A 115343-nucleotide genomic window follows, 5' to 3' on the forward strand; every position below is an offset into this window, starting at 1 on the left:
CGCTGTCCAGGATGCCATCGGCACCGGCGTAGCCGGCGCGAAGCGTCCTGGACAGCGGTGAGCACCGCGCTACCCTGTTGCATTAAGGCACGAAACCTCTTGACCAAGGCTAGGAGGTCCTACGGCATCTCAGCCCGCCGCAGGCAGCGCATCCGACGGCAGGCCCCACGGGCGCTCCGCCGATGCCAGTCCGATCAGGCGGCCCTGGATGTAGTCGCAGCCCCAGTCGCGCAACATGTTTGCGGCTTCGTCGTCCTGCACCCATTCGGCGACGGTCTTGATGTCGAGGCGGCGAGCGAGGTCGATCAGAGTCTGCACGAAGGCGCGGTCGTCGGCGGAATGGGTGATGTTCTGCACGAAGGCGCCGTCGATCTTGACGATGTCTACGCCGAGCTTGCGCAAATTGCGGAACGAGGTGTAGCCGGCGCCGAAATCGTCGATGGCGATGCGGCTGCCGAAATGCTTGAGGCGGCTGACGAAGGCGCGGACGTCGTCGATGTCCTGGATCGCGACCGTCTCGGTGATCTCGACGATCAGCCGCTCGGCAACGCCGGGATGGGCCAGCATCAGCGATTCGATCCCCGCCCACCAGTCCGGATCCATGGTCGTATCGGGTGAGATGTTGAGGCTGAGGCAGACGTCGGGCGCCGCCGCGAGCTCGGCGACCACGAGCTCGAGCACGCGGTGATCGACCAGGCGGATCAGGCCGAGCCGTTCGGCGACCGGCACGATGTCGGGCGCGAGCAGCACCTGGCCGTCGCCCTGGTCCATCCGCACCAGGCATTCATGGAATGCGCGCTCGCGCGAGACAGCCGAGACCACGGGTTCATAGGCGAGCCTGATGCGGCGCTCGTTGAGCGCGGTGACGATCTCGTCGGTGACGCGGATGTTGACGCGGCGCTGTGCGTCGCGCGCGGCATCCGGACGCCAGGCCGCGAATGAGCCGGAGCGGCGGCGCTTGGCGGCGTCCAGCGTCTCATGGGCGCGGTTGACGGCCTCGTCGGTGTTGCGGGCATAGCGCGGCAGACTGACCGCGCCGATCGACGCGGTGACCGAGACCGGACCGGATTTGGTCGGCACCACCTCGTCGCGGATGCCGGCGAGGAAGCGCTCCGCAGCCACGTTCATGTCGTCGACGGTGCAGTTCTTCAGGATCAGGCCGAACTTGTTGCCGGAGAAGCGCCCCAGCACGTCGCCGCCGCGCAGGCGCGCGCGAATGCGCTTGGCGACGTCGAGGATCACGGCGTCGGCGACGTCGAAGCCGAAAGCATCGTTGACGCGGGCGAGATGATCGATGCCGACCAGCATGAAGGCCGCTGTCGAGCGGAAGCGCGTCGTCTCCTCGATCGCCTCGGCCAGCGCCGCGATCAGATGCGAGCGGTTGAGCTCGCCGGTCAGCGGATCGAGCCGGGCCAGCCTGCTCAATTCCTCGTCGCGGGCGTGGCGCTCATTGTTGATGCGGACGGAGCCGATCGCTCGCGTGGGACGGCCGTCGGGACCTGCGAACCAGCGGCCGGTCTCCTCGATCCAGATCACGGGATCGGAGGCGCTCATGCGCACGCCGTACTCGATTCGGTAAGGGGTGCCGTCGGCGCCGTGCACCGGGGACGTCAGTGCCAGCGCCGCCGTCCGCAGCGTTTGCGCGGGCTCGATCAGCTTGGCGAATTCGGCGCCGGTCGAAAGCCGCTCGGCGGGAATGCCGGGGAATACGGCGCTGACCTGCTCACCCCAGACGATGGCATCGCTGGCGATGTCCCAGGCGAACACGGCCTGACCGAGCGCGGCCAGGATGTCGGAGGCTTGCGGCAATCCAGGGGTCAAAGTCGCCTCGTTTCGGGACAGTGGAGAAGTCCTGAGCCGGCACAGGATAGAGCCAGATTCGCTGCCGAACCTAGGCAAAGTTGATAAACAATTTGGAAACCACGTTTCCGAAGGCGTCGGAACCAAACCGGCCCGGCCGGCATAGGCCTTGCGAGTACAGGACTCGCGCCGGCCCCCGCGTCTCGAAACGCGACAGTCTCGCCGGATCAACGGTGATTGCGATGTTGAGTACTGATCGATCGGACGCGGCGGACAACGGCACAGGCACGGCCTTGGTGCCGCTGATGCCGACGTTGCGGTGGGTCCATAAGGTGCCCCTGCCCCGCCCCGATCCGAGCTTCGTCACACAATTGATCGCCAATGCCGAGCAGCTGCCGCAAACGAGCCGGCTCCGCCGCGCCTCCTCCGAGGATGCGCTGATGGCCTATGGCAGCAAGCGCCCGCTCGGAACCGTCAGCGCGCGCACGCGTCAGGTAGCTTAAGATTGATTGAAGTGAGAGCGCGCTTCTTACCTCTCGCCGCTTGCGGGGAGAGGTCGGATCGCCTCGGCGATGCGAAGCATCGTCCGGTGCGATCCGGGTGAGGGGGTACAGGTCCCGCGGCTATCGCATCCGCGGAGAGAGGCCCCTCACCCCAACCCACTCCCCGTAAGAACGGGGCAAGGGAGCACACTGCCGCGGCGGTGAGATGCGAGCCAATTCAGAGAAATCAGCGCGGCGGCGTGTCGGAAGACGGCGTGCCGTTCCCCGGCTGCAGCTGCGGCGAGGGAATTTCCGGCGAGGGGGCGCCCTGCACGGGCTTGGGCGCCGGGTGATCCATCAGCACGGATTCGGCGACGGATTGCGCGGTAGGTGCGGCCGGCGCCGGCTGCGGCGCGATCACCGGCTCGAACTTGCGCTCGGACTCCACGTCTTCCGCCGGCGCTTCGGCCCTGCGCTTGGCCTTACGAGGGGCCGGCACCGTGGTCTCGGCGACATAGGTGACGCGGCGGCGCGTGCGCTGGGCGATGCCAGCGAAGAAGTCCGCCATCGCCAGCAGCACCAGCAGAAAGAAGGTGGAGTTGCCGAATTTGGGCCACATCACGAATTCGGCAGCGGCCGCGCCGAAGATGATCAGCGACAGCAAATGATCCATCAGGAATTTCGAGCCCGGCCGCGCACCCTTGACCACCTCGAGCAGCAGCAGAACGATGCCGAGCGCGAGCAGGAGATCGGCGAGCGTGACCGGCCAGACCTCTCCGGACACCATAGGCACCTTGAACAGCACGTCCGTGAAGGACACGGTCGGCATCAGGAAGGCGATGATGTTGTAGACCGCGAGCGGAATCAGGAGCAGCGGGAAACCGACCATCGGCTTGATGCCTTCTCGATCAAGATATCCGGACAGAACAATGCAGCGGCGAAGCATCCGCTCCGCCGCCGTCACCGTCTATCTCATGGGTTGGCCGAATCGGGCGGGTCGATCTCCCGCCCGAGAAAGATCCTGGCTTCAGGACTCTTTCTTCTTCAGGACCTGGCGGCCCTTGTACATGCCGGTCTTGAGGTCGAGATGGTGCGGACGACGGAGCTCGCCGGAGTCCTTGTCTTCCACATAGGTCGGCTTCTTGATGGCGTCCGCCGAGCGGCGCATGCCACGGCGCGACGGCGAGGTTTTTCTTCTCGGAACGGCCATTTCAGTATCCTCTAGGGATTGGTGTCATCAGGGCATCGTCCGCGAAGGGACGGCTCAGCACCCGCAAATAACGAGGCGAGCTGAATGCCGATCAAGGCCGCGCTTATAGAGGAAGGCTGGCCGTAAAGCTAGGCTCTTGGGCCGGAAAATGCGACCGGAACGGGCCAAAAATCAGCGATTTTCCCGCCAACAGGTCGCAAGCGAGCTCGCCTGCCCCCGCGCCATATAGGTGGCTGCCAGCCGCCGGACGCCCGGTCCCGGGGTCCGGGCGCTGCGCTTGACCGGATTCGGCAGGATCGAGGCCAGAAGCGCCGCCTCGCGGGGCGAGAGGCTTTCGGCCGATTTGCCGAAGGCATAGGCGCTGGCCGCCTCGACCCCGAACTGCCCCTGCGGGCCGAGCTCGGCGATGTTGAGGTAGATTTCGAGAATTCGCTGCTTGGGCAGGACGAGGTCGATCCAAAGCGCCAGCGGGAATTCGAGCGCCTTGCGAACGAAGTCGCGCCCCTGCCACAGGAACAGGTTCTTCGCGACCTGCTGGGTGATGGTGGAGGCGCCCCGGAAGGCGGTGCCGTCCTCCCTGGCGTCGTCGATCGCCTCGCGCAGCGCCCCCCAATCGATGCCGTGATGCTTGCAGAAATGGGCATCCTCGGCCGCCACCACCGCGCGCGGCAGAGAGGGCGACATATCAGCGAGATCGATCCACTCCCGCTGCATCGGCGCGCCCCGCAGGCTGCGCCAGGCCATCAGCGTCGAAACTGGGTGACCGGTGCGGTAGAACGGCGCGATCACATAGGGCGCGAGGACCACGAGCGCGAGCACCACCAGCAGGATTTTGACGATGCGCAAATCGACCTTTCCGGTGCAAACTGAAGAGCGGCCACGGGCTGTAGTATTAAGTCTGTGATAATTCGGGCCTTTTCCAGCACTTTTTAGGCCTTCCAAACGATTGACTGGCGCGGGCGCATAAAGGATTGTCCCGCCGAATTTCAGTTCTGGAGCCCTTCTTGATGACCGGCACGTCCCCGTCCGATTTCGCCAAACGTCTGGACAAGACCGCTGATGACACCGAAGCCCTGCTCGGGCGCCTGCTGTCGGACGACATCCTGCATGACGAAATCGCCCGGCCCAAGCGACTGATGGACGCAATGCGCTATTCGAGCCTGAACGGCGGCAAGCGCCTGCGGCCGTTCCTGGTGGTCGAGAGCGCCGGCGTGTTCGGCGTGCCGCGCGAGGCGGCCCTGCTCGTGGGCGCCGCGCTCGAATGCATCCATTGCTATTCGCTGATCCATGACGACCTGCCGGCCATGGACAATTCGGACCTGCGCCGCGGCCGCCCCACGCTGCACAAGCAGACCGATGACGCCACCGCGATCCTCGCCGGCGACGGCCTGCTGACGCTCGCCTTCGACATCATCACCCGCGACGAGGTCCATCGCGACGCCAATGTGCGGCTGCTCTTGACGCGTGCACTGGCGCGCTGCGCCGGCATCGGCGGCATGGTCGGTGGCCAGATCCTCGATCTCGCCGGCGAAGGCCGCTTTGGCGGCAACGAGCCGATCGATGTCGCCCGTATCCAGCAGATGAAGACCGGCGCGCTCTTGCGCTACGGCTGCATTGCCGGCGCGATCCTCGGCCAGGCCTCGAAGGCGGAATATCAGGCGCTCGACGATTACGGCCGCGCGCTCGGCGAAGCCTTCCAGATCGCCGACGATCTGCTCGACGTCGAGGGCGATGCGGCCGCGCTCGGCAAGCCGGCCGGCGCCGATGCCGCGCTCGGCAAGACCACCTTCGTGACCCAGCTCGGGATCGAAGGCGCCAAGCAGCGCGTGCGCGACCTGCTCGCGCGCGCCGACAGCGCCGTCTCGATCTTCGGCGACCGCGCCGCAATTTTGCAGGCCGCCGCGCGTTTCGTGGCCGAGCGGAAGAACTGAGCTAAAGCGCGATGCGATTAGGATGAATCGTCATCGCGCTTTAGGTTATTGTTCGAGTGGTCAGGAAAGCCGTGCCATTTCAGTTGCAGACCTCGACATTGGCGTCGACGTGGGGGCCGCCGCCGCCGCGATAAACGAGGCGGCAACCGGGCCTGACCGGCCGGCAGAGCAGAGCGTTGCAAAAGATCTGACCACTGCCGCTCGAGGCACGGCCCGCGCCAGCCGCCGCGGCTGCACCGTAGCCACCCGCAGCAGCACCGGCCCGCTGCCGCGCGGGGCGGTCCTCGCCGTCGTCGCGCCGCGAGGTCGCGGGCTTTGACGCGGGCTTGGCCGCGCGCTTCTTCTCGCATTCATTGTCGTCGTTCAGGACATAGCCGTTGCCGCAAACGATCCTGGTGCACTTGTCGCCTTCGGCCTTGAAACCGTGCTCGCAGACCAGCGGGCAGACCCGTGATGGCTTGGCCTTGACCGCATCGAGCGCGTCGGTGCTCGCCACCTTCACGTCGAGCTTGGTGCCGGCATAGCGGTTGAACTGCGACAGCGACCGCTGCGAGGAGGTATTCCAATTGCCGTCGGCCTGCCCGGAGAAGCAGCCGACGCGGCCGAGCTCGCTCTGCACCGAGCGGTTGAGATCGGCCGGCGCGGTCGTCGGACTGAGCGCGGCGACGTTGGTGCCGGCAGCGCTCGTGGTGTTGCCCGGCGCAACGCCCGGCGCCGTGGCGGCGAGGTTGACGCGCTGTTGCTCGGCGGCGGCGGCCTGCTGCTGGGCCTGCTCCTTGGCCTTCTGCGCAGCAAGCTGCGCCTGCTCGGCGGCCTTCGCATCGGCCGCGGCCCTGGCTTGCGCATCCTTCTGCGCGCCGAGCGCAGCAAGGCGGTCGCGCTCGGCCTCGGCCTGCTTCGCTTTCGCGATCGCCGCCGCATGCGCCTGCTCCGCGCCGATCTTCTCGAGCTGGAGCTTGGCGAGGCTCGCATAGAATCCGTCCGGATGCTGGGCGAGGAAGGCTTCCCACGCCGGCCGGTTGCCGACCTGGAGCGCGAGCTCGTAGTCGCGGCGGATATCGGCCTGGGGATTGGCTACGGGCGCCGCCGGCGCCAGCTTGACCGGCACCAGCGGCACGTCCTCGCCACCAAGCGAGCCATAGACGAACGGCTCCTGCTTGTTGCCGGTCGACTTCAGCACATCGTCGCGCACGAATCCGAAGGCGCGGCGGACGTCGAGGCCCGGCGTCGTCAGATGCTTCGACAGCGCGATGGTGAACGGGCTGTTGGCACCGTCGCCGTCCTGCGCGGTGAAGCCGGCCTTGGCCGAATAGGCGATCAGCGTGTTGGGGCTGGACGGCTCGACCTGGGCGAGGCCGCGGCCGATGCCGCGCGAAGCGACCGTGCGCTTCATCCGCTTGCTGAACGGATTGTCGCGGCAGGCATCGAGGATCACCAGACGCAATTGCTTGGCGGGCTCGACCGCGACCAGGACACGGTCGAGGGAGAGCGCCTCGTCAAAGACGTCAGTGTCCCGCTCGAGCTTGGCATCCACCGGGATCAGATAGTTCGAGCCCTCCACCTCGATGCCGTGGCCGGCGTAGTAGACCACGGCGATTTCGGCGTCGCGGGTCGCGTCGGCGAAGTCGCGGAGCACGCGCCGTGTCTCCAGCGCCGACAGATCGTGCCGGGAGTCGACGACGTCGAAGCCGGCCTCCTTCAGGGTCTTGGCCATCACCGACCCGTCATTGACGGGATTGGCGAGCGAGGGCGCGTGCTGATAAGCCGAATTGGCCAGCACCAGCGCCACCCGCTTTCCGGCAACAGCCGGCCCGGCGCCGAACATCAGGCCGAGGGCGACGAAGAGCGGACAAAGTCTGAACAAGCTGCGCATGACACGACTTCCGATGGTTCCGGGCCGTCCGGCCCTTTGGGACCGCTTTAGCAACATCCTCCGCCGGCGCTTGTGATGGAGGTCACGAAGCGGACCCCGACGGCAGGCCGTACGACCTCTTTTGTTTGTCGCGCCAGCGCTGTCGCGGTTCGCCAACGGACGGCGGTGCGGACCGGGTTCCGTCAGACAACCCCGATGTGCTCCCGATATTGCGGCAGATCGTCCGTAATTTCATGCCAGGGCGCCTTCGAGCCGACGAAAATATGGGCGCTCGGCCGGATGGAGGGGGCATCGACCAGGGTTCCCATGGCGACGTGGACCCACTCTCCTTCCCGGACCCGGGAATAGAGCAGCGAGCCGCAGCGGCCACAATGCGCGTCATGGGTGGTGTCGTCGCCGAAAATCATCCGGAGGTCGCCGCCCCTAACAATGCGAAGCCTGTTCTGCCGGATGCCGGCGAAGGGCTTGAAGGCGGCACCGGTGGTGCGCCGGCAGTTCGAGCAGTGGCAGTTCATCGCATAGGCGAATGCGTCGGCCACCTCGAAGCGCACGGCGCGGCAAAAGCATTCGCCGACAAGAATGCGAGCGTTCGAATTTTCTGATTCTGCCATCGTGACGCCTTCGCGCAAATCGCTGACACACCCATAGCGCATTTCAACGTGTACGACTAAGTTGGCCCGAAGCCATCATGCAAAGGAACGACCCATGAGCCAGGACCGGTCGAGCGTCGAAGCCGTCGTGCAATCGTATTTTGACGGACTTTACGAGGGCAACGCCGACAAGCTCGGCGCCATCTTCCATCCCTCCGCCGATCTGCGCTGGGTCGAAAAGGGCGAGCTCCAGGTTCTGACCGTGCCGGACTGGCTCGACCGCGTGCGCAAGCGCGCCTCGGCCAAGGCCGAAGGCAAGCCGCGCGAGGACTTCATCGTCACCATCGACCGGTCGGACGACAAGACCGCCTTCATCAAGGTGCGCTGCCAGCTGCCGCCGCGCTATTTCACCGATTATCTCGTGGCGATGAAGCTCGCCGACGGCTGGCAGATCGTGTCGAAGTCGTACCGATATGATTTGAGGGAGTGACGGGCGCCGTCCTGCTGCCCGAATTCGGACGCACTCGCTATCCAATTCTCCGTCATTGCGAGCGCAGCGAAGCAATCCAGAATCTCACCGCGGAGACAGTCTGGATTGCTTCGCTGCGCTCGCAATGACGATGCGGATGCAGCGTCCGCTCCATCTCCCACCCCTGCTCGCCTGGAAATCACCATGCTTGTCGACCGCCGCGCCCTGATCGCCTCATTCGCCTGGTTGGCCGCCTCCCCTGCGCTCGCCGGGGATGCCCCATCAGAATTCGAATCCTACGAGCGCGAGAGCGGCGGGCGGATCGGGCTCTATGCGGAGAATCTCGCAACCGGCAAGAAGCTCGCCTGGCGCGCCGACGAACGGTTCGTGATGTGCTCGACGTTCAAGGCTTCGCTCGCCGCCAGCGTGCTGGCGCGGGTCGATCGCGGCGAGGAGCAGCTCGCGGCCATGATCCCCTATGGCCAGGCGGATCTGCTGGAATACGCGCCGGTGGCGAGGGAAAATCTCGCGGCCGGCAAGATGTCGGTCGGCGAGATGTGCAAGGCCATCGTCGAGCTCAGCGACAACACCTGCGCCAATCTGCTGCTGGCGCGGATCGGCGGCCCCGCCGCGCTGACCGCCTTCTGGCGGTCGCTCGGCGATACCACCTCGCGGCTCGACCACAACGAGCCCGAGCTCAACCGCTCGCAACCCGGCGACCCCCGGGACACCACGACGCCGGCAGCGATGGCGGGAAATTTGCGCCGGCTGGTCGCGGGCGAGGCGCTGTCGCCTGCTTCGCGGGCCCTGCTCACCGACTGGATGGTGAACTGCAAGACCGGCGCAAATCGCCTGCGTGGCGGACTCCCGGCAGGCTGGAAGATCGGCGACAAGACCGGCAACAACGGCAAGGACGCCTCGGGCGACATCGCGGTCGCCTGGCCGAAGCCGGATACGCCGATCCTGATCGCGGCCTATACCCAGGGCGGCACGCCGAGCGCGGCGCAGATCGCATCCGCGTTCGCGCGGATTGGGCGGATGGTGGCCGAACGGCTGGCGTGAGCCGCGCATTGACCTAGCCGTCGCTTCCGGGTCAAGACAGACCATCATGGAAGCGAAGTTTCAGACCTTTCTCATCCTGCTGGCCGTGCTGGCAGGCGTGGCACTGGCCGCGCGACGCTTCAACGTCGCCCCTGCCATCCTGCTGATGCTGGCGGGCGTCGGCCTCGCTTTCGTGCCGGGCATGCCGACTGTGGAGCTGCCGCCGGAGCTGGTGCTGCTGGTGGTGCTGCCACCACTGATCTACTCGGCCAGCGTCGCGATGAGCTGGCGCGAATTCAAGAAGAACCTGCGTCCGATCGTGCTGCTCGCGGTCGGCGCCGTGATCTTCACCACGGCGATGGTGGCGGCCGCCACACACTACATGATCGGCCTGCCCTGGACCGTCGGCTTCCTGCTCGGGGCCATCGTCGCGCCGCCCGACGTGGTGGCGCCGCTCGCGATCGCGCGCCGGCTGAACATGCCGCGCCGCATCCTGGTCGTGCTCGAAGGCGAAGGTCTCGCCAACGATGCCACCGCGCTGATCCTCTACCGCTTCGCGCTCGCCGCGATCCTCATCGGCCACTTCTCGCTGCCGCTCGCGGCCGGTGAATTCCTCCTCATCGTCGCCGGCGAGATCGCCTTCGGCATCGGCGTCGGCTGGCTCTCCTTGCGCCTTCGCAAATGGTCTGGAGATCCGCAGGTCGAGCTGACGCTGTCGCTGATCACGCCCTATGTCTCGTACTGGCTGCCCGAGCATATCGGCGGCTCCGGCGTGATCGCAACGGTGGCCTGCGGGCTCTATGTCAGCTGGAACGGCCCATTGCTGATCTCCTCGGCGACGCGCCTGCAAGGCATCTTCTTCTGGGATCTCGTGATCTACCTGATCGAGGGCATGCTGTTCCTGCTCACCGGTTTCCAGATGCGCGCGCTCTACGAGAAATCAAAGACTTTTCCGCTCGACGACATTCTCATCGCAACCGCATTGGTCCTGGTGATCGTCGTGATCGCGCGTTTTGCCTGGCTCTATCCCGCAACTTATCTGCCGCGAATGCTCTCCAGGTCGCTGCGCGAGCGCGATCCTTCGCCGCCATGGCAATGGCCATTCGTGCTCGCCTTCACCGGCGTGCGCGGCGCGGTGTCGCTGGCCGCCGCGCTGGCGCTGCCGTTCACGCTGCCGAATGGCGAGGCGTTTCCGTATCGCGACCTGATCCTGTTCGTCGCCTTCGGTGTCATCTTCGTGACGCTGATCGGCGTCGGCCTGACGCTGCCGCCGATCGTGCGGTGGCTCGGCGTCGCCGAAGCCGGTCGTCACGAGCATGCCGCCGAGCACGAAGCGGAGATCGCCGCGCGCCGTCAGGCGCTGGAGGCCGCGCTGAAATCGCTCGACGCGCTCACGGCGGAAAAAGAGGTTTCCGACGAGGTGATGCGGCTGCTGCGCGCCCGCCACGAGATCCGCTTCAACCAGCTCCCGGACTCGCTCGATCCCAACCGTCACGACATCTCTGCCGCCGGCACCGCTCTGACCCGCGAACTGATCGCCGCCGAGCGCAAATTCATCCACAAGCTGCTGCGCGACGGCCAGATCACCGACGAGACGCGGCGGCGGATCGAGCGCGATCTGGATCTGGAGGAGGCGAGCCTGGCGAATAGGGAATATCGAGCCGGGCCGCTGTAGCTTCCTCGTCATTGCGAGCGTAGCGAAGCAATCCAGACTGCCTCTGCGGAAGGACTCTGGATTGCTTCGCTGCGCTCGCAATGACTGCTGCTGAACCGGCAGGGCCAACTACCGTCTCTCGCAAAACTCCCTCATCGCGACCGCGACGGCTTGTGCGACCGCCTCGTGTCGCTCCGGCGAGTTCATCTCCATTTCCTCGTCGCGATTGATGATCGAGCCCGCCTCGAGCAGCACGGCGGCGCTTCGCGTGCGCGACAGCACGACCAGCCCGTCATAGCGGTAGACGCCGACATCCTTGTCGAGCAGCTGGCGCCGGTAGCGGCCCATCACCGGCAGCGTGTACTGGCTGGCATAGTGCAGGCCCTGCTGCTTCAATTGCCGGCCGATCATCCTGGCCAGCATCAGGCTGGCGGCAAAGTGCGGATTCTGCCGCGACACGAACAGCGAGTGGCCCGAAAAGCGATCGCTGAAATAGCTCTTTGCGCCGTCGAATTCCCAGGTCTCGAGCAGCTTGTCCGGCACCGAATCATGATGGACCGACAGGAACAGATCGGCGCGGCCTTCGTTTGCAGCGCCGACGCGCTTGAACAGGCTCGGCCGTGCCTTGCCGTCGGTGACGAGCAGGCGGGTTGCGGCAAAGCCCTCGGCCTTGAGCTTGGCCGTGATGAGCCGGGCGAGGCGGAAGTTGAAGCCGAACTCCGGATCGTTGCGTGCGCTCAATGCACCGTAGGAGTCCGGCGTGTGGCCGACATCCACGACGATCCGGAATTTGGGCGTCTCGCACTTGAATGAAGGTGAGGGTTTCGGCTCATGTCTCGCACTCTTGCGCGCGATAGCAGCCTCGCCGGCCGTGACGAATGCAAGCGATGACAGAACGATCGAGGCGACCAGCCCGACGATGACGCTCCGCAGGTGCCTCAAGCGCTACTCCGCTGCTGCTCACGCATGCCGGTGCCGGGACCGCTTTCGGTGAGGAAGTTGTAGTCTTTCGGGACGAAAGATGACGCGACCTTCGGCGGTGCTTTTTGCTTTTGATCACCTTGACGCAGGGAGGTCCGAGCGTCAACGCGCGGTCTGACCCAGGGCGCCCCCTGTCTTGGGCGATCAGGCCGACCATCGCGTCGGCAGCTAAGTATTTGAGACGAAATGAAAATGCCGATTGTGTCGTTGCGCGATGCGGCACTGGCAATCGCGCGATTCCCGCGCTCGCGGAGATTGTCGGCGACTGTTGCGGCGGAGCGACGGACGAACGCGCAACTAGCCGGTATTTAGGGCGGGTTTGAATTCGAATCGTCCATTGAATGTCTACGGGGTCAAATGAAGAAACTCGCATTCGCAACCGCCGCTCTGATGGCGCTGTTCACAGGCGCGGCGTCGGCCGCTGACCTTGCAGCCCGACCCTACACCAAGGCACCCGCAATCGCCCCCATCTACGACTGGAGCGGCTTCTACGTCGGCATCAACGGCGGTGGTGGCTGGGCCGACAAGTGCTGGGATATCTACAACGATGCCGGCTTCACCGTTGCGCCGCCCTTCCGGGAAGGCTGCCACAATGCGAGCGGCGCCACCGTCGGTGGTCAGGTCGGCTATCGCTGGCAGGCCACCAATTGGGTGTTCGGTGTTGAGGCGCAGGGCAACTGGGCCGACTTCACCGGCTCCAATTCCAGCTTGTTCTACGGCAATTTCACCAACCGATCCGAGGTTGATGCGCTCGGCCTATTCACCGGCCAGGTCGGCTACAGCTGGAACAACGTTCTCTGGTACGTGAAAGGCGGCGCCGCCGTCACCCGCGACAAGTACGAGGGCGTGATCACCAGCATCGGCTTGGTGTTTGATCGCGCCACCGAGACCCGCTGGGGCGGTGTCGTAGGCACCGGCATCGAATTCGGTTTCGCGCCGAACTGGTCGCTGGCGCTCGAATACGATCACCTGTTCATGGGCCATCGCGACATCACCTTTAGCTCGTCGATCGTTCCGGGGGTCACGCGCGGTGATACGATCCGCCAGGATGTCGACATTGTCACCGCCCGCATCAATTACCGCTTCGGTGGCCCGATCGTCGCCAAATACTGACTTTGGCACTTCTTCGACAAACGAAGCCCCGGTCTCGCGTCCGGGGCTTTCCTTTGCGCGAAGCTGACTGATTGATGTTGGTCTCCCGAGCCCGGCCCATTAGACCGGCCGCTCTCCCTTCACCGTCACGCGCGTGCCCGAGCGTGTGTGCGGCCAGTAGTCCCACATCGCGCGGTGCTGGGTGCAGCGGTTGTCCCAGAAGGCGATGGCGTTCTCGGTCCAGCGGAAGCGGCACTGGAACAGCGGGTTCTCGGCGTGCTGGTAGAGATAGGCGAGCATTGCGTCGCTCTCGTCGCGCGGGATGCCGTTGATGTGGCGGGTGAAGCCGCGGTTGACGTAGAGCGCTTTCTTCGCCGTGACCGGATGGGTGCGCACCACGGGATGCTCGGCATGGGGATAGGAGGGACGATCGGCGACGCCATAGTTGGCGTAAAGGCCGCGATAGATCGGCTCGCCATCGTGCAGCGCCGTCAGGCCATCGAGATAGGCTTTCATGCGCTCCGACAGCGCCTCATAGGCCGCGTACATGTTGGCAAACAGCGTGTCGCCGCCGCGGGGCGGGCATTGCTTGATGTAGAGGATCGAGCCCATCGGCGGCTCGAGATCGCAGGACACGTCGGAGTGCCAGCCCTCGCCATTGGCGCGCGGCGAGTTCTTGTCCGCATAGATCTTCATCAAGGCGGGGTCTTCGTCCTCATGCGGGGCGGCGGGATGAAAATGCAGCTCGCCGAACTTGCGGCCGAAGGCGAGATGCTGCTGCGGCGTGATGTGCTGGTCGCGGAAGAAGATGACGAGGTTCTCGGCGAGCGCGCGGTGGATCTCGTCCATCTGCCGGTTGGAGCGGGCATCGTCCGAGACGAGCTTGCCGATATCAACGCCGGAGATTTCCGCGCCGATGATGGGGGTGAGCTTCTCGACGACGATGGTCTCGTACGGCGCGCCGTCTTCAGCGGTGTGACGATAGCGCGGGCCCTGCTTGCCGGCGAGTGAGCTCATGGCGTGTCTCCCGATCGTTCTTGATTGGGAGCCATCGTAGCAACGTAGGGCGGGTTAGCGAAGCGTAACCCGCCACCTCGCGCCCGCAAAAAATAGGCGGGTTAGGCTGTGCTAACCCGCCCTACGATTCCGATGTTGAGGAGCGCCTACTCTGCCGCAGGCGCCGGCACCTTGGCGCCTTGGCCGTAGCGCTGGTCGATGTAGTCGATCACCAGCGCCTTGAAGTCGGCGGAGATGGTCGGGCCGCGCAGCGTGCGGAACTTCTTGCCGTCGACGAAGACGGGCGCGGCCGGCGCTTCGCCGGTGCCGGGCAGCGAGATACCGATATTGGCGTGCTTGGACTCGCCGGGGCCGTTGACGATGCAGCCCATCACCGCGACGTTGAGCTCTTCCACGCCGGGATATTTGGTCTTCCAGGTCGGCATCTCGTCGCGGATGAAATCCTGGATCGAGCGGGCCAGCTCCTGGAACGTGGTCGAGGTGGTGCGGCCGCAGCCGGGGCAGGCGGCAACCAGCGGCACGAAAGTGCGGAAGCCCATGGTCTGCAGGAGCTCCTGGCCGACCTGCACCTCGCGGGTGCGGTCGCCGCCGGGCTCGGGCGTCAGCGAGATTCGGATGGTGTCGCCGATGCCCTGCTGCAAGAGGATGCCGAGCGCGGCCGAGGACGCAACGATGCCCTTCGAGCCCATGCCGGCCTCGGTGAGACCGAGATGGATGGCGTAGTCCGAACGGGACGCGAGATCCTGATAGACCGCGATGAGATCCTGCACCGCCGAGACTTTTGCCGAGAGGATGATGCGGTCCTTGGGCATGCCGAGCTCTTCGGCGCGCGCCGCCGAGAGCAGCGCCGACTGCACCATGGCCTCGCGCGTCACCGCGCGCACGTCGCGCGGATTGGGCGAGGCCGCGTTCTCGTCCATCAGCTTGGTCAGAAGCTCCTGGTCGAGCGAGCCCCAATTGGCGCCGATGCGCACCGGCTTGTTGTTCTTGTTCGCGATCTCGATGATGTCGGCGAACTGGGTGTCGCGCTTGTCCTTGAAGCCGACATTGCCGGGATTGATGCGGTATTTGGCCAGGGCCTCGGCGCAGGCCGGATAGGCCGCGAGCAGCTTGTGGCCGATATAGTGGAAGTCGCCGATCAGAGGCGTAGTGATGCCGCGCTTGGCGAGGCCGTCGCGGATGTGCGGAACGGCGGCCGCAGCCTCCTCGCGGTCCACGGTGATGCGGACCATTTCGGAGCCGGCGCGCGCGAGCGCTGCGACCTGGGCGATGGTGCCTTCGACATCGGCGGTATCGGTGTTGGTCATCGACTGCACGACGATCGGCGCACCGCCGCCCACAGCGACGTTGCCGACCTTGACCTGGGTGGTCCGATGCCGGGGCGCCGGGCCCGCAATGTCTGAATCGAGAGGGTTTTCGAGCTTGTTCATGGCGGTCCAAATATCAGGTTTTGGTGACGTTCAGCAATGCATCGCGCGGCGCCGCAACCGATGGGCTGGGACGGTTAACCAGAAAAAGCCCAGCAATTACAAGGACCGCTGCGGCCCCGAATGTCAGGCTCAGGGTGTCATGCATGATGAAATAGCTACCCACCACGCCAAACAAAGGGGTGATGAAGGTAAAAGCGGACAATTTGCTGGCCGAATAGGCCTTCACCAGCGCGAACCAAAGCGTGAACGTGGTTCCGACCACCCAGATCGCCTGGAAGGCCATCAGGCCGAGCGACAGCGGCGACGGAGTGTGGGTGATGGATTCGCCGAACAGCCAGGCCGCCAGCCCCAGGATCGGGATCGAGGTCGCGACCTGATAACCCAGGGCCTTCTCGGGCGCGGCGAAGCGCAGCCGCGTGCCCTTGGCAACCAGCGTCGTCGCGGCCCACAGCGCGGCGCCCCCGACGATCATGAGATCGCCGAGCAGAACCTGCGAATCGACATTGGGCTGGGGCACGCCGATCGCAAGCGCCACGCCGGCAAAGCTGATGGCTAGGCCGAGCCATTGCGCGCCACCGAGACGCTCGCCGAGCACCTGGTAGGAGCCGAGCGCCACGAAGAACGGCGCGGTGTAGAGGAACACCACCGCACGAGAAGCAGACGTGAAGTGCAGCCCCTGGAAGATCAACACGAACTCGATGCCGAACATCAGCCCGGCGATCAGGCCGGGCTTCCAGGTGCCGTCACGTTCGAAGAATTTGACGCCGCGAAAGGTGCCGATGAGGAACAGCACCGGCAGCGCGCCCATCGAGCGGATGGTGGCCTGGAGCATCGGCGGAATGTCCGGCAGCACCAGCTTCACCGCGATCTGGTTGAATCCCCAGGTCAGGCATAGCATGAGCATCAGGGCGATGGCGCCGGCACTGAGGGGACGGCCGGCGGACGGTATGGCTTGAGGTGCGGACATTTCTTCCCAAAAATCCGGCTTTGCGCCGTTGTTGCTTCAAGACATTTTCTGACAATGCGTGCAGACGCCCGTGATCTCCACCACAGACAGCTTTGGCGCGAAGCCTGAGCTGCGCGCGGCGGCGTTGAGGTCCTTGGCGAAGGACGCCGAGGAGATCTCGCCGACCAGGCCGCAGCGCTCGCAGATCAGGAACGCCACCGCGGAGGTCGAATCGTGGTCGTGGGCTGCGCAAGCGAGATAGGCGTTGCGGCTTTCGATGCGATGCACGAGGCCGTTGGCCATCAGGAAGTCGAGCGCACGATAGATCGTGATCGGTGCCGGCCGCGCCATCGACTTGGCAAGCTCGTCGATGATTTCGTAGGCGCCGAGCGGGCGGTGGCTGGAGAGCAAGGCACCCAACACCTGGCGGCGGATCGGCGTGAATTTCTGCGCGCGCTGCTGGCAGACCACCTCGGCATGCGCAAGCGCGTCCGCGGTGCAGCGGCCGTGATCATGGTCGGGCGCGGGGAATGCCGGCTTTGCGAGGCTCATGTCGCCGTCTTCTAGCATTTCGGCGGGGGAACCCAAAGCACGACGAGCCGTCCGGCTGCCAGCCATGCTCCTCCCGCGGGACAGCACCGCGCCCCCGGTCCGTGAATTAATCATAAGCTTGCTTATAATATTCAAGCTTATTGGAGACCACGCTCATGACGCGCGGGTCGGTCGACCAGAATTTCCTGTTCACGCTCGGTGAGCTCTATCGCCTCTTGCGCGTCTATGCCGACAAGGAGGCCTCGCGCTTCGGCATCACCCGGGCGCAATGGGCGGTGCTGGCCAAGGTGGAGCGCAGCGAGGGCATGAAGCAGTCCGAGCTCGCCGAGCTCCTGGAGATGCAGCCGATCACGCTGACACGGCTGATCGACAAGCTCTGCGACAACGACTGGATCGAGCGCCGCAGCGACGCTTCGGATCGCCGGGTCAAGCGCCTGTACCTCAAGAAGGCCGGGCGGCAATTGCTCGGCCGCATGAGCGGCCTGAAGTCGGAGCTGACGGCGAACGCGCTCGACGGCATCAATCCGGCGGACGCGCACCGCCTCCTCACCCAGCTCGAAACCATCAAGGAAAACGTGCGAACCGCGATCCAGGCATCCGGCGCGGAGCAAGCACGCAAGGAGCAGCGCCATGGCTGATCAGGTCGTCAAGTTGCAGCCCGAGCAGAAGAGCGACAGCGGCAAGCCGACCAAGAAGGCCGGCACCGATCCGCGCCGCCGCCTGCTGGCGGGCCTGCGCCGCTATCGCCGTTTCCTGCTCCTGGTCGTGCTGCCTGTCATCGTCGCCATCGGCGGCATCACCTTCTATCTGCATGGGGGCCGCTATGTCGGCACCGACGATGCCTATGTCGGCGCACAGAAGGTGCTGGTGACACCCGACATCTCCGGCAAGATCCTGAAAGTCATCGTCAAGGAAGGCCAGTCGGTCAAGCGCGGCGACGAACTGTTCGAGATCGACCCGGTTCCTTTCCGCCTCGCGGTCGAGGAGACCAAGGCGCAGCTCGCGCAGGCGCGCACGACCTATGACAACCTCGTCGCCAACATCAAGATCTACGGCGACATGTTGGGCCTCGCCCAGCAGGGCATCGATCTGAAGCAGCGCGACGTCGAGCGCAAGCAGGCGCTGGTGAAGAACAATTTCGGCTCCCAGCTCGATCTCGACAACGCCTCCAACGCACTGGTCACCGCCGGGGCGCAGGCGCAGTACATCAAGCAGCAGCTCTCCAACGCAACGACCCAGCTGCTCGGCAACCCTGATCTGCCGCTCGAGCAATTCCCGCCCTACGCTCAGGCAAAAGCCAAGCTGGATGACGCGCAGCGCAACCTCGACCACACCGTGCTGCGCGCGCCGATGGATGGAGTGGCGACGCAGGTCGAGCAGATTCAGCTCGGCCGCTATGTGCCCGCCGGCACGCCGGTGTTCTCCATCATCGACGTCGCCCATCCCTGGGTCGACGCCAATCCGAAGGAGAGCGACCTCACCTATGTCACCGAAGGCCAGTCCGTCACGCTCGAGGTCGACGCGTTCCCCAACCATGTCTTCAAGGGCAAGATCGGCTCGCTCTCGCCCGGCACCGGCGCGCAATTCGCGATCCTGCCGCCGCAGAACGCCATGGGCAATTTCGTCAAGGTGGTGCAGCGTGTGCCGATCCGCATCTATTTTGACGAGACCGACAAATATGTGCGGAAGCTGAAAGCCGGCATGAGCGTCTACGCCACCATCGACACCGGTCATCGGCGGTCGCTTGCCGGCCTGCTCGGCCTGTCCGCGACCGCGGGCCAGGATAAAGAATAAGACAAGGACTGGCGCGATGTCCGGCCCCAATGCCAGCCTGATGGTCCCCGGCCTGCGCCGGAACATGGTGACGATCTGCGCCATGACCGCGACCATCATGCAGGCGCTCGACACGACCATCGCCAATGTCGCCCTCCCCTACATGCAGGGCACGCTGTCGGCCTCGCAGGACCAGATCAACTGGGTGCTGACCTCCTACATCGTCGCCGCCGCGATCATGACGGCGCCGGTGGGCTGGATCGCCAACCGCTTCGGCCGCAAGCGCATCTTCATCATCTGCTCGGCCGGCTTCACCATGGCATCGGTGCTGTGCGGCCTCGCGCAGGACATCAACCAGATGGTGCTGTTCCGCCTGCTGCAGGGCGTGTTCGGCGCAGCGCTGGTACCGCTGTCGCAATCGGTCATGCTCGACTATTACACGCTTCAGGAACGCGCCAAGGCGATGGCGATCTGGGGCATGGGCGTGATGATGGGTCCGATCATGGGACCGTCGCTGGGAGCCTGGCTCACCGAGACCTATTCCTGGCACTGGGTGTTCTTCGTCAACCTGCCGTTCGGCATCATCACCGTGCTCGGGCTGGTCGTCTTCATGGACGAGACCAGGAAGGATTTCAGCCTCAAATTCGACTGGTTCGGCTTCGCCGCGCTGGCGGTCGCGATCGGCGCGCTCCAGCTCGCGCTCGACCGCGGTGAGCAATTGGGCTGGCTGGAATCGAACGAGATCCTCGCCGAGTTCATCGTCTCGGCCGTCGCGTTCTACTTCTTCCTCGCGCATTCCTTCACGACCTCGACCCCGTTCATCCGCTTCGCCCTGTTCCGGGACCGCAACTTCGTCACCGGCTGCCTGTTCATGATCGTGATGGGGCTCGTCCTGTTCTCGACCATGGCACTCGCCTCGCCCTACATGCAGAACGTGATCGGCTATCCCATCATCACCGCCGGCCTGCTGCTGGCGACCCGCGGCATCGGCACCTTCTTCGCCATGATGCTGGTCGGCCGCATGATGCGTTATATCGAGGCGCGCACGCTGATCATCTGCGGCCTGACGCTGACGGCGGGCTCGCTGTTCCAGATGACCGGCTGGACCGATCTGACCCAGGTGCCGGAGATCGTCACGGTCAGCGTCATCCAGGGTTTTGGCTTCGGCCTCGTCTTCGTGCCGCTCTCGACCGTGGCGTTCCTGACACTGTCGAACGAGCTGCGCACCGACGGCACCGCGATGCTGACCCTGATGCGCAACGTCGCGAGCTCGGTCGGCATTTCCGTCGTGATCGCGCAATTGACGCAAGGCACGCGATGGACCTACGCGATCCTGTCCGAGCACATCAACCCGTTCAACCACGCGCTGCAGATGCCCGGCGTCAGCGGCATCATCAATCTGTCGACCGACACCGGCCGCGCCATGGCCGACAGAATGGTCAACGTGCAGGCGCAGATCATCGCCTTCGCGCACGACTACCAGCTGGTGATGCTCTTCATCCTCTGCACCATCCCGCTCGCTTTGCTGATCGGCTCGACCAAGGCGACGCTGCGCAAGCAGGCGGCGGGGCCGGAGCATGCGGTGATGGAGTAGCGGATCTCGGGCCCCGGACGCAGCGCAGCGCTACACGTTGCACCGCGTCCGGGACACAACAGCGCTACAACAGCTCCTCGCAGCCCAAATCATCCACGGCCGCAAACGCCCGCTCCAGATTGTTCCACCAGATCAGCGGCGGGATGTTGATGCTCCACTGCCAGACCGGCCGCGTGATCTGCCAGAGCACCGCCCAGCGATAGTCGCGGTCGAGCGCTCCGCGCGAATAGCCGGTGATGCCGCTCTCGATCAGCGTGTCGTGGTAGAGATTGAGCAGCAGCCGTTCGAGCGCCTGCCGGCGTTCCGGATACCAATGCATCGCCATCATGTAGGCGAGATCGTGCGTCGGAACGTCGATGCTCCAAAGATCGAAATCGAAGATGCGCACGGTGTCATCGATTCCCGTGCGCGGCAGCAGGAAATTCCAGACATGGGCATCGCCATGCGTGATACTGAGGTGGCGGCGTGAATGGTAACGCTGGGACAGCCGCTCCGACTGATCGATGAGCCGACGATAGAGGATCCGCCGTTCCTCGCTGAGGCGATCGCCGAGAAGATCGGCAAAGCGGTCGTAATGCCCCGCGAACGTCTCCATGCGTTGCGCGCTGTCCTCCACGCTGGCCCAGGTGCCGAGGGTCTCGCCGAGGCTCGGATGGTCCCACCAGGCTGCATGCCAGCGCGCCAGCGTCGTGACGATGGCGAACGTCTGCTCACGCGACGGCGGCACCGGCCAGGCCGTCGCGATCTCGTGGCTGTCGGTGAGATCTTCCAGGAGCAGATGCCAGGCGAAGCTGTCCTCGTCGAAATGCCCATCAAAGCAGCGCGGCACGAGTCCCGGCGGCATCTGCGGCACCAGCTGCGTGTAATAGCCCACCTCGCGCCGGCCGCCATTGGCGAGGCGCTTGGCGAAAGCGGCATTGGGCGTCTTGAGGATCAGCGACTGCGGAGCACCGGCGGACTCGCCGACATAGCGCAGCCCGAGCCTGACGATATGCGACACCACTGTGTCGCGCTGATGCAGCACCTTCACCTCGCGGACGGCGCCTGCATCCAGCGCGCCGCCCCGGCGCAGCGCGGCCGTCAGTCGGGCGGGCTCAACGACCGCCGGCAATTGTGGAGATGTCATGAACCACGATGCCCCTGTCCCGCGTCATACTGCACGATCACATGCCCGGGCACCAGCGGCTGCCGCCGGCTCAGGCTGCGGCGGTCGAGTCGCGCACCGTCCGCACAACAATCGCGCGCAGTTGATCGAGATTGGCCGTCATCCCGGCGATCGCCTGCCTCACATCCGCGGCGCGCTGGTTGACGGAGGCGGCATCGCGGCTGACGTCGCCGATCTTGGCCGAGACCTCCTGTGCGGCGGAGGCCGATTCGGAAATCGACCGCGTGATCTCCCGGGTCGCGGCATCCTGCTGTTCCATTGCGGCAGCGACCGATGTCGCCACGCCGTCGATCTCGATGATGTGGCCTCCCATGGCCTCGACGGCGTCGACCGCGGCCTGCGTCGAGGCCTGGATCTCTGCAATCAGCCGGCCGATCTCCTCGGTGGACTTGGCAGTCTGGTCGGACAGGGACTTCACCTCGGCGGCAACCACCGCGAAGCCGCGGCCGGCCTCGCCGGCGCGCGCCGCCTCGATCGTCGCGTTGAGCGCGAGGAGGTTGGTCTGGCCTGCGATGCCGCCGATGAGGTCGGAGACCTCCGCGATCTTCTTCACCGATCCGGCCAGCGCCTGAATGGTCGAACGCGCCTGCTCGCGGCCGGCGACGGCCGATTTGGTGACGGTGCTGGTCCGCGCGACCTGGCTCGTGATCTCGCGGATCGAGGCGCTCAACTCTTCGGCCGCAGCGGAGACGGCCTGCGAGCTGCCGAGCGCCTGGGTCGAGGCCGCCGCCACCGCCTGCGACTGCGCAGAGAGCGACTTTGCGATCTCAGAGAGGCCGGAGGCGGCTTGCTCCACGCCCTGCGTCGCCGCGGTCGCGGTATCGACCGAGCGGCCGGTCTCGCGCTCGACCGTTTCGGCCATCTGGTGCAGGGCGAATCGCTTGGCGAGCGCCGCCGCCTGCTCCTGCCGCAACTGCTCCTCGCGCAGACGGGAGTTCTCGACCGCCGCCTGCTTGAACACCACAAGCGCGCCCGCCATCGAGCCGACCTCGTCCTGGCGCTGGGCGAACGGAATGTCGGCGGCGAGATCGCCGGTCGCGAGCTTCTGCATCGTGTCCGTCATGCGCACGATCGGGCGCACCACGCCGAGGGCAACACCCAGCAGGCCGGCGGTAACGAAGGCGAGGACGGCGATGGAGACGCCGAGGAGGATATAAAGCATCGCGCTGTCGCGGTCCGCGGCCAGCTTCTCCATGGCGGCATTCCGCTTGTTGGCACTCTCGACGATGCTGTCGATGACGGCACGGTGCGCGGTATAGGCCTCCTTGAGCTGCGCATAGACGCGCTCGGAAGCCGCCGCGTCCTTGGCCTTGAGGGCGGGCAGAAGCTGATCCGACGCCTTCCAGAATTTCTGCACCTCCGCATCGGATTTCGATACCAGCGCGGTCTTGAGGTCGGCCGAAAGGCTGGAGGAGACCCAGAACGCCTTGCGCTCGTCGTAGTCCTTGCGGAGCTGGACCAGACGTTCGCCGTGGGCCGCCAGCTGATCCGGCTCGCGCATGGCCAGCGTCGCCTCGAGATAGGCTTCGATGATGTATTCGGGCGGCGGCAGGATGTCGGCGATGAGGTCATTGCCGAGCTTGATGTCGGAATAGAGCGGACCGCCGACCTTGAGCTCTTTTAGGGCGTACAGGCTGGTCGAAACAACGGCGGCGAAACCAATGGCGAGAACGATGCCAAACGCGACGATCGCAGAGGACAAGGACAGACGAAATTTCATGAAACAATCCAGGTCGGCGTCGAAACTGCGGCCACCCTAGACGACTACGGTAAATACGGGATTGATTCGCGCCGGAATTGTATTTCACGAACCCCGCATGAATACGGAGATTAGGCGTCAAGTCATCGGTATTGAGTCAGCGAGGCTGACGCACAACCGCGCAAAATCAACGTTCGAGTCTGATGCGGCAACCCAGCACCGGCTCCGATGCGCCGAATGAGATATGTGTGCCGAGGAGCAGGCCTCCCCGGCACGCCCTGCCCTCATACGTCGAAGAACACCGTCTCGTTGTCGCCCTGCAGGTGCAGGTCGAGCCGGTAGACCGGCTTGCCGGCCTCGCGGACCGCAGTGAGCGTGGCGCGGCGGTCAGCCGGCACCAGCGCCAGCACGGGATCGGCGGCGTTGCCGGCCTCGTCGCTGAAATAGATGCGGGTGTAGAGATGCCTGAGCATGCCGCGGCCAAACACCGCAACCAGGATGTGCGGCGCCTGCGGCTTGCCCGCAGGATCCGGCACCGCGCCCGGCCTGATGGTCTCGAAGGAATAGTTGCCGTCCTTGTCGGTGCCGCAGCGGGCAAAGCCGCGGAAGCTCGCATTCGGCAGCGCGCGCTTGTCCTGGGGATCGGCGAAGCGGCCCTGCGCATCCGCCTGCCAGATCTCCAGCATGCAATCGGGGACGGCGACGCCATCGCCATCGAACACCCGGCCCTCGATGCGGATGCGATCGCCGGTGACATCGGGTGTCAGCGTCGAATGGGTGAACGCGTCGTTCCAGGCGTACTCGCCGGTCGGCGTCAGGCCGTATTTGAAGAACGGACCGACCGTCTGCGATGGGGTGATCCCGTCGGGCTTCGCGGACTGTTGCACTTAATGGTTCTCCATGGGGGTGGCGTCCTTGCCGCGCAGCACGATGTCGAAGCGGTAGCACAGTGCCCATTCGGGCTGGGTATTCTCCAGGTCGAACGACGAAACCATCCGCGCCCGCGCCTTCTCGTCCGGCACCGAGTTGAAGATCGGGTCGAACGGGAACAAGGGGTCGTTCGGGAAATACATCTGCGTCACCAGGCGCGTGACGAAGGAATGGCCGAACACCGACAGATGGATGTGCGCAGGCCGCCAGGCGTTGTGGTGATTGCCCCAGGGATAGGCGCCGGGCTTGATGGTGACGAAGCGATAATAGCCGGACGCATCGCTCACGGTGCGGCCCGCGCCGGTGAAATTCGGATCGAGCGGCGCCGGATGCTGATCGCGGACGTGAACGTAACGGCCGCAGGAATTGGCCTGCCAGATCTCGACGAGCGAGTTCGGCACGCCGCGGCCGTCCTCGTCGCGCACATGGCCGTGCACGATGATGCGCTCGCCGAGCGGCTCGCCCGCGTGCTGGCGGGTGAGGTCGTTGTCGCCCTCGCGCACGGTCTCGTGGCCGTAGACCGGCCCGGTCAGCTCCGACAGCGTATGGGGCATCGGAATCAAGGGCTTGTTCGGCGCGCGCTTGATCGAGCTCTTGTAGTCGGGCGACAGCGGCAGCGGATGCGCCGCGTTGCTGCCGGTGGGATAGATGAATGTCATTGGCGAACTCCTCCCGGCCGTTTTCGGTCCGGCCAGTCAACTCTTCCGCCAATCATTATAGGATATAACTAATTTGGGAAAGCCGGTTTGGCGGCGTTCCCGCGCATGGCAGCCGGCCACTGCTACCTGATCGGCGCACGCGGAAGCACGGCCTCTCCGGCCTCGAGCCGGTAGGTATGGTCGAGCGAATACCAAGGCAATGAGGCGTCCTTCGCCGTCGGATGCGGCGTATCGTGGCGCACGAACTTGCCGATCAGCGCCTGTGTCACACCGAACTGCACGTCGCTGTCGATATGGGGGTCGCTGGGATCATAGACCTGCGAGATCAGCACCTTAAATCCCGGCTTGAAGATCAGGGCATGCAGATGCGCGGGACGATAGGGGTGGCGGGCCTGCGCCGCGAGCAGGCGGCCCACGACACCATCGGTCGGAATGGGATAGCCGACCATCATCACCGAGCGGAAGGAAAAGCGCCCGTCAGAATCGGTCGTGAACTTGCCGCGCAGGTTCATGTCGGCCTGCTCGGGGTCCTGGTTCTCGTAGAGGCCGACCGGCGAGGCGTGCCAGACATCGACCTCGGCACCGGCGACGGGCCGGCCGTCCTGATCGACGACGCGGCCGCTGACGAACAGCGTGGCCCCCGGTGTCTCCGAGCGCACGATCGATCCACCATTCTCGACCCGGGGCGAATTCAACCGCCAGAACGGCCCGAGCAATGATTGATCGGTCTCCGTATTGCCTTGATCGCCGTTGTTGAGCAGGCACACCAGCGAGGAGACGCCGAGCGACCCCGCCATCAGCACGACTTCGTTATGCGTATCGGTGGTCAGCTTGCCGAGTTCGGCCACGATCGCCGCGGCGTCGCGGAACTCCTTCTCGGTCAGCCTGACATCGCGGACGAAGGCGTGCAAATGCTTGACCAGGGAGACCATGATCTCGCGCAGCCGCGGATCGGATGTCCGTTCCATTACCGCCAGGGCCGCGGCCGTGACGTCCTTCTCGCGCTCGATGATCACAGGCTATTTTCTCCCTGTCTTTCCGGAACGCGAGAGAAATGCGCGAGCCCGGGCACTTCGCCTCTCCCCGCGAAGAGCGGGGAGAGGTGAAGGAGAGAGTTCAATTCAGCTTCTCGATCGCAACCGCGACACCCTGGCCGACGCCGACGCACATGGTGGCGAGCGCGAGCTTGCCGCCGCGCTTCTCCATGCCGTGCACGGCGGTGAGCGCGAGGCGGGCGCCGCTCATGCCGAGCGGATGGCCAAGCGCGATGGCACCGCCATGCGGATTGACGAAATCGGCGTCATCGGCGACGCCGAGCTGGCGCATGCAGGCGATGCCCTGCGAAGCGAAAGCTTCGTTCAGCTCGATCAGGTCGAAATCGCTGATCTTCTTAGCCAGCCGTTCCATCAGCTTGCGGGTCGCCGGCACCGGGCCGATGCCCATGATCCGCGGCGGCACGCCGGCCGAGGCGAGCCCGAGGATGCGAGCTCGCGGCGTCAGGCCGTGCTTCCTGACCGCGGCTTCCGAGGCCAGGATCATGGCGGCGGCGCCGTCATTGACGCCGGAGGCGTTGCCGGCCGTGACGGTGCCGGGATTGCGCACGATCGGCTTCAGCTTGGCGAGACCTTCCAACGTGGTCTCGGGGCGCGGATGCTCGTCCTTGTCGACGGTGATCGGGCCGGCTTTGCCGCCGGGAATGGTGATCGGCGTGATTTCTTCCGCGAAATAGCCGGCTGCGATTGCAGCGCCTGCGCGCTGCTGCGAGCGGATGGCGAAGGCGTCCTGGTCCGCGCGCGAGACCTGGAACTCCTCGGCGACGTTCTCGCCGGTCTCCGGCATCGCGTCGACGCCGTACTGCGCCTTCAGCAGCGGATTGATGAAGCGCCAGCCGATGGTGGTGTCGAAGATTTCGGCCGAGCGCGAGAAGGCTTCCTGCGCCTTGCCCATCACGAAGGGCGCGCGGGTCATCGATTCGACGCCGCCGGCAATCGCGAGATCGATCTCGCCGGAACGAATGGCGCGGCCCGCGGCGCCGACCGCATCGAGGCCCGAGGCGCAGAGCCGGTTCAGAGTCTGGCCGGGAACCGAATCCGGCAGGCCCGCCAGCAGCAGCGCCATGCGCGCGACGTTGCGATTGTCCTCGCCGGCCTGGTTGGCGCAGCCGAAGAACACCTCGTCCACCTGTGCCCAATCGAGATTGGGGTGCTTGGCCATCAGCGCCTTGATCGGGGCGGCGGCGAGATCGTCGGCGCGCACCTTGGCGAGCGAGCCGCCGAAACGGCCGATCGGGGTCCGCACGGCATCGCAGATAAAGACGTCACGCATCGTTGTTCTCCCTGAATGCCGCGATCCGGCCAAATTCTTCAATGTCGGCGGAGTTTTAGGAGGGCGCCCGCGGCAGGTCAATTGACGGTTTCGCGGGACAGACGTCATTCCGGGGCGCGCCATTTGGCGCGAACCCGGAATCCATTTGTCGGCGTGACGTGCGGCCCGATGGATTCGGGGCCTGCGCCGTTCCGGCGCATCCCGGAATGACGGCGGAAAATGTGGCAGCCGCATGCGCTACACGGACAACGTGGAAAACCTTCGCTTCCCCGGCAAAGCAAATAGGAGCAGGTGCCGAAATTTTGTAGGTTGCGCCGCCCATGACGATGCAACAGCCGATACAAGTTCCGCCCGCCGATGACACGCCCGCGCCGCAGGCCGAGGCTGCCGCGCGCGTCACACCGATGATGGAGCAGTATCTGGAGATCAAAGCAGCGCATCAGGGCTTGCTGCTGTTCTACCGGATGGGCGACTTTTACGAGCTGTTCTTCGAGGATGCCGAGATCGCTTCAAAGACGCTCGGCATCGTCCTGACCAAGCGCGGCAAGCACCAGGGCGCGGATATCCCGATGTGCGGCGTGCCGGTCGAGCGCTCAGAGGATTATCTGCATCGTCTCATCAGCGCCGGGCATCGGGTCGCGGTCTGCGAGCAGACCGAGGATCCTGCCGCGGCGAAAGCGCGCGGCAACAAGAGCGTGGTGCGCCGCGGCGTGGTGCGGCTGGTGACGCCTGGCACGCTGACCGAGGACACGCTGCTCGATGCGCGTGCCAACAATTACCTGCTGGCGATCGCGCGCGCCCGCTCGTCCGCCGGCGGCGACCGCTTCGGCCTTGCCTGGATCGACATCTCGACGGCCGAATTCATGGTCACCGAGGTCTCGGGCGGCGAGCTCGCCGCGACGCTGGCGCGCATCAACCCGAACGAGGCGATCGTCACCGACGCGCTCTTTGGCGACAACGAGCTCGGCCAGACCTTGCGCGAGCTGCCGGCCGTGACGCCGCTGACCCGCGACGTCTTCGACGGCGCCACCGCCGAGAAGCGGCTCTGCGACTACTTTGCCGTCGCGACCATGGACGGGCTCGCGCAGCTGACGCGCCTGGAGGCCACCGCCGCGGCGGCCGCCGTCACCTATGTCGACCGCACCCAGGTCGGCAAGCATCCGCCGCTGTCGCCGCCCGCGCGCGAAGCCTCGGGCGCGACCATGGCGATCGACCCGGCGACGCGCGCCAATCTCGAGCTGACGCGCACGCTCGCCGGCGAACGCCGCGGCTCGCTGCTCGACGCCATCGACTGCACCGTGACTTCGGCAGGCTCCCGCCTGCTGGCGCAGCGTCTGGCCGCGCCGCTGACCGATGCGCCCGCCATCGCCCGGCGGCTGGACGCGGTCAGCGCTTTCGTGGCCGATCCCGCCGCGCGCGAGGACATACGCAGCATCCTGCGCGGCGCGCCCGACATGTCGCGCGCTCTGGCCAGACTCTCGGTCGGCCGCGGCGGGCCGCGCGACCTCGCCGGCATCCGCGACGGCATCATCGCCGCCGACCAGGTGCTGACGCGGCTCTCCGAACTGGATCAGCCGCCGCAGGAAATCGCGGCGGTGATGGCAGCGCTGCAGCGGTCGTCGCGCGCCCTCGCAGCCGAGTTCGCCAGCGCGCTCGACGAGCAGCTGCCGCTGATCAAGCGCGACGGCGGCTTCGTGCGCCAGGGCTACGAGCCGGCGCTCGACGAAGCGCGCAACCTGCGCGATGCCTCGCGCCTCGTGGTCGCCTCGATGCAGGCGCGCTACGCCGATGCGACCTCCGTCAAGGGTCTCAAGATCCGGCACAACAACGTGCTCGGCTATTTCGTCGAGGTCACCGCCCAGCACGGCGACAAGCTGATGTCGCCGCCGCTGAACGCGACCTTCATCCATCGCCAGACGCTGGCGGGACAGGTGCGCTTCACCACCGCCGAGTTAGGGGAGATCGAGGCCAAGATCGCCAATGCCGGCGACCGCGCGCTCGGCCTCGAGCTCGAGATCTTCGAGCGGCTCTGCGGCAAGGCGCTCGCGATCAGCGACGATCTGCGCGCCGCGGCGCAAGGCTTTGCGCTGCTCGACGTCGCGACGTCACTGGCCAAGCTCGCCGTGGACGAGAACTATGTGCGGCCCGAGGTCGACGGTTCGCTCAGCTTTGCGATCGAGGCCGGCCGCCACCCCGTGGTCGAGCAGGCGCTCAAGCGCAACGGCGAGCCGTTCATCGCCAATGCCTGCGACCTCTCTCCCGCGCCGGCACAGAAGTCAGGCCAGCTCTGGCTGCTCACCGGTCCCAACATGGCCGGTAAATCGACCTTCCTGCGCCAGAACGCGCTGATCGCCTTGATGGCCCAGATCGGCAGCTTCGTGCCGGCGACGCGCGCGCGGATCGGCATCGTCGACCGCCTGTTCTCGCGCGTCGGCGCCGCCGATGATCTCGCCCGCGGCCGCTCCACCTTCATGGTGGAGATGGTCGAGACCGCGGCGATCCTGAACCAGGCCGGCGAGCGCTCGCTCGTCATCCTCGATGAGATCGGCCGCGGCACCGCGACCTTCGACGGCCTCTCGATCGCCTGGGCCGCGATCGAGCATCTGCACGAGAGCAACCGCTGCCGCACATTGTTCGCGACGCATTATCACGAGCTGACTGCGCTCGCGGCCAAGCTGCCGCGCATGTTCAACGCCACGGTGCGGGTGAAGGAATGGCAGGGCAACGTCGTGTTCCTGCACGAGGTGCTGCCGGGCTCGGCCGACCGCTCCTACGGCATCCAGGTGGCGAAACTCGCGGGCCTGCCGCCGGCGGTGATCACGCGCGCCAAGTCGGTGCTGTCCAAGCTGGAGGCAGAGGACCGCGGCCAGACCGCGCGAGCCCTGGTGGACGATCTGCCGCTGTTCGCAGTGCCCTCACGCGCCGCCACTGAAGCCGCGCCGCCGAGCGAAGCGGAGCTGCTGATGGAGGCGGTGAAGGCGCTGCACCCCGACGAGATGTCGCCGCGCGAGGCGCTCGATGCTCTGTATGCGTTGAAAGCCAAACTGCCGAAGCCGTGATGGTGCCGTAGGGTGGGCAAAGCGGAGCGTGCCCACCACCTGTCGCAGCCGGAAAGAATGGTGGGCACGGCGCGCAAAGAGCGCACCTTTGCCCACCCTACAATTCCGAGCCCGGCCTAGCCCCGCGCCGCGATCGCCGCGGCTTCCGCGGCGGCGCGCTGCATACTGGTCGACATCTCGTTGGTCACCGTGCTCTGCTCCTCGATCGCGGCGGCGGTCGAGGTCACGTACTCGCTGACATTGTTGATCGCCTGCTTGATCGAGCCGAGCGCGCTGACGACGTCGCCGGAGATGCTGTTGAGACTGCCGATCTCCTGGCCGATCTTGTCGGTCGCCTGCTTGGCCTGGTTGGCGAGGCTCTTGACCTCGGAAGCGACCACCGCGAAGCCGCGGCCGGCCTCGCCCGCGCGCGCCGATTCGATCGTGGCGTTGAGCGCGAGCAGGTTGATCTGCCCCGTGATGTTGTTGATCATCTCGACGATGCCGCTCATCGCCTGCGCGGCCTCGGTGAGGCGCTGGGCCTGCGCGTCGGCGGCGCCGACCTGCTCGACCGCGCCCATCGCGGTCTCGCGCGACTTGGTCATGGCCTCGGAGATCTCCCGCACCGAGGCGTTGAGCTCCTCCGAGCCGGCGGCGACAGATTCCATCATGCCCCGCACGCGCTCGTTGCCCATGCGGACCAGGACCTGCTTGGTGACGTCGGTGGCGTATTTCACGACCTTGAACGGCTTGCCGTTGAGGTCGAGGATCGGATTGTAGGAGGCCTGGATGTAGACCTCCTTGCCGCCCTTGCCGATGCGCTTGTACTCCGCCGCCTGGTACTGGCCACGATTGAGCGCGGCCCAGAACTCGCGATAGCCGGCACCGTCGCGCTCGGAGGGCTCGACGAACATGCTGTGGTGGCGGCCCTTGATCTCGGCCAGCGAATAGCCGAGCGCGCCGAGAAAGTTGGCGTTGGCGGTGATGATCGTGCCGTCCATGTTGAACTCGATCACGGCCTGGGCCTTGTCGATCGCCGCGATCTGGCCGGCGAGATCGGCATTCTTCAGCTTCTCCGCGGTGACGTCGGTCGCGAACTTGACCACGCCGTACGGCCTGCCGTTTTCGTCGAGCAACGGATTGTAGGAGGCAAGGATCCAGACCTCGCGGCCCCCCTTGCCGATGCGCTTGAACTCGCCGGCCTGGTATTCGCCGCGGTTGAGCGCGGCCCAGAATTCGCGATAGGCCGGGCTGTTTCGGTCGGCCTCGGCCACGAACAGGCTATGATGCTTGCCCTTGATCTCGTCGAGCGAATAGCCGAGCGCCTTGCAGAAGTTCTCGTTGGCCGAGACGATGGTGCCGTCGAGCTTGAACTCGATGACGGCCTGGGCGCGGCTGATGGCAGCGATCTTGGAGGCGTCCGTCATGCTGCGGATCTTCTTCGCGGTGATGTCGGTCGCAATCTTGGCGACCATCACCGTCTTGCCGTTGCCGTCGAGCACCGGATTGTAGGATGCCTCGATCCAGACCTCGTGGCCGTCTTTCGCGATCCGCTTGAACTCGCGCGCCTGATACTCGCCACGGTTCAATGCGGCCCAAAACGCCTTGTACTCGGCGCTGTCGCGCTGGTCGGCCGGCACAAACATCGAGTGATGCTTGCCCTGGATCTCCTCGAGACGGTAGCCGAGTGCGTCGAGAAAATTCTTGTTGGCCGTGATGATCGTCCCATCAAGATTGAACTCGATCATCGCCTGCGAACGGCCGATGGCATCGAGCCGCGATTGTGCATCAGTGTGGAATTTACGGCCGAACATCAGGAAATCTCCATCTCGAATTGAGCCGAAGGGGGATATGCTCGTCAGTGTCGAGGAACTGATCGTGCAGCAGTGCTGACATATTCCAATCTGCGTCTCCCCCAGATCCGATTGGAAGGTCCGTCGCGATGGTCGGACAGCAACGAAGCGGGCGAGCAGCCTGATTCTTTACGGCAAAAGCTCGAACAAAGTTCTAATTTTACTGTCGGGAATTCGACGGGGGTTATCAGCATGTCAGCGCGAGGAGCCGCTGGAGCTCACACCGGAACAGTACGGCAGGACTTGAAATGATGGCGCTCATTCAACGGTTGATCCGAGCGGGCCACATCGGCTTCTCGCGACGTCGCGTCGCGCATATCCGTAGTCTCACGGCATCGGCCGCGTGCGGCGCAAGGCGCGCCGTCCTATTCTCCACAGCGTCAGATTCCATGCCACGCAGGTTGCGAGCGCGAGGCACAAGCCGGCGGCGGAGCCGAACCACACGACTGCAACGTGCAGGACCGCAATCGCCATGCCAAATCCGAGCAGGCCCCAGGCGGAGTTGGCGAGCACGGCAGCGGTCGGCGGTCCACCGATGCGCGGATGCAGGATGACCATGATGCTGGAGAACACCACGGGAAAGAGTGCAATGATGCCGCTGATGCGCGGGCCGACCCAACTCGATGTCGAAACCACGATGGCGACAAGGGTCGCAACCAGCGCAGCGCGCATCGGCACATCGTACCAGCGGCGCGTCACCAGCGGCATCTTCGCATGGCGATAGCGCGCGAGCAGTGGAATGCAGATGCCGAACGCGATCAGATTGGCGGCGAGCCCCGCCATGAGCGACCAGTCGAACTGGCGGATGATCGAGGCCATCCCGATCCATACCGCGAAAGCGCTTCCGCAGCTCACCACGAGAGTGTGCCGCTGCGACAGCACAACGTAAGTGAGGCACATCAAGATCGTTGCCGCATTGACCGGCAGGCTCGCCAGCGCGCCCTGGGCGACGAACGCGGCGTCATGATCGATCGCAAGGAAGACGTAGGACGGCCCGGCCGAGACCGGCAGGGTCGCGATCAGCGCGCCGATCACGGGTCCCGAGCGTTCGGTGATGATCGATGCCGTCACCACGAACGCCGCCGCGATCGCCATGCGCAGGAGCAGGAAGAGGAGGAAGTGGAGGTCGAGGGACATTTCTTGTTCTTGTGCCGGGCAAGCGACGCGCTGATCCCGAATTTACTCAGTCCGTCATTCCGGGGCGCGCGGAGCGCGAGCCCGGAATCCATAACCACAGGCCGCGATGCTTTAAGGAGGCTGGATCAACGACCGCCCGAAATCACGACGGCCGGGGATTATGGGTCCCGGGCTCGCGCCAAGCGGCGCGCCCCGGGACGACACCAATCGGTGGAATGACGACCTGCGTCTTACATCCGCTGCATCGACACCGACACCTTCGGGCCGTTCTTGATGGTCTGATAGACCACGCAATACCGCTCGGTGAGCTTGAGCAGCAGATCGAGCTTGTCCTGCGGCGCTGACGTGTCGACCTCGAAGCGCAGGCGGATCTCGGCGAAGCCGACCGGGGTCTCCTTGTCGATGCCGAGCGTGCCGCGGAAATCGAGATCGCCCTCGGCGTAGACGTTGCCGGTCTTCAAGGGCACCTCGATCGCGGTCGCGACCGATTTCAGCGTGACGCCGGCACAGGCGACCAGGGCTTCGAGCAGCATGTCGCCGGAGCAAAGCTCGAGGCCGGAACCGCCTGTGCCCGGATGCAGGCCGGCCATCGCGATAGCGCGGCCGGTCTCGACCTTGCACGCAATGCCTTCGCTATCGGTGGAGCCCTTGGCCTTCAGCGTGATCAGCGCAGCCTTGGGATCGGTCTTGTAGCGCTCCTTGATCGGGGCCTGCATCTGGCGCAGCTCTGCAGCGTCCATCTTGTTCTCTCCCGGGGATATCGACGAGCGGTATAGAGGGCGATTGGTTTGGTGTCAGCCCATGATTGGTGGAGGCAGTCATGACCAGCCGGGCCCCAAGAGAAAAATCTAAGCACATTCATGACGTTACCCCAGGCGCCGATACCGGCATCGAGGCCGATGCATCTGCGTGGCGAAACTCGCCGGTCGTCCCCTTGCGAATGTCTCGTGACAGCGCCTGTCACCTCTTATATCCGGTGAGACATGGACAGCGTCGCGACTGAGCAGAAGCCACAGGTGGACGAGCGCTTCGATACCGCGCGGATCACCGCCGCGGTCGATGCGCTTGCCGAGAAGCACGAGGACGCGTTCCGCACGGCGATGGCGCTATTGCTCAAGGCGGAGCTGATCGCGGCGCGCGCCGCCGCCCAGGCGATCCTTCTGAAGGACCGCCACGGCCGCCGCTGCGCCGAGTGGCTGTGCCACGTGCAGGACGAGATCATCCGCATCCTGTATTCGGCCGCGACGCGCCATCTCTACCGCTCGCCGATCCCGAGCGGGGCCGAGCGCATGGCGGTGGTGGCGACCGGCGGCTACGGCCGTGGCCTGATGGCGCCGGAATCGGACATCGATCTGCTCTTCATCCTGCCCTACAAGCAGACCGCCTGGGGCGAGCAGGTCGCCGAAGCGATCCTCTATTGCCTCTGGGACATGGGGCTGAAGGTGGGCCACGCCACGCGATCGGTCGACGAATCGATCCGGCAGGCGCGCGGCGACATGACGATCCGCACCGCGATCCTGGAGACGCGGTTCCTCACCGGCGACAAGCCGCTCTATGACGAGCTGGTCGAGCGCTTCGACAAGGAAGTGGTGCAGGGCACCGCGTCCGAATTCGTCACCGCAAAGCTCGCCGAGCGCGAGGAGCGCCACCGCCGCGGCGGCCAGTCGCGTTATCTGGTCGAGCCCAACGTCAAAGACGGCAAGGGAGCCTTGCGCGATCTGCACACGCTGTTCTGGATCGCCAAATACGTCTACCGCGTCCGCGACACCCACGAGCTGGTCGGGCGCGGCGTGTTCGATGCGCAGGAATATCGCACCTTCCGCCGCTGCGCCGACTTCCTCTGGTCGGTGCGCTGCAATCTGCATTTCTACTCTGGCCGCGCCGAGGAGCGCCTCTCCTTCGATCTCCAGCGCGAGATCGCGATCCGTCTCGGCTACACCTCGCATCCGGGCATGCAGGACGTCGAGCGCTTCATGAAGCACTACTTCCTGGTCGCCAAGGAAGTCGGCAATCTCACCGCCATCCTCTGCGCCAAGCTCGAGGACCAGCAGGCCAAGCCCGCGCCGGTGCTGAGCCGGGTGATGGCGCGGCTGCGACCGAGCGCAGTGAAGCGGCGCGTCCCCGACAGCGACGACTTCATCGTCGACAACAACCGCATCAACGTCGCCGCGCCCGACGTGTTCAAGCACGACCCGGTCAATCTGATCCGCATCTTCCGCCTCGCGCAGAAGAACAACCTCGCCTTCCATCCGGATGCGATGCGCGACGTGACGCGCTCGCTCGGCCTGATCAACGCGGGCTTGCGCGAAAATCCCGAGGCCAACCGGCTGTTCATGGAGATCCTGACCTCGGACAATGCCGAGATCGTGCTGCGGCGGATGAACGAGACCGGCGTGCTCGGTCACTTCATCCGCGCCTTCGGCAAGATCGTCTCGATGATGCAATTCAACATGTATCATCACTACACCGTCGACGAGCACCTGATCCGCTGCATCGGCTTCCTCCAGGACATCGAGCGCGGCGGCATCGAGGAGTTCGCGCTGGCGAGCGACCTGTTCCGCAAGATCCGGCCCGAGCACCGCGCGGTGATCTACATCGCAACGCTGCTGCACGACGTCGCCAAGGGCCGTCCCGAGGATCATTCCATCGCCGGCGCCAAGGTGGCGCGGCGGCTCTGCCCGCGGCTCGGCTTCAGCCCGGCCGACACCGAGCTCGTGGCCTGGCTGATCGAGGAGCACCTGACGATGTCCACGGTCGCGCAGTCGCGCGACCTCTCCGATCGCAAGACCATCGAGAATTTCGCTGCCGTGGTGCAGTCTGTGGAGCAGATGAAGCTCTTGACCATCCTGACCACCGCCGACATCCGCGGCGTCGGCCCTGGCGTGTGGAACGGCTGGAAGGCGCAGCTCTTGCGCTCGCTATACTACGAGACCGAGCCGGTGCTGACCGGCGGCTTTTCGGAGGTCGACCGCGGCAAGCGCCTCGCCGCTGCGCACGCCGAATTCCGCATGGCCTTCGCCGAATGGCCGAACGACGAGCTCGACGCCTATATCGGCCGGCACTATCCGGCCTACTGGCTCAAGGTCGAGCTGCCGCGCAAGATCCGGCACGCCCGCTTCGTCCGCTCCAGCGAGCAGGCCGGCCACAAGCTCGCGATCAATGTCGGTTTCGACGAGGTGCGCGGCGTCACCGAGCTGACGATCTTCGCCGCCGACCATCCCTGGCTGCTGTCGATCATCGCCGGCGCCTGCGCCTCGGCCGGCGCCAACATCGTCGACGCCCAGATCTACACCACGACCGACGGCCGCGCGCTCGACACCATCTCGATCTCGCGCGAATACGACCGCGACGAGGACGAGGGACGGCGCGCCACGCGCATCGGTGAGATGATCGAGGACGTGCTGGAGGGCAAGCTGCGCCTGCCCGAAGTGGTGGCGCGGCGCACCGTGCGCAGCAAGGCGAAGCCTTTCGTGATCGAACCAGAGGTGACGATCAACAACCAATGGTCCGATCGCTACACCGTGATCGAGGTCTCCGGGCTCGACCGACCCGGCCTGCTCTACGAGCTGACCACCGCGATCTCCAAGCTCAATCTCAACATCGCCTCGGCCCATGTCGCGACCTTCGGCGAGCGCGCGCGCGACGTGTTCTACGTCACCGACCTCCTGGGCGCCCAGATCAACGCGCCGACGCGCCAGGCCGCGATCAAGAGCGCGCTGACCCATGTGATGGCCGGCGACAAGGCGGTGCAGCCGGCGGCGTAGGACGCTCGGGGGATTCTCTCCACTCGTCATTCCGGGGCGCCGCGTAGCGGCGAACCCGGAATCCATTTATCGGTACCGTCGGTGTCGCCCGATGGATTCCGGGTTCGCGCTACGCGCGCCCCGGAATGACGAATTGAAAGACTCAAACCTCCACCCCCTCGTGCCGCAGCAGCCATCTCTTCCGCTCGAGGCCACCACCATACTTCACCAGCGAACCGTCCGCTCCGATCAGGCGATGGCACGGGAGCACCACACTGATCGGATTTGAGCCGTTGGCGTGGCCGACGGCTCGTATCGCCCTGGGCATGTCGATCTTCGCGGCGAGCGCGCCGTAACTCATCGTGGTGCCGGCGGGGATCTGCGCGAGCGCGGTCCAGACTTTTTGCTGGAACGGCGTGCCGGCGATACGCCATGCGATGCTCTGGAGCTGACCGAGATCACCGTCGAAATAGCGCGATAGTGCGGTCCGCATGTCCGACGGCGCAGGCTGATCACGCAGATCCACTGTGCCATAGTGCAGGCGCAGCAGATCGCGCATGCGGTGCTCATAGTCTTCCCAGTCGAGCGCGCGCAGCTTGCCCTCGGCATCGGTGACGAGCAGCGCAATCCCGATCGGCGTCGCCAGGTGGTCGAGACCGAAGCGTTCAGGCACCTTGGTTGATCGAGCGGACATTGCGGCACCAGCAATCGAAACACATCGATCGCACTTGCCACGGCGGCCGTGCTAACGTCCACCCGAAAGCTGATGCTTTGGGGGAGCTCGCCTTGATCCTGATCGCCAATATCCTGGTGGCGCTGGTCGCGACGCTGCACGTCTTCTTCCTCGTCCTGGAGATGTTTCTCTGGGACAAGCCGCTGGGCCTGAAGGTGTTTCGGAATTCGCCCGAGAAGGCCGAGATCACCAGGGTGCTGGCCGCCAATCAGGGTCTCTATAACGGCTTCCTCGCGGCCGGCCTGGTCTGGGGCCTGTTCCACGGCAACCCGGCCTTCGCATTCCAGATCAAGGTGTTCTTCCTGCTCTGCGTGATCGTGGCCGGCGCCTATGGCGCGGCGACCGTCAGCACGCGGATCCTGATCGTGCAGGCGCTGCCGGCGGCAATCGCGCTGATTGCGATGTTTCTCGCCTGAGACGCTACGGCGCGGCGCCGCGATCCTTGCGCTGCGGCGAAGCTTCCTCCACAATCTTCGGCAGCGATGGCGACCGTTGCAATCAACGGAGAAAGACCATCGACCTAAAATTCCGTCAGGAGGAACGAACCAACATGAACAATCGCAGAGCCTTCCTAGCTGCCACGGCGGCGTTCGCCGTCGCAGTCTCGACCAGCCAGGCCCTCGCCCAGAAGAAATACGACACCGGCGCAAGCGACACCGAGATCAAGATTGGCCAGACCGTGCCGTTCTCCGGCGCCTATTCGGTCTACGCCAATATCGGCAAGACCCAGGCCGCATATTTCAGGATGATCAACGATCAGGGCGGCATCAACGGCCGCAAGATCAACCTGATCCAGTATGACGACGCCTATTCGCCGCCGAAGACCGTCGAGCAGGTGCGCAAGCTGGTCGAGGGCGACGAGGTCCTGTTCACCTTTCAGCTGATCGGCACAGCCGCGAACGCCGCCGTGCAGAAGTACCTCAACGGCAAGAAGGTACCTCAGCTGCTGGCCTCGACCGGCGCCGCGCGCTTCAACGATCCGCAGAACTATCCTTGGACCATCGCTTACAATCCCAACTATGTGTCCGAGGGGCGGATCTACGCAAAATACATTCTCGCCAATCACCCCAACGCCAAGATCGGCGTGCTCTACCAGAACGACGACATGGGCCGCGACTATCTTGCCGGCCTCAAGAGCGGCCTCGGCGACAAGGCCAACATGATCGTCGGCGAGGTGTCGTATGAGGTGACCGACCCCACCGTCGACTCGCAGGTGGTGAAGCTGAAGTCGATGGGCGTCGACCTGTTCTATAACGCCTCGACGCCGAAATTCGCGGCGCAGGCGATTAAGAAGCTTGCCGATCTCGGCTGGACGCCGGTGCACATCCTCGACATCAATGCGAGCCCGATTTCGGCGACGCTGAAGCCGGCAGGCCTCGACATCTCCAAGGGCATCATCTCGACCAATTACGGCAAGGAGCCGAGCGACCCGCAGTGGAAGGACGATCCCGGCGTGAAGGCTTTCTTCGCTTTCATGGACAAGTATTTCCCGGAAGGTGACAAGCTCAACACCATCAACACCTACGCCTATTCGGTCGCCGAGCTCTTGGTGCAGGTCTTGAAGCAATGCGGCGACGATCTGACGCGTGCGAACATCATGAAGCAGGCCACCAATATCAAGGGCTACACGCCGAGCCTGGCGCTGCCCGGCATCAAGATCAACACCGGGCCGAACGACTACCGCGTCAACAAGCAGATGCAGATGATGAAGTTCAACGGCGAGCGCTGGGAGCTGTTCGGACCGATCATCGAGGACACCGGCCCGTCGGGCTAGAACGCATCTGCCTCTGCGACGTCATGCCCGGGCTTGTCCCGGGCATCCACGTTCTTGGGGCGTCAAGGAAGCCGTGGATGGCCGGGTCAAGCCCGGCCATGACGATCGAGAGAGCCTCCTACTTGGCGTTCAGGTCGGTATCTCTCCAAAGTTCTTCCCGACCGGCAGCACGGCGTGCCGGATCAGCCGCGAATCCTCCACCGCGGCCTGGCGGTGCTTCACCGCCTCACGATAGACGGGGTCGCGGATCATCTCGACGAAGGCGGCGACGGTTGGATATTCGGCGATGAAGCAATGGTCCCAGCGTTCCTCCTGCGGGCCGATCAGCATCAGCTCGAATTTGCCCTGCCAGACGATGCGGCCGCCGAGCCGTTCGAACACCGGGCCGCTTTCGCGGCCATAGGCCGCATAGGCTTCCGCGCCGCTCGCCTTGCGGCCGTCGGGATAGGCCGCCTCTTTGCGCAGGCGCACCAGGTTGAGCATGTGGATCGGGCCCGGCCGATCGTTCTCCCGGAATTGCGCGAAGATCTCCTTGGTCGGATCGATATGGCCCATGGCGCTCCCTCATCTTATTGATACGAGCGATCCTAGCCTTGCGGCCCCGGAAGCGGAACTGCGGCCGGCGAATGCCGCATCTCCTAATCGTGCGTTAACGCCGGGGTAACCCGGCCTTAAACAGCGACCGCTAGCGTCTCGGCGGGGCGGGCTGACCGGGCGTTTTGCGTATGGCGTGGGGAAAGAAAAAGGGTGCGCGGAAGGAGCCGCTGTTCGGCTTGCCCGCGGCGCTCGCCGATCTGCGGCTCACCCCGGCAGACCGCGTTCCCGGCGGCGACGACAAGCCGAAAAAATCCGCGAAACCATCCGCCAAGCGCAAGAGCGAGGATGCCGGCACCGAGCCGCCGCGCGAGCGCAAGGCGCCAGCCGGCCGCAGCGGCGCCAAGCGTCGAGCGAAGTCGCGTGGCGGGTTCGGTCTCGGCCGCCTGGTCTATTGGGGCGCGGTGCTGAGCCTGTGGGGCGTCATCGCGGTGATCGGCGTCGTGATCTATGTCGGCGCGCATCTGCCGCCGATCCAGTCGCTGGAGATCCCGAAGCGCCCGCCAACGATCCAGATCGTCGGCATCGACGGCAGCATTCTGGCCCAGCGCGGCGAGATGGCCGGCGCCAATGTCGCGCTGAAGGATCTGCCGCCGTATTTGCCCAAGGCGTTCATCGCGATCGAGGATCGCCGCTTCTATTCGCATTTCGGCATCGACCCGGTCGGCATCCTGCGCGCGCTCGTCACCAATTTGCTTCATCGCGGCGTCTCGCAGGGCGGCTCGACCTTGACGCAGCAGCTCGCGAAGAACCTGTTCCTGACCCAGGAGCGCACCATCCAGCGCAAGCTCCAGGAGGTGGAGCTCGCGATCTGGCTGGAGCGCAAGCATTCCAAGGACGAGATCCTGGAGCTTTATCTCAACCGCGTCTATTTCGGCTCCGGCGCCTACGGCGTCGAGGCGGCAGCGCAGAAATATTTCGGCAAGTCGGCGAAGGCCGTGACCGTCGCGGAAGCCGCGATGCTGGCCGGCCTCGTCAAGTCGCCATCCCGCCTTGCCCCGAACCGCAATCCGGAAGGTGCCGAAGCGCGGGCCCAGATCGTGCTCGCGGCGATGGCGGATGCGAAGTTCATCACCGACGCGCAGGCGAAGGCCTCGATCGGCCATCCCTCCTACAACGTGAAGCCGGCCGGCGCCGGCACGGTGAACTATGTCGCCGACTGGATCGGCGAGGTGCTGGACGATCTGGTCGGGCAGATCGACGAGAGCATCAAGGTCGAGACCACGATCGATCCGAAGCTGCAGAGCGTGGCGGAAGCCGCCATCATCGACGAGCTCGCGGCCAAGAGCGTGAAGTTCAACGTCAGCCAGGGCGCGCTGGTCGCCATGACGCCCGACGGCGCAGTGCGCGCCATGGTGGGCGGGCGGAACTATTCCGACAGCCAGTACAACCGCGCGGTCACCGCAAAACGTCAGCCGGGCTCCTCGTTCAAGCCGTTCGTGTACCTGACCGCGCTCGAGCAGGGGCTGACGCCCGACACCATGCGCCAGGACGCGCCGATCGAGGTCAAGGGCTGGCGTCCTGAGAACTACACCCATGAATATTTCGGCGCGGTGACGCTGACCCAGGCGCTGGCGATGTCGCTCAACACCGTCGCGATCCGTCTTGGCCTCGAGGTCGGGCCGAAGAACGTGGTGCGCACCGCACACCGCCTCGGCATCTCCTCCAAGCTCGAGCCCAACGCCTCGATCGCGCTCGGCACCTCCGAAGTCTCCATGGTCGAGCTGGTCGGCGCCTATGCGCCGTTCGCCAATGGCGGCCTCGCCGTGGCGCCGCATGTCGTCACAAGGATCAGGACAGTCAGCGGCAAGCTGCTCTACATGCGCCAGGCGGAGGAGCGCAACCAGGTCATCGACCCCCGCCATGTCGGCATGATGAACGCGATGATGCGGGAGACGCTTGTTTCGGGCACTGCCAAGAAGGCGGAGATCCCGGGCTGGCCGGCGGCGGGCAAAACCGGCACCAGCCAGGATTATCGCGACGCCTGGTTCATCGGCTACACCGCGAGTCTCGTCACCGGCGTCTGGCTCGGCAACGACGACAACTCGCCGACCAAGAAGGCGACCGGCGGCGGCCTGCCGGTCGAAGTCTGGTCGCGCTTCATGAAGGCCGCGCACGAGGGCGTGCCGGTGGCGGCGTTGCCGAGCTCACCCGGCGGCTGGGGCCTGTCGAACCTCGCGCAGGCGGCCTCGCAGGTGTCGCCGCCGACGCCCGCGGCACCGCCACAACCGAACGCCGGCGGCTATCGCCCGCCGCCTCCGACGCGCGCCAATGTGCGCCCCGAGGCGGCAGCCGGGCTCGATGGCTGGCTGATGGACCGGCTGTTCGGCGGGAATCGGTAGTTGTGGGTTGGGACCCTTCGGGCCTCAAAGCACAAACTGCGAAAACAACCCCATGCACAGTAGAAGACGAGGTCCGGCGCGATGCGCGCTGGATGCTGCGAAGCGGTTGATGCGCCGGGATTAATCAGGCAAGCGGCGCAATCGTCGCGAAGTGTGGCGATAATGGAGCGGTGATGCCTGCCCACTCTCTCCTGTCATTCCCCGCGAAGGCGGGGAATCCAGTACTCCGAGGCATCGAGATTCATAACGGCTGCTGCGGCGTACTGGATCGCCCGCCTTCGCGGGCGATGACAGCGCTGGGAGCGCGGCCTGATCTGCGAGGAACTAATCCTCGACGCCATACCGGTGCAGATCATTCCCGTACGTGTCGAGCCACTTCTTGGCGCGCTCCATCGACGGGCAGACCTTGCCGCAGACGCGCCAGAAGCGCGGCGAGTGGTTCATCTCGACGAGATGGGCGACTTCGTGCGCGGCGAGGTAGTCGAGCACGAAGGGCGGGGCGAGGATCAGCCGCCAGGAGAACGACAGCGAGCCGGCCGAGGTGCAGGAGCCCCAGCGGCTGGACTGATCGCGGATCGAGAGGCGCTTGACCCTGACCCCGAGCTCGGCCGCGTAGACCTCCGCCGAGCGCTGCAGGTCGCGGCGCGCCTCGCGCTTGAGGAAATCGCTGACGCGCCGATCGACATGCTCGAGGCCGCCGGCGACGCAGAGAATGCGCTCACCGCTGTCACGCACCTCGGTCCACACCGTGCCGCGGGTGCCGGCGCGATGAACGATGCGATGCGGCGTCCCGCGCAGCGGTATCACCGTGCCCGGCTGGAACGGTGCGGCCTTCGGCAAGCGGCCGAGGCGCGCTGCGATCCACGCACCGTGACGCTGTGCGAAGTCCTTGGCCTCCGCAAGCGTGCCGCGCGGCGGCATGGTGAGGATGGCTTCGCGGTCGCTCGGATGGATTCGGAGCGTGTAACGGCGCGCGCGGCGGTGCCGGCGCAGCCGAATCGCAAAAAATTGCGATCCGTGGGTGATGACGAGGGTCTTCGGTTCGTGGGGCCTACGATAAAGGAGTGCGCGGGTGGCCATGTCTGTCAGTCCGGGGGCAGGAGGGCGCCCGGATTCTGCCATAACCGCCGCCATGGGAAGCGCTCGGCGCAAAAACAAATCATTTGCCCAATATACAGCGGTTAGGCGTCCGGGAGACCCTACAGACTGGGGTTGGAACCGGCTTTTTTCGCCCCCGCTGGACGCATGCAACACCCCCAAGGGGTGAGGGCAGACTCACTCCTATAAAGCTACCTAAATACCGCGAATCTGGCGTGGAGTTGCGCCCGCCGGAGGCCGCGACAGGGGCCGAAATTTCGACGGGAAAGCCGAAATTCGAGGTTATTCAGCCGCAAGCGCCTGCAACGAAGCAGGATTCGCAGCCGAAACCATGAAGTCGTGAATCCGTGGCACGATCTCCGATTTGAAACGCGATCCGTTGAACACGCCGTAATGTCCGACGCCCTTCTGGACGTAATGAACGCGGCGATGATCGGGAATCGCGCTGCACAATGTGTGCGTCGCCTCGGTCTGACCGAGACCGGAGATGTCGTCGTTCTCGCCTTCGACCGTCATCAACGCGACGCGCTTGACCTTGGAAGGATCGACGCGGGTTCCGCGATGGGTCATCTCGCCCTTCGGCAACGAGTGCTTCACGAACACGGTGTCGACGGTCTGCAGGTAATACTCGGCCGACAGATCCATCACCGCGAGATATTCGTCGTAGAAGTCGCGATGCTTGTCGGCGAGATCGCCGTCGCCCTTCACCAGATGGGCAAACAGCTGCTTGTGGGCATCCATGTGCCGGTCGAGATTCATGCTGATGAAGCCGTTGAGCTGCAAGAATCCTGGATAGACGTCGCGCATCATGCCCGGATGCGGGAACGGCACCTTGGTGATGACGTGGTTGCGGAACCAGTCGATGCCGCGCTCCTGGGCGAGGTTGTTCACCGCGGTCGGATTGCGGCGGGTGTCGATCGGGCCGCCCATCAGCGTCATCGAGGTCGGCACGAACGGATCGCGCCGCGCTTCCATGATCGAGACGGCCGCGACGACGGGCACGGAGGGTTGGCACACCGCCATCACGTGGGTGTTGCCGCCGAGCACATGCAGCATCTCGATGACATAGTCGATGTAATCGTCGAGATCGAAGCGGCCTTCGCTCAAGGGCACCATGCGGGCATCGGCCCAGTCGGTGATGTAGACCTCATGCGCCGGCAGGAAGGCTTCGACCGTGCCGCGCAGCAGCGTCGCATAATGGCCGGACATCGGCGCCACGATCAGCACGCGCGGCTGCGGGCTGCGCAGCGGACGGGCGAACTTGCGATCGAAGTAGAGCAGCTTGCAGAACGGCTTTTCCCAGACGGAGCGGATCTCGACGGGGACGCGGATGCCGTTAACCTCGGTGTCGTTGAGACCCCATTCCGGCTTGCCGTAGCGGCGCGTGGTGCGCTCGAACAATTCGCAGGCCGCGGCGACCGACTTGCCGACCTCGGTGCGCGACCAGGGATTGAGGGGGTTCTGAAACAGCAGCTTGGTCGCGTCGGTGACCGCACGCGCCGGATTGAGAGAGGCGTGCGCCATCTCGTACATCCAGTACATCGGCGTCGTCAGGGCCGGACTGCCTTCTGCCGCCAGGGGCGGTGCGCCGCCGAACTCACCAATAGGCATCGTCATATTCCTCTTCGCATCGCAGCATACTGCCGAATGCGTAATATTGCGTCAATGCATGGTTCCGTACATCTACGTGCCGAAAACCGCCAAATCAGCGTGAATCCACGGGAAAGTGACTTTATTCACCGCCCGACAGCAGCGAGCCGTGCCGCTTTGCGCTGCGCAAAAGGGCAAGGAATGCCCCAAAAGATGCAACCAAAAGGACGGCGTTGATGAGCAACGCCTCCATCATCAGATCGCTCCTAAAGGTCTGCTCGATCAGCAGCGCGCGCATGCCCTCGAAGGCATAGGTCGGCGGCAACGCCCAGGCGACGTATTGCAGCCAGACCGGCAACACGCTGACGGGGTAGTAGACGCAGGCAAGCGGCAGGATTGCGAACATCAAGGTCCAGACGATGCTCTCGGCGCCGAGGCCGTTACGCACCACGAGGCCCGAGACGAAGATGCCGACCGACCAGCTCGTGAAGATCAGATTGCAGAAGAACGCGATCAGGGGCAGGCCGAGGGCATAGATGTTGAAGTGAAACAGGAACAGCGCGAGCAGGGTCATCGGAATGATGCCGATCGCAAGCCGGATCAGGCTCATGACCATGAGCGCCAACAGAAACTCGATCGGCCTCAAGGGGCTCATCATGAGATTGCCGAGGTTGCGCGCCCACATCTCCTCCAGGAACGAGATGGAGAAGCCGAGCTGGCCGCGGAACAGGATGTCCCAGAGGATGACGGCGCCGATCAGCGTGCCGCCGGCGCGCGCGAAGAAATTGGCGTTCTCGGCGATGTAATACTGGAGAAAGCCCCAGGTGATGACCTGCAGCGCCGGCCAATAGAGCAGCTCGAGCAGCCGCGGCCAGGACGACAGCAGCAGATACCAATAGCGCAGGATCATCGCGCCGATGCGGTGGAGCGAGATGCCGCGGTGGAGGGAGACGTCGGTCATGGCGCGCTCCCGTAGCCCGGATGGAGCTTTGTCATTCCGGGGCGCGCGGAGCGCGAGCCCGGAATCCATAACCACAGGCGGCGGTTGTGGCGCGAGCCTGGTAACTCCGAGTCTTCGCCAAATTCAATTCTGTGGTTATGGATCCCGGGCTCGCGACGATGTCGCGCCCCGGGATGACAGAATACATCCGGGACCGCTGCATGCGGATAGATTGGTCCCGGATTGCGCTGCGCTCCATCCGGGCTACGGCTCCGCATGTTCACCTTACCGCCTCCTTCGCGCCGTTTGCCCTGCCACGGGCGACGTCGAGAAACACCTCCTCCAGCGTGGTGCGGTTGTAGCGGGCCATGATCGCCTCGGGCGTGTCGTCGTCCTCGATGCGGCCGCGCTTCATGATGATGACGCGGTCGCAGAGCCGCTCGACCTCGAGCATGTTGTGCGAGGCGAGGAGAATGGTGGCGTTGTTGTCCCGGCGATACCGCTCCAGATGCGCCCGCACCCAATCGGCGGTATCGGGGTCGAGCGAGGCGGTCGGCTCGTCCAGCAAGAGCAGCTCCGGCTGGTTGATCAGCGCCTTTGCCAGCGCAACGCGGGTCTTCTGCCCGGCGGAGAGCTTGCCGTTGGCGCGGTCGATGAAATCGCCGAGGTCGAGATCGGCGGCGAGCCTGGCAATGCGCTCAGTGAGGTTCTTCACCGCATAGAGCTTGCCGAACACGGTGAGGTTCTGCCGCACCGTGAGCCGCATCGGCATGTCGACATAGGGGCTTTCGAAATTCATCCGCCCCAGCACGGACGCACTCTCGTCCGGCATCTCGTGACCGAGCACCTGCACGCGGCCGGAGGTCGGCAGCACCAAGCCCATGATCATCGCGATGGTCGTGGTCTTGCCGGCGCCGTTGCCGCCGAGCAGCCCGGTGATGCTGCCGCGCGGCAGCGAGAAGGAGATGTCGTCGACGGCGCGGGTCTGCTTGTAGACCTTGACGAGGTGATCGACGGCAATTGCCGCGGACGAATCTCGATCCGCGACAGTCGGCCGACTTGAAGCCTTGCCATTCTCGGTCATGCTGGCCGTTCTTCTGCTATTGCATCGGCGAGCGCAAGGCTCGATGTAAGGGCTCCTCACCGGGCGGTTCCGTCAGCCCGGCGTCCGTGACCTTGGAAGGCGCCGCCACATTGGCCGATATGACCAAAATTGCCGATTCCGACTTCCATCACGCGCAGCGGCATATCCGGTTGGACACGATCCTGCGGCTGCGCTGGCTGGCGGTGCTGGGGCAGCTCGCCGCGATCTTCATCGTGGCCCAGGGGCTGGAGTTCAACGTCGAGATCATTCCCTGCGTCAGCATCATCGCGCTCTCGGCGGCGCTCAACCTCGCACTCCAGACCGCAGCCAATCCGATGCAGCGGCTGGAGCCGATGCAGGCGGCCGGCCTGCTCGCGCTGAACATCGTCGAGCTGGCCGGTCTGTTGTTCTTCACCGGCGGACTGCAGAACCCGTTCTCGTTCCTGTTCCTCGCACCCGTGCTGATTTCGGCCACGGCGCTGCCGGCCCGTTTCACCTTCGGCCTCGGCCTGCTCGCGGTGGCCTGCGCGTCGGTCCTGTTCTTCTTCCATTTTCCGCTGCCGTGGGATTCCGAGGATCCCCTGGTGCTGCCGCCGGTCTATCTCGTCGGGGTCTGGCTTTCGATTGCGCTCGCGATCGGCGTCACCAGCCTCTACTCGTTCCAGGTGACCGAGGAGGCGCGCAAGCTTGCGGACGCGCTGGCCGCAACCGAACTGGTGCTGACGCGCGAGCAGCACCTGACCCAGCTCGACGGTCTTGCCGCCGCGGCCGCACACGAGCTCGGCACGCCGCTCGCGACGATCTTCCTGATCTCGCGCGAGCTGGAAAAGACGGTGAAGGAGCCAAGCATCGCCGCCGACCTGAAGACCTTGCGCGAGCAGACCCAGCGCTGCCGCGACATCCTCAGCAAGATCACCCAGCTTTCCCCCACCGGCGCGCCGTTCGACCACATGAAGCTGTCGGAGCTGATCGAGGAGGTGGTGGCGCCGCATCGCGATTTCGGCGTCGAGATCAAGGTGCGGATCGCGGTGGCCGCGGCGGCGGAGCCGGTCGGCTCGCGCAATCCCGCCATCCTCTACGGCATCGGCAACATCGTCGAGAATGCGGTCGATTTCGCCCGCACCACCGTCGAGGTGAACGCCTGGTGGAACCAGGACCATATCGAGCTCGTGATCTCCGACGACGGACCGGGCATTCCACCCGATATCCTCAACCGGATCGGCGAGCCCTATCTGTCGCGGCGACGCCCCCAGGATGATGGTGGCGGCGAACGGCGCGGCCTCGGCCTCGGCGTCTTCATCGCGCGCACCTTGCTGGAGCGCACCGGCGCGAAGGTCTCGTTTACCAACCGAATCTTTCCGGACCATGGTGCGGTGGTTCAGATCACATGGCCGAGACAGCGTTTTGAGGCTATCGAGACGCTCGAAGAAACAATAGGATAGCCGCGACCTTGCGTCGCACAACGGGGCGGGTCGACCATTTGCCGCCTTGGCACCGCGCGATTGCGACGCCATATGTCGATGCGCTGGAGAGAGGAAACAACCTTGAACGCCATTGCCGACCTGAACGAACAGACCGACCGCTCGCTGCTCATCGTTGAAGACGACAAGCCGTTTCTGGAGCGTTTGTCACGGGCCATGGAGAGCCGCGGCTTTTCGGTGACATCATGCGACACGGTCTCGGACGGGCTTGCGCAGATCGGCAAATCGGCGCCGGCGTTCGCGGTGGTGGATCTGCGGCTCGGCGACGGCAACGGCCTCGACGTGGTCTCGGCGCTCAAGAAGAAGCGGCCGGATGCGCGCGCGATCGTGCTGACCGGCTACGGCAACATCGCCACTGCGGTGACCGCAGTGAAGATGGGCGCGATCGATTATCTCTCCAAGCCCGCGGATGCCGACGACGTCGTCGCCGCACTGCTGTCGACCAACACGGACAAATCCGAGCTGCCGGCCAACCCGATGTCGGCCGACCGCGTCCGCTGGGAGCACATCCAACGCATCTACGAGATGTGCAACCGCAACGTCTCGGAAACGGCGCGCCGGCTCAACATGCATCGGCGTACCTTGCAGCGGATCCTGGCGAAGCGCGCGCCGAGGTAGCGGTCTCGTAGGGTAGGCAAAGGCGCGAAGCGCCGTGCCCACGTTCTCTATTTCGATCCTGATTAATTTTAATTGGTGGGCACGCTTCGCTTTGCCCACCCTACGACACTGCGTAGCCCGGATGGAGCGCAGCGTAATCCGGGATTGGCGCGACGGGCTGCAATTGTCCCGGATTGCGCTGCGCTCCATCCGGGCTACGAAGTCAGCCTACTCCCAGAAATCCGCGTGGCCCTGCGGATCGACCAGGCGATTGATCCGCAAGGCCGCCGCCATCGCGAACCGCACCGTCATCTGCTTGCGGGTGGCGGCGGCGAGCTTGTGCTCCGGTGCCTCGCAATGCAGGTGCGCGCCGTAGGCGTCGGCGACGATCAAGCCGGTGTCACCGGGGAAGATCTCGCAGGGCAGATCCTGCGTGAAGGCGAAGAACAGCCGGTCGCAATGGGCGCGGTATTCGTGCCATTTCTGATCGGCACGCAGATCCTCCACCGACGACTTGATCTCGACGATCCAGATCTCGCCGCGCTCGTTCAGCGCGACGAGATCGGCGCGCCGGCCCGACGGCAGCGGCAATTCGTTGATGCAGGAGAAGCCGAGCGAGCGCAACAGACGCGCGGTGCCGCGCGCGATCGCCAGCGCCGTCTCCGACTGGCGACGATCCGGCGGCGGCACGAGTGTGATGCGGGCGGTGTTGTCCATGGCGGGAGAATAGCCGATTCCATCCCGCCCGTCATTCCGGGACGCGCGCAGCGCGAGCCCGGAATCCATAACCACAGGGAGACGTGTGGGGCAAAGCGGGCAACTCCGAGTCGTCGCAAAACTTCTTCCTGTGGTTATGGGTCCTCAGATGCGCAATTGCGCATCATAGCTCGCGACTTCGTCGCGCCCCGGGACGACAGTTAGGCGGGCGCCGCCACCACCACGCCCTCGTTGCCGCGCAGGTCCAGCACGCCTTCGATCTCCTCACCTTCGCGATCCAGGAACGTCGACAGCAGGATGCTGCTGCCGAAACGGATCGCGCTGCTGGTCACCGCGACCGGATCGGGGCCGAGATTGAGCGCGACGATCACGGCCTTGCCGCCGGCCGCGCGGCGATAGATCAGCAGATCGCCTTGCGCGGCGATCGGATGATAATCGCCCGTGACCAGCGGGGGGCAGCTCTTCCGCAAGCCGATCAGGCGCTTGTAGAGATTGAGGATCGAACGCGGATCGGCTTCGAGATTGGCGACATTCTCGCGGATGTGATCCTCCGGCAGCGGCAGCCACGGCCTTGCTTGCGAAAAACCTGCGAAGTTCGAGGAATCCCATTGCATCGGCGTGCGGCAGCCGTCGCGGCCGACACCGATGCCGGGGACGTTCTTCTCGAAGGGATCGCGCACGTCCTCCGGCGCGATCGCGAGCTGGTGCATGCCGATCTCGTCACCGTAGTAAAGCGTCGGCGTGCCGCGCAGCGTCAGCAGCAGCATGGCCGCGACGCGGGCCTGCTCGGGCCCGACGCGGCTCGCGACGCGCGGACGATCGTGATTGCCGAGCACCCAGTTCGGCCAGGCGCCGCGCGGCAATGCCTTTTCGTAATCCTCGATGATCTTTTCGATCGAGCGGGCGCTCCAGAACGTCGAGAGCAGCGCGAAGTTGAACGGCATCTGCGCGCCGGTGAGATCGTTGCCGTAATAGGCCACGAGCCGGTGCAGCGGCAGATAGATTTCGCCGATCAAGACGCGCGCGCCATAGGAATCGGTGACGCGCCGCATCTCGGCGATAACGTCATGCACCTCCGGCTGGTCGGTGGAATATTGCGTGAGGATTTTTTCGTTCGGCGGACGGCCCTCGACGTAGTGCGGATTGGCCGGATTGTCGCGGAATTCGGCGTCCTTGATCAGGTGCCAGATCACGTCGACGCGAAAGCCGTCGACGCCCTTGTCGAGCCAGAACCGCATCACGTCGTAGATCGCTTTGCGGACGTCCGGATTGCGCCAGTTGAGATCCGGCTGCTGGGCGAGGAAGGCGTGGTAGTAATATTGCCCCGTGATCTCGTCGAAAGCCCACGCGCTGCCGCCGAACTCGGACAACCAATTGTTCGGAACGCCGCCGCCTGGCGCCGGATCGCGCCAGATGTACCAGTCGCGCTTGGGATTGTCGCGCGAGGACCGGCTCTCGGTGAACCAGGGATGCAGGTCGGAGGTGTGGTTCGGCACGAGATCGAGGATCAGCTTCAGGCCATTGTCGTGGGCGGCCGCGAGCAACGCGTCGAAATCGGCCATCGTGCCGAACAGCGGCTCGATGCCGACATAGTCCGAGATGTCGTAGCCGAAATCGGCCATCGGCGAGGGAAAGATCGGCGACAGCCAGATCGCATCGACGCCGAGCGATTTGACGTAAGGCAGCCTCTTGAGGATGCCGGCGAGATCGCCGACGCCGTCACCGTCCGAGTCCTGAAACGAGCGCGGATAGATCTGATAGAAGATGCCGTCGCGCCACCAATTCTCGTTGTCGTGAGCCATGCCGAAGACCACCCAAATCTGACGCCTTGCGCGGGAGAACGCGACAGCAACGCCCCGGTTCAAATTGGCAGGCCGATTGGGACGGCCGTGTGACGGTTGTTCCCTGGCGCGGGCCCGAATCTTTTGCTTGGCGGCCCGGCAAAAATCGGCATTGTGAGGCCATGACCGAGCAAAACGACACCCAAGAATCCCGGCGAGAATCCCGGCAAGCCAAGGCGGGCGCGATCATCGTTCCCGTGACGCTGTTCGAGCAGAACTGCACCATCATCTGGGACGAGCCTTCCAAGAAGGCCGTGGTGATCGATCCCGGCGGCGACGTGCCGAAGATCCTGGATGCGATCAAGCAGACCGGCGTCACCGTGGAGAAGATCTGGCTGACCCACGGTCATATCGACCACGTCGGCGGCGCGGCCGAGCTGCGCGATGCGCTCACGGTGCCGATCGAGGGACCGCATGTCGCGGACAAGTTCCTGCTCGACAACGTCGTGGCGAGCGGCGCGCGCTTCGGCATGACGGGAGGACGCGATTTCACGCCCGACCGCTGGCTCGACGAGGGCGACAGCGTGTCGATCGGCGGCTTGCAGTTCGACATCCTGCATTGTCCGGGTCATTCGCCCGGCAGCGTGGTGTTCTTCAACAAGGATCTGCGGTTTGCCCATGTCGGCGACGTCCTGTTCGCCGGCTCGGTCGGACGCACCGACCTGCCCGGCGGCAGTCACGCCACGCTGATCAGTTCGATCAAGACGAAATTGCTGCCGCTCGGCGACGATGTCGGCTTCATCTGCGGCCACGGCGCCGGCTCGAGCATCGGCCAGGAACGGATGACCAATCCGTTCATCACCGGCGAGATGTAGGCTTATTCAGCGGCGTCCGCGAGTGCCGTCGCCTCACCGAGATTGCGCTCGCCCCACTCGCGGATTGCGGCAACGACGGGGACGAAGCTCTTGCCCTTGCGCGTCAGGCGGTACTCGACCTTCGGCGGCACCTCGCCGAAATCCTTGCGGTCGATCAGGCCGCTCATCGTCAACGCCTTCAATTCGCGGCTGAGCACGCGCGGGGTGATCTCGGCGCTGCCTGATGCGCCGCGCAGCAAGCCGCTTCTGATCTCGCCGTAGCGGCGCGGGCCGTCCTTGAGGTCCCAGACGATGCGCAGCTTGTATTTGCCGCTGATCATCTTCTGAAACGCCGCAACCGGACAGGTGCGCGCGGGAGACGTCTTCGCCATGTCGTTTCCTCCATGTGGAAGATTCTTGTTTTGACGCGTTTTCTTTACGCGAACCGGTATCCACTTCGCTCGAAAACGCTATGCGATGAGGATAGGAGCAACGGCGAAAAAGTCCATACTATCAATTTTGTCCATACTTGCGGGATCGTATCAAGCGCGCAGATGATGACGCACAAGACGAACAGGGAGCGTCACATGAAGCACTTCATGATCAGATACGCGTTCAAGAACGGCACGACGGAGGAGTGGCACCGCGAGATCGGCCGCTTCATCAGGGCGATCGACGCCGATGCGGAGCTGAAGGGGAGGATCGGTTATCGTTGCCTGAAGCATCGCGACGACGGCAGCTATCTCCACTTCGCCAGCGTCGCCGACGATGCTGCGCAGAAAACGCTGCAATCGCGCGACTTCTTCAAGCACTACCAGGAGGTGACGCGGAAGGTCGCGGGCGGCGAGATCAGCGTGACACCGGTCGAGGTGATCGATCAGACGGGGTAGCTTTTCGCGGAGCTGAATTGAAGCCGCCGCTACAACTTCGCTGTCGTCCCGGACAAGCGCGCCTGAAGCGCGCGCCGATCCGGGATCCATAACCACAGGGAGATGTGGTTACGGGGACTCGGAGTCACCTCTTCGTGCCCAACTTTGTCCTGTGGCTATGGGTCCCGGATCGGCACGCGCTTCAGGCGCGCTTGTCCGGGACGACAGCGAGGCTACTTCATCAATCCCGCGGCCGTGAGCGCGCGCGTGATGATCTGGCCGAGGTCGAAGCCGCGCACCTTCTCGCCCTGCGGCTCGGCCGGCTCCGCGGCGACCGCGGTGCGGATCGAGCGGGCGAGATGCGGCGCGGGCGAGAGCGCCGGTTTCGCGCCAGGCTTCGTCGCGGGCTTCGTCGTGGATTTGGCTTCCGCCTTCGTCGTCGCGGCGTCCGCAATCCAGCCGGTGAGGCCGAAGAACTTCGCGATGTGGTAGGACGAGGAGATGCCGGCCTCGATCAGGAAGGCGCCTTCGATGCCGTAGCGCTGATCGTTGTCGGCGAGCCCCAGCGGCGTGCCGTGCGCCATGTCGGTGATGGCGTAGGACTCGACCAGCGTCTCGCCGTCCTTGTCCCACCAGGCCTGGCGCGGATAGCCGTCGACATTGGTCTCCGCCATCGGCAGTTCGGGCAAGCCATGCAGGTCGAGCCACTGCTTGACGATCTCGTTGGCATTGCCGGGATTGACGGTGCGGTCGGCGCTGCCGTGCCACACCGAGACCCTCGGCCAGGGGCCGCGATGGTCGGAGGCGCTGCGCACGAGATCGCCGAGCTCGCGCGAAGGGCGCGCCGGGGAATGAAACATGCCGTCGAGCGCCTCGCGCAAGTTCGAGGCGATGCCGTAAGGCAGCCCGGCAATGATCGCGCCGGCCGCGAAGACTTCCGGATAGGTCGCGAGCATCACCGAGGTCATGCCGCCCCCGGCCGACAGGCCGGTGATGAAGACGCGCCTCGGATCGATGCGATGCGTCTTCACCATGTGCGCGATCATCGCGCGGATCGAACGCGGCTCGCCGCTGTCCCGCGCGGTGTCCTCCGGATTGAACCAGTTGAAGCAGGTGTTGGCATTGTTGATGCGCTGCTGCTCGGGCATCAACAGCGCAAAGCCGTAATGTTGCGCGAGCGTCGACCAGCCCGCGCCGAGATCGTAAGCGGCCGCCGTTTGCCCGCAGCCATGCAGCACGACGACGAGCGCGCGCGGCCGCTGCAATTGCGCCGGCACGAACGCGAACATGCGCAAGGCGCCGGGATTGTCGCCGAAGCCAGTGACCTCCTGCAGCGGGCTCGATCCATCTGCACCGCGGCCGGGCTCGGCGAAGCGCAGTCCGTCCAGCCGGGGCAGACGTCTCAACAGATCGATGTTTCTGGCTAACGACACGGCAAGTTCCTGGTGGGCGACGTTCAACGTCCAGCCCAACCAGATAGTTGCTGCGGCGCAAAATAAAAAGACCGTGCGCTGTCAATCTCGGGAAATTGGCTGAAAATCGGCAAGAATCCGCACGTATTAACCGCAACGTCGCAATCTCGTGCCGATGCGCGGCGTATCCGCGCCGGAAATGCGGCGCCCATCATGACGAATGTCACAAATGACAAGAGCGAGGCGAGGAATTCTGCGCGCGCTGATTGTGAGGCTTCGCGGAGGTGTCGAACGCGAATGAAGGGACCCGCCCAGTCGCGCTGCGTGTCGTTATCGTGATGAAGCGCGAAGCGGGCGAGGACTACGCAACGTCTCGCTTGCCACCGCGCATGCCTGCATTCCACCGCGCGGGACATCGCGTGATTGCGTTCGTGCCGTCAGGCACGTAGCCTGACACGACCAACAAACAGAAAATTCAGCCGGAGAGACCGCCATGGCGCGCCTGAAGTTCGGAGCCTTTCTTGCCCCGCATCACCCGATCGGGGAGCATCCGATGCTGCAGTTCCGGCGCGATCTCGACCTGGTCGAGCAGCTGGATGCGCTCGGCTATGACGAGTTCTGGTGCGGCGAGCATCATTCCTCGGGCTGGGAGATGATCGCCTCGCCCGAGATGTTCCTGGCCGCCGCCGGCGAGCGCACCAAGCGGATCAAGCTCGGCACCGGCGTTGTGTCGCTGCCCTATCACCATCCCTTCAACGTCGCCCAGCGCATGGTGCAGCTCGACCACATGACCGGCGGCCGCGCCATTTTCGGCTCCGGACCGGGCGCGCTCGCCTCCGATGCGCACACGCTCGGCATCGATCCGATGACGCAGCGCGACCGCCAGGACGAGGCGATCGGCATCATCCGCCGCCTTTTCAACGGCGAGCGCGTCACCGCCAAAAGCGACTGGTTCACGATGAACGACGCCGCGCTGCAGATCCTGCCCCTGCAGGAGGAGATGCCGTTCGTGGTAGCTTCGCAGATCTCGCCCTCCGGCATGACGCTCGCCGGCAAATACGGCATCGGCATCATCTCGCTGGGCTCGATGACGACCCAGGGCCTGATGTCGCTGCAGCAGCAATGGCAGTTCGCCGAGGATGCCGCCAAGAAGCACGGAACCACGGTGCGTCGCGCCGACTGGCGCGTGCTCCTGACCTGGCACATCGCCGAGACGCGCGAACAAGCCCGCCGCGAGGCCGGCGCCGGGCTGATGCGCTGGCACAACGAATATAATGTCGGAACGCTGCAGCGGCCGGGCCTCACCGCGTTCTCCTCGCCCGACGAGGCCGTCGACAAGACCGCCTTCGTCGAGGGGGCGGCGTCCACCATCGGCACGCCCGACGATCTCGTCAAAACCATCAAGAACGTGATGCAGGTCTCCGGCGGCGTCGGCGCCGTCATCGGCTTCGTTCACGACTGGGCCAATCCGGAAAACACGCGCCGGAGCTGGGACATGGTGGCGCGCTACGTTGTGCCCGAGATCAATGGCTATATCGACGGGCTGCGCAGGTCGCAAAAATTCGTGATCGAGAACCGCGCGATCTTCGAGCGTGCGGGTCAGGCCGTGATGGCCAAGATCATGGAGAACGAGAAGGCCGCCGAGGCGCTGAAGGTGACAGGCCCCGGCCGCGTCGCCATTCCCGCCGTCAACGCGCCGGATCTGCAGAAGGAAGCGGCGAAGCGGTAGGCACTCCACTCGTCGTCCCGGGGCGCGCGCAGCGCGAGCTATGATGCGCAATTGCGCATCTGAGGACCCATAACCACCGGATGCGGATTTACGAAGACTCGGAGCTACCAGCCTCGCACCAAAACTCCTCTCTGTGGTTATGGGTCCCCGCCTCCGCGGGGACGACGGCGGTGGGAGTGACGATTTTGTGCGCAAGACGACCGCAGCTCATCGCGGCCGGATCGTGCTATGTTTGCGGGGCCAGCCAACCGGAGCAATCGTCATGTCGATGCAGAATGTGGCCGCCCCTGCGCTTCCGTTCACTCCGCCCAGGCGCAACGAGCTGACGCACATTCCCGGTGACGAAGGCTGGCCGATCATCGGCAAGACCTTTCAGGTGCTCGCCGACCCCAAGGGCCATATTGAGGCGAACGGCGCCAAGTACGGTCTGGTCTACCGCACGCACTTTTTCGGCGAGACCAACGTCGTGCTGCTCGGGCCCGAGGCCAACGAGTTCGTGCTGTTCGACCAGCAGAAGCTGTTCTCCTCGACCCATGGCTGGGACAAGGTGCTGGGGCTGTTGTTTCCGCGCGGATTGATGCTGCTCGATTTCGAGGAGCATCGCCTGCATCGCAAGGCGCTCTCGGTCGCGTTCAAGTCGGGGCCGATGAAGTCCTATCTCGGCGATCTCGACCGGGGCATTTCCGCGCGCGTCGCGCAGTGGAAGGCGAAGCCGGGCGAGATGCAGCTTTATCCGGCGATGAAACAGCTCACGCTCGATCTCGCCGCGGCCTCGTTCCTCGGCGCCGATATCGGGCCCGAGGTCGACGAGATCAACCGCGCCTTCATCGACATGGTGGCCGCCGCCGTCACCCCGATCCGCCGCCCCCTGCCCGGCACCCAGATGGCGCGAGGGGTGAAGGGACGCAAGCGCATCATCGCCTATTTCCGCGAGCAGATTCCGCTGCGGCGCGGCAATCACGGTGGCGACGATCTGTTCTCGCAGCTCTGCCGCGCCACCCATGAGAACGGCGCGCTGCTCTCGGACCAGGACATCATCGACCATATGAGCTTCCTGATGATGGCCGCGCACGACACGCTGACCTCGTCACTGACCTCCTTCATCGGCGAGCTCGCCGCCAATCCGGACTGGCAGGACCGGCTGCGCGCGGAGGTGCTCGCGCTCGGCCTCGCCTCCGGCGCGCCGACCAGCTTCGACGATCTCGAGAAGATGCCGCTGACCGAGATGGCGTTCAAGGAAGCGCTGCGGCTCAAGCCGCCGGTGCCGTCGATGCCGCGCCGCGCGATGCGCGATTTCAGCTTCAAGGGTTTTGCGATTCCCGCCGGCACGGCGATCGGCATCAACCCGCTCTATACCCACCACATGAAGGAGATCTGGCCTGAGCCGGACCGTTTCGATCCCCTGCGCTTCACCGAGGACGCACAGCGTGGCCGTCACCGTTTCGCCTTCGTGCCCTTCGGCGGCGGCGCGCATATGTGCCTCGGCCTGCACTTCGCCTACATGCAGGCGAAATGTTTCGCGCGGCATTTCCTGGAGAATATCGAAGTGTCGCTCGCGCCAGGCTACAAGCCCGACTGGCAGATGTGGCCGATCCCGAAGCCGCGGGACGGGCTGCGGGTGAAGGTGAAGGCGGTTTAGGCGCCGATCTCGTAGGGTGGGCAAAGCGAAGCGTGCCCACCACGTTTCTCCGGGTGCAAACATCGATGGTGGGCACGGCGCGCGAAGGGCGCGCCTTTGCCCACCCTACGGCACCATCGCCGGAGCTGCTACGCCCCCTGGTCGAACGCCTTGCGCAGGGCCACATAGCCCTGCTGCTGTTGACTCCAGTTGCGGCCGCCGGTCATGGCGCCGTCGACGACGAGGTCGTGGCCGTTGATGAAGCTGGATTCGTCGCTGGCCAGGAACACTGCGGCCTGGGCGATATCTTCAGGAAGACCCGCGCGGGGGATCGGCTGCGCGGTCTTGTAGACTTCGCGCATCACCGCCGGCGTCTTCTCGGCGGCATCGGTCGAGAGCCCCAGCGCCTTGCCGAAGATGCCGGTCGCGATCGCGCCGGGCGAGATCGAGTTGACGCGAACGTTGGATTCGCCGAGCTCCATCGCCACGCATTTGGTGAGATGGATCACCGCCGCCTTGGCCGCGCCATAGACCATCGACGACGAGAAGCCGGCGAGGCGGCCGGCAATGCTGCCATTGTTGATGATGCTGCCGCCGCCCTGCTTCTTCATGTAGGGTGCGGCGTGCTTCATGCCGAGCATGACGCTGCGCACCAGCGTCGCCATCGCCGCATCGAACCGCTCGACCTCGAGGCCTTCGATGCCGCCGGTCTGTGCCGGCCCGCCGGCATTGTTGAACAGGCAATCGATCCTGCCGAACTTGTCGACCGCGAGCGCGATCAGCGCCTGCATCTGCGCTTCGACGGTGACGTCGGTCTGACGGAAGACGCAGCTTTCGCCGAACTGCTTCGCCAGTGCCTCGCCTTCCGGTACGCGCCGGCCTGCGATCACAATTTTGGCACCTTCGGCAACGAAGACTTCCGCAGTGCGCAATCCGATGCCGCTCGTCGCCCCCGTGATCACCGCAACCTTGCCGTCCAGCCTGCCCATGGAATGTTCCTGTTTTCGAGTGATTTGATGCCAAATGGCGAATGCCGGCCGCCGCCGTCGCCGCAGCGGTCACTATTCCTGCCCGCTTCCGACAAGGCAAGCTATGCTTGTATGGGCGGCATGCGTAACATCCTCACGGGCCGCTCGACCGTCGAACGCCTATCGCAACCAGGCAGTGCATGAGGAAGCTGATCGAGGAGTTCCGCAAGGGCTGGCAGGGTGCGGCGCCGCCCTCGCTCGCTCTGAGCATCGGCTTTGCGGTGGTCTGCCTGTTGGCTGCAACCCTGGTCCGCTGGGGCCTCGCTCAGGTTCGTCCCGACATCTATTTCACGCCGTACTTCCCGGCCGTCTTCTTTGCTGCGGCCCTGGGCGGATTCCGGATCGGCATCGTGACGGCGCTCGTCGGCGGCGTGCTCGGCGTCGCGCTGAATTTCGGCGATGCGTTTGCCGATCGCGCGCGGTTTGTCCTGCTGGCGCTTTACTGGACCGTGTGCGCGATCACCATCTGGGGTGTCGAGCACTATCGCACCATGTTGGCCGAGCAGCGCCGAATTTCCAGACGCCTGATCGAGGAAGAAGATTATCGCAAGCTGCTGGTCGAGGAGCTCCAGCATCGGCTGAAGAACAAGCTGTCGACGGTGCATGCCGTGGTGCACCAGGTGTTGCACGACCAGCCGCAGGTCTGGGCCCGGGTCGATCCGCGGCTGCGCTCGCTGGCCGCAACCGATGATTTGATCTCGCGGATCGACAAAGCCGGCTGCGACATCCGCGACCTTCTGATCTCCGAGCTCGGGCCTTACGGCCATGTCCGCTTCACGCTCAACGGCGAGCGGCTGTTCCTGCCGCCCAAGCTCGCGGTCACGCTGTCATTGATGTTTCACGAGCTTGCCACCAATGCAGGCAAGTACGGCGCATTCTCCTCACCGCGCGGTCTGTTGCAGGTGTCATGGACCATCACCGACGACCGCCTGACGATCACCTGGGACGAAACCGAAGGACCGAGCGTGGACAAGGTGTCGGAGCCCGGCTTCGGCACCAAGCTCTTGAAGTCGGCGCTGTCGGCTTTCGACGGCAAAACCGAGATCTCGTATCTGAAAACCGGGCTGCATTGCATCATGCAGTGCCGAATTCCACGAAGCGAGTAGACGTCGCAACATGTAAGGTGTGCTCCTTGCTGCCCGCGCGGTGGCGCAATCGCGTGTGGCACTTGCGCGACCTGAGCAAGCGCCTCGTCCTTCGAGACGACCGCTTCGCGGTCTCCTCAGGATGAGGCTAAGCGGCATCGGTGCTCGGGTGATATCGCGCAGCGCACTCCGGCCCTCATCCTGAGGGCCCGCCCACGGCGGGCGTCTCGAAGGATGGCCGCAGGCGAAATCGCTCCCACGCGGATACTTCGCTGTTTCGCCGAGCGCGTTGACGCTCCGTTAATGACGATCGCCAGCGCGCGTCGGATCGTCGCAAGTTTTCTCCAAAACACCCCCGTATTTCTCCTGACCCCTTAACCAAACTTAAGAGGGAACCGCGGAAGATCGCGCCCATTGCAAAGGCGCGCTGAAACAACAAGATTCATGACTTCTATGAACGACAATCAATATTCCGGCGCGACTGAAGCCGAGCTCGGTTTTCTCAAGGAAATCGTTAGAATGCTGCCGGCCGGCCTCACCGTGCAGGACGCGCATGGCGAGTTGCTGCTGGTCAACGATGCCGCCGCCGCGCAGCTCGGCCTGGACGGCAGCCGTCCTTCACCCGATCTGACGCCGCGGCGCGAGGCCTGCCGCCAGGCCCTGAGCGACGGGCAGCCGGTCGTGACCGAGGAAGCGCTTCACGTCGGCGCCGCGCGAAAGGTGCTGCTCACGACCCATCGCCCCGTTCGTCTCGACGGACGCGAGCTGCTGATCTCGGCATCCTCCGACATCACCGAGCAGAAGAATTTCGAGGACCAGCTGTTCCGCTCGGCCTATTTCGACGAGCTGACCGGGCTGCCCTCGCGCCGCGTGATCGAGCACCGCGCCAATGCCCTGCTCGCGCGCGACGACGGCGGCGAACGCTTTGCGTTGGCCTTCCTCGACGTCGACAATTTCAAGCACATCAACGACTATTACGGCCACGCCGTGGGCGACGCGCTGCTGGTCGAGCTGGCGAAGCGGCTCGGACGGGACTTGCGCGATTCCGACATACTCTCGCGCATCTCGGGCGACGAATTCCTGCTGCTGCTGTCACCGGTCCAGAGCCAGGAGGAAGTCGCCGAATTCATGCAATCGACGCTGGAGCGGCTGACCGCGCCGTTCTTCATCGACCATTCGGAAGTGTTCGCCTCGACCTCAGTCGGCATCAGCCTCTATCCCGACCATGGACGCAGCTTCGAAACGCTGCGGCAGAACGCGGACATCGCGATGTACCGCATCAAGAACAATGGCAAGGGACTGGCCGCCTTCTTCGATGCCAGCATGGAGCGCGAGGCGCAGGCGCGGATGAAGGTCGAGCAGTCGCTGCGGCTCGCCATCCTGGAAAAGCGCTTCTGCTGCGCCTTCCAGTCCAAGGTCGACATCCGCACGCAGGCCGTGAAGGGCATCGAGGCCTTGGTGCGCCTGCGCGACGACGAAGGCGTGATCCAGGCGCCCGGCTCGTTCATCAATCTTGCCGGCGAGCTCGGCCTGATCGACGAGCTGACCCATCTCGTGCTCGCCGAGATCGTCAAGTCGATCGACCTGATCAACGACACGTTCGGCCCGGAAGCGACCATCAGCATCAACGTTGCCGCCAAGCAGGCCGGCAATCCCGAATTCATGCGCAGCTTTGCGCAGGCGCTGGAGGAGACCGGCTTTCCGCAGCGCTTCATGATCGAGGTGACGGAAGATGCTTTCGTCGCCAAGAATCATTTTCAGGACGAGATCCTGCCGATGTTCCGCAAGCTCGGCGTCGGCGTCTCCATCGACGATTTCGGCACCGGCTATTCCTCGCTCTCGGCGCTGGCCGACATCACCGCCGACGAGATCAAGATCGACCGCTCCTTCATCACCGACATTCATAATCGTCCGCGCAGCCAGGGTATCCTGCGCGCGATCGAATCCTTGAGCGAGGCGCTCGGCATGACGGTGATCGCCGAAGGCCTCGAAACCTACGAGGAACTGGCCTATCTGCAGGCGGCGACCAAGATCCGCTACGCGCAGGGCTATTATTTCTCCCGGCCGATCTTCCTGGAGGAGCTGAAGCTCGCAACGCCCTCCTCGAGCGAGGCGCGGGTCAGCGTGGCAAGCCGCCCGGCGCAACAGAACCGCCAGGGCTATTCGCGGGCGAGCGGGTACCGGCGGTAGGGGCGGCACGACACATACCGCTGTCGTCCCGGGGCGCGAAGCGAGCCCGGGACGACAGCGATTGCTGAGCTGGGTTCAGCGCCCATTCCTCCTTTGGCGCCATTTCCCCCTTTGAAATCGCTGCACTTTTGCTAATACACGGGGCGGACCTCCCCGAGGTATCTCATGCCTGCCGCCGCCTCCTCGATCAGCGATCCCGCCTATCTCCGTGCGCGCGCGATGGAGACGCTGTTCGAGCGACTGGAGAAGCTCTGCGAGGGCGCGATTGCGATCGATCGCGGCGGGCGCGTCGTCTACGTCAACGAGAAATATCTTGCCGCGCTCGGTCTCGACCATGCCAGCGAGGCGATCGGCCGGTCGATCGAGGAGGTGATCCCGAACAGCCTGATGCGGAAGGTGGCCGAGACCGGCGAGCCGATCCTGCTCGACATCATGGAGCTCGGCGGCGAACAGCTCGTCGTCACCCGCATGCCGATCGAGGACGAGAACGGGACGGTGATCGGCGCGATCGGCTTCGTGCTCTATGATCATCTCGAAAGCCTGAAGCCCCTGCTCGCCCGCGTCGCCCAGCTCGAGAGCGATCTGCGGCTGGCTCGGCGGCAATTGTCCAACGCCCGCGCGGCGCGCTTCACCTTCGCCGATTTCGTCGGCACGACGCCGGCGATCGCGCGCGCCAAGGAGATCGCCAGCCGCGCCGCGCGGCAGAGCGTCACCGTCCTGCTCACCGGCGAAACCGGGACGGGCAAGGAGATGCTGGCACAGGCGATCCACAACGCCTCCTCGCGCGCCGATAAGCCGTTCGTCAGCGTCAACGTCGCCGCCATCCCCGAGACCCTGATCGAATCGGAGTTCTTCGGCACTGCGCCGGGCGCCTATACCGGCGCTGACCGACGGGGACGCGAGGGCAAGTTCCGCATTGCCGACGGCGGCACGCTGTTCCTCGACGAGATCGGCGAGATGCCGCTGCAATTGCAGGCCAAGCTGCTGCGCGTGCTGCAGGAGCGCGAGATCGAGCCGCTCGGCTCGGACAAGATCACGAGGGTCGACGTCCGCGTCATCGCCGCGACCAATGTGGACCTGCGCAAGCGTGTCAGCGACGGCGCATTTCGCGCCGATCTCTACTACCGGCTCAACGTGCTTTCAGTCGACCTGCCGCCGCTGCGCCACTGCCTCGACGATCTCCCCGACATTTGCGCCCGGCTGCTCGACGACATCAGCGCGTCCGGCGACTACGTCAAGGCGAAGATCACGCCGAGCGCGCTCGCTGCGCTCGCCCGTTACGATTGGCCGGGCAATGTCCGCGAGCTCCGCAACATCCTCGAGCGCGCGCTGATCCTCAGCGATTCCGGGCGGCTGACCGGCGAGGATGTCGCCCGCATCCTCCCTGTTGGCACCGAGGTCAGGCTCGCACCGGCCGAGCGCCCGGCCGGATTGGTGGTACCCTATGCCGAGGCCGAGGCCGAGTTCGAGAAGCAGACGCTCGAGCAGGCGCTCGCCGCCAGCAACGGCCAGATCACCGAGGCCGCCAGGATGCTGCGGATCTCGCGCGCGACCTTCTACAAGAAGCTCGCCAAGTTCGGCCTCGCCTCGGGATCGGCACCCGTCTGAGTTTCGAGACACGGGACTGTCCGGAGTCTCGGATTCCGGACACCGCACCCGGATGCTCTTCCGAGGCGAATTGCAGGCAATTGCCGCAGATTTCAGCGGTTTTGCGCGAGGTTGCGGGATCTGGCGCGGACCTTGCTCTCCGCTTTGCCGTCTTTCCTTCGCGAGGAGCAACTGTTCCGGGGCAGCGCTTCGCGATAAGATCAAGCACAACAAGGCCTACGGTCCAGGGAGCGGGAGGAACGCCGTGAGCCATCATCCAGCTCTGCCTTACTTGCGCAATTCCGAGAAGGGCAAGGTCGTCTCGGCGAATGAAGCCGTCATGCTGATCCGCGACGGCGACACGGTGGCAACCGGCGGCTTCGTCGGCATCGGCTTTGCCGAGGAGATCGCCATCGCACTCGAAGAGCTCTATCTGTCCCATGAGGGCGATGCGCCCTATACGCAAGGCAAGCCGCGCAATCTGACGCTGGTCTATGCGGCCGGGCAGGGCGACGGCAAGCAGCGCGGCCTCAATCATTTCGGACATGAAGGCCTGGTGCGGCGCGTGATCGGCGGGCATTGGGGCCTTGTGCCGAAACTGCAGCAGCTCGCGATCGCGAACCAGATCGAGGCCTATAACCTGCCGCAGGGGGTCATCACCCATCTGTTCCGCGACATCGCCGCGCACCGGCCCGGCCACATCACCCGCGTCGGCATGGGCACCTTCGTCGATCCCCGGCACGGCGGCGGCAAGCTGAACGCACGCACCACCGAGGACCTGGTGGAGCTGATCACGCTGCGCGGCGAGGAGTGCCTGCTCTACAAGACCTTCCCGATCGATGTCGGGATCATCCGCGCCACCACCGGCGATCCCGACGGCAATCTCACCATGGAGAAGGAGGCCCTGACGCTGGAGGCGCTTGCCATCGCCATGGCGGCGCATAATTCCGGCGGCATCGTCATCGCCCAGGTCGAGCGCGTCGCCGAGGCCGGCAGCCTCAATCCGCGTCAAGTGAGGATTCCCGGCATCCTCGTCGACTGTGTCGTGGTGTCGAGGCCCGAGAACCACTGGCAGACGTTCGGCACGCAATACAATCCGGCTTTCTCGAGCGAGATCCGGGTCCGCGCCGCCTCGTTGCCGGTGATGCCGATCAGCGAGCGCAAGATCATCGCCCGGCGCGCCGCGCTGGAGCTGAAGGCCAACAGCGTCGTCAATCTCGGCATCGGCATGCCCGAGGGGATCGCCGCGGTCGCCAATGAAGAGCGGATCATCGACCTCATCACGCTGACGGCGGAGCCGGGCGTGATCGGCGGCATCCCGGCGAGCGGCATCGATTTCGGCGCGGCGATCAACACGCAGGCGGTGATCGACCAGCCCTACCAGTTCGACTTCTACGACGGCGGCGGTTTGGACGCCGCATTCCTTGGGCTTGCCCAGGTCGACCGCGCCGGCAACCTCAATGTCAGCAAGTTCGGGCCGAAGCTCGCAGGCGCTGGCGGCTTCATCAACATCAGCCAGAACGCCAAGGAAGTGATCTTCGTCGGCACGTTCGGTGCGGGCAAGCAACGCATCGCGGTGAAGGACGGCAAGCTCGTCATCCTGGACGAGGCCACGTCGCGCAAATTCGTCGAGAATGTCGAGCACGTCACCTTCAGCGGCCCGTTTGCCGCCGCGCGCAAGCAACGCACCCTTTACGTCACCGAGCGCTGCGTGTTCGAGCTCCGGGAGGACGGGCTCGAGCTCGTCGAGGTCGCGCCCGGCATCGACATCGAGCGCGACATCCTGCGCCTGATGGACTTCAAGCCGCTGATCCCGCGCGACCCCGCCCTGATGGACGCGCGCATCTTCGGCGACGGCCTGATGGATCTGCGCGAGCGCCTGCTCACCATCCCGCTCGACCAGCGCTTCACGCTGGACGAGCAGCAGAACCTGTTCTTCGTCAATCTCGAGCGCTATCCGCTGCGCAGCAAGGCGGAGATCGACACCATCGCCGCCATCGTCGAGGCCCGCCTGGCGCCGCTCGGACGCCGCGTCTACGCCATCGTCAATTATGACAATTTTTCTATCCTGCCGGAACTGATGGACGATTATTCGGCCATGGTGCGCAGCCTCGTCGACCGCTTCTATTCCGGCGTGTCGCGCTACACCACGTCGGGTTTCCTGCGCATCAAGCTCGGCGAAGCCCTGGAGAAGCGCGGCGTCGCGCCGCACATCTTCGAGAGCGCGGAGGAAGCGCAGTCGGACTGGCGCCAGGTCGAGGCCGGCGCGGCGCGCAATGCGAGCCAGGCTCAAAAATGATGCATGCTCTCGCGCCGGCGCACGCCGCCGGAAGGATCAATTGCAATGTTCGTGACGTTGTGCAAATCGCTGTTGGCAGAAACTTTACATCAGGAGGGACCATCGTGCGTCGATCACTCATCATAACAACAACCATCCTCGCGCTCGGCGCGGGCACCTCCGCGCTCGCCGACGATCTCAAGATCGCGCTGATCTACGGCAAGACCGGTCCGCTCGAGGCCTACGCCAAGCAGACCGAGACCGGCCTGAAGATGGGATTCGAATACGCCACCAAGGGCAGCATGACGCTCGACGGCCGCAAGATCGTCATCATCACCAAGGACGACCAGGGCAAGCCGGACCTCGCCAAGGCCGCGCTCTCGGAGGCCTATCAGGATGACAAGGTCGATATCGCGATCGGCACGACCTCGTCGGCCGCGGCGCTCGCCATTCTTCCCGTCGCCGAGGAGAACAAGAAGATCCTGATCGTCGAGCCCGCGGTCGCGGACCAGATTACCGGCGAGAAATGGAATCGCTACATCTTCCGCACGGCGCGCAACTCCTCGCAGGACGCGATCTCCAACGCGGTCGCGATCGGCAAGCAGGGCGTCACCGTGGCGACGCTGGCGCAGGACTACGCCTTCGGCCGCGACGGCGTCGCCGCGTTCAAGGAGGCGCTCGCCAAGACCGGCGCGACGCTCGCGGCCGAAGAATATGCCCCGACTTCGACCACCGACTTCACCGCGGTCGGCCAGCGCCTGTTCGACGCGCTGAAGGACAAGCCGGGCCGCAAGGTGATCTGGGTGATTTGGGCCGGCGCCGGCAATCCGCTGGCCAAGCTCCAGGACATGGACCCGAAGCGCTACGGCATCGAGCTCTCCACCGGCGGCAACATCCTGCCGGCGCTCGCCGCCTATAAGGGTCTGCCCGGCATGGAAGGCGCGACCTATTACTTCTACGAGATCCCGAAGAACCCGGTGAACGACTGGCTGGTGGCCGAGCACCAGAAGCGCTTCAACGCGCCGCCGGACTTCTTCACCGCGGGCGGTTTTGCGGCTGCGATGTCCGTCGTCGCCGCCGTCACCAAGGCGAAGTCGACCGACACCGAGAAGCTGATCAGCGCGATGGAGGGCCTCGAGTTCGACACGCCCAAGGGCAAGATGGTGTTCCGGAAAGAGGACCATCAGGCGCTGCAGAGCATGTATCACTTCAAGGTCAAGGTCGATCCGAACGTCGCCTGGGCCGTGCTCGAGCCGGTGCGCGAGCTGAAGATCGAGGACATGAACGTTCCGATCAAGAACAAGCGGTAAGCTTTCTTGCTTCACCTCTCCCGCTCTTGTCCGCCGAAGCCTTGGCGAAGGCGGATGCGGAGAGGCCGGGAGAGGACTCCTTCCTCTTGGGGGTTCTCGCCTGCGGAGACAGCCCTCTCCCCGACCCTCCCCCGCAAGCGGGGGAGGGAGCGCAGCGTGACCTGCGGATCTATCTCGTTTCATCATTTGCCAGACTCTCCATGCCGCTCACCCTCGAAACCCGCGACCTCACCATCCGCTTCGGCGGCCATGTCGCGGTCAACAATGTCTCCTGCACGTTTCGCCCGGGCGAGCTCACCGCCATCGTCGGGCCGAACGGCGCCGGCAAGACCACCTATTTCAATCTGATCTCGGGCCAGCTGCGGGCATCCGGCGGCAGCATCCTGTTCGACGGCGCCGACATCACCGAACATTCCGCACCAATGCGCACCCGTGCGGGTCTCGGACGTGCTTTCCAGCTCACCAATCTCTTCCCGAACCTCTCAGTGGAAGAGAATGTCCGCCTCGCAGTGCAGGCGGCAGCGGGCACGCATTACGACATGCTGCGGCCCTGGATGGTGCGCCGCGACCTGATCGCGCGCGCCGACGCCATTCTCGACCAGGTCGCGCTCGGCAATCGCCGCGGCGTCACTGCGACCGCGTTGTCGCATGGCGACCAGCGCAAGCTCGAGGTGGCGCTGATGATCGCGCTCGAGCCAAAAGTCTTCATGTTCGACGAGCCGACCGCCGGCATGAGCATCGACGAGGTGCCGATCGTCCTGAACCTGATCGCGCAGCTCAAGCAGGACAGGAGCAAGATCATCCTCTTGGTCGAGCACAAGATGGACGTGGTGCGCTCGCTCGCCGACCGCATCATCGTGCTGCATAACGGGCAGCTGGTGGCGGACGGCGCACCTGCCGAGGTGATCGCCTCGCCGATCGTGCAGGAAGCCTATCTCGGCATCGCGCCCAAGAACGCTGCAGGGAGCGCAGCATGAGCGATCTCCTCAAGCTTTCCGGCGTGCACACCCATATCGGGCGCTATCACATCCTCCAGGGCATCGATCTCATGGTGCCGGAAGGACAGGTCACGATGCTGCTCGGCCGCAACGGCGCCGGCAAGACCACGACGCTGCGCACCATCATGGGGCTGTGGCAGGCCTCGAAAGGCGAGATCACCCTGGCAGGCCAGCGCATCGAGAGCCTTGCGACGCCCGACATCGCGCGGCTCGGCGTCGGCTACGTGCCGGAGAGCATGGCCGTGTTCTCCGATCTCACGGTGAAGGAGAACCTGGTGCTGGCGGCGCGCGACGCGCCGCTCGACGACAAGCAGCTGGATTGGATCTTCGGCTTCTTCCCGGCGCTGCGCCGCTTCTGGCTGTCGCGCGCGGGAAGCCTGTCGGGCGGGCAGAAGCAGATGCTGTCGATTGCGCGCGCGATCGTCGAGCCGCGCAAGCTGCTCCTGATCGACGAGCCGACCAAGGGCCTCGCGCCCGCCATCGTGATGGCGCTGATCGAGTGCCTGAAGGAGATCAAGCGCAAGGGCGCCACGATCCTGATGGTCGAGCAGAATTTCTTTGCCGCCCGCGAGCTCGGCGACAACGTGCTGGTGATGGACAACGGCACCATCGTTCATCGCGGCGAGATGGCGGCACTCGCCGCCGACGTGCCGCTGCAGGAGCGGCTGCTCGGCCTGAGCCTGGAGGCGCATCAGTGACAGACCTTGCCGCAACCGATCCGCTGCCGAAGCCGAAGCGCGATCTCGCGCCGATCCTGCTGCCGCTCGCGCTCGCGCTGCTGATGATCCCGCTGATCGGATCGACCTCGTCCTGGCTGACCCTGACCGTCGCAAGCCTCGCCATGGGCATGATGATCTTCATCATGGCCTCAGGGCTAACGCTGGTGTTCGGCCTGATGGACGTGCTCAATTTCGGCCACGGCGCCTTCATCGCCGTCGGCGCCTATGTTGCCACGCTCGTTCTGGCGCCGTTCGCGGCGTCCATCCAGGCCGATTCGCTCTGGATGAACCTCGCGGTGCTGGGGCCAGCCGCGCTGCTCTCAATGGCGGTGTCGGGTGCGCTCGGCCTCGTCGTCGAGCGCGTGCTGATCCTCCCCGTCTACGGCCAGCACCTGAAGCAGATCCTGATGACCACCGGCGGCCTGATCGTCGCCGAGCAGACGCTCTATGCGCTGTGGGGGCCGCAGATCATCCCGATGCCTCTGCCGGCCTCGCTCCGCGGCTCCTTCATCATCGGCGACGTCGCGATCGCCAAGTACCGCGTGCTGGCGATGCTGATCGGGCTTTCCGTCTTCATCGCGATCCAGCTCGTGCTCAACCGCACCAAGCTCGGCCTCCTGATCCGCGCCGGCGTCGAGAATCGCGAGATGGTGGAGGCGCTCGGCTACCGCATCCGCCGCCTGTTCCTCGGCGTGTTCATGACCGGATCGGCGCTGGCCGGCCTCGGCGGCGTGATGTGGGCGCTTTACCGCGAGCAGGTGCACGCCTCCATGAGTGACGACCTCACCGTCCTGATCTTCATCGTCGTCATCATCGGCGGGTTGGGATCGATCGGCGGCTGCTTCATCGGCGCCATCCTCGTCGCCATGGTCGCCAATTACGGCGGCTTCCTGGTGCCGAAGCTCGCCCTCGTCTCCAACATCCTGCTGATGGTCGCCATTCTGATGTGGCGGCCGCGCGGCCTCTATGCAGTGACCAGCCGATGATGATCCTCTCAGGCGATCCGCCGCGCAGCCGCGTCCTGACGCTCGTTCTCGTCGTCATCATCCTGGCGCTGGCGGCAACGCCATTCCTGTTCCCGGGCGCCAAGGCACTGAACGTCGCGGCCAAGATCTGCATCTTCGCAGCCCTCGTCGCCTCCTACGATCTCCTGCTCGGCTATACCGGCTCGGTGTCGTTCGCCCACACCATGTTCTACGGCATCGGCAGCTACGCGATCGCGATCGCGCTGTACGGCATGGGTCCGAACTGGGCCGCGGTCGCCACCGGCATCGTCGCCGGCCTGCCGCTCGCAGCCCTGCTTGCGCTCGCGATCGGGCTGTTCTCGCTGCGGGTCGCTGCGATCTTCTTCGCCATGATCACGCTTGCGGTCGCCTCGGCCTTCCAGGTGCTGGCCTCGCAGCTGTCCTGGCTGACCGGTGGTGAGGACGGGCGCAGCTTCCAGCTGCCGGAGCTGCTGCGCCCCGGCACGGTGCTGATCTCCAAGAACCTGTTCGGCTTCGAGATCAACGGCCGCATCCTGACCTTCTACCTGGTGTTCGCGATCTCGGCCCTGATGATCCTCGCGCTGCTGCGCGTCGTGAACTCGCCGTTCGGGCGCGTGCTCCAGGCGATCCGCGAAAATCGTTTCCGGGCCGAGGCGCTCGGCTTCCGCACCGTGTTCCACCTCACCTACGCCAACTGCCTCGCCGCTCTCGTCGCAGCCAGCGCCGGCATCCTGAATGCGCTGTGGCTGCGCTATGCAGGTCCCGACACCTCGCTGAGCTTCTCCATCATGCTCGACATCCTGCTGATGGTGGTGATCGGCGGCATGGGCACGATCTACGGCGCGATCATCGGCGCCACCATCTTCATCCTCGCCCAGAACTATCTGCAGTCGCTGATGGGCGTCGCCTCCAAGGCGGCGGGCGAAGCCGGGCTGCCACTGCTGCCGGGGCTGTTGCATCCCGACCGCTGGCTGCTGTGGCTCGGGCTGCTATTCATCGCCAGCGTCTATTTCTTCCCGACCGGCGTGGTCGGACGGCTGCGCCATGGCGGCGGCAAGAAGACCGCTGGCGCCTCGCATTAACCGATGATTCATGATGCAGCGCCGCGTTTGCGGCGGCGCCGCACAACCGGCGCGATACAAGCGCGGCTACATATCGGCGCCATCACGCAACCGGATTAACGCTCAGGTAACTGGTTTTCCTAAGGTTTGCGCCATTTGTGCGGTGTATTCCTGTTCTTCCAGGGAGGGGGAATGCGCCAGGTCTTTGCCAAGGTAGCAGCCGGAATGTCTCTAGCCGCGGGGAACGGCTGGGAAGCCTTGGCGCGCCGCGGTCCTGTCCTATGGCTGACCTTGTGCGGCGTATTTCTGGTCGCGGGCATTTTCATCGTCACGGCCATGGCGGTCGGCGAATTCCGCGAGCGGACCCTCGCCAACCGCGAGCGTGAGCTCGAAAACACGGTGAAGCTGATCGCGCGGCATTTCGATCAGCAATTCGAGGATTCCGACGTCGTCGCCGCCGACCTGATCGGACAGATGAACCTGGCGGAGATCACCTCGCCTGCGATGTTCCGCGAGCGCATGTCCGGGCCTGCGCCAAACCAGATGCTGCGCAGCAAGATCAGCTCCGTGTCGTATCTCGGCGACATCGCGATCTACGATGCCGAGGGCGATCTGATCAACTGGTCGCGGGCCCAGCCGCTGCCCAAGATCAACATCTCCTCGCGCGGCTATTTCCAGTCGTTCAAGTTAAACCCGGCGGCCGAGCCGGTCATCCTGGAATCGGTCCGCAGCCTCATCATCGGCAAATGGACCACGGTCGTCGCACGCCGGCTGCGCGGCGCGGACGGCACATTCCTCGGCGCCATGGTGCGGCGGATCGACCCGAGCAGCTATCAGCAATATTTCGCTTCGGTCGCGCTCGCCGACGGCACGGCCATCTCGCTGTTCGATCGCGAGGGCAAGATGCTGGCGCGCTATCCGCACGCCGAGGAGCTGATCGGGCGGAACTTCAAGGACGGGCCGCTGATGCAGAAAGTGCTGGCCGAAGGCGGTCAGCAGACGCTCCGCGGCAGGAGCCCCGTCACCGGTGAGGAGCGGCTCGGCTCGGCTGCGTCGCTGACGCATTTCCCGCTGGTCATCATCGCCACCAACACCACGGCAGCGGCACTTGCGGACTGGCGGCAGCAAACCGGCTTCATGGTGGCCACGGCAGGCGTCGCGGCCAGCGTGATCGCGCTGATCCTCTATCTGATCATTCGCCAGATCAACCGGCAGAACCGCGAAGCCCAGCAGCGCATCGAAGCGGAGCGGCTGCGGCTCGACACCGCCCTCAACAACATGTCGCAAGGGCTGATCCTGTACGACGCGGGCGGCACCATCGTCACCTGCAACCGCCGCTACGCCGACATGTTCGGCCTGTCCCACGACGTCATCAAGCCCGGCTGCCACATCCGCGAGGCGATGTATCATCGCAAGGAGCGCGGCGCATTCGATGGCGATGTCGAAGCGTTTTGCGCCGACGTCATGAGGGTCGTCGCCGAAGGCACGGTCTCGACGAGAACGCATCAGCTGGCCAACGGCCGCGCCTTCCAGGTCATCAACACGCCGCTCGCGCAGGGCGGCTGGGTCGCCACGATCGAGGACATCACCGAGCAGCGCAATCTGGAGCAGGAGCGCGACCGCAACTACACCTTCCTGCGCGAGATCATCGACCATATCCCGTCACGGATCACCGTGAAGGATGCCCGCACGCGGCGCTACCTGCTGGCCAACCAGGTGGCCGAGCAACAACTCGGCGAAACCAGCAAGACGATCGTCGGCAAGACCGCGTTCGATCTCTATCCGGCAGAAACCGCCGGGATCATCACCCGGGACGACGACAAGCTGCTGCAATCGCCGGACGGGTTGTTCCTGGACGAGCACGTGTGGACCACGCCAAGCATCGGGCGGCGCTACATCACGTCCACCCGGATCGGAATCCGCGACAGGTCGGGCGAGCCGCGCTACATCATCAATGTCGTCGAGGACGTCACGGAGCGGCGGCGCGATCACGAGAAGATCGCGCATATGGCGCATTACGACGCGCTGACCGACCTGCCGAACCGGGCCCTGTTCCGCGAGCAGATCGAATGCGAGCTGGAGAAGGTCGCCGAAGGCGGCCAGTTTGCGCTGCTCTACATCGACGTCGACGAGTTCAAGGGCATCAACGATTCGCTCGGTCATCACGTCGGCGACGAGCTGTTGAAGGCGATAGGCGGCCGTCTGCGCGGCTGTCTCAAGCAGGGCGATTTGATCGCGCGGCTCGGGGGCGACGAATTCGCCGTGATCCAGACCGACATCGGGTCTTCCGCCGACGTGCTGTCCTTCGTGAAGCGGATCTACCAGGCGATCCGGCAGCCCTATCATTGCCTCGGCCATCAGCTCTCCACCGATGCCAGCATCGGCATTGCGCTGGCGCCGCAGGACGGCTCGGACCTCGATCAACTCATCAAGAATGCCGATCTCGCGATGTACGGCGCCAAGGCCGAGGGCCGCCGCACCCACCGCTTCTTCGAGCCGGCGATGGACGCGAGCGCCAAGGCCCGCCTCAGCATGGAGCAGGATTTACGCCAGGCCCTCGTCAACGGCGGCTTCGAGATTCACTATCAGCCGCTGGTCGACCTGCGCTCGGGTGAAGTCTCCGGCTGCGAGGCGCTGCTGCGCTGGCGCCATCCCCAGCGCGGCATGGTGTCGCCGGCGGAGTTCATTCCGGTCGCCGAGGACACCGGCCTCATCACCGAGCTCGGCGACTGGGTGCTGCGCACCGCCTGCAGTGAGGCCGCGACCTGGCCGGCGCATGTGCGCCTCGCGGTCAACGTCTCGCCCGTGCAGCTCAAATGCGACACGCTGGCGCTGCGAATCGCGGGCGCGCTCGCCGCCTCCGGCCTCGACCCGCGCCGGCTCGAGCTCGAGATCACCGAGGCCGTGCTGATCCGCGACGACGAGGCGGCGCTCTCGATCCTGCACCAGTTGCGGTCGATCGGCGTGCGCATCGCGCTCGACGATTTCGGCACCGGCTATTCCTCGCTGAGCTATCTGAAGCGCTTCCCGTTCGACAAGATCAAGATCGACCGCTGCTTCGTCGTCGACATCGCCGAGGCGAGCGGCTCGCCCATCATCGTGCAGGCGGTGGTGAACATCGCGGCCGCCAGCAGCATGACCACGGTCGCCGAGGGCGTCGAGACCGAGGCGCAGCGCGACATGCTGCGCGCGCTCGGCTGCACGCAGATGCAGGGCTATCTGTTCAGTGCACCGAAGCCGGCCAGCGAGGTACGCAAGCTGTTCGGTCCCTCCGATGGCTTGCCCGTGGCTGCGGTGGCCTGATGCCGAAGTCGCGCAAGGCGCTCGATGTCGCCGATTCCTACGCCGTCCGGCTGATGCAGCACCTCGTGGTGCCGACCTTCGTGATTGACCCGAAGCGCCGCGTCGTGATCTGGAACAGAGCCTGCGAGCGGCTGACCGGCGTCGGGGCCGCCGAAGTGATCGGCACCAGCAAGCACTGGCAGGCATTCTACGAGACGAAGCGCCCCTGCCTTGCCGACCTCGTCGCGCTCGACCGGCCCGAGCAGTTGCCGGAGTATTATTCGGAATATGCCGCGCGCGGCCACAACGGGCTCGGCTTCTCCGCGGAGAACTGGTGCGTGATGCCCAAGCTCGGCAGCCAGCTCTATCTCGCCATCGACGCCGGCCCGATCCACGACGAGGCCGGCAACCTGATCGCGGTGGTGGAGACTCTGCGCGACCTCACCGACCAGAAGCGCGCCGAGATGGCGCTGAAGGAGCTCGCGACCAAGGACGGGCTCACTGGCCTCGCGAACCGCCGCGCCTTCGACCAGATGCTGCTCGGCGAATGGGCCCGCGCCCAACGCACGCAGAAGCCGCTGGCCCTGCTGTTCGTCGACGTCGACCATTTCAAGCTGTTCAACGACCAGCACGGCCACCAGAGCGGCGACGAGTGCCTGCGCGCGGTGGCTGACGTCGTCAGCCGGCATGCGGTGCGCCCGCTCGACCTCGCCAGCCGCTATGGCGGCGAGGAGTTTGCGCTGATCCTCCCCGACATGGATTGCGACAGCGCCTGCATGGTGGCCGAGGCGGTCCGCTGCGCCGTGATGGCCTTGGCGATCGCCCATGGCGCAATGGGCGCCGGCGACCACGTCACCCTCAGCGTCGGCGTCGCCAGCCATATTCCTGGTAGTACCGACGGCAGCCCGGACCGGCTGCTCGGCGCCGCCGACGAGGCGCTCTATGTCGCCAAACGCCTCGGCCGCAACCGCGTCATCTGCGCCGAACGGGTTTTGGCCGAATTCGCCGCCCTCGGCGGCAAGCCGGTTCCGGACCCGGTCAAGCGCAAATCGGCCTGAAGCGCGCTTCCATCGAGAAGCGGTTGCCCGCCCCGCGCCAATCGGCTAAATGAACCTCGACTAGCACCCGTAGCTCAGCTGGATAGAGCGTTGCCCTCCGAAGGCAAAGGTCACACGTTCGAATCGTGTCGGGTGCGCCATTTTGTGATTTGCGCGATATTGTCACCGATTGACGCGCAGCTCCCTCGATGCGGCGCGCTACCTCAACTAGCCCTACCTCAACTAGCCCTCGGCAGGCAGCTTCATCTGGCCGGTCGCTTCATCAATCTCCCTGATGGCCTGTATCGCGAAGCACACCCCAGATCAGGATAGAGTGACCAAGCGCGAAGCAGCGGAATGTCGCTCGCGCTACCGAACCGCCCCACATTCACCAGAGCCTTTTCGATCACGTCTTCGATGCAACGGCCTCGGCTCGCGTGAGCCAGTTCTGCCCGCCGGAGCCTCTCTCCCGGAGCGACGAATGTTACCGATTGGCGGCGAGATACCGGGCTTGATGCGACGTACACCGTCCCCCAAATCTCACGTCGGATGTTCAATCGCATCGACATAGCCCGGTTCACATGGGGGAGCGTGCGCGTTGCGCACCTCCGTCTGCCGCCCGCGGCGGACGCAGGTGATGCATCGCTCGCGCTGCCTGGAGCGATCGCGGTGGGGTTTAACGGCCAGAAGAACGCCGCTGTAATGCTGGCGAATGGACGCACGGTCGCTCGCGATGCGCCTGCCGGAACAATCGGTCTGACCGGCGGAGAACCGGTCAAATGGGTGCGAACAACTTCGCCCGCTGAAGTGGTAGAAATTTCAGCGGATGGCTCGCTGCGGAGGCAAATTGCCGAGGAACTTGGTGCTGAGGGCCATGCCGATCTTGCCGATATTCATGGCTGGGAGAACTTTCACGCATGGGCGATCGTTGACCGTTTCCGCGCAGCCGCGCGCGGGAGGCATCATTTGAACGACGTCGAACGCGATTCATTGGTGCGGACCCTCTACGCGATTGTCTTGTGCGGAAAATTCGGAGGGCGGGCGATCGAGCGCTCAAAAGGCTCGCTGGATACTCGGCGCCTGCGCAGAGTGCTGGATTTTGTAGAAGCACACACCGCCACGGATCTGACGCTCGCGCGGCTGGCCGAAGTTGCGGCACTAAGTCCGTTTCACTTTGCCAGGGCGTTCAAGGCCGCCACCGGATCTCCGCCGCATCAATATGTGTCGAGCCGCCGCCTAGAGCACGCGCGCCAACGCCTTCGGAACACGCCCGATAGCGTTGAAGCGATCGCCGCCGACCTCGGCTATTCGAACATCAATCATTTTCGTCGTCAGTTCCGTGCCCGGACAGGTCTGTTGCCGTCTGATATCCGCGCGCGCTGAAGCAAAAGACAGCAAGAATCGACCTGCCGCGCAGCGGCCTCATGCCTCTAGGTTCGCGTGACCGGAGAGCCAAGCCGTTTTTGTGAACGACGGCCTGCTGACATGCTGAAGCGGAGGCGCAGGATAACCATGACTCAAAACGAAAACATTTGGCTATCGCGTCGTTCGATGACACTTGGCATCACCGCGGCGGCGGTTACGGCGGCTGCAGTCGGTCGAACAGACGCCCAAACGAATCAGTCGGGAGACCCAACCCGTGTTCTCGCGGGAAAAGTCGCGCTAATCACCGGAGGGCCGCGCAATCTCGGCCGCGCATATGCAGCAGGACTCGCAGCGGACGGTGCGAGCATCATGATCCACTATCATGACGCGGGCGATCGAGCTGATGCCGAGACTGCAGCGCACCTTGTCCGCGCACAGGGTGCTCGTGCCGCCACTATCGAAGGCGAACTCCACGAAATGCCGACTCATTCGCGCCTCGTGGAGGCGACGCTGCGCGAATTCGGTCGCATCGACATACTGATCAACAACGCCGGTCGCATGGTCAAGAAGCCGGTGGCCGAAATCAGCGAGGCCGAATACGACGACGTGTTCGGAGTGAACGCCAAGGCGAGCTTTTTCATAATGAAGGAGGTGAGCCGTCATCTTCCGGACGGTGGGCGAATCATTAATGCATGCTCGTCGCTGATCGACGGCTACCTTCCCAACTATGCGTTATATCAGGGATCGAAAGCAGCTCTCGAACAGTTCACGCGCTCCATGGCGCGCGAACTCGGGCCTCGCGGTGTCACGGTCAATGCCGTTGCGCCCGGACCGATAGATACACCCTTCTATCGGGCGCCCGAGGACGCGGCCGCCATCGCCTACGCGACGCGTCTTTCTGTAGCGGGGCGCCTCGGCACGGTCTCCGACGTCGTTCCGCTGATTCGGTTCCTTGCGTCGCCAGCATCGCATTGGGTCACGGGCCAGACTGTCTACATTAACGGCGGCTACACCGGGCGATAAACTACTCGAAAGCGACGCACGAAAGATCTTTCGATCTCATCATTGGCGGCATTGCGTAAGATTTGTCCGGGCGTTCGATATCCCCCGGGCACAATCCGGAGCTGCTCGCGATGCTGACCCCGGCGCTGGGCAGCGCACTGGACGAGAGCTCCGCGCGCAGGAAGCAGCGCCTCTCACCCACTGACCCGCAGCACCCGAACCGTGAAGACGAGCACGAGGCCGGCCCTCACGTCAGCATCGCGATGATCGCCTGGAGCTGGTCGGACGCTGCCGTCACCAATCCATCGTATGACGTGTGGCCGTGTGCGGCGGCGTTCAGGATGCATTCGGCGACGGCCGCTTTCAGGCCGAACACCGATTGATGGGCCGGTACACTCGCCATCACGGTCTCCAGCGCTTGACGCATGGTGTGAATGAGCTCGGAGCTGTATTGCATGGGCTGTCCTCCGCGGGCTCATATTGGGTCGCGTGCCCATGCTTGCCACTCACAAGCCTGAGATTGTTTTTTGAATCGGTCGAGACCCAGCGCCTCAATTCAAGCGCCAGATCGCCGCATTGAGCACACCGGCGAACGCGACCCAGGCTGCGTAGGGCACGAACAATGCGGCGGCGAGCCTGTCGCGTGACAGCTCGAGACCGATGTAGGTCACGATCGCGATGAACAGGCCGACGAGAATGACGAGCGCGGCGCCGATCTGGTGCATCGTGAACATGACCGGAGACCAAATGAAGTTGAGCGCCATTTGCGCCGCCCAGGCCAGCATCGCCTTGCCCCTGGGCTCACGGCGAAAGGTCCGCCATCCCGCAACAGCGATCAGAACGTAAAGGATGGTCCAGGCGATCGGGAACGCCCAGTTCGGCGGGACGAAGCTCGGCTTGGCAAGGCCGGCATACCATTCACCGGGGGGATTGGTCGCGCCGATCAACCAGCCGGTGCCGACGACGCCCGCCACGAAGACCAACAACTGAAGCATCCGTCACCTCGCCCTTCTCATCATCCGATTGTAACATCCTTCCATGAGCCAATCCGACTCGATGCCTGGCGCAGCCGCGGCCGTGCGACGAGAAGCGATGCGCTGAGCGCCATGGCAAAGTCCTGCGTCTTCTCGCAGCAGCGTCGGATGGGTTGCCGACGTTGACGGAGACGGCCTGACCGGGGCGAGCCCGATTGGGGGGAATTCGGCCCGTCCTGCGGTTGAGGAACGCATGCGGGCGCGCTAAAGGCAAGCGGGCGCGCGCGGATCCGCAGTCGGACGAACCGCCGCCAGTGGATTCAGCACTTGGTTACAAAGCTATCCCATCGACGCGACATTGACGGGCTCCGGGCGATCGCCGTCTTGAGCGTATTCTTCTATCACTTGGACGTTCCGCCGTTCGGCGGCGGCTTCGTCGGGGTCGACCTGTTTTTCGTCGTGTCCGGCTATCTGATCTCTCGGATCATTCTCAGCGAGGCAGATCGCGGCGAATTTTCGCTCCAGCGATTTTACGAGCGCCGCATCCGGCGCCTCTTTCCCGCAGCGATCGTCACCATCATCGGCATCTTGGCCGTCGGTGGCCTCTGGTTCTCTCCGGAACTTTTCAAGGGCCTGACTCAAGACGCCGTGGCTACGCTGGTATCGGTCTCGAATTTCTACTTCTGGCGCGGCAGCCACGCCTATTTCGCCAACTCGACCGATCCCAGCCCCGTGCTTCACTTCTGGTCGCTGGCCGTCGAGGAGCAATTCTATCTGTTTTGGCCCGTGTTCATTCTGCTGGGGCGCCGATTGCTCGGTCGCGCACTGCCTTTGCTCATTCTTGGCATCGCAATTCTTTCGCTCGGCGTCGCGCAAGCGACACTCGCAACCGACAGCTCGGGTGCTTTCTACCTGCCGACCTGTCGCGCCTTCGAATTTGCGATCGGAGCGCTGGTCATCTCTGCTGAGCAGAGGCTGACCTTCCCGGCCGGAGCGCGCTCGCTGTTGGCTGCCGCCGGATTCGGTTTGATCGCTTACGCGGTCGTCAGCTTCGACAGTGCGACCTCCTTCCCTGGCGCGACGGCCCTCATCCCATGCCTGGGTGCAGCCTGCGTGATCTTGGCGGGCGAGCGTCACGTCCTTTCGCCTGTCCTGACCAATCCGCTGAGTGCGGGGATCGGGCTGGTGTCCTACTCGCTCTACCTCGTGCACTGGCCCCTGATCGTCTACGCAAACTACATCCTGGGCGATGACGCCAAGTCGGTTGCGGTGAAAGTGCTGATCGCCGCCCTCGCGATGGCGCTGGCTGCGCTGATGTATCGGCTGATCGAACAGCCTTATCGCGCGGGTCGCTCGTCACTGCTGCGAGTCGCCGGCCCCGCCGCCGCGACGATCGTCGCGCTCGCGATTGTTGCATTTGTGGCCAACCGCCAAGATGGCTGGCCATGGCGGCTCCCGGCACAGGCCCGCGAGGTCGCCGATCTGCAGCGATTCGGCTTCTGGCCGTGCGCCAAGAGCGCACAATCGAAATGTGCCTTCGGTTCATTGAGCGACCCCGTTGGCGTGCAAGTGCTCGGCGACTCCTTCGCCGAGCATTATGTCGCAGCGCTGGACCCGGCGGCAAAGCGCGCCGCCGTCCGGGGAGAGGCCTATACGGCCGAAGGTTGTCCGTTGCTCGTCGGGCTGGTGCGAACAGCGTTCGACGGCTCGCAGGACTGCAAACGCCAGCGCGATACCTACCTCGCCGCGATCAGGCAGAACCAGGCTCCAATCGTGCTCAGCCAATCCTGGATGACTTACGGCAATGCGCTCCGCAACGAGCTCGCGCCGGAGGTCAATGCACCGGCCCTGCAGGTCTGGCGGGCCGGCATCGAGAACACGATCCATGAGCTCGGCGGCAGCGGACGGCGCATCCTGATCATAGCGCCCGGAGTCGAGCCGGGCTGCCGCAGCCCGATGTCCCGCTTCGCACCGGGACCCCTCTGGCACGCACCAAGCAAGCCCTGTCCTGCCGTGCCCCTTGATCGCGTGCAGGCCGACAATCGCGAATTCCACGCCATGCTCGAGGAGATCCGGAGCCGCTACCCGAACCAGGTCTTTCTGCTCTATCCAGAACGCTATTTGTGCGGAGAAGCCGAGTGTCCGACCGCCATGGACGGCCTCTGGCTCTATTGGGACGTCAATCACCTCACGGTCGCAGGTGCGCAGCGCGTTGGCGACGGAGCCTCAAGCCAGCTCCTTGAGTTCATCCGGGGCAAGTAGGAGCCTCTGCCTCTCCCAAGCGATCGCGGCCGAGCCGAAGCCATCTCGACTGAACGGAACTGACGAGCGCCTCTCGTCACGAGCCTGAGATAGCTTTTGACCCTGCCGCGATTGTGCAGCTCAATTCAGCCGCCGGATCGACGGAAGCATCCCTCAGCTCGCGCATCTCCCCACGCGATTGTATCATCTTTCCATGAGCGAATCCGACCCGACGACCGGCGAGCCCTCGCCTGTCCGCAAGATCATCCATATCGACATGGATGCGTTCTATGCCTCTGTGGAGCAGCGCGACAATCCGGAGCTGCGCGGCAAGCCGGTCGCGGTCGGCGGCTCCGCGGAACGCGGCGTCGTTGCGGCGGCGAGCTACGAGGCTCGCAAGTTCGGCGTTCGCTCGGCCATGCCGTCGGTGACGGCGAAGCGGCAATGTCCCGATCTGATCTTCGTCAGGCCGCGCTTCGAGGTCTACAAGGCGATCTCCAGACAAATCCGCGACATCTTTGCCGAGCACACGCCCGTCATCGAGCCGCTGTCGCTCGACGAAGCCTATCTCGACGTGACGGAGAACCTGCAAGGCATCCCGCTGGCACGGGACATCGCGCTCGAGATCCGCGCGAAGATCAAGGCGGAGACCGGCCTCACCGCGTCGGCGGGTATCTCCTACAACAAGTTCCTGGCCAAGCTCGCGTCCGATCATCGCAAGCCCAACGGCCAGTTCGTGATCTCGCCGGAGATGGGGCCGGCCTTCGTCGAGCCGCTGCCGGTCGGCAAATTCCACGGCATCGGTCCGGCGACGGCTGCGAAGATGAACGCGCTCGGCCTGTTCACCGGCCGGGACATCCGCAACCAATCGCTGGAGTTCATGAACGCGAATTTCGGCAAGTCAGGCGCGTATTATTATTGGATATCGCGCGGCGTCGACGAGCGGCCGGTCCGCGCCAACCGGATCCGCAAATCCGTCGGCGCGGAGAACACGTTCTCGACCGACCTCGATGCGTTCGACGCGCTTGCCGCCGAGCTAAGGCCGCTCGTCGACAAGGTCTGGCGGCATTGCGAGGCGACGGGCAATCGCGGCCGCACCGTCACCCTGAAGATCAAATTCGCCGATTTCGAGATCATCACGCGCAGCCGATCCGTCGCGGCGCCCGTTGCCGGACGCGACGATCTGGAGCGGCTGGCCTGCGGCCTGCTCGAAGCCGAGATGCCGCTGCCCAAGCGCGTCAGGCTGCTTGGGGTCTCGCTGTCGTCGCTCCACGCCGCCGGCGAGTCGGAGCCGCAGCTGACGCTGGGCATCTGAACGCGGCCCAAGCTTCGGCGACGGAGCGCACCAGGCGCGACGAACGGCGGCGGATCTTCCGACGCGCCACCGATTGAGGTCGATCGCGCGCGAAGGTACTCAATGCTTCATATGCTCGAACACCACGATCACGCCGGTCGGTTCGGGCTCATGCGCCATCAGGCGCGTCAGGTCGGAATCGCCCCAATCAGCGAGGCTGACGACCTCGCCGCTCTCGCGGTCGCTGCCGAGCGATCCCGTCGGCTCGAGCACCTTGAGGCCCATCTCGTCGACGAAGAAGGTGTGCTCGCCGAACATGCTGTTGAGCTGCGGCATCGCCGGATGTTCGTCGGGCAGCACCTGAGCGCCGAGCTGGTTGACGGTCTGCTTCACCTGTTCAGATGTGAGCTTCATGAGCTGCTCCGTTGTTGTATCCGGTTTCATCGAGCCAGGCGGGAGCGAGCATTCCCTGCGCCCTTATGCGCCTGGCTCAGAGTCCCGAACAGGTGCTGCGGACAAATGTTCCTGCGAAATGTATTTCGTGATCGCGGGGTTTCATCGGCCGCGTTCGCGGCACAGGATCGCCACAGGATGCACACGATCTATCGATCTACGCGCTACTCGCTGCTGTTCTCGCCGACCGACAGCGCGCAGATGCGTGACAGATATGTGTACGGCAGGCCGGACTCCTCGGCCCAGGCGTTGAACTGCGCCTGCACCTTGGCGAGATCGCCCTTCGACTTGACCTCCTCGGCGATGTCGAGACCGGCAGCGCGCAGGCAGGCCACGACGTCCTTCGACGTCACGAAGCCGTCCCAGCCGACGAAGCGGAGCAGCATCTGGCCGGTGTTGCCGCCCAGCCGGCTGCCGCGCTTGTTGAGGAGATCGAGCAGGCCGATCTCGTCGGAGGACGGCCATTTCGCCAGGAACTTGCCGAAGCTGCCGTGCTCCTTCGCGATCTCCTGCACGAAGGCGGCGTTGTCGCGCACTGACATGATCTTGGCACCGTTGCGCACGATGCGCGCGTCGCGCAGCAGGCCCTCCCAATAGTCTTCGGGCTGGAACGTGAGCTTGGCGGGCTGGAAATGCAGGAAGGCCTGTTCGAAGCCGTCCCATTTGGAATCGATCACGCTCCAGGCAAAGCCGGCGCAGAACACCCGCTTGGTCATTTCGGCGAGGATACGATCGTCGCCGAGCTTGGCGAGCTGCTTGAGGTCCGGCTTGGCCGGCATCAACTTGTCCAGCGCCTTGGGCCCGCCCTTGCGCTTCTCGGCGCGGGCGCGAATGGTCTTGAAGGGGGTCATGTGAACACGGGTGTTGAGGGCAGGCCACGACACCAGAATTCGGCGATCCGGTCCAGCCCCGCGTTGCCGCCCCTTGCGCCCTGCGACGGGACGCAGCATGCTGTCGTTCATTGGAGTGATGCAAAGGGGCGGCCGGGCTGGTCTGCTTCTTGCTTTATATTGTTTTGGAATTCCCTGACATTTTGATCTCTCGCCGTCGGATTTTCCATGCGCTGCCTGGTCGTGGCCGACCTGCACTATTCGCTGCCGCAGCTCGACTGGCTGGTCAGCGCGGCGCCGCAATTCGACCTCGTGATCTTCGCCGGCGACGCGCTCGACATCGGCTCGATGGTGGATTTCCGCGCCCAGATCGTGGTGGTGAAGAAGTATCTCGCGCTGCTGGCCGCGACGACCCGCGTGATCCTCTGCTCCGGCAATCACGATCTCGACGAGCGCAACGCCGAAGGTGAGAAGATTTCGCGCTGGATCTCGGAGGTGCGCGAGCTCGGCATCGCCTGCGACGGCGACGGCCTGACGGTCGGCGATACCCTGTTCACCGTGTGCCCGTGGTGGGATGGACCTCAGGTCAAGCAACGCCTCATCGAGCAATTGCGCGATGCCGCAGCCGTCAGGCCGCAGCGTTGGATCTGGGCGCATCATGCGCCGCCGGCGGATTCACCGACGAGCTGGGGCGGCAAGCGCTTCTTCGGCGACGTCGAGCTGGTGCAGTGGATCATGCAATACCAGCCGTCGATGGTGATCTCGGGCCATGTGCATCAATCGCCCTTCATCAGCAATGGATCGTGGTTCGACCGGCTGGGCCAGACCTGGGTCTTCAACACGGGCCTGCAACCCGGCCGTCCCCCGACCTGCATCGTGCTCGATCTCGATGCCGGCAAGGCGTTCTGGCTGGCGGCCGGCGAGGCGCAATGGATCGACCTGAATGCGCCGTTGCGGCGGCCCGCCGCCCCCATCGAGGCGCCGCCCGACTGGCTCACATTCTTGGATCGGATTGCCGATCCGAGCCTGGCGAAACCTCAGCCGGCGGCAGGTTGATCATGCTCTGGAGCACTTCGCCGACCATGGCCAGATGCGTGCCGTGGCCGGCATATTGCCGCTTCAGATCGGCGAGGTAGGTGTTGGCGACGTTGAGCCTCTGCGCCAGCATTTTTGCGATCAGCAGCGCCACGCCCGGCTCCCTCTCGAGGAACGCGGCGGCATCCTCGAATTCGTAGACGATGGCGTCGGAGCAGGCCCGTACCGTTGCGGTGTGCGGCTGGCCCAGCAGCACGGACATCTCACCCAGCACCGCGCCGGGCTCGGTGACGGTGGCGACCACCATCTCGGCCTTGAGCACCTCGAGCCTGCCTTGCATCAGCACGTAGAGATGGCCGGAGGTGCCCCCCTCGGCGACGATGATGGTGCCGGCGGCAAGCTGCCGCTCCGTTCCGCCGGTGCAGTAATCGAGGACTGCGCGCATGGTGCGAACGCTCCCGTCGCAGGGGTACACAACGCCGGAAGACTAGAGCACGATCCGTGCCGGGCGGCAATCGGTGGGGGAGCCGGCGGGCGCCGAGGCGCCTCACACCTGCGAGAGCGAGGGCGCCTCTCCGGGCATAATGGCTTGCAGCCCGCCGAAGCGGCGCTCGCGGCCATGGAAGGCGGCGAGCGCCTCGGCAAGATCGCCCGCGTCGAATTCGGGCCACATCCGCTCGGTGAAGTACAGCTCGGCATAGGCGCCTTCCCAAAGCAGGAAGTCCGACAGTCGCTTCTCGCCGGAGGTACGGATGATGAGGTCGACGTCGCGAAGGCCAGCCTCGCCTGTGACGAGCTGCGAGAAGGCTTCACGCGTCAGGCTGGTCAGCGCGGCCGCCTTGGCCGCGGCATTGAGGATGGCGTCGCGCGCGGAATAATCGACGGCGATGCGCACATGCAGCGCGCGGCCATCGGCGGTGGCCGCCTCGGCGCGCGCGATCGCGGCGGCGATGCCGTCGGGCAGGCGATCGCGGCGGCCGATGACGGAGAGGCGCACGCCGTTCTTGACGAGGCTCTGCACTTCGTTCGCGAGGTAGAAGCGCAGCAAGGTCATCAGCGCCGCGACCTCGGCCTTCGGCCGCCGCCAATTGTCGGTGGAGAAGGCGTAAAGCGTCAGCGTGCCGATGCCCTGCTTGGGCGCGGCCTCGACGATGCGGCGGATGGTCTCGACGCCGGCCTCGTGGCCGCGCACGCGCGACAGGCCGCGCCGCGTCGCCCAGCGGCCGTTGCCGTCCATGATGATGCCGACATGAAGCTTCTCGTTGCGGGACGTGATGTCACTTTGCATTGCAAAGTCTCCGGTCAAAAAAAGGGGAGATCAGGTCGAGGCGATGCCGAGACGGCCGAGCGGCGGCGCTTCGCGGCCAGCGGCCTTCGCCGCGTCGCGCACCAGCCGCTCGAGCACGGCGAGATAGTCGAGGAAGCGGCGGCGGCCGGCCTTGGTGAGGCGGCAGGTGGTGTGCGGGCGATTGCCCTCGTAGCCCTTGGTCACCTCGACCAGTCCGGCTTCCTGCAGCACGGCAAGGTGCCGGCTGAGATTGCCGTCGGTGAGGCCGCAGAGCTGCTTGAGATCGCCGAACGCCAGCCCCTTGGGATGCGCCATCAGCGAGGTCAGAAGCCCGAGCCTCGCCTTCTCGTGGATCACGCGGTCGAGCCCTTCATAGGAGAAGGGCGCGCTGTCAGTCTTCGACATCGTTGTCTCCGGACGCGAAATGCAGAATCGCCGCCATCAGCGATTGGCCGATCAGGAAAGGTAGGCCCATGGTCCATGGCGACAGCGTGTGGGTTCGGCTCGCGAGCACCACGACCGCGAAGCCGGACACGAAATACCAGGCGCCGGCGAGCGCCACCGTGCGCGGCAGCGAGCGGACCGAGGCAAAGATGCCGAGCGACACCAGGATCTGCCACAGGCCCGGCAGCAGCCACAGCGTCTCGCTCGCGAACTTCCACATCACCACCGCGAGCAGAACGCCGGCAACGCCCGCCGGCAGGAACTGCTCGACCGCCTGGTGGATCATCGCGTCGGCGAGACCGGAATGATGGCGTCGCGACCGGGCGCGCATCTCGATGCCGATGATCAATCCAGACAGCGCGGCGGCGATGAACCAGCCGATGAAGAACACGAGCGGCTCGCCGGTGGGATCATCCAACAGCCAGAATTGCAGGACGGCGGTGATGAGCGCAACGGCGCCGGTCGCCGCCATCGTCGCCGGGCCGTAGCCGCGGAAAGCGGTGCCTGCCGCGATCTGGCTACGGATCGTCACGATGTCGGCCAGCGCCTTGTCGAGATCGCGCATGGGCAACGCCAAAACCTCGTTCCACCCCGGCTTTCGTGGGACACCGGTCCCGTTACTTTGTATTGCAAAGTATATGGCACTGCAAAGTAAATGCAAGCCCAAATTGTTGCGGTCAGCCGAACCGACTGGTGCGGACAACTGACGGTTGCGCCTCACCTGCCCTCGCGGATAAGATGGATGCGAGTGCGTTTGCCGGGGGCTGGGGTATGTGGTTGAGGTCGTTGGTCGTTGCGTTCGTGTTGCAGATGAGTGTGTTCGGGGCGAACGCGGCGGGGCCGTTCGGCACCGTCAAGGTCGGCAACTGGGCCGGCGGCGCATTCAGCAATGACGAGACGGGCGCGTTCTCCCATTGCGCGGCGACCGCACCTTACGCCAACGGCGTGAGTCTCTTCGTCGCGCAGAATGCGGCCGGCTCCTGGCTGCTGAGCTTTGCCAGCCCCAGCTTTCGCTTCAACAAGGGCGATACCGCGCCCATCGACTTCATCTTCGACGGCCAGGAGCAGGCGAGGTTGTTTGCGACCGCCGGCACCACCAATATGGTGACGACCATGCTGCCCCCCAACGTCGCTCGCACCTTCCAGAAGGCAAGCCTGATGGTGATCACGACCAACGGGAGCAAGCCACTCCAATTTGTGCTGACGTCGACGGCCCCCCTGATCGCGGCGCTGGCGAACTGCGTCACGCGGGTGAAGGCAGACGGGCTCAGCAAGGCCGGCGATTTCACCAAGGGTGCGGCCAAGCCGGCGGCGACGGCGGAGAAGCAGACGGCAGCGCCGGCCGGCGGCAAACCCGCCCGAGCCAGGAGCGGCAGCGGCTTCGTCGTCAGCGCGAGCGGGCACGTCGTCACCAACCATCATGTGATCGACGGCTGCGTCGGCGACGTCAGGGGCAATCTCACCGGCGAAGCCGCAATGGTGCTGCGCGTCGTCTCGAGCGACGCCAACAACGATCTCGCCCTGTTGCAGGCGCCGTCGACGACGACCTTCAAGGATTTTGCCCGGATCCGCGACCGCTCGATCCGCTCCGGCGATTCCGTGATCGCGATCGGCTTTCCCTATCACGGCATCCTGACCTCGGACTTCAGCGTGACCACCGGCATCGTGAGCTCGCTCAGCGGCATGCGCAACGACTCGCGCTTCCTGCAAATCAGCGCACCCGTGCAGCCTGGCAACAGCGGCGGGCCGCTGTTCGACAACACGGGTCAGGTCGTGGGCGTGGTCACGGGCAAGATTCCAGCCTTGCGGATCGCGGTGGCGACCGGCAACATCCCTGAAAACATCAATTTCGCCATCAAGACCGGAGTGCTGCGCGATTTCCTCGACAATTCGATCGTGCCCTATCAGACCGCCGAGCCAAAGAGCGAGCTCAAGACCACCGACATCGCCACCAACGCCCGGCCGTACACGATGCTGATCTCGTGCAACGCGGCGGAGCAGGCGGAGGCGAAGCGGTAGCTATCGGGGCAAGGCACACCCTGCACCTCACCCGTAGCTGTCATTCCCCGCGAAGGCGGGGAATCCAGTATGCCGCGGCCTTTCGATTCATCACTGCCGTCTCGGAATACTGGATCGCCCGGTCAAGCCGGGCGATGACACCTTTGATGTGCGTCGAGCGCTCCCCTCACCCGTGGCAGCACGCCGCCTTCGCCGGCTGCGGCTCGTACTGGTCGCGCAGGCGCACCCAGTCCATCGGATAAGGCAGGCCTTCCTCGTGACGGCCAAGCGGGGTGAGATCGAGATATTGATAAGCGGCGTTCATCATGTCGAGGCCGCGGGCGAAGCAGGAATAAGTGTGGAAGATCGCGCCGGCCTCGTCGCGGAAGAACACGCTGATGCCGGGCAGTTCGGGGCCGTAGAACGGCGTGGTTCCGAAATTGTACATCGGCTTGCCGGTCGCGACCTCTTCCTGTGAGAACGTCACGCCGTAGTCGCGGTTGAAGTCATTGCGGCCTGAGGAAACCCAGTCGAAGGTCCAGCCCATCCGCTTCTTGAAGGCTTCGAGCTTTGCGCTTGGCGCCAGCGAGACCGCAACCATGGCGGTGTCGCGCGCGGCCAAATGCGGCACCATGCGCTCGAACCCATCGGCCCAGAACGAACAGCTCTTGCAGGCCGCGTCCCAATCGGGCGCGAACATCACGTGCTGCACGATCAGCTGCGGCCGGCCCTTGAACAGATCGCCCAGGGACACAATGCCGTTCGCCCCTTCGAATGCGTACGCCTTGTCGACCTTGACCCAGGGGAGCCGGCGGCGCTCGTCGGCAAGCCATTCGCGAGCCTGGGTCAATTCCTTCTCGTGGACCAGAAGGGCCTTGCGCGCGACGATCCATTGCTCGCGCGAAACGATCTGATGTTGCTGCATGGCGTTCTCCTTGGGGATCAGGCGACGAAAGCATCGAGCTTGTCGAAAATCGAGCTCCAGCCGCGCTGGTGGTTGTCGCGCGCGGTCTCGTCGAAGAACTGGGCGTGATGGAAGATCATCAAGGTGCCGGCAGCGTCCGGCTTCAGCGAGATCGTCACCAGCGACTCACGCTCCGGCGTCGAGTGCCAGGCCCAGGTGAAGACCAGAAGCTCGTTCAGCACCACCTCGCGATAGCGGCCGCCGGCCTCGAAGTATTCGCCGTCGTCCCCCGTGAAGCTGATGCGAAACCGGCCGCCGACGCGGACGTCGAGCTCGGCTTGAAGCGTCGCCGGCTTCATGTTCGGCGGCCCGAACCATTGCGCTAGCTGCGCGGCTTGCGTCCAGGCGGCGTAGACCTTTTGCGGCGGCGCGCGGAGCCGGCGCGTGAGCGTGAGGCTTGGTCGTTCTGCCGGGCGTTCGGCGGTGTTGGCGGTTGCGTTGGCCATGTCTCTTCCTCCACGAAGGCGGCAAGGCGATCGAGATTGTGGGACCAGAACTGCGCATAACGATTGAGCCAGTTCATCGCCTGCTCCATCGGCTGCGCGGTCAGCCGGCAGGCGACCGTGCGCCCGGTCTTCTCGCGCACGATCAGCCCGGCATCGGTGAGCACATCGAGATGCTTCATGATCGCCGGCAGCGATACCGCAAACGGGGCCGCCAGCTCGCTCACCGACAGGCCGTCCTGCTCGCCGAGGCGCGCCAGCAAGGCACGACGCGTCGGGTCTGACAGCGCCGCAAAGGTCCGGTCCAGCGTCTCGTCCTGATACTTAACCATATGGTTTAGTATAGACGCGAGCACGGCAACGTCAAGCCGGAAGGCGCAGGCGCGGATCCGCACGAGAGCGTGATCGGGTTGCTGGCAATGCAGCCAAGAAAAAAGCCCTGCCGAACGACAGGGCTCTCTTCCTCGTCATCACGAGATTTCTACTCGACCTTCAGGCCGGCGAAGTCGACGACCTTCTTCCACTTCTCGGTCTCGGCCTTGATCTCCTCGCCGAACGCCCCGGGCGTCTGCACCCGCGGCTCGCCGCCGAGCTCGACCAGGCGCTTGGCCATGTCGGGCTCCTTGAGCACCGCGTTGACCTCGGCGTTGAGCTTGGCGATGATTTCCTTCGGCGTGTTCTTCGGCGCGCCCATGCCGAACAACGCGCTCGCCTCATAGCCCTTGACGGTGTCGGCGATCGGCTGCACGTCGGGCAGCTGCGGCGAGCGTTCCGTGGTGGTGACGCCGATCGCGCGCAGGCTGCCGGAGCGGATGTGCTGAATGATCGAAGGCATGTTGTCGAAGATCACCTGCACCTGGCCGGCGAGCATGTCAGTGATCGCGGGCGCGGCGCCGCGATAGGGCACGTGCTGCATCTTGCAGCCGGTCATGGCCATGAACATCTCGCCGGACAGATGCACCGAGGTGCCGTTGCCGGACGAGGCCATGTTCACCTTGCCGGGATTGGCCTTCACGTACTCGATGAACTCGGCGACGTTCTTGGCCGGCACGTCCTTGTTGACGGTCATCACGTTCGGAACGCGCTGGAACGAGGCGACCGGCGCGATATCGTTCACGAAGTTGAACTTGAGATTCTTGTAGAGCGAGGCGTTGATGTAGTTGGCCGGGTTGACCAGCTGCAGCGTGTAGCCGTCGGGCTCGGCATTGATGACCGATTCGGTCGCGATGTTGTTCCCGGCGCCGGGCTTGTTCTCGACCACGAATTGCTGGCCGAGCTTTTCCGACAGGCGCTGGCCGATCAGCCGTGCCAGGATGTCCGTGGCGCCGCCCGGCGGATAGCCCACCACCCATTTCACCGGACGGGCCGGATAATCGGCGGCAAGGGCCTTCGACAGCGGGGTGGCTGCAAGCGGACTGGCGGCGAGCAGGCCCAGCGCGGTACGGCGAGTGATCATCTCAAGGGTTCTCCCAGTGTTGTTCTTGAAGTCGGATGGCTTGAAAGCCGCGTCGCTGCGGTTGTAACAAAGCTTGCCGCGTGCGGAAAGTGCGCGGGGCACATCACGACGAAAGGATGAGACATGCCGGTCAAGGTTCATGCGCTGGATCATCTCGTGATCAATGTCAGCGACGTCGCGGCAAGTGCTGCGTGGTACGGCAAGATTCTCGGCATGGAAGTCAAGGTGTTCGATCCCGGCGGCGGCAAAGCGCCGCGGACTTTCCTTGAATTCGGTAACCAGAGGATCAACGTCCGGCAACGCGATGCCGACAAGGTGGAGTGGTTCACCGCGAACCATCCCACGGTGGGCAGCGAAGATTTGTGCTTTCTCACCTCGGCCACGCCGGACGAGGTGGTGGCGCATTTGCGGGCACATGGCGTCGCGATCGAGGAAGGTCCGGGCCCGAGGCAAGGCGCCCGCGGCACGTTGCGCTCGGTCTATTGCCGGGATCCCGATGGCAGTTTGATCGAGATCTCGTCGTACGAGGACGGTGGCCGGTAGGGCCACGCTGCCCGCCCCGAAAACGTCATTGCGAACCACCGGGTCCGCGCAAAGCGCGGCCCGATGACAGGCTCCGCGAAGCAGTCCAGAATCCTCCGCGGAACCAGTCTGGATTGCTTCGTCGCAAGAGCTCCTCGCAATGACGCAGGAGAGAGCTCGGCCCTCTCCCCGGATTTGCGTCCCGCGTCGTCCAATGGCAGGAAGACGCAATCATCAAAAGGCAGCCGCCGGCAAGATGCGGCTGCACCGGGAGGAGCCATGCCAGTTCAACAGACCACAGCTGGAATCGTGGGCCCGTTCGACGGGCTCGACGTGCCCTGGCTGCTCAAGCTGCGCGCCGAGGTCCGGCGTGATCATCCGTTCCTGATCTGGGCGCCGTTCGACGCGCCGGCGCGGCGCTGGAGCTACGGCGAGTTTCATGAGCGCGTCGGCGCGCTCGCGGCCGGCCTCGCCAGGCGCGGTGTCAAGCCGGGCCAATATGTGCTCATTCATCTCGACAATTGCATCGAGGCGATGCTGGCCTGGTTCGCCTCCGTCGAGCTCGGGGCCATCGCGGTCACCACCAACACGCGTTCGGCGCCGGCCGAGATCGCGTATTTCGCCGATCATTGCGGCGCGGTCGCCGCGATCACGCAGCCGGCCTATGCGGAAGCCGTCGCGCAGAACTGCAACAACATAAGCTGGCTGGCGGTAACCTCGCACGATGCGGGCGCGGCACCCGCGCAAGCCGCCTCGCGCGGCGACAGCTTCGAATCCCTGTTCGCCGACAGTGCCGATCGTCCCCGGCGAGCGACCGATCCGCTCGCGCCATGCAGCGTGCAATACACCTCGGGCACGACGTCGCGGCCGAAGGCGGTGCTGTGGACCCATGCCAACGCGCTGTGGGGCGCCAAGATCAACGCCGCGCATGAGGACCTTCACGCCGGCGACGTGCACCAGGCGTATTTGCCGTTGTTCCACACCAATGCGCTGGCCTATTCCATGCTGGCGACGCTGTGGGTCGGCGCCACTTGCGTGATCCAGCCGCGCTTCTCCGCCAGCCGGTTCTGGGCCGTCGCGCGCGAGCACGGCGCAACCTGGACCTCGACGATCCCGTTCTGCATGAAGGCGCTGCTCGAGCAGGAGATCCCGAAGGACCACAAGTTCCGCCTGTGGGGCACCGCCATCAACGAGCCGCCGGCCTTTGCCGCCTTCGGCGTCAAGATGATCGGCTGGTGGGGCATGACCGAGACCATCACCCACGGCATCGTCGGCGAGGTCGATCAGCCCAACATCCCGATGTCGATCGGTCGCGCCGCGCCCGAATATCAGATCCGCATCACTGACGACGACGGACGGCCGACGGAGGTCGGCGACACCGGCAATCTCGCGATCAGGGGCATCCCCGGCTTGTCGCTGTTCGCCGAGTACCTGCACAACGAGAAGGCGACGCGCGAGAGTTTTGACGAGCACGGCTTCTTCCTCACCGGCGACCGCGTCGAGCGATTGGAGAACGGCTTCATCAAGTTCGGCGACCGCGCTAAGGACATGCTGAAGGTCGGGGGCGAGAACGTTGCGGCCTCCGAGATCGAGCAGGTGATCGCGCTCGTGCCGGGCGTGCGCGAGGCCGCGGTGGTGGCGAAGAAGCATCCGATGCTGGACGAGGTGCCGGTGGTCTTCATCATCCCGCAGGGCGGCGTCGCAGGCGCTGCGCCCGACTTGCATGATCGCGTGATGGAAGCCTGCCGCAAGGGCCTCGCCGACTTCAAGCTGCCGCGCGAGATCAGGCTCGTCGACGACATGCCGCGCTCGACGCTGGAGAAGGTGGCGAAGGCGGAGCTGCGGAAGCTGGTGGGGTGATCTCGTAGGGTGGGTTAGCCGAAGGCGTAACCCACCAACTTCGTTCGGCAATTGCGGAGGCATGGTGGGTTACGCCTGGCGCCTGCGCTTCGCGCAGCCGCGAGGCTAACCCACCCTACGACTACGGCATCCCGACTAGAACGACCCCAGCGCGACCGGACGGAACGCCTGCAGCAGCTGCTGGTCGAGCTTGCCGCCCATGCCTTCCATCATCGTGAAGGCGCGGGAGTGGGTGAAGGGCATGCGGTAGGCGCGCTTCTCCACCAGCGCGGCGTAGATGTCGACGATCGTCGTCAGGCGCACGATGTCGCTGATCTGGTTCGACGACAGGCCGTTCGGATAGCCGGAGCCGTCGAGGAATTCGTGGTGATGCAGCACCACGTCCAGCATCTCCGGCGGGAAGCCGCCTTGCGCGGCGAGCGCATCATAACCGCGGCGCGGATGCTGGCGGACCTCAGCCATCTCCTCGTCGGTGAGCTTGCCGGGCTTGTCGAGCAGCCAGGCCGGAACGAAGGCCTTGCCGACGTCGTGCAGCAGCGCGGCGCGGGTCAGGCGGCGCTGGTCGTCCTCGCGCATGCCGAGATGCTGGGCGAAGGCGACGGCGAAGCCGGTGACGAACAGGCAATGGCGGTAGCTGCCGACATGGTGACAGCCGACCGTGGTGAGCCATTCGCGCAGCGAGGAATGCTTGATCGCCTTCAGGATCTTGCTCTCGGCGGCGATGACGTCGTCGAAGGTCAGGGCCACGCCGAGCGGCAGCTTCTCGAACATCTTGGTCAGCACCGCATGCGCCGCCTCGACGCCGCGGTTGAGCGTCTTGCCGCGATCGGTCGCGTCATAGGCCGCGGTGTCCGGGAAGGCGGCGCGAATGCGCTGCAGGATGGCCTCGGCCTGGAGCGGCCGTGAGATGGTGTCGGTGGCTCCTAACGCCCAGGCCTGCATGGTGCCGTGATGCAGGGCGTCCGCGAGCACGAACAGCCGCGGCATCGAACGATAGGCATCGCCGCGCAGCTTGTTGCGGACCCGCTGCACGCTGTCGGGCGAGCGCAGATTAATGTCGACCACGAGCCCGGAGAGATCGCGCGAGGGCTGGGCGGGGATCTCGTCCGTCTTCACCGTGGAGACGTCGCCGACCGCTTTCAGGATGCTGGCGAGCTCGCTGCTCCCGTCGCTCCGATCGGAGGCGAGCAGAAGCCGGCGTTTGGCGGCGGATTTGGCTGTGGCGTTCATGGCTTCCCCCACAAGGACCGGAAACTCGGGCGTATTGGCCGATGAGCCTAAGCCGGATCAGGTTCTCTGGCCCTTAAGAGGCGTGCTCAATGGAACCTTGGGGAATTGCGCGCAATTTGACGGATTGGGGTTCAGGGGGAATTTCACAACCGGCGAAAACAACCCCATGCACAGTAGAAATGGCATTGATGGATAAGGGGAATTTTGGACGCTATCGCCCCGCCCTTCGCGGTCGTCGCCCGGCTTGACCGGGCGACCCAGTACGCTGAGACGGTCCGGCTGAAACCGAGAAGCCGCGGCGTACTGGATGCCCCGGTCAAGCCGGGGCATGACGGTGAGGGTGTGGAGGCGGCTCCAAAACAAATCCGCCGGAGGTTGCCCTCCGGCGGATCAGCTCATTTGGCAATCACGGCTCGACTTACGCCTTCATGCTCGCCTTCACGGCTTCCGCGGTGATCGGCAGGGCGCGGACGCGGGCGCCGCTGGCATTGAAGATGGCGTTGCCGATGGCCGGCGCGACCACTGTGACCGCGGGCTCGCCGACGCCGGTGGCCTTCTCGCCATTGGCGATCACGGCGATCGCGACCTCGGGCGTCTGGCTCATGCGCAAGGGCGTGTAGCCATCGAAATTGGTCTGCTCGATGCCACCGTCCTTCAGCGTCGCCTTCTCGTACATCGCCAGCGACAGGCCCCACAGCGCCGCGCCCTCGACCTGGGCGCGGACATTGTCGGGATGCACCTGCGTGCCGACGTCGGTTGCGACCGTGAGCTTCTTCACGGTCACCTCCCCCGACGGCGCGACGGCGACGTGAGCCACGCACGCCGTCCAGCTCGCGGTCGCCCGCTCCTGCGACGAGACGCAGGCCACGCCCATGCCCTCGCCTTTCGGCAATTGCTTGGTGCCGTAGCCGGACAGTCCCATCGCGGCGAGCAGCGTGTTGCGCAAGCGCTGCGCGCCGCCGTCGTTCTTGCCGGCGCCGTCGAGCAACGAGATGCGGAACTGGGCGGGATCCTTGCCCGTCGCCGCCGCGATCTCGTCGATCATGCTTTCGACCGCCCAGAAGGTCCAGCCCGGCGCCACCGAGCGAAGCTGGCCGGAGGGCGTAGCGTTGTGCGCGAGCTCGTTCTTGATCGCGCGCACATAATGGTTGGGCACGGTGTAGAAGAAGTCCGCCCCGTTCACCGTAAAGGAATCGAGCGGGCCCTTCTTGTCGACCGAGGGCGTCAGGAAGTCGGGTATTCCCCAGCGCGCGGTCGGCCAGGCCGACACCACGTCGTGGCTGATCGCAATGAGCTTGCCATCGCCGTCCACGCCGGCCTTCACTTTTTGATAGGTGAGCGGACGCGAGAAATCCATCGTCATGTCGTTCTCGCGCGAATAGATCACCTTCACCGGCTTGCCGACGGCCTTGGCCGCCTGCACCGCCGGAATCATCATGTCGGCATCGAGACGCCGGCCGAAGCCGCCGCCCAGCCACATCTGGTGCATGACCACGAATTTCGGATCGATCCCGGCAGCGCCCGCCGCGATCGCGCCGGAGCGCGTCGCAAACTGGTTGCCGGAATAGATGTGCAGGATGTCGCCCTTGAACTCCGCAGTGGCGTTCATCGGCTCCAGCGGCGCGTGGATGTTGATGCTGGTGGTGTATTCCGCTTCCACCACCTTGGCCGCCGAACCGAAGGCCGCATTGGGATCGCCGTCCTTGACGAAGAACTGGCCGGAATCGTCCAGCTTCTGCAGCCGCTTGGCCTCGTCGAGCAGCGACTGGCTCGATAGCTTCGCGTTCGGACCCGCGTCATAGGCGATCTTCAGCGCCTGGGCCGCCTTCTTGGCGTTCGCGTAGGTGCTGGCGACCGCGACGACCCAGCCCGACGTCGTTGCGGTCTTGTCGTCGAGCGTGACGGCCTTGATGAAGCCCGGCACCTTCTTTGCCGCGCTGTCGTCGACCGATTTCACCGTGGCGCCAAAGCGCACCGGCGGCGTGACCAGCGCGCCATAGGCCATGCCCGGCAGCATCACGTCGATGCCGTACTTGGCCGTGCCGTTGGTCTTGGAGGGGATGTCGAGCTGCGGAACCGAGACGCCGATCATGGTGTACTGGTCCGGCGATTTCAGCTTGATCGCCTTCAGCTCGTCGGGCGCGAAGGTTTTCGTCGCCTTGCCGCTTTTCACGACATCGGCAAATGACATCTGCTTCTTCGATTTCGGATGCACGATCATGGAATCGCGCACCACGAGCTCCGATGCCGGCACGCCCATGGCGGCGGCGGCACCTTCGGTCAATGCGATGCGACCGGCGGCGCCGGCGCGGCTCATCGCTTCGAAGTTCATCATGGTCGACCAGCTGCCGCCGGTGATCTGGGCGCCGAGCACGGGATCGTTGAACTTGGGATCGTTGGAGGCGAGCGCTACGCGCATGTCGCTCCATTTCGCGCCCAGCTCCTCGCAGACGATCTGAGCCAGGGTGGAGGCGATGTGCTGGCCCATATCCGCCTTGCCGCAGGTCACGGTCACGAGCCCGTCCGGCGAGATCGCGTACCAGACGCTCGGCTCGAAATTGGCGGGCGCGGCGGCGGCCGACTGGATGCCGGGCACGCCCGCATAGCCGAGCACGAGGCCGGTCGCGGCGGTGCCGACGAGGAAGGAGCGGCGGCTGAGATCGGTCGTCTCAGGTGTCACGTTCTTGACATGCTTGTTCATGTGGGCCTCCGCTCGCTCGAGGTGGCGGACGCCGTGCGCATCTCGGATGCGGCGCGCATGATCGCCTTCTGGATCCGCGAATAGGTCATGCAGCGGCAGAGATTGCCGTCCATATGGGCGACCACTTCCTCCTTGGTCGGATTGGGATTCTTGGCGAGCAGCGAAGCCGCCTGCATGATCTGGCCGGACTGGCAATAGCCGCATTGCGGCACCTGCTCGGCGATCCAGGCCTTCTGCAAGGGATGATCGCCCTTGGCGGAGAGACCTTCGATGGTGGTGATCTTCTTGCCGGCGACGTCACTGAGCATGGTCTGGCACGAGCGCACGGCTTCACCGTTGACATGCACGGTGCAGGCACCGCACAGCCCGGCACCGCAGCCGAACTTGGTGCCGGTCATCTGCAATTGTTCGCGGATCGCCCAGAGGAGCGGCGTGTCGTTCGCCGCATCCACGGACAGACTCCGCCCGTTGATGGTGAGAGTTGGCATAGGCGTCTTCCCCTGCCGGTGCATGAAGCCGCTTACGGCGGCAATTTGAATGGCGGACGCCCACCGGGCTGGCGTCAGCCTTGCCGGCGAGAATGATCGCGTTCCGGCGCGGAGGCAAATGCAATTTGGAACGAGTCGAAAAAGCGCTCGCCACACTCGCCCGTTGTGCGCCGCGCCAAGGGCGTCGACGCAGCCACTGGACACAACAGCGCATGCCTCCGGCATGCGTGCTACGCATTCAGGCAGTTTCTTCGAGGTAACTTGGCGAGCTAAGGTGCAGCTGCCGCCGCTTTCTTCCTTCTCCCCTTGTGGGAGAAGGTGGCGCGAAGCGCCGGATGAGGGGTTGTATCCGCGCACTCGCATTGAGACATGCGCGGATAGAGACCCCTCACCCGGCTTCGCTTTCAGCGAAGTCACCCTCTCCCGCAAGGGGAGAGGGTGCAGCGGTGTCGTGGCGAGGAAAAAGAAAGGGCGGGAAGCAATGCCGGAGATCAATCGCGACGGCGTCAACATCTACTACGAGGTTCATGGCAACGGGCCGCCGCTGCTGCTCACCCACGGCTATTCCTCGACCTCGGCGATGTGGCATGGGCAAATCGACGCGCTGGCGAAGGACCACACGCTGATCCTGTGGGACATGCGCGGCCACGGCCAGTCCGATTACCCTGACGATGCGAGTGCTTATAGCGAAGACCTCACGGTCGGTGACATGGCGACGATCCTCGATGCGGTCGGCGCGAAGCGCGCCATCATCGGCGGGCTTTCGCTCGGCGGCTACATGTCGCTGGCGTTCTACCGCGCACATCCGGAGCGGGCCCGCGCGCTGCTGATCATCGACACCGGCCCCGGCTTCAGGAAGGACGATGCGCGCGAAGCCTGGAACGCGCGGGCGCTTGCGACCGCCGACCGGCTCGACCGCGAAGGCCTCGAGGTCTTGAAAGCGGCGACGCGCGAGCGCGCCACCGCGAGCCATCGCAACGCCAGCGGGCTTGCGCTCGCCGCGCGCGGCATGCTGACCCAGCGCGATGCGCGCGTGATGGAGCTGTTGCCTGAGATCAAGGTGCCCAGCCTGATCGTGGTCGGCGCCGACGACACCCCGTTCCTCGCCGCCTCCGACTACATGGCCGCAAAAATCCCCGGCGCACAAAAGGTCGTGATCCCCGCGGCCGGACACGCCGTCAACATCGATCAGCCCGAGGGTTTTGTTGACGCGGTCGTGCCTTTCCTGAAGAACTTGCCGGCATAGGGCGATCGAGCAAGGACACAGGCGATGAAGCTGATGATGCTGGCTGCGGGCACGATGCTGCTGTCGATCTCCGCGCAGGCCGAGCCGTTCGGCGCCGTGCCGCAGCGCCAGCCTTTCGTCACGACCTTGTCGAACAACATTCCGCTCGCCTTCGGCATGGATGCCGAACAGACCGCGCGCGCCCTCGGGCAGCAGCTGCAATATGTGCGGGGACGTCCCGGCCACGAAATCTATCTCGCCTTGCGCAACATCGGCGGCAGCGGCCTGATCCCGTATCGCCATCGCCTGTTCCTGCAATTCCGCCACGGCCGGCTGGCCGGATGGAAGGAGGATTACGGCGAGAACTGGATGTGGGAGTGAGGTGTTACCCCTCATCCTGAGGAGCTTGCACAGCAAGCGTCTCGAAGGATGCAGGCCCGGCTGCTGCATCTCGGCCTTTCATCCTTCGAGACGCGCGCAGGTGCGCGCTCCTCAGGATGAGGGGAGAGAGCTGAATTTCGGATCGACAACCAAGAAGGACAACCCGCGTGGGACAGGACATCAAGCTGACGGCCTCGGACAATTTCCAGCTCGGCGCCTATCGCGCCCATCCCGCCGGCACGCCGAAGGGCGCGGTGGTGGTGATCCAGGAGATATTTGGGGTCAATCACCACATCCGCTCGGTCTGCGACCGCCTTGCCGGGGAAGGCTATGTCGCGATCGCGCCGTCGATCTTCGACCGCACGGCGCCGAACTTCCAGTCGGGCTATTCGCCCGACGAGATCGCGGAGGCGCGCAAGTTCGTGGCCAATCCGGACTGGGCCGCGATGCTGCGCGACACGCAAGCTGCGATCGATGCGGTGAAGAGCGTCGGGCCCGTCGGCATCATCGGCTTCTGCTTAGGCGGCAGCATCGCCTTCGTCGCGGCGACGCGACTGACCGGCCTGAAGGCGGCAATCGGCTATTACGGCGGCGCTGTCGTTCGCTTCGCCGACGAGACGCCGAAGGTGCCGACCCAGCTGCATTTCGGCGAGAAGGATGCCGGCATTCCGCTCGCCGACGTCGAGACCATCAAATCGAAGCGGCCGGATGTGGAGGTCTTCATCTATCCAGGCGCCCAGCATGGTTTCCATTGCGACGAGCGCGCCAGCTACGACAAGGCCAGCGCCGACATCGCCTGGCCGCGCAGCATGGCGTTTTTCGCGAAGCATTTGACGAAGTAGCGCGCGGCTCTTTCCACTGTCATTCCGGGGCGCGCGCAGCGCGAGCCCGGAATCCATCGTGCGTCAGCGTTCGTGGATGAATGGATTCCGGGCTCGCGACTTCGTCGCGCCCCGGAATGACGAAGGAGAGAGTCGGGCTTGAGCCCTAAAACCAGCGCTCGCCGACGAACACGGTGTCGCCGGGCGCGAGCGGCGTGCCGAGCGGCACCACGGCGCGCATGGCGCCGCCGTTCTCGGTGTGCGTGACGGTGACCATGTCGCGCTTGGCGCGCGGCGAGAAGCCGCCGGCGATGGCGACCGCGCTCTCGACCGTCATATTCGGCACGTAAGGATATTGGCCGGGCGCGAGGACCTCGCCGAGGATGAAGAACGGACGATAGGTCTCGATCTCGACCGCCACCGAAGGCTCGCGGATGTAGCCGTTGCGCAGGCGAGCGGCGATCTCGCCGGCCAGCCCTGCCGTGGTGCGGCCGCGGGCGGGCACCGCGCCGATCAGCGGCATGGTGATGGAGCCGCCGGCGTCGATCGCATAGCTGTTGGTGAGACCTTCCTGGCCGTAGACCACGACGCGAAGCTTGTCGCCGGCGTCCAGATGGTAGGAGGCGCCATTGCGCACCGGCACCGCCATCGGCGCGGCGTAGCCGACCGGCATCGGTGCGGGCGAAGCGGCAAAAGAATTACTGAGCGCTGCGATCGCGCCACCGCCGTTATTGGCGACGACGACCGGCCGCGGCGCATTATAGGGCTGGCCATAGGCCATGGCATCGAGATCGGGACGAGGCTGCACCATCGCGACGGGAGTTGCGGTCTGCATGCAGCCGCCCAAAGCGAGCGCGGCGGACGCTGCCAAGGACGCCAAGTTCGACCATCGAAACGCGCGTGCAACCGGCACCGGACCCATCCTCGAAACGAGACGGCTCCAGTGATGCACCGGTTATGGTTAATAAAGCGTTGAGTGGGGCTCCAACCCTCCCCTGGAGGGGGAGGGTAAGAGGCAGCGCTGTTACGCGGCGCCAGCTGCAGGCTCAATCCCGGGAATAGCCGATCAGCGGTTTCCGCGGGCGGAACAGGATCATCAGGAGGATGCCGAGAATGCCGAGGACGGCGAAGACCGGCTGCTCCAGCACCAGGCGGATCACCGAGGTCCAGAGCCAGGGCGCCTTGGCCTCGACCCACGTGCGGAAGGCCGATTGGCTGGCCTGATTGATGTCGTTCCAGAACTGGCCGAAGCGGGTGAATTTGAGGGTCTGGTCGGCCACCCATCGGGCGCCGTCATAGACCATGAAGATGAACCCGCCGGCGAGCAGCAACAGCCCAATCAGTCGGAAAAAGCCGCGGATCATGCCTCACCTACGATGGCCGTCGAAGCGGACGACCTTTTCGGAACGATGCCAGCCAATAGCCGGGCGACGGCAGAAATTCAACCTCTTCAGGGCGTTACGGCACTCATCCAGGCCGCCAAAGGGGCGTTTCCGGCGCCCGAAAGCGTTGACGGTGCGAAAGACCCTCTCTATAAGGGCGCCAACTGGCGGTGGGCGCAATCCCGCCGCCGCTGTTCTTTGAGCAGTTGCAGGCACCCTGGGCTTCAGGACTCATCCGAGCTTGAAGACACCTTGGAGCCTCAGAGACAGCCGCAAGGCGGTCGCTCATGTTCCGGGAACGGCCCAGCAACCGAACACCCTAAATCCGAGCGTCGATTCCGCGGTCAAGCAAGCCGGCGCTACCCGACCAAGACGCGACCGGTACCCGCAAAGGACATTGAGACCATGGCCAATACCACTTCCGCCAAGAAAGCGACGCGCAAGATCGCCCGCCGCACTGCCGTCAACAAGTCGCGCCGCACCCAGATGCGTGGCGCCGTGCGCAACGTCGAGGAAGCCATCGAGAGCGGCGACCGCGCCGCTGCCGTGAAGGCGCTCGCGACGGCCGAGCCCGCCTTGATGCGCGCCGCCCAGCGCAACATCATTCACAAGAACAACGCCAGCCGCAAAGTCTCGCGCCTCACCGCGCAGATCGCCAAGCTCGCGAAGTAAATCTGCTAAGTCATCTTGGCGACATCGCCTGATCGGTCGATCCGGTCAGCGCGTCAAACAGCCCGGCCTCGCGCCGGGCTTTTTCGTTGGCTGTCATATTCACGCAAGCAGCCAGGCGAGGCTCATGTGTCGCTTGGACGATTTACATCGTCTGCGTCAGTCTTCATTCCGTAGTTCTACCTGCCGATGTTTTGCAACAGCGGAAACTTCACTGCGTTGCAAAAAAGCTCTGTGAGGCGGGCGCGAATTGAATCGGTGGTGGACGAGAGTTCTGCACACCGTAGATTCACCGGAACGTGTGTCACGGTGGAGTTACCCTGCAAAACGAGTCTCGAAAAGCGATGGCTCGATAATCACTTATCAACATAGCAGGGACAAGCATTTGGAAAATTCGCCCGCACGTCGGGCGCATGACGAATTTATAAAAATAATTTGGCGCTGAACGAGAATTGTCACATGACGCGCGGCCTTCTCGATTCTGTGCACGGATTCAAAAACTTGCTTCGCAGCCTGTGAACAACTCCTGTGCGACGTTAACCGAGGTCAAGTTTTTTGACGGCTCAACTGTGAATCAATTTCGTTGCGAGTCTTTCCGCTTAGTGTATTCCTTAACCCAGTCAGCGGCGCCCACGATCTTCAGACCAGCGCGGTTTAGGAAACGGGGCGAGCGTGCAAATCGGCGGCGGTGTGCACGTAGGCGACGCTTCAAAAAGTGATGTCGGTGCAAAACCCACAGCAATGTGGGAATGGTAGCTCTTTGTCTGAATGTTTCCAAGCGGGACCTTTCCCGCTCGCGCCAGGCGCATCTACTCGCGCCAGGCTCATATGAGAGACATCGCGAAGCTATCCCGGCACGCAAGGTGGCGAAGTCGAGCGGACGACTAGTACATTTGGGCAGGCATCCGCGACAGGAGTACGGCGCGGTTGTCTTTAGGACACGCAGGACCTTGTCGTGAGCGATCACGGCAGGACGGGGAGGTATCATGTCTTACGGACTCAACGCGGTATTGCAGCACGTTTCCTTTTCCAACGATGCCGTTTCAGCCCCGTCGGATTTCCAGCCTCCCGCGCGTGACGGAGCGCCGAGTACGCGCTGACCTCGCGACCCCACCATCTCTGACATCGCTGATCTGACCCGCGGCGTTCGCGCCGAACGGTCGAGCCATGCCCGACGATGGACTCGCTCGAGGTCGCGCCACTTCAGGGACCGTGGCAGGAACCCTGCATGGCGCTCACAAACGCAACTATATCTCTCAAGAGAAGTTTTCTGACGATGACAATGGAACAGGATCGCTGGTCACGCGTGAAGGGTCGGCTGCGCTCGAGCGTTGGCGAGGACGTCTACACAAGCTGGTTTGCGCGCATGGATCTGGAAGGCGTGCAGGACGAGAGCGTGCGGCTCTCGGTGCCAACGCGGTTCCTGAAGAGCTGGATTCAGGCCCATTATGCCGAGCGCGTGCTGTCGTGCTGGCAGGCCGAGATGCCGGAAGTGCATCGCATCGATCTCACGGTGCGGTCCGCCGTGCGCCCCTCGGCGCAGCCGAAGGAAGCGCCCGCGCCGGTCGAGGCGCGCCGCGCGCCGATGCCGGAATTGCGCTCGACCGCGACCGCGCCGGTCTCGGCCAATCACGACGCGCTCGGCGGCTCGCCGCTCGATCCGCGCCTGACCTTCGCCAGCTTCGTCGTCGGCCGCTCCAACACGCTGGCCCATGCGGCCGCGCGCCAGGTCGCCGAAGGGCGTCGCGGCGACTCCGTGATGTTCAACCCGCTCTACATCCATGCCGGTGTCGGCCTCGGCAAGACGCATCTCTTGCAGGCCGTGACCTGGGCCGGCAATTCCGGCAACGAGCGCAAGGTGCTGTATCTCACGGCCGAAAAATTCATGTATGGCTTCGTCGCCGCGCTGAAGACGCAGACGGCGCTGGCCTTCAAGGAAGCGCTGCGCGGCATCGACGTGCTTGTCATCGACGACCTCCAATTCCTGCAGGGCAAGTCGACCCAGGCCGAGTTCTGCCACACGCTGAACGCGCTGATCGACGCCGGCCGCCAAGTCGTGATCGCGGCCGACCGTCCGCCATCGGATCTGGAAAGCCTCGACGATCGCGTGCGCTCGCGGCTCGCCGGCGGGCTCGTGGTCGAGATGGGATCGCTCGGCGAGGAGCTGCGCCACGGCATCCTGAAGTCGCGCGTCGCGGCGGCCCGCGCCCATCACGCCACGTTCGAGGTGCCCGAGGAGGTGCTGCATTATCTGGCGCGCACCATCACCCATAACGGCCGCGACCTCGAAGGCGCTATCAACCGGCTGCTGGCGCATTCCAAGCTCAACAACCGGCCGGTGACGCTGGAGATGGCCGAGCACGAGGTGCGCGACCTGGTGCGGCCGCAGGAGCCGAAGCGGATCAAGATCGAGGACATCCAGCGCGTGGTGGCGCGGCAGTATAATGTCAGCCGCTCCGACCTCTTGTCCTCGCGCCGCACCGCCAACGTGGTGCGCCCGCGCCAGGTGGCGATGTATCTCGCCAAGACGCTGACGCTGCGCTCGCTGCCCGAGATCGGCCGCCGCTTCGGCGGACGCGACCACACGACCGTGCTGCACGCGGTGCGCAAGATCGAGGCGCTGGTCTCCAAGGACACCGCGCTGTCGGAGGAAGTGGAATCGCTGAAGCGCCAGCTTCAGGAATAAAGGCCTAGGGCTCCCGCCCTGCTCCCGCCGCCCCGGCTTGCCTGGGCGGCGTCTTCGTTTTGAGGCGGTAAATCGTGGGGAACTGGCCCCAATGCCTTGAATCTGCGGGCTATCCGCGCCACCTTGCGCGACCCAGACGGCTTTGGTCATATCGGCAGGAATGATCCGGCCGGTCGGGGTCTTCGATGCCGTGGCGCGCGTCCCGCCGCCCGGCCTTCTCAACGCTGTGTTTTCCTAAGGGATCGGGCGAGTAGTGCAATGAAGGTTACGGTCGAACGCGCACAACTGCTGAAGTCGCTGGGCCATGTCCACCGCGTGGTCGAGCGCCGCAACACGATCCCGATTCTCGGCAACGTGCTGGTGCGCGCCGAGAACGCGAAATTGTCGCTGAAGGCGACCGACCTCGACCTCGAAGTGACCGAGACGCTGCCGGCGGAAACCGCGACCGCGGGCTCCACCACCGTGCCGGCGCACATGTTCTACGACATCGTGCGTAAGCTGCCGGACGGCTCGCAGATCGTGCTGGAGGCCGACGGCGACCGCGCCGTGCTCGCCATCCGCGCCGGCCGCTCGCGCTTCACGCTGCAGACGCTGCCGGAGAACGATTTCCCGGATCTGGCCGCCGGCGACATGTCGCATTCGTTCTCGCTCGCCGCCAAGGACGTCAAGCGGCTGATCGACCGCACCCAGTTCGCGATCTCGACCGAGGAGACGCGCTATTACCTCAACGGCATCTATCTGCATGCCGCCGGCACGCCAAAGGCCGCCACCCTGCGCGGTGTCGCCACCGACGGTCACCGCCTCGCCCAGCTCGACCTGGTGCAGCCCAAGGGCGCCGAGGGCATGCCCGGCGTGATCGTGCCGCGCAAGACGGTCGGCGAGGTGCAGCGCCTGATCGAGGACACCGAGGCCGAGATGACGATCGAGCTGTCGCAGGCCAAGATCCGCTTCACCATCGGCAACGTCGTGCTGACCTCGAAGCTGATCGACGGCACCTTCCCCGATTACGGCCGCGTCATTCCGCAGAACAACGACAAGGAGCTCGTCGTCGACAAGAAGGATTTCGAGAACGCGGTCGACCGCGTCTCGACGATTTCGAGCGAGCGCGGCCGCGCGGTCAAATTGTCGCTGTCGGCGGGCAAGCTGGTGCTGTCGGTGACCAATCCGGATTCCGGCAGCGCGACCGAAGAGCTCGAGGTCGAATACGCCTCCGACGCGCTCGATATCGGCTTCAACTCCCGCTATCTGCTCGACATCGCCGCCCAGATCGAAGGCGACGTCGCCACGCTCCGCCTCGCCGACCCCGGCTCGCCGACCCTGGTGCAGGACCGCGACGACAAGAGCGCGCTGTACGTGCTGATGCCGATGCGGGTGTGAGACCTACCGGCATCCACACCTGTCACTACATCGTCATGGCCGGCGTAGCCGTCCGAAAGGACGGTGTCGCTTTGCTCCGCCTATGTCCCGGCCATCCACGTCTTCGGAGCCAAGAACGTGGATGCCCGGCACAAGGCCGGGCATGACGGAAAACGGATCTCATGACCCCCTCCCGCATTCATCGGCTGACGCTGACGCATTTTCGCAATTACCGGGCGGCGGGGCTCGAGACGGCGGCTGATCTGGTGGCGCTGGTCGGACCGAACGGGGCGGGCAAGACCAATTGCATCGAGGCGATCTCGTTCCTGTCGCCGGGCCGCGGCCTTCGCCGGGCGACGCTGGAGGATGTCGCCGACAACCAGGGCGACGGCTCCTGGGCGGTGTCGGCGCAGGTCGAGGGCGCGCTGGGGCTGGCGACGCTCGGCACCGGCATCGATGCGCCGCGCGCGGATACCACGGTCAGCCGGCGCTGCCGCATCGACCGCGAGCCGGTGGGCTCGGCCAGCGCCTTCGGCGATCATATCCGCATGGTGTGGCTGACGCCGGCCATGGACGGGCTGTTCATGGGCGCAGCGTCCGAACGGCGGCGCTTCTTCGACCGTCTCGTGCTCGCCATCGACAGCGAGCATTCCAGCCGCATCAACGCGCTCGAGCGCTCGTTGCGCTCGCGTAACCGCCTGCTGGAGACGCGCAATTACGACGACCATTGGTGCGACGCGATCGAGCGCGAGACGGCCGAACTCGCCGTCGCGGTGGCGGCCACGCGCGGCCAGACCGCGGCAAGGCTCACCGGCATGCTCAACGCGCGCGCACAGGCATCCGCATTTCCGTCCGCTCAGATCGCGCTCGACGGCTGGATGGAGAATGCGCTGCTCGAGGAGACCGCGACCTCGGTCGAGGACCGCTACCGCCAGATCCTGCGCGACAACCGCCCGCGCGATGCGATCGCCGGCCGCACCACCGACGGCCCGCATCTCACCGACCTCCAGGTGATCTACGCGCCCAAGAGCATGCCGGCGCGCGATGCCTCCACCGGCGAGCAGAAGGCGCTGCTGATCGGCCTCGTGCTGGCGCATGCGAGCCTGGTCGCCGAGATGACCGGCATCGTGCCGCTGCTGCTGCTCGACGAGGTGGTTGCGCATCTCGATCCGAACCGCCGGGCCGCGCTGTTCGATGAGCTGAAGAAGCTCGGCGCGCAGGTGTGGCTGACCGGTGCGGATCCTGCCGCCTTCGCCGAGATCGGCGCGGGGGGCGAAGTGTTTGACGTCGAGAGCGGACGAGTCTCGGCCCGCAGCTAGGCCGCCGCATTGAACCCGCCTGTTCCAGATCGCGACTAGCTGCTTGAGGCCGCAAGAAGCGGCCATCGCGCAGCACTCGGACATGCGCGACATCCTTCGCGATATTTTTGGAGCATGAGCATGACGGCGGTGAGGCATGGGCGCAAGCTCCGGCACGATGGCAGTTGTTTGCGTGCGGCTTCGCCCTGTTTGCGATGTGCATGCTCGCGGCCAGCGCCGGTGCCTCGCTGCCGCATCTGTTTCCGACGCCGCTCACGCTGGATTCCGATGCCAAGCTGCCCGCACCGACCCGCTATACTTACAGGGGGATCCACACCACGCTGATGCAGGGCGTCGACGCGCCGCTCCGCGTCAGGCTGGAGGCCACCGTGCCCGCGGGGATCAGCGACGTGCTCGCCTTCTACCGGACCGAGCTTCGCAAGCTCGGCTGGCAAGAGCAGCATGATGGCGCCGTGATCAACGCCGATCACGTCCGGCTCGCCTTCGTCTCGCCGCTGGGGCCGGCCGCGCTGATGCTCGATCGCAAGGATTCCGGCACCGCGGTTCATCTGGTGCAGAAGAACGCGGACACGGCGACGAAGGCGAACGTGCTGCCCGAGCCCGGCCAGGCGAAGCTGGTGTTCAGCAATATCGGCGACAAGGAAGCGGTCCTCACCATCAACGAGCGGACCATCCCGCGCCCGGCCGGCGCGAACGCCGTCGCGCTGGACCTCGCTCCGGGCGAATATTCGTACAGGCTGCGCGTCCCGGGCCAACCCGCCACCACGAACATCCTCACCGTCGCCGCCGGCGACACCTGGGAGCTCACGGTCGGGCGCGACGGTGACGCCTGGCCGCCGCTGCAGCTATACTGAGCGTGTTGAACCTCTCCGGTTCCCTGCGCGACTTCTCGTCTGAGGCCGCGCCGACGGCGCCGCAGCCCGCCAATGCACAAGGGCATGACGACCCGCGCGACATCCAGGAGTTTTTTGACGATGCCGATGATCCGGCGCGGGGCGCAAGTCCCGGCAAGATGGCTGCTGCTTGCCTGCGGCATTCTCGCGATAGTGATCCCCTCGCGTCCCGCCGGCGCGGCAGACGACGGCATCGTCGACGTCCATACGCTGCCGCGGCTCGACGGCGCGGTGGAGGACACTTCGCGTCCCGACACCTATCGCGTGATCTACACCGTGCCGACACCGCTTGCGGCCACGTCGGACGCCACCGGGAAGCTGCTGAGCGCCGACGGCTGGGTGCCCTATGTGTATCCGCTGGATGAGAAAAGCGCAGCGTTGACTTTCAAGAAGGGACGGCAGGGGCTGCGCGTTTCCTTCACACAGGCGCGCGGGCGACCCGACCAGTCCGCCGTGTTCTACACGCCGAACCGGATCTATGCGAACGTGCCCTTTCCGGAAGGTGCGATCGATCTCGTGTTCGACGAGACCCGGCCCTATCTCAGCTGCATTGCGCCCGGCGCGCTCGATGCGACCGCAGCATTCTTTACCAAGGACATGGCGGCGATGGGGTGGCGCAAGCTGAACCCAGAGACGGCCTTGCGCTGGCCGAACGCCGATCTTGCCGGGACCGTTCCGAACGGCGTTCGCGTCTTCTACGACCACCCCGATCGCGACGCGACGCACGTCTACCAGAAGCCGGTGATGCTGACCCTGACGCGCCGCGACGATGGCCGCACCAATGTCGAGATCCGGGTCGCGCCGTTCGCGCTGCCGGAGGTGCTCGAGGCCGACGACGACATGGCCGGCCTGCCGCGGCCGAAGCCGACCAAATCTGCGCGGGGCCTCGGCAGCGCCAACTCGAACAAGCGCGAGATCTCGGCCGCCGCGATCGCCGAGCTGCCCGCCGTGCTCGCCTTCTACCAGCGCGAGCTCACCGCGCGCGGCTGGCAGGAGGACGGCCGCGCGCCGCTCGCACCCGGCGACGAGATCGCGATCAAGATTTCCAACACTGATGAAACCGGTGTGCTGCGGCTCGGCCGCAAGTATGATTTCACCATGGTCAGCCTGACCGCGCAGGTGAAGGAATCCGCGCTCGCTGCCCGCGCCAAGGCGAAGAAGGAGGCCGACGCGAGGTTCCTGAGCGATGCCTTGGGTACGGCTCAGCAGCTCATTGCGGCCGATGATATCAGGCGCAAGACGCAGGCCGCCTCCCTGTCGGACGCCCCGCTCACCGCGCTCGCTGACGGCAAGACGCCGGTGCCGCTGCCCGAAAACGCCGAAGCCGTGACGTTCGAAGGCGGCGACGGCCACCTGGAATTCTCCTCGGCGTCGAGCGTGAAGGCGCTCAGCAGCTTCTATCGGACGGCGCTGAAGAGCTCGGGCTGGAAGGAGCAGCCCTCCGTCATCAACCAGCCGAACATGGCGGTGATGGCGTTCTCGAAGGGCGGCAAGTCGATCTCGATGACGGTGATGCAGATGGGCCCGAAGGTGAATGTCCGCGCCGACGGATCGGGCCTGGTGACGGAAGCGGCCAAGGCTGCGGCCGGCGCGGAGGTGGAGGTTCAGGCCAAATCCGCCGAGCCGCTCAAGCCCGATCCTGAGTCCCCGCTGCCGGTACCGACGCAGCGTTCGTCGAAATCGCTCGCGACCACCAAGATACCCGGAGGCGAAGCGCCGCTCCGCCGCGAGCTCGAGGCCCGCATCCCCGCTTCGCTCGACGAGGTCCTCGCCTTCTACCGGGCCGAGCTTGCAAAGCTGGGCTGGCAGGAGAAGACCGACGGCGCAGCCGTGTCCGCGGAACGCGCGCAGATCGACTTCACCTCGCCGCAAGGTCCCGCCGTGCTCAAGCTCGGCCGCGCCAAGGGCGAGACCACGGTCAGCCTGGCGCAGAAGAATGCCGATGCCGCGGCCAAGGCCGAGATCATGCCGAAGGCGGGACAAGCGCGGCTCATGCTCGGAAACATGGCAGCGAACGAGGTCGCGCTGACGATCAACAAGCAGACGGTGAAGATCGCAGCCGGCGCCGGCGGCCCGCAATCACCGAAAGGCCCGATGCTCGACCTACCGCCCGGCAAATACGTGTACGCGTTGCGCCTGCCCGGCCGCCCTGCGCGTAGCGAGTCCCTGACCGTTGCCGCCGGCGAGGCCTGGGGCCTTCTGGTGGGCCCGAGCGGCGACGTGCTGCCGCTGCAGATGTATTGAGGCTGCACGCTTTCAGATTCGCGGTATCGTCATGGCCGGGCTTGTCCCGGCCATCCACGTCTTCCGCGACGCCAAGAACGTGGATGCCAGGACAAGGCCGGGCATGACGGCGATCGATGAATCAGTTTCAGGTGCCCCAAAACCACTCTTCCTGGCCCCGCAAAATCCACGGCTTTTCGAGGCAAAAAACTGCCCTCGAATCGGGCTTTTTGCGGCGCCCAGAATCGGCCCTCCGGCGCCTTGAAAGCCGGCCGAAAAACCCTATCTGCTCAAAGGGTTGCCGGAGGATACTTTGCGCTAGGCGCAAGCGGTCTTTCATGGCACAAATAGCCCCGCAAATCAGCGCCTTTTGCGCCGCTGATTCGGGCGACATCTCGAAGGCCTCTCATGACAGAACCTGCTCGGCAGCACGCTGCCGAAAACGAGCCCTCCAACGCGAGCGATTACGGCGCGGAATCGATCCGCGTGCTCAAGGGACTCGATGCCGTCCGCAAGCGCCCGGGCATGTATATCGGCGACACCGACGACGGCTCGGGCCTGCACCACATGGTCTACGAAGTCGTCGATAACGCCATCGACGAGGCGCTCGCCGGCCATGCCTCGCGCGTCGAGGTGATCCTCAACGCGGATAATTCCGTCACCGTGCGCGACGACGGCCGCGGCATTCCCGTCGACATCCACAAGGGCGAAGGCATCTCGGCGGCCGAGGTCATCATGACCCAGCTGCACGCCGGCGGTAAGTTCGACCAGAACTCCTACAAAGTTTCCGGCGGCCTGCACGGCGTCGGCGTCTCCGTCGTCAACGCGCTGTCGAGCAAGCTCGGCTTGCGCATCTGGCGTGACAACAAGGAGCACTATATCGAGTTCGCTCACGGCGATGCCGTCGCACCGCTGAAGGTGGTCGGCGAGGCGCCGGGCCGGCGCGGCACCGAGGTGACGTTCCTGGCCTCGACCGAGACCTTCAAGAACATCGAATACGACTTCGCCACGCTCGAGCATCGCTTACGCGAGCTCGCCTTCCTCAATTCCGGCGTCAACATCGTGCTCTCCGACATGCGCCACGCGGTCGAGAAGCGCGAGGAGATGTTCTATTCCGGCGGCGTCGAGGAGTTCGTCAAATATCTCGACCGCAACAAGAAGGCCCTGGTGCCGGCGCCGATCATGGTGCGCTCGGAAGCCAACGGCATCGGCGTCGAGGCCGCTTTGTGGTGGAACGACAGCTACCACGAGAACGTGCTGTGCTTCACCAACAACATCCCGCAACGCGACGGGGGCACCCATCTCGCCGGCTTCCGCGGCGCGCTGACGCGCCAGGTCAACGGCTATGCCGAGGCCAATGCCAAGAAGGAAAAGATCGCGCTGACCGGCGACGATTGCCGCGAAGGGCTCACCGCCGTTCTCTCGGTGAAGGTGCCCGATCCGAAGTTTTCGTCGCAAACCAAGGACAAGCTGGTGTCCTCGGAAGTGCGCCCCGTCGTCGAGAACGTCCTTAACGAGGCGCTTGCCGCCTGGTTCGAGGAGCACCCGAGCGAAGCCAAGATGATCGTCGGCAAGGTGATCCAGGCCGCGGCGGCCCGTGAAGCTGCGCGAAAGGCGCGCGAGCTGACGCGCAAGAGCCCGCTCTCGGTCTCCTCGCTGCCGGGCAAGCTCGCCGACTGCCAGGAAAAGGATCCGGCCAAGTCCGAGCTCTTCATCGTCGAGGGCGACTCGGCAGGCGGCAGCGCCAAGCAGGGCCGCAACCGCGAGTTCCAGGCCGTCTTGCCGCTCCGCGGCAAGATCCTGAACGTCGAGCGCGTGCGTCCCGACAAGATGCTGTCGTCAGAGCAGATCGGCACGCTGATCACCGCGCTCGGCACCGGCATCAGCGACGAGTTCTCGGTCGAGAAGCTGCGCTATCACAAGATCATCGTGATGACGGACGCCGACGTCGACGGCGCCCACATCCGCACGCTGCTGCTGACGTTCTTCTACCGGCAGATGCGCGACATCATCGATGGCGGCTATCTCTATATCGCCCAGCCGCCGCTCTATAAGGTCTCACGCGGCAAGTCCGAGCAGTACCTGAAGGACGAGCGGGCGCTGGAAGACTATCTCATCGACGCCGGCCTCGATGATTGCGTGTACATCCCCGGCACCGGCGGCGACCGCTCCGGGCGCGATCTGCGCGCGCTGGTCGATGACGCCCGCGTAGTCCGCAGCGTCCTGCGCAACCTGCACAGCCGCTATAATCGCAAGGTGGTCGAGCAGGCCGCCATCACCGGCGTGCTGAACAAGGAGATCTACGGCGATCCCGAGAAGGCGGCGGCCGCCGCGCAATACATCGCGAGCCGGCTGGACAACCAGGCCGAGGAGGTCGAGCGCGGCTGGGTCGGACAATTCATCGAGGGCCAGGGCTTCCTGTTCGAGCGCACCGTGCGCGGCGTCAAGGAAGCCGCCGTCATCGACGATGCGCTGCTTGGCTCGGCCGAGGCGCGCAAGCTCGACGAATACACGACCAAGCTCCAGGACGTCTACGCCCGCTCCGGCAAGCTACGGCGCAAGGATTCAGAGCACGTGGTCCACGGCCCGGTCGATCTGTTCGAGGCCGTGACCGATTCGGGTCGCAAGGGCATCAGCCTGCAGCGCTATAAAGGCCTCGGCGAGATGAACCCGGAGCAGCTCTGGGAGACGACGCTCGACACCGAGGCACGCTCGCTGCTCCAGGTGAAGGTCAAGGAGGTCGACGAGGCCGACGACATCTTCACCAAGCTGATGGGCGACGTCGTCGAGCCGCGCCGCGATTTCATTCAGGAACATTCGCTGAGCGCGACGATCGATATTTGAGGGCTCGCTGCTTCCGCGGCGTCATGGCCGGGCTTGTCCCGGCCATCCACGTCTTGCCCCGCGGAACAAAGAACGTGGATGCCCGGGACAAGCCTGGACAAGCCCTGGCATGACGGCAGCACCAGTCCGGCCCTGAACCTCCCCACCCGCCATCGCGACGAAACGGCATGAACCCGCAAGGCCAATTCCGGCCGGGAAATGTCGCGCCATGACCGCCTCTGCAACGACCGGCTCCGCCGCGCCCTCACGCCGTCTCGGCATCATCGGCAGCATTGTCGGCGTGCTGGCGCTGATGGCGGCCGTGCTGCCGCATTGGGTCGTGCCGATCGTGTTTCCGCCGCCGCCGGCGGACAAGGTGATCGTCGACACCGGACATCGCATCAAGGACCGCATCGTCGCCAAGGTGAAGGGCGTGGAGTTCAAGGCTCCGGACCTCGAGAAGTCGGCTGGAAGAAGCTGGCGTGATATCGCATCGGTCACGGCGATCTCGCTCGGCCTGCTCGCCATCCTGCTGTCGGTGCTCTCGCTGATCTTTCGGGAGGAACGGCTCCTTGCCGCTGTCGCCGCCGCACTCGGCACCGGCGCCATCGCCATCGAAATCTCCTTCTTCCTGATGGGCGTCCTGATCCTGATCGCGTTCCTCTATGTGGTCGGGAGTATCATCGGGTTGTTCTGAGGGCGGGTCCTGCCACAAGCGACGGACGGACGTGTGCGGGTCCCAGCCGGCACAATTGCTCCCGCGCTCAAATCTCTGTAGTTTCCGCCCGAAACAGGCCCTCCCACTCAACAGGACAGCGAGAACCCCGTGGCGCCCATCCAATACATCGTCGAGGGCGGTCACCGGCTCTCGGGCTCGATCGAGCCGTCCGGCAATAAGAACTCGGCGTTGCCGATCATCGCCGCCGCGCTGCTGACCGAGCATCCGGTCGTGCTGGAGAACGTGCCGCGGATCCGCGACACCGAGACGCTGGTCGAGCTGGTCCGCTCGGTCGGCGCGTCGGCCGAATGGTCCGCGCGCAACACGCTTCACATCCACGCCAAGAGCATCCGCGCCGCCGACCTCGACCCCGAGCTGTGCGTGCGTATTCGCGCCTCGATCCTGCTCGCCGGGCCGCTGCTCGCCCGCTGCGGCGAAGTGATGCTGCCGCCGCCGGGCGGCGACGTCATCGGCCGCCGCCGGCTGGACACGCATGTGCTC

The 115343-nt window shown here is 65.0% G+C and carries 97 protein-coding genes, 1 tRNA gene and 2 pseudogenes (1 of these 100 running past the window's edge); 52 read left to right on the forward strand and 48 right to left on the reverse strand.

Annotation, left to right across the window (positions count from 1 at the left end):
* Window positions 1-129: 129 nt before the first annotated feature.
* Window positions 130-1821 carry a bifunctional diguanylate cyclase/phosphodiesterase gene (locus I6F31_RS28540; protein WP_109142101.1) on the reverse strand — a complete coding sequence of 564 codons (1692 nt, stop codon included), beginning with the start codon at window positions 1819-1821 and terminating at the stop codon, window positions 130-132.
* A gap of 221 nt (window positions 1822-2042) precedes the next feature.
* Between I6F31_RS28540 and I6F31_RS28545 the strand changes: the two genes are divergently transcribed.
* The gene (locus I6F31_RS28545) at window positions 2043-2303 is read left to right on the forward strand and encodes a hypothetical protein (RefSeq protein WP_036002219.1); all 261 of its coding nucleotides are present in this window, start codon (window positions 2043-2045) and stop codon (window positions 2301-2303) included.
* A 226-nt stretch (window positions 2304-2529) separates the two neighbouring features.
* Here I6F31_RS28545 and I6F31_RS28550 read toward each other — a convergent pair whose 3' ends face one another.
* From I6F31_RS28550 to mtgA, 3 genes are all read right to left on the reverse strand, one after another.
* Complete coding sequence (locus I6F31_RS28550; RefSeq protein ID WP_036002287.1) at window positions 2530-3171, reverse strand: hypothetical protein; 642 nt, start codon at window positions 3169-3171, stop codon at window positions 2530-2532.
* Between the two features lie 138 nt (window positions 3172-3309).
* Entirely contained in the window at window positions 3310-3492 is a 183-nt protein-coding gene (gene rpmF / locus I6F31_RS28555; protein ID WP_007598106.1) for a 50S ribosomal protein L32, read from the reverse strand.
* A gap of 171 nt (window positions 3493-3663) precedes the next feature.
* Window positions 3664-4338, reverse strand: coding sequence for a monofunctional biosynthetic peptidoglycan transglycosylase (gene mtgA / locus I6F31_RS28560; RefSeq protein ID WP_036002223.1), 675 nt, complete (start codon window positions 4336-4338; stop codon window positions 3664-3666).
* Between the two features lie 161 nt (window positions 4339-4499).
* Between mtgA and I6F31_RS28565 the strand changes: the two genes are divergently transcribed.
* Window positions 4500-5423, forward strand: coding sequence for a polyprenyl synthetase family protein (locus I6F31_RS28565; RefSeq protein WP_225144854.1), 924 nt, complete (start codon window positions 4500-4502; stop codon window positions 5421-5423).
* A 79-nt stretch (window positions 5424-5502) separates the two neighbouring features.
* On the opposite strand, the gene I6F31_RS28570 is transcribed toward I6F31_RS28565, so the two are convergent.
* Both I6F31_RS28570 and I6F31_RS28575 read right to left on the reverse strand, forming a co-directional pair.
* Complete coding sequence (locus I6F31_RS28570; protein ID WP_225186469.1) at window positions 5503-7296, reverse strand: caspase family protein; 1794 nt, start codon at window positions 7294-7296, stop codon at window positions 5503-5505.
* Window positions 7297-7478: 182 nt separating this feature from the next.
* Window positions 7479-7907 carry a GFA family protein gene (locus I6F31_RS28575; protein WP_225148620.1) on the reverse strand — a complete coding sequence of 143 codons (429 nt, stop codon included), beginning with the start codon at window positions 7905-7907 and terminating at the stop codon, window positions 7479-7481.
* Between the two features lie 94 nt (window positions 7908-8001).
* Between I6F31_RS28575 and I6F31_RS28580 the strand changes: the two genes are divergently transcribed.
* From I6F31_RS28580 to I6F31_RS28590, 3 genes are all read left to right on the forward strand, one after another.
* Window positions 8002-8376 (forward strand): nuclear transport factor 2 family protein, encoded by a 375-nt coding sequence (locus tag I6F31_RS28580; RefSeq protein ID WP_036038516.1) that lies wholly within the window; start codon window positions 8002-8004, stop codon window positions 8374-8376.
* A 183-nt stretch (window positions 8377-8559) separates the two neighbouring features.
* Window positions 8560-9417 (forward strand): class A beta-lactamase, encoded by an 858-nt coding sequence (bla, locus tag I6F31_RS28585; protein WP_225183685.1) that lies wholly within the window; start codon window positions 8560-8562, stop codon window positions 9415-9417.
* A 46-nt stretch (window positions 9418-9463) separates the two neighbouring features.
* Window positions 9464-11071 (forward strand): Na+/H+ antiporter, encoded by a 1608-nt coding sequence (locus I6F31_RS28590; protein WP_036002237.1) that lies wholly within the window; start codon window positions 9464-9466, stop codon window positions 11069-11071.
* Between the two features lie 108 nt (window positions 11072-11179).
* Here I6F31_RS28590 and I6F31_RS28595 read toward each other — a convergent pair whose 3' ends face one another.
* Window positions 11180-11992 (reverse strand): N-acetylmuramoyl-L-alanine amidase, encoded by an 813-nt coding sequence (locus tag I6F31_RS28595; protein ID WP_225130537.1) that lies wholly within the window; start codon window positions 11990-11992, stop codon window positions 11180-11182.
* 396 nt (window positions 11993-12388) lie between these two features.
* On the opposite strand from I6F31_RS28595, the gene I6F31_RS28600 reads away from it, so the two are divergent.
* Complete coding sequence (locus I6F31_RS28600) at window positions 12389-13144, forward strand: outer membrane beta-barrel protein (RefSeq protein WP_225183684.1); 756 nt, start codon at window positions 12389-12391, stop codon at window positions 13142-13144.
* Between the two features lie 99 nt (window positions 13145-13243).
* Here the strand turns inward: I6F31_RS28600 and I6F31_RS28605 are convergent, their stop codons facing one another.
* The 4 genes from I6F31_RS28605 to I6F31_RS28620 form a co-directional block, all read right to left on the reverse strand.
* Complete coding sequence (locus tag I6F31_RS28605) at window positions 13244-14140, reverse strand: TauD/TfdA family dioxygenase (protein ID WP_225141283.1); 897 nt, start codon at window positions 14138-14140, stop codon at window positions 13244-13246.
* Window positions 14141-14286: 146 nt separating this feature from the next.
* Window positions 14287-15570, reverse strand: coding sequence for a flavodoxin-dependent (E)-4-hydroxy-3-methylbut-2-enyl-diphosphate synthase (ispG, locus tag I6F31_RS28610; RefSeq protein WP_036038529.1), 1284 nt, complete (start codon window positions 15568-15570; stop codon window positions 14287-14289).
* A 13-nt stretch (window positions 15571-15583) separates the two neighbouring features.
* On the reverse strand, window positions 15584-16537 hold the full coding sequence (locus I6F31_RS28615) for a DMT family transporter (RefSeq protein WP_225171960.1): 954 nt from the start codon (window positions 16535-16537) through the stop codon (window positions 15584-15586).
* 36 nt (window positions 16538-16573) lie between these two features.
* Window positions 16574-17068 carry a transcriptional repressor gene (locus I6F31_RS28620; protein ID WP_036002259.1) on the reverse strand — a complete coding sequence of 165 codons (495 nt, stop codon included), beginning with the start codon at window positions 17066-17068 and terminating at the stop codon, window positions 16574-16576.
* Between the two features lie 155 nt (window positions 17069-17223).
* On the opposite strand from I6F31_RS28620, the gene I6F31_RS28625 reads away from it, so the two are divergent.
* From I6F31_RS28625 to I6F31_RS28635, 3 genes are read left to right on the forward strand one after another with little or no spacing between them, the layout of a single operon-like run.
* Entirely contained in the window at window positions 17224-17706 is a 483-nt protein-coding gene (locus tag I6F31_RS28625) for a MarR family transcriptional regulator (protein ID WP_225134738.1), read from the forward strand.
* On the forward strand, window positions 17699-18862 hold the full coding sequence (locus I6F31_RS28630) for an HlyD family secretion protein (RefSeq protein ID WP_225183682.1): 1164 nt from the start codon (window positions 17699-17701) through the stop codon (window positions 18860-18862). Before I6F31_RS28625 ends, I6F31_RS28630 begins: the two co-directional genes overlap by 8 nt.
* A gap of 16 nt (window positions 18863-18878) precedes the next feature.
* The gene (locus tag I6F31_RS28635) at window positions 18879-20435 is read left to right on the forward strand and encodes an MDR family MFS transporter (protein WP_249782035.1); all 1557 of its coding nucleotides are present in this window, start codon (window positions 18879-18881) and stop codon (window positions 20433-20435) included.
* Window positions 20436-20499: 64 nt separating this feature from the next.
* Here the strand turns inward: I6F31_RS28635 and I6F31_RS28640 are convergent, their stop codons facing one another.
* The 6 genes from I6F31_RS28640 to pcaF form a co-directional block, all read right to left on the reverse strand.
* Window positions 20500-21561 (reverse strand): phosphotransferase, encoded by a 1062-nt coding sequence (locus I6F31_RS28640; RefSeq protein ID WP_036023951.1) that lies wholly within the window; start codon window positions 21559-21561, stop codon window positions 20500-20502.
* A gap of 70 nt (window positions 21562-21631) precedes the next feature.
* Window positions 21632-23320: a methyl-accepting chemotaxis protein gene (locus tag I6F31_RS28645; RefSeq protein ID WP_225148616.1), complete on the reverse strand. Its 1689-nt coding sequence runs from the start codon at window positions 23318-23320 to the stop codon at window positions 21632-21634.
* A gap of 263 nt (window positions 23321-23583) precedes the next feature.
* A complete protein-coding gene (gene pcaG, locus I6F31_RS28650; protein ID WP_225186470.1) occupies window positions 23584-24186 on the reverse strand; it encodes a protocatechuate 3,4-dioxygenase subunit alpha in 603 nt (200 codons plus the stop codon).
* Window positions 24187-24888, reverse strand: coding sequence for a protocatechuate 3,4-dioxygenase subunit beta (gene pcaH / locus I6F31_RS28655; RefSeq protein ID WP_109142086.1), 702 nt, complete (start codon window positions 24886-24888; stop codon window positions 24187-24189).
* A gap of 122 nt (window positions 24889-25010) precedes the next feature.
* Entirely contained in the window at window positions 25011-25904 is an 894-nt protein-coding gene (locus tag I6F31_RS28660) for a dioxygenase (protein ID WP_225153616.1), read from the reverse strand.
* Between the two features lie 100 nt (window positions 25905-26004).
* Complete coding sequence (pcaF, locus tag I6F31_RS28665) at window positions 26005-27213, reverse strand: 3-oxoadipyl-CoA thiolase (protein ID WP_225186471.1); 1209 nt, start codon at window positions 27211-27213, stop codon at window positions 26005-26007.
* A gap of 320 nt (window positions 27214-27533) precedes the next feature.
* On the opposite strand from pcaF, the gene mutS reads away from it, so the two are divergent.
* A complete protein-coding gene (gene mutS, locus I6F31_RS28670; protein ID WP_225186472.1) occupies window positions 27534-30272 on the forward strand; it encodes a DNA mismatch repair protein MutS in 2739 nt (912 codons plus the stop codon).
* 116 nt (window positions 30273-30388) lie between these two features.
* Here mutS and I6F31_RS28675 read toward each other — a convergent pair whose 3' ends face one another.
* The 3 genes from I6F31_RS28675 to I6F31_RS28685 form a co-directional block, all read right to left on the reverse strand.
* Window positions 30389-32065, reverse strand: coding sequence for a PAS domain-containing methyl-accepting chemotaxis protein (locus I6F31_RS28675; protein WP_225186473.1), 1677 nt, complete (start codon window positions 32063-32065; stop codon window positions 30389-30391).
* A 366-nt stretch (window positions 32066-32431) separates the two neighbouring features.
* Window positions 32432-33241, reverse strand: coding sequence for a hypothetical protein (locus I6F31_RS28680; RefSeq protein ID WP_225186474.1), 810 nt, complete (start codon window positions 33239-33241; stop codon window positions 32432-32434).
* A 230-nt stretch (window positions 33242-33471) separates the two neighbouring features.
* Window positions 33472-33981: an OsmC family protein gene (locus I6F31_RS28685; protein WP_036002314.1), complete on the reverse strand. Its 510-nt coding sequence runs from the start codon at window positions 33979-33981 to the stop codon at window positions 33472-33474.
* A 243-nt stretch (window positions 33982-34224) separates the two neighbouring features.
* On the opposite strand from I6F31_RS28685, the gene I6F31_RS28690 reads away from it, so the two are divergent.
* Window positions 34225-37005: a [protein-PII] uridylyltransferase gene (locus I6F31_RS28690; RefSeq protein WP_225186475.1), complete on the forward strand. Its 2781-nt coding sequence runs from the start codon at window positions 34225-34227 to the stop codon at window positions 37003-37005.
* Between the two features lie 142 nt (window positions 37006-37147).
* Here I6F31_RS28690 and I6F31_RS28695 read toward each other — a convergent pair whose 3' ends face one another.
* Entirely contained in the window at window positions 37148-37678 is a 531-nt protein-coding gene (locus I6F31_RS28695) for a methylated-DNA--[protein]-cysteine S-methyltransferase (RefSeq protein WP_225152313.1), read from the reverse strand.
* Window positions 37679-37776: 98 nt separating this feature from the next.
* Between I6F31_RS28695 and I6F31_RS28700 the strand changes: the two genes are divergently transcribed.
* Both I6F31_RS28700 and I6F31_RS28705 read left to right on the forward strand, forming a co-directional pair.
* On the forward strand, window positions 37777-38133 hold the full coding sequence (locus I6F31_RS28700; protein WP_225186502.1) for a DUF1304 domain-containing protein: 357 nt from the start codon (window positions 37777-37779) through the stop codon (window positions 38131-38133).
* Between the two features lie 134 nt (window positions 38134-38267).
* Window positions 38268-39491, forward strand: a complete 1224-nt coding sequence (locus I6F31_RS28705; protein WP_225148431.1) for an ABC transporter substrate-binding protein — start codon at window positions 38268-38270, stop codon at window positions 39489-39491.
* Between the two features lie 129 nt (window positions 39492-39620).
* On the opposite strand, the gene I6F31_RS28710 is transcribed toward I6F31_RS28705, so the two are convergent.
* The gene (locus I6F31_RS28710) at window positions 39621-40046 is read right to left on the reverse strand and encodes a DUF1330 domain-containing protein (RefSeq protein WP_036002330.1); all 426 of its coding nucleotides are present in this window, start codon (window positions 40044-40046) and stop codon (window positions 39621-39623) included.
* 170 nt (window positions 40047-40216) lie between these two features.
* Between I6F31_RS28710 and I6F31_RS28715 the strand changes: the two genes are divergently transcribed.
* Complete coding sequence (locus I6F31_RS28715; protein WP_225148433.1) at window positions 40217-42427, forward strand: penicillin-binding protein 1A; 2211 nt, start codon at window positions 40217-40219, stop codon at window positions 42425-42427.
* A 324-nt stretch (window positions 42428-42751) separates the two neighbouring features.
* Here the strand turns inward: I6F31_RS28715 and I6F31_RS28720 are convergent.
* The 4 genes and pseudogenes from I6F31_RS28720 to I6F31_RS28735 form a co-directional block, all read right to left on the reverse strand.
* Window positions 42752-43590, reverse strand: a pseudogene (locus I6F31_RS28720) (SprT family zinc-dependent metalloprotease).
* 217 nt (window positions 43591-43807) lie between these two features.
* Window positions 43808-45136, reverse strand: a complete 1329-nt coding sequence (phaZ, locus tag I6F31_RS28725) for a polyhydroxyalkanoate depolymerase (protein WP_036023987.1) — start codon at window positions 45134-45136, stop codon at window positions 43808-43810.
* Between the two features lie 121 nt (window positions 45137-45257).
* Complete coding sequence (locus tag I6F31_RS28730; RefSeq protein ID WP_225186476.1) at window positions 45258-46076, reverse strand: ABC transporter permease; 819 nt, start codon at window positions 46074-46076, stop codon at window positions 45258-45260.
* A 259-nt stretch (window positions 46077-46335) separates the two neighbouring features.
* The gene (locus tag I6F31_RS28735) at window positions 46336-47139 is read right to left on the reverse strand and encodes an ABC transporter ATP-binding protein (RefSeq protein ID WP_036023980.1); all 804 of its coding nucleotides are present in this window, start codon (window positions 47137-47139) and stop codon (window positions 46336-46338) included.
* 119 nt (window positions 47140-47258) lie between these two features.
* Here I6F31_RS28735 and I6F31_RS28740 point away from each other — a divergent pair, with 119 nt between their 5' ends.
* Together I6F31_RS28740 and I6F31_RS28745 are read left to right on the forward strand one after the other, a co-directional pair.
* Window positions 47259-48581 carry an ActS/PrrB/RegB family redox-sensitive histidine kinase gene (locus I6F31_RS28740; RefSeq protein ID WP_109142077.1) on the forward strand — a complete coding sequence of 441 codons (1323 nt, stop codon included), beginning with the start codon at window positions 47259-47261 and terminating at the stop codon, window positions 48579-48581.
* Window positions 48582-48683: 102 nt separating this feature from the next.
* Window positions 48684-49238, forward strand: coding sequence for an ActR/PrrA/RegA family redox response regulator transcription factor (locus I6F31_RS28745; RefSeq protein WP_036002403.1), 555 nt, complete (start codon window positions 48684-48686; stop codon window positions 49236-49238).
* 207 nt (window positions 49239-49445) lie between these two features.
* Here the strand turns inward: I6F31_RS28745 and I6F31_RS28750 are convergent, their stop codons facing one another.
* A complete protein-coding gene (locus I6F31_RS28750) occupies window positions 49446-49934 on the reverse strand; it encodes an MmcB family DNA repair protein (protein WP_225186477.1) in 489 nt (162 codons plus the stop codon).
* A gap of 200 nt (window positions 49935-50134) precedes the next feature.
* Window positions 50135-51736, reverse strand: coding sequence for an alpha-amylase family glycosyl hydrolase (locus I6F31_RS28755; RefSeq protein ID WP_225153630.1), 1602 nt, complete (start codon window positions 51734-51736; stop codon window positions 50135-50137).
* 161 nt (window positions 51737-51897) lie between these two features.
* Here I6F31_RS28755 and I6F31_RS28760 point away from each other — a divergent pair, with 161 nt between their 5' ends.
* The gene (locus I6F31_RS28760; RefSeq protein WP_225130139.1) at window positions 51898-52590 is read left to right on the forward strand and encodes an MBL fold metallo-hydrolase; all 693 of its coding nucleotides are present in this window, start codon (window positions 51898-51900) and stop codon (window positions 52588-52590) included.
* 2 nt (window positions 52591-52592) lie between these two features.
* Here I6F31_RS28760 and I6F31_RS28765 read toward each other — a convergent pair whose 3' ends face one another.
* Complete coding sequence (locus I6F31_RS28765; protein WP_036038584.1) at window positions 52593-52961, reverse strand: helix-turn-helix domain-containing protein; 369 nt, start codon at window positions 52959-52961, stop codon at window positions 52593-52595.
* Between the two features lie 195 nt (window positions 52962-53156).
* Between I6F31_RS28765 and I6F31_RS28770 the strand changes: the two genes are divergently transcribed.
* Window positions 53157-53459 carry a hypothetical protein gene (locus I6F31_RS28770; RefSeq protein ID WP_225130141.1) on the forward strand — a complete coding sequence of 101 codons (303 nt, stop codon included), beginning with the start codon at window positions 53157-53159 and terminating at the stop codon, window positions 53457-53459.
* A 212-nt stretch (window positions 53460-53671) separates the two neighbouring features.
* Here the strand turns inward: I6F31_RS28770 and I6F31_RS28775 are convergent, their stop codons facing one another.
* Window positions 53672-54871 (reverse strand): PHB depolymerase family esterase, encoded by a 1200-nt coding sequence (locus I6F31_RS28775; protein ID WP_225186478.1) that lies wholly within the window; start codon window positions 54869-54871, stop codon window positions 53672-53674.
* Window positions 54872-55343: 472 nt separating this feature from the next.
* On the opposite strand from I6F31_RS28775, the gene I6F31_RS28780 reads away from it, so the two are divergent.
* Together I6F31_RS28780 and I6F31_RS28785 are read left to right on the forward strand one after the other, a co-directional pair.
* A complete protein-coding gene (locus tag I6F31_RS28780; RefSeq protein ID WP_225130145.1) occupies window positions 55344-56579 on the forward strand; it encodes an LLM class flavin-dependent oxidoreductase in 1236 nt (411 codons plus the stop codon).
* Between the two features lie 262 nt (window positions 56580-56841).
* The gene (locus I6F31_RS28785; protein WP_225186479.1) at window positions 56842-58218 is read left to right on the forward strand and encodes a cytochrome P450; all 1377 of its coding nucleotides are present in this window, start codon (window positions 56842-56844) and stop codon (window positions 58216-58218) included.
* Window positions 58219-58346: 128 nt separating this feature from the next.
* Here the strand turns inward: I6F31_RS28785 and I6F31_RS28790 are convergent, their stop codons facing one another.
* On the reverse strand, window positions 58347-59186 hold the full coding sequence (locus I6F31_RS28790; protein ID WP_225186480.1) for a glucose 1-dehydrogenase: 840 nt from the start codon (window positions 59184-59186) through the stop codon (window positions 58347-58349).
* Window positions 59187-59365: 179 nt separating this feature from the next.
* Here I6F31_RS28790 and I6F31_RS28795 point away from each other — a divergent pair, with 179 nt between their 5' ends.
* The 14 genes from I6F31_RS28795 (at window position 59366) to I6F31_RS28860 (ending at window position 78146) form a co-directional block, all read left to right on the forward strand.
* Window positions 59366-60331, forward strand: a complete 966-nt coding sequence (locus I6F31_RS28795; RefSeq protein WP_057025911.1) for an HWE histidine kinase domain-containing protein — start codon at window positions 59366-59368, stop codon at window positions 60329-60331.
* Between the two features lie 432 nt (window positions 60332-60763).
* A complete protein-coding gene (locus tag I6F31_RS28800; protein WP_036002372.1) occupies window positions 60764-62500 on the forward strand; it encodes an EAL domain-containing protein in 1737 nt (578 codons plus the stop codon).
* A gap of 165 nt (window positions 62501-62665) precedes the next feature.
* Window positions 62666-64108, forward strand: coding sequence for a sigma 54-interacting transcriptional regulator (locus tag I6F31_RS28805; protein ID WP_225186481.1), 1443 nt, complete (start codon window positions 62666-62668; stop codon window positions 64106-64108).
* A 244-nt stretch (window positions 64109-64352) separates the two neighbouring features.
* On the forward strand, window positions 64353-66386 hold the full coding sequence (locus I6F31_RS28810) for an acyl CoA:acetate/3-ketoacid CoA transferase (protein WP_225186482.1): 2034 nt from the start codon (window positions 64353-64355) through the stop codon (window positions 66384-66386).
* Between the two features lie 104 nt (window positions 66387-66490).
* Window positions 66491-67675, forward strand: coding sequence for a substrate-binding domain-containing protein (locus I6F31_RS28815; RefSeq protein ID WP_036002387.1), 1185 nt, complete (start codon window positions 66491-66493; stop codon window positions 67673-67675).
* A 200-nt stretch (window positions 67676-67875) separates the two neighbouring features.
* A complete protein-coding gene (locus tag I6F31_RS28820) occupies window positions 67876-68652 on the forward strand; it encodes an ABC transporter ATP-binding protein (protein ID WP_225113288.1) in 777 nt (258 codons plus the stop codon).
* A complete protein-coding gene (locus I6F31_RS28825) occupies window positions 68649-69371 on the forward strand; it encodes an ABC transporter ATP-binding protein (protein ID WP_225186483.1) in 723 nt (240 codons plus the stop codon). Before I6F31_RS28820 ends, I6F31_RS28825 begins: the two co-directional genes overlap by 4 nt.
* The gene (locus tag I6F31_RS28830; RefSeq protein WP_036002397.1) at window positions 69368-70378 is read left to right on the forward strand and encodes a branched-chain amino acid ABC transporter permease; all 1011 of its coding nucleotides are present in this window, start codon (window positions 69368-69370) and stop codon (window positions 70376-70378) included. The genes I6F31_RS28825 and I6F31_RS28830 overlap by 4 nt, the downstream gene beginning before the upstream one ends.
* Window positions 70375-71460 (forward strand): branched-chain amino acid ABC transporter permease, encoded by a 1086-nt coding sequence (locus tag I6F31_RS28835; protein ID WP_225130158.1) that lies wholly within the window; start codon window positions 70375-70377, stop codon window positions 71458-71460. Before I6F31_RS28830 ends, I6F31_RS28835 begins: the two co-directional genes overlap by 4 nt.
* Window positions 71461-71631: 171 nt before the next feature.
* Window positions 71632-74742 (forward strand): EAL domain-containing protein, encoded by a 3111-nt coding sequence (locus I6F31_RS28840; RefSeq protein WP_225186484.1) that lies wholly within the window; start codon window positions 71632-71634, stop codon window positions 74740-74742.
* Window positions 74742-75779 carry a diguanylate cyclase gene (locus I6F31_RS28845; RefSeq protein ID WP_225186485.1) on the forward strand — a complete coding sequence of 346 codons (1038 nt, stop codon included), beginning with the start codon at window positions 74742-74744 and terminating at the stop codon, window positions 75777-75779. Before I6F31_RS28840 ends, I6F31_RS28845 begins: the two co-directional genes overlap by 1 nt.
* Before the next feature lie 63 nt (window positions 75780-75842).
* Window positions 75843-75919 (forward strand) — tRNA-Arg (locus I6F31_RS28850).
* A 388-nt stretch (window positions 75920-76307) separates the two neighbouring features.
* Complete coding sequence (locus I6F31_RS28855; RefSeq protein WP_225153646.1) at window positions 76308-77141, forward strand: AraC family transcriptional regulator; 834 nt, start codon at window positions 76308-76310, stop codon at window positions 77139-77141.
* 129 nt (window positions 77142-77270) lie between these two features.
* Complete coding sequence (locus I6F31_RS28860) at window positions 77271-78146, forward strand: SDR family oxidoreductase (protein WP_225186486.1); 876 nt, start codon at window positions 77271-77273, stop codon at window positions 78144-78146.
* 226 nt (window positions 78147-78372) lie between these two features.
* Here I6F31_RS28860 and I6F31_RS28865 read toward each other — a convergent pair whose 3' ends face one another.
* Window positions 78373-78582 (reverse strand): hypothetical protein, encoded by a 210-nt coding sequence (locus tag I6F31_RS28865; protein ID WP_225113284.1) that lies wholly within the window; start codon window positions 78580-78582, stop codon window positions 78373-78375.
* A 94-nt stretch (window positions 78583-78676) separates the two neighbouring features.
* Entirely contained in the window at window positions 78677-79120 is a 444-nt protein-coding gene (locus I6F31_RS28870; RefSeq protein ID WP_036002487.1) for a TspO/MBR family protein, read from the reverse strand.
* Between the two features lie 306 nt (window positions 79121-79426).
* Here I6F31_RS28870 and I6F31_RS28875 point away from each other — a divergent pair, with 306 nt between their 5' ends.
* Together I6F31_RS28875 and dinB are read left to right on the forward strand one after the other, a co-directional pair.
* Window positions 79427-81361, forward strand: coding sequence for an acyltransferase family protein (locus tag I6F31_RS28875; RefSeq protein WP_225186487.1), 1935 nt, complete (start codon window positions 79427-79429; stop codon window positions 81359-81361).
* Between the two features lie 193 nt (window positions 81362-81554).
* Window positions 81555-82655, forward strand: coding sequence for a DNA polymerase IV (gene dinB / locus I6F31_RS28880; RefSeq protein ID WP_225144826.1), 1101 nt, complete (start codon window positions 81555-81557; stop codon window positions 82653-82655).
* Between the two features lie 99 nt (window positions 82656-82754).
* Here the strand turns inward: dinB and I6F31_RS28885 are convergent, their stop codons facing one another.
* Window positions 82755-83048 carry a hypothetical protein gene (locus I6F31_RS28885; RefSeq protein WP_036002585.1) on the reverse strand — a complete coding sequence of 98 codons (294 nt, stop codon included), beginning with the start codon at window positions 83046-83048 and terminating at the stop codon, window positions 82755-82757.
* Between the two features lie 203 nt (window positions 83049-83251).
* Window positions 83252-83938 carry a DNA-3-methyladenine glycosylase I gene (locus I6F31_RS28890; RefSeq protein ID WP_225144879.1) on the reverse strand — a complete coding sequence of 229 codons (687 nt, stop codon included), beginning with the start codon at window positions 83936-83938 and terminating at the stop codon, window positions 83252-83254.
* 207 nt (window positions 83939-84145) lie between these two features.
* Between I6F31_RS28890 and I6F31_RS28895 the strand changes: the two genes are divergently transcribed.
* The gene (locus I6F31_RS28895; protein ID WP_225186488.1) at window positions 84146-84973 is read left to right on the forward strand and encodes a metallophosphoesterase family protein; all 828 of its coding nucleotides are present in this window, start codon (window positions 84146-84148) and stop codon (window positions 84971-84973) included.
* Here the strand turns inward: I6F31_RS28895 and I6F31_RS28900 are convergent.
* The 4 genes from I6F31_RS28900 to I6F31_RS28915 all read right to left on the reverse strand — a co-directional run bounded on the left by I6F31_RS28900 (window position 84912) and on the right by I6F31_RS28915 (window position 87249).
* Window positions 84912-85397 carry a cyclic nucleotide-binding domain-containing protein gene (locus I6F31_RS28900; protein WP_057025890.1) on the reverse strand — a complete coding sequence of 162 codons (486 nt, stop codon included), beginning with the start codon at window positions 85395-85397 and terminating at the stop codon, window positions 84912-84914. The genes I6F31_RS28895 and I6F31_RS28900 overlap by 62 nt on opposite strands.
* A 102-nt stretch (window positions 85398-85499) precedes the next feature.
* Window positions 85500-86240, reverse strand: a complete 741-nt coding sequence (locus tag I6F31_RS28905; RefSeq protein ID WP_036024036.1) for a di-trans,poly-cis-decaprenylcistransferase — start codon at window positions 86238-86240, stop codon at window positions 85500-85502.
* A 30-nt stretch (window positions 86241-86270) separates the two neighbouring features.
* Entirely contained in the window at window positions 86271-86645 is a 375-nt protein-coding gene (locus I6F31_RS28910; RefSeq protein WP_025033235.1) for a transcriptional regulator, read from the reverse strand.
* Window positions 86632-87249, reverse strand: a complete 618-nt coding sequence (locus I6F31_RS28915; protein WP_036002509.1) for a hypothetical protein — start codon at window positions 87247-87249, stop codon at window positions 86632-86634. The genes I6F31_RS28910 and I6F31_RS28915 overlap by 14 nt, the downstream gene beginning before the upstream one ends.
* Window positions 87250-87455: 206 nt before the next feature.
* Here I6F31_RS28915 and I6F31_RS28920 point away from each other — a divergent pair, with 206 nt between their 5' ends.
* A complete protein-coding gene (locus I6F31_RS28920; protein ID WP_109142057.1) occupies window positions 87456-88703 on the forward strand; it encodes a serine protease in 1248 nt (415 codons plus the stop codon).
* A gap of 166 nt (window positions 88704-88869) precedes the next feature.
* On the opposite strand, the gene I6F31_RS28925 is transcribed toward I6F31_RS28920, so the two are convergent.
* From I6F31_RS28925 to I6F31_RS28940, 4 genes and pseudogenes are all read right to left on the reverse strand, one after another.
* Window positions 88870-89607, reverse strand: a complete 738-nt coding sequence (locus I6F31_RS28925; RefSeq protein WP_225186489.1) for a thioredoxin family protein — start codon at window positions 89605-89607, stop codon at window positions 88870-88872.
* A gap of 17 nt (window positions 89608-89624) precedes the next feature.
* Window positions 89625-89960: pseudogene (locus I6F31_RS28930) on the reverse strand (SRPBCC domain-containing protein); the annotation flags it as partial.
* Window positions 89961-89968: 8 nt separating this feature from the next.
* Window positions 89969-90421 carry a metalloregulator ArsR/SmtB family transcription factor gene (locus tag I6F31_RS28935; RefSeq protein WP_036002521.1) on the reverse strand — a complete coding sequence of 151 codons (453 nt, stop codon included), beginning with the start codon at window positions 90419-90421 and terminating at the stop codon, window positions 89969-89971.
* A 149-nt stretch (window positions 90422-90570) separates the two neighbouring features.
* The gene (locus I6F31_RS28940) at window positions 90571-91545 is read right to left on the reverse strand and encodes a tripartite tricarboxylate transporter substrate binding protein (RefSeq protein ID WP_225134680.1); all 975 of its coding nucleotides are present in this window, start codon (window positions 91543-91545) and stop codon (window positions 90571-90573) included.
* A gap of 123 nt (window positions 91546-91668) precedes the next feature.
* Here I6F31_RS28940 and I6F31_RS28945 point away from each other — a divergent pair, with 123 nt between their 5' ends.
* Window positions 91669-92088 carry a VOC family protein gene (locus I6F31_RS28945; RefSeq protein WP_225186490.1) on the forward strand — a complete coding sequence of 140 codons (420 nt, stop codon included), beginning with the start codon at window positions 91669-91671 and terminating at the stop codon, window positions 92086-92088.
* A gap of 258 nt (window positions 92089-92346) precedes the next feature.
* On the forward strand, window positions 92347-93927 hold the full coding sequence (locus tag I6F31_RS28950; protein WP_225186491.1) for an AMP-binding protein: 1581 nt from the start codon (window positions 92347-92349) through the stop codon (window positions 93925-93927).
* Between the two features lie 135 nt (window positions 93928-94062).
* Here the strand turns inward: I6F31_RS28950 and I6F31_RS28955 are convergent, their stop codons facing one another.
* The 3 genes from I6F31_RS28955 to I6F31_RS28965 all read right to left on the reverse strand — a co-directional run bounded on the left by I6F31_RS28955 (window position 94063) and on the right by I6F31_RS28965 (window position 98346).
* The gene (locus I6F31_RS28955) at window positions 94063-95157 is read right to left on the reverse strand and encodes an HD domain-containing phosphohydrolase (RefSeq protein ID WP_036002556.1); all 1095 of its coding nucleotides are present in this window, start codon (window positions 95155-95157) and stop codon (window positions 94063-94065) included.
* A 418-nt stretch (window positions 95158-95575) separates the two neighbouring features.
* Entirely contained in the window at window positions 95576-97858 is a 2283-nt protein-coding gene (locus I6F31_RS28960; protein WP_225186492.1) for a molybdopterin cofactor-binding domain-containing protein, read from the reverse strand.
* Window positions 97855-98346 carry a (2Fe-2S)-binding protein gene (locus tag I6F31_RS28965; RefSeq protein ID WP_025033225.1) on the reverse strand — a complete coding sequence of 164 codons (492 nt, stop codon included), beginning with the start codon at window positions 98344-98346 and terminating at the stop codon, window positions 97855-97857. The genes I6F31_RS28960 and I6F31_RS28965 overlap by 4 nt, the downstream gene beginning before the upstream one ends.
* 481 nt (window positions 98347-98827) lie before the next feature.
* On the opposite strand from I6F31_RS28965, the gene I6F31_RS28970 reads away from it, so the two are divergent.
* The 3 genes from I6F31_RS28970 to I6F31_RS28980 all read left to right on the forward strand — a co-directional run bounded on the left by I6F31_RS28970 (window position 98828) and on the right by I6F31_RS28980 (window position 100794).
* Window positions 98828-99592 carry an alpha/beta fold hydrolase gene (locus I6F31_RS28970; protein WP_225186493.1) on the forward strand — a complete coding sequence of 255 codons (765 nt, stop codon included), beginning with the start codon at window positions 98828-98830 and terminating at the stop codon, window positions 99590-99592.
* Window positions 99593-99616: 24 nt separating this feature from the next.
* A complete protein-coding gene (locus I6F31_RS28975) occupies window positions 99617-99952 on the forward strand; it encodes a hypothetical protein (RefSeq protein ID WP_036038662.1) in 336 nt (111 codons plus the stop codon).
* 167 nt (window positions 99953-100119) lie between these two features.
* Window positions 100120-100794: a dienelactone hydrolase family protein gene (locus I6F31_RS28980; protein WP_225186494.1), complete on the forward strand. Its 675-nt coding sequence runs from the start codon at window positions 100120-100122 to the stop codon at window positions 100792-100794.
* A gap of 145 nt (window positions 100795-100939) precedes the next feature.
* On the opposite strand, the gene I6F31_RS28985 is transcribed toward I6F31_RS28980, so the two are convergent.
* Window positions 100940-101686, reverse strand: a complete 747-nt coding sequence (locus tag I6F31_RS28985) for a polysaccharide biosynthesis/export family protein (RefSeq protein WP_225131885.1) — start codon at window positions 101684-101686, stop codon at window positions 100940-100942.
* A 133-nt stretch (window positions 101687-101819) separates the two neighbouring features.
* Window positions 101820-102137 (reverse strand): hypothetical protein, encoded by a 318-nt coding sequence (locus I6F31_RS28990; protein ID WP_025033220.1) that lies wholly within the window; start codon window positions 102135-102137, stop codon window positions 101820-101822.
* A gap of 423 nt (window positions 102138-102560) precedes the next feature.
* Here I6F31_RS28990 and rpsT point away from each other — a divergent pair, with 423 nt between their 5' ends.
* The 9 genes from rpsT to murA all read left to right on the forward strand — a co-directional run.
* Window positions 102561-102827: a 30S ribosomal protein S20 gene (rpsT, locus tag I6F31_RS28995; protein ID WP_036002606.1), complete on the forward strand. Its 267-nt coding sequence runs from the start codon at window positions 102561-102563 to the stop codon at window positions 102825-102827.
* Window positions 102828-104100: 1273 nt separating this feature from the next.
* Complete coding sequence (dnaA, locus tag I6F31_RS29000) at window positions 104101-105510, forward strand: chromosomal replication initiator protein DnaA (protein ID WP_225148457.1); 1410 nt, start codon at window positions 104101-104103, stop codon at window positions 105508-105510.
* Between the two features lie 258 nt (window positions 105511-105768).
* Window positions 105769-106887, forward strand: a complete 1119-nt coding sequence (gene dnaN, locus I6F31_RS29005) for a DNA polymerase III subunit beta (RefSeq protein ID WP_036002613.1) — start codon at window positions 105769-105771, stop codon at window positions 106885-106887.
* Between the two features lie 161 nt (window positions 106888-107048).
* Entirely contained in the window at window positions 107049-108185 is a 1137-nt protein-coding gene (recF, locus tag I6F31_RS29010; RefSeq protein ID WP_036002616.1) for a DNA replication/repair protein RecF, read from the forward strand.
* 200 nt (window positions 108186-108385) lie between these two features.
* Window positions 108386-109039: a hypothetical protein gene (locus tag I6F31_RS29015; protein WP_225186495.1), complete on the forward strand. Its 654-nt coding sequence runs from the start codon at window positions 108386-108388 to the stop codon at window positions 109037-109039.
* A gap of 120 nt (window positions 109040-109159) precedes the next feature.
* Window positions 109160-111322 carry a hypothetical protein gene (locus I6F31_RS29020; RefSeq protein ID WP_036002618.1) on the forward strand — a complete coding sequence of 721 codons (2163 nt, stop codon included), beginning with the start codon at window positions 109160-109162 and terminating at the stop codon, window positions 111320-111322.
* A 387-nt stretch (window positions 111323-111709) separates the two neighbouring features.
* Window positions 111710-114145, forward strand: coding sequence for a DNA topoisomerase (ATP-hydrolyzing) subunit B (gyrB, locus tag I6F31_RS29025; protein ID WP_036002622.1), 2436 nt, complete (start codon window positions 111710-111712; stop codon window positions 114143-114145).
* Between the two features lie 208 nt (window positions 114146-114353).
* Window positions 114354-114821 (forward strand): hypothetical protein, encoded by a 468-nt coding sequence (locus I6F31_RS29030; protein WP_036002638.1) that lies wholly within the window; start codon window positions 114354-114356, stop codon window positions 114819-114821.
* Between the two features lie 129 nt (window positions 114822-114950).
* Window positions 114951-115343, forward strand: partial view of a UDP-N-acetylglucosamine 1-carboxyvinyltransferase gene (gene murA / locus I6F31_RS29035; protein ID WP_036024088.1) — the beginning only. The gene runs 900 nt beyond the window's last position; the window shows 393 of its 1293 coding nt (coding positions 1-393); it begins with the start codon at window positions 114951-114953; its stop codon lies off the right edge, out of view.

The sequence above is a fragment of the Bradyrhizobium sp. NBAIM01 genome (genome assembly GCF_020194115.1).
GTDB classification, from domain to species: Bacteria; Pseudomonadota; Alphaproteobacteria; order Rhizobiales; family Xanthobacteraceae; genus Bradyrhizobium; species Bradyrhizobium yuanmingense.

What these genes read in the sequence shown, in the direction of transcription:
- I6F31_RS28545 (WP_036002219.1), top strand. Translation starts at nt 2,043, where the DNA reads ATGTTGAGTACTGATCGATCGGACGCGGCGGACAACGGCACAGGCACG.
- I6F31_RS28550 (WP_036002287.1), bottom strand. Translation starts at nt 3,171, where the DNA reads ATGGTCGGTTTCCCGCTGCTCCTGATTCCGCTCGCGGTCTACAACATC.
- rpmF (WP_007598106.1), bottom strand. Translation starts at nt 3,492, where the DNA reads ATGGCCGTTCCGAGAAGAAAAACCTCGCCGTCGCGCCGTGGCATGCGC.
- I6F31_RS28565 (WP_225144854.1), top strand. Translation starts at nt 4,500, where the DNA reads ATGACCGGCACGTCCCCGTCCGATTTCGCCAAACGTCTGGACAAGACC.
- I6F31_RS28570 (WP_225186469.1), bottom strand. Translation starts at nt 7,296, where the DNA reads ATGCGCAGCTTGTTCAGACTTTGTCCGCTCTTCGTCGCCCTCGGCCTG.
- I6F31_RS28575 (WP_225148620.1), bottom strand. Translation starts at nt 7,907, where the DNA reads ATGGCAGAATCAGAAAATTCGAACGCTCGCATTCTTGTCGGCGAATGC.
- I6F31_RS28580 (WP_036038516.1), top strand. Translation starts at nt 8,002, where the DNA reads ATGAGCCAGGACCGGTCGAGCGTCGAAGCCGTCGTGCAATCGTATTTT.
- bla (WP_225183685.1), top strand. Translation starts at nt 8,560, where the DNA reads ATGCTTGTCGACCGCCGCGCCCTGATCGCCTCATTCGCCTGGTTGGCC.
- I6F31_RS28590 (WP_036002237.1), top strand. Translation starts at nt 9,464, where the DNA reads ATGGAAGCGAAGTTTCAGACCTTTCTCATCCTGCTGGCCGTGCTGGCA.
- I6F31_RS28600 (WP_225183684.1), top strand. Translation starts at nt 12,389, where the DNA reads ATGAAGAAACTCGCATTCGCAACCGCCGCTCTGATGGCGCTGTTCACA.
- I6F31_RS28605 (WP_225141283.1), bottom strand. Translation starts at nt 14,140, where the DNA reads ATGAGCTCACTCGCCGGCAAGCAGGGCCCGCGCTATCGTCACACCGCT.
- ispG (WP_036038529.1), bottom strand. Translation starts at nt 15,570, where the DNA reads ATGAACAAGCTCGAAAACCCTCTCGATTCAGACATTGCGGGCCCGGCG.
- I6F31_RS28615 (WP_225171960.1), bottom strand. Translation starts at nt 16,537, where the DNA reads ATGTCCGCACCTCAAGCCATACCGTCCGCCGGCCGTCCCCTCAGTGCC.
- I6F31_RS28620 (WP_036002259.1), bottom strand. Translation starts at nt 17,068, where the DNA reads ATGAGCCTCGCAAAGCCGGCATTCCCCGCGCCCGACCATGATCACGGC.
- I6F31_RS28625 (WP_225134738.1), top strand. Translation starts at nt 17,224, where the DNA reads ATGACGCGCGGGTCGGTCGACCAGAATTTCCTGTTCACGCTCGGTGAG.
- I6F31_RS28630 (WP_225183682.1), top strand. Translation starts at nt 17,699, where the DNA reads ATGGCTGATCAGGTCGTCAAGTTGCAGCCCGAGCAGAAGAGCGACAGC.
- I6F31_RS28635 (WP_249782035.1), top strand. Translation starts at nt 18,879, where the DNA reads ATGTCCGGCCCCAATGCCAGCCTGATGGTCCCCGGCCTGCGCCGGAAC.
- I6F31_RS28640 (WP_036023951.1), bottom strand. Translation starts at nt 21,561, where the DNA reads ATGACATCTCCACAATTGCCGGCGGTCGTTGAGCCCGCCCGACTGACG.
- I6F31_RS28645 (WP_225148616.1), bottom strand. Translation starts at nt 23,320, where the DNA reads ATGAAATTTCGTCTGTCCTTGTCCTCTGCGATCGTCGCGTTTGGCATC.
- pcaH (WP_109142086.1), bottom strand. Translation starts at nt 24,888, where the DNA reads ATGACATTCATCTATCCCACCGGCAGCAACGCGGCGCATCCGCTGCCG.
- pcaF (WP_225186471.1), bottom strand. Translation starts at nt 27,213, where the DNA reads ATGCGTGACGTCTTTATCTGCGATGCCGTGCGGACCCCGATCGGCCGT.
- mutS (WP_225186472.1), top strand. Translation starts at nt 27,534, where the DNA reads ATGACGATGCAACAGCCGATACAAGTTCCGCCCGCCGATGACACGCCC.
- I6F31_RS28675 (WP_225186473.1), bottom strand. Translation starts at nt 32,065, where the DNA reads ATGTTCGGCCGTAAATTCCACACTGATGCACAATCGCGGCTCGATGCC.
- I6F31_RS28680 (WP_225186474.1), bottom strand. Translation starts at nt 33,241, where the DNA reads ATGTCCCTCGACCTCCACTTCCTCCTCTTCCTGCTCCTGCGCATGGCG.
- I6F31_RS28685 (WP_036002314.1), bottom strand. Translation starts at nt 33,981, where the DNA reads ATGGACGCTGCAGAGCTGCGCCAGATGCAGGCCCCGATCAAGGAGCGC.
- I6F31_RS28690 (WP_225186475.1), top strand. Translation starts at nt 34,225, where the DNA reads ATGGACAGCGTCGCGACTGAGCAGAAGCCACAGGTGGACGAGCGCTTC.
- I6F31_RS28695 (WP_225152313.1), bottom strand. Translation starts at nt 37,678, where the DNA reads ATGTCCGCTCGATCAACCAAGGTGCCTGAACGCTTCGGTCTCGACCAC.
- I6F31_RS28705 (WP_225148431.1), top strand. Translation starts at nt 38,268, where the DNA reads ATGAACAATCGCAGAGCCTTCCTAGCTGCCACGGCGGCGTTCGCCGTC.
- I6F31_RS28710 (WP_036002330.1), bottom strand. Translation starts at nt 40,046, where the DNA reads ATGGGCCATATCGATCCGACCAAGGAGATCTTCGCGCAATTCCGGGAG.
- I6F31_RS28715 (WP_225148433.1), top strand. Translation starts at nt 40,217, where the DNA reads ATGGCGTGGGGAAAGAAAAAGGGTGCGCGGAAGGAGCCGCTGTTCGGC.
- phaZ (WP_036023987.1), bottom strand. Translation starts at nt 45,136, where the DNA reads ATGCCTATTGGTGAGTTCGGCGGCGCACCGCCCCTGGCGGCAGAAGGC.
- I6F31_RS28730 (WP_225186476.1), bottom strand. Translation starts at nt 46,076, where the DNA reads ATGACCGACGTCTCCCTCCACCGCGGCATCTCGCTCCACCGCATCGGC.
- I6F31_RS28735 (WP_036023980.1), bottom strand. Translation starts at nt 47,139, where the DNA reads ATGACCGAGAATGGCAAGGCTTCAAGTCGGCCGACTGTCGCGGATCGA.
- I6F31_RS28740 (WP_109142077.1), top strand. Translation starts at nt 47,259, where the DNA reads ATGACCAAAATTGCCGATTCCGACTTCCATCACGCGCAGCGGCATATC.
- I6F31_RS28750 (WP_225186477.1), bottom strand. Translation starts at nt 49,934, where the DNA reads ATGGACAACACCGCCCGCATCACACTCGTGCCGCCGCCGGATCGTCGC.
- I6F31_RS28755 (WP_225153630.1), bottom strand. Translation starts at nt 51,736, where the DNA reads ATGGCTCACGACAACGAGAATTGGTGGCGCGACGGCATCTTCTATCAG.
- I6F31_RS28760 (WP_225130139.1), top strand. Translation starts at nt 51,898, where the DNA reads ATGACCGAGCAAAACGACACCCAAGAATCCCGGCGAGAATCCCGGCAA.
- I6F31_RS28765 (WP_036038584.1), bottom strand. Translation starts at nt 52,961, where the DNA reads ATGGCGAAGACGTCTCCCGCGCGCACCTGTCCGGTTGCGGCGTTTCAG.
- I6F31_RS28770 (WP_225130141.1), top strand. Translation starts at nt 53,157, where the DNA reads ATGAAGCACTTCATGATCAGATACGCGTTCAAGAACGGCACGACGGAG.
- I6F31_RS28780 (WP_225130145.1), top strand. Translation starts at nt 55,344, where the DNA reads ATGGCGCGCCTGAAGTTCGGAGCCTTTCTTGCCCCGCATCACCCGATC.
- I6F31_RS28785 (WP_225186479.1), top strand. Translation starts at nt 56,842, where the DNA reads ATGTCGATGCAGAATGTGGCCGCCCCTGCGCTTCCGTTCACTCCGCCC.
- I6F31_RS28790 (WP_225186480.1), bottom strand. Translation starts at nt 59,186, where the DNA reads ATGGGCAGGCTGGACGGCAAGGTTGCGGTGATCACGGGGGCGACGAGC.
- I6F31_RS28795 (WP_057025911.1), top strand. Translation starts at nt 59,366, where the DNA reads ATGAGGAAGCTGATCGAGGAGTTCCGCAAGGGCTGGCAGGGTGCGGCG.
- I6F31_RS28800 (WP_036002372.1), top strand. Translation starts at nt 60,764, where the DNA reads ATGAACGACAATCAATATTCCGGCGCGACTGAAGCCGAGCTCGGTTTT.
- I6F31_RS28805 (WP_225186481.1), top strand. Translation starts at nt 62,666, where the DNA reads ATGCCTGCCGCCGCCTCCTCGATCAGCGATCCCGCCTATCTCCGTGCG.
- I6F31_RS28820 (WP_225113288.1), top strand. Translation starts at nt 67,876, where the DNA reads ATGCCGCTCACCCTCGAAACCCGCGACCTCACCATCCGCTTCGGCGGC.
- I6F31_RS28825 (WP_225186483.1), top strand. Translation starts at nt 68,649, where the DNA reads ATGAGCGATCTCCTCAAGCTTTCCGGCGTGCACACCCATATCGGGCGC.
- I6F31_RS28835 (WP_225130158.1), top strand. Translation starts at nt 70,375, where the DNA reads ATGATGATCCTCTCAGGCGATCCGCCGCGCAGCCGCGTCCTGACGCTC.
- I6F31_RS28840 (WP_225186484.1), top strand. Translation starts at nt 71,632, where the DNA reads ATGCGCCAGGTCTTTGCCAAGGTAGCAGCCGGAATGTCTCTAGCCGCG.
- I6F31_RS28845 (WP_225186485.1), top strand. Translation starts at nt 74,742, where the DNA reads ATGCCGAAGTCGCGCAAGGCGCTCGATGTCGCCGATTCCTACGCCGTC.
- I6F31_RS28855 (WP_225153646.1), top strand. Translation starts at nt 76,308, where the DNA reads ATGTTCAATCGCATCGACATAGCCCGGTTCACATGGGGGAGCGTGCGC.
- I6F31_RS28860 (WP_225186486.1), top strand. Translation starts at nt 77,271, where the DNA reads ATGACTCAAAACGAAAACATTTGGCTATCGCGTCGTTCGATGACACTT.
- I6F31_RS28865 (WP_225113284.1), bottom strand. Translation starts at nt 78,582, where the DNA reads ATGCAATACAGCTCCGAGCTCATTCACACCATGCGTCAAGCGCTGGAG.
- I6F31_RS28870 (WP_036002487.1), bottom strand. Translation starts at nt 79,120, where the DNA reads ATGCTTCAGTTGTTGGTCTTCGTGGCGGGCGTCGTCGGCACCGGCTGG.
- dinB (WP_225144826.1), top strand. Translation starts at nt 81,555, where the DNA reads ATGAGCGAATCCGACCCGACGACCGGCGAGCCCTCGCCTGTCCGCAAG.
- I6F31_RS28885 (WP_036002585.1), bottom strand. Translation starts at nt 83,048, where the DNA reads ATGAAGCTCACATCTGAACAGGTGAAGCAGACCGTCAACCAGCTCGGC.
- I6F31_RS28890 (WP_225144879.1), bottom strand. Translation starts at nt 83,938, where the DNA reads ATGACCCCCTTCAAGACCATTCGCGCCCGCGCCGAGAAGCGCAAGGGC.
- I6F31_RS28895 (WP_225186488.1), top strand. Translation starts at nt 84,146, where the DNA reads ATGCGCTGCCTGGTCGTGGCCGACCTGCACTATTCGCTGCCGCAGCTC.
- I6F31_RS28900 (WP_057025890.1), bottom strand. Translation starts at nt 85,397, where the DNA reads ATGCGCGCAGTCCTCGATTACTGCACCGGCGGAACGGAGCGGCAGCTT.
- I6F31_RS28905 (WP_036024036.1), bottom strand. Translation starts at nt 86,240, where the DNA reads ATGCAAAGTGACATCACGTCCCGCAACGAGAAGCTTCATGTCGGCATC.
- I6F31_RS28910 (WP_025033235.1), bottom strand. Translation starts at nt 86,645, where the DNA reads ATGTCGAAGACTGACAGCGCGCCCTTCTCCTATGAAGGGCTCGACCGC.
- I6F31_RS28915 (WP_036002509.1), bottom strand. Translation starts at nt 87,249, where the DNA reads ATGCGCGATCTCGACAAGGCGCTGGCCGACATCGTGACGATCCGTAGC.
- I6F31_RS28920 (WP_109142057.1), top strand. Translation starts at nt 87,456, where the DNA reads ATGTGGTTGAGGTCGTTGGTCGTTGCGTTCGTGTTGCAGATGAGTGTG.
- I6F31_RS28925 (WP_225186489.1), bottom strand. Translation starts at nt 89,607, where the DNA reads ATGCAGCAACATCAGATCGTTTCGCGCGAGCAATGGATCGTCGCGCGC.
- I6F31_RS28935 (WP_036002521.1), bottom strand. Translation starts at nt 90,421, where the DNA reads ATGGTTAAGTATCAGGACGAGACGCTGGACCGGACCTTTGCGGCGCTG.
- I6F31_RS28940 (WP_225134680.1), bottom strand. Translation starts at nt 91,545, where the DNA reads ATGATCACTCGCCGTACCGCGCTGGGCCTGCTCGCCGCCAGTCCGCTT.
- I6F31_RS28945 (WP_225186490.1), top strand. Translation starts at nt 91,669, where the DNA reads ATGCCGGTCAAGGTTCATGCGCTGGATCATCTCGTGATCAATGTCAGC.
- I6F31_RS28950 (WP_225186491.1), top strand. Translation starts at nt 92,347, where the DNA reads ATGCCAGTTCAACAGACCACAGCTGGAATCGTGGGCCCGTTCGACGGG.
- I6F31_RS28955 (WP_036002556.1), bottom strand. Translation starts at nt 95,157, where the DNA reads ATGAACGCCACAGCCAAATCCGCCGCCAAACGCCGGCTTCTGCTCGCC.
- I6F31_RS28960 (WP_225186492.1), bottom strand. Translation starts at nt 97,858, where the DNA reads ATGAACAAGCATGTCAAGAACGTGACACCTGAGACGACCGATCTCAGC.
- I6F31_RS28965 (WP_025033225.1), bottom strand. Translation starts at nt 98,346, where the DNA reads ATGCCAACTCTCACCATCAACGGGCGGAGTCTGTCCGTGGATGCGGCG.
- I6F31_RS28970 (WP_225186493.1), top strand. Translation starts at nt 98,828, where the DNA reads ATGCCGGAGATCAATCGCGACGGCGTCAACATCTACTACGAGGTTCAT.
- I6F31_RS28975 (WP_036038662.1), top strand. Translation starts at nt 99,617, where the DNA reads ATGAAGCTGATGATGCTGGCTGCGGGCACGATGCTGCTGTCGATCTCC.
- I6F31_RS28990 (WP_025033220.1), bottom strand. Translation starts at nt 102,137, where the DNA reads ATGATCCGCGGCTTTTTCCGACTGATTGGGCTGTTGCTGCTCGCCGGC.
- rpsT (WP_036002606.1), top strand. Translation starts at nt 102,561, where the DNA reads ATGGCCAATACCACTTCCGCCAAGAAAGCGACGCGCAAGATCGCCCGC.
- dnaA (WP_225148457.1), top strand. Translation starts at nt 104,101, where the DNA reads ATGACAATGGAACAGGATCGCTGGTCACGCGTGAAGGGTCGGCTGCGC.
- dnaN (WP_036002613.1), top strand. Translation starts at nt 105,769, where the DNA reads ATGAAGGTTACGGTCGAACGCGCACAACTGCTGAAGTCGCTGGGCCAT.
- recF (WP_036002616.1), top strand. Translation starts at nt 107,049, where the DNA reads ATGACCCCCTCCCGCATTCATCGGCTGACGCTGACGCATTTTCGCAAT.
- I6F31_RS29015 (WP_225186495.1), top strand. Translation starts at nt 108,386, where the DNA reads ATGCTCGCGGCCAGCGCCGGTGCCTCGCTGCCGCATCTGTTTCCGACG.
- I6F31_RS29020 (WP_036002618.1), top strand. Translation starts at nt 109,160, where the DNA reads ATGCCGATGATCCGGCGCGGGGCGCAAGTCCCGGCAAGATGGCTGCTG.
- gyrB (WP_036002622.1), top strand. Translation starts at nt 111,710, where the DNA reads ATGACAGAACCTGCTCGGCAGCACGCTGCCGAAAACGAGCCCTCCAAC.
- I6F31_RS29030 (WP_036002638.1), top strand. Translation starts at nt 114,354, where the DNA reads ATGACCGCCTCTGCAACGACCGGCTCCGCCGCGCCCTCACGCCGTCTC.